The following is a 115,343-nucleotide window of genomic DNA, read 5'->3' as shown; positions in this document are numbered from 1 at the left end:
AACATAAAGGTGGTGAGCTTTTCTTCGCTGAAAGACTCGCCCAATACCTGGGTGGCGACCACCAGCATCAGTGTGGGGCCGATGTATTGCAGGAAGCCCAGTGTGGATAAGTTGAGCCTGCGCGCGGCGATCGTAAACAGCAGCAGGGGAACCAGGGTAATGGGGCCGGCAAAGAGCAGTAAGCTGTTTAACTCCAGGCTGTTGTTCTGCAAGTTGCTGGTGGGGCTGTCGCTCCAAAACAGGTAGATTACGGCCACTGGCAATATAAAGAGAGTTTCCACCGCGAGGCCGGTAAGGCTTTCCACAGGGGCCTGCTTGCGGGCCAAACCGTATAGCGCAAAGGAGCAGGCCAGGAACAGGGCAATGATCGGTATGCGACCAAACTGCCAAAGCTCATAGGCAATGCCGGTAGCGGCCAGCGCCACAGCGATCCATTGCAGTCGCCGCAGTTTCTCACCCAGGAACAGGACCCCCAGCAAAATATTGATCAGTGGATTGATGTAGTAACCCAGGCTGCCCTCGAGCAAATGGCCATTATTGATCGCCCAGATAAACACCAGCCAGTTACCGCCGATCAATACCGTGGTCAGGGCCAGCATCCGCATCTTCTTGCCGTCGCGCAGGGTTGCCAGAAAATCCGGCATCTTGCGTACAATCAGCAGAATACCAATAGCGAGTACCAGCGACCAGATACTGCGGTGGGCTAGGATTTCCGCAGCGGGAATATCCTGTAATTTATTGAAGTACAGTGGCGCCAGCCCCCAAATGAGGAAGGCGGAAATCCCGGCGAGAAGGCCGGTTGAGGCGGAATCATTACTACGCAAGGGAGCACCTGCTGTGGATAACTCTGGCTTTGGTTCAGGGGTGGCACGTGGATGTGGTCACCTGGGCCTGAAGCAAAAGAATAGGTCTGGCCATTGTAGAAGCGGTGGCCGGGGGGGATCAATCTTTTTTACCGCGAGGAAGGCTCCGATTGGCGTGTCATTGGCGGGTATTTGTGGGTACCCGCCAACGACCGAAAGGCTTAGAAAAGCACGCGGCAGCGCAGGGTGCCGGGGATACTCTTCAATTTTTCCAGTGCCAGATCAGAATACTCTGCGTCCACATCGATCACTACATAGCCCACTGTCTCATTGGTTTGCAGGAACTGTGCGGAGATATTGATGGCATTTTCTGAGAATACCTGGTTGATGGCGCTCAGCACACCGGGCACATTCTTGTGAATATGCAGCAGGCGGTGGGTATCCAGGTGACCGGGCAGTGCAACTTCCGGGAAGTTCACAGAACTGGTGGTGGTGCCGTTGTCGGAGTAGTGAGCGAGTTTCTCCGATACTTCTGTACCGATATTCTCCTGGGCCTCCACAGTGGAGCCACCTACGTGAGGGGTCAGCAGCGCCTTATCGATTCCGCGTAGGGGAGAGACGAATTCGTCGCTGTTGCCACGGGGCTCAACCGGGAAGACATCGATCGCCGCACCGGCCAGGTGATTGCTCTTGAGTGCTTCTGCCAAGGCATCAATATCTACCACAGTGCCGCGAGAGGCGTTGAGGAGAATACTGCCGGGCTTCATCTGCGCTATCTGCTCGGCGCCCATCATCATTTTGGTGGAAGGCAACTCTGGTACATGCAGGGAGACCACATCGGATTCCGCCAACAATTCCGGAAGTGAGTTTACTTGGGTGGCATTGCCCAGCGGCAACTTGGTAATCACATCGTAGAATCTGACTCGCATCCCGATAGCTTCGGCCATAACAGAAACCTGGGAGCCGATAGCACCGTAGCCGATAATGCCCAGGGTTTTGCCACGGGCCTCGTATGAGCCCACCGCTGACTTCTGCCAGCCGCCGCGATGACACACTGCGTTTTTCTCTGGAATACCGCGCAGCATGAAAATAGTTTCGGCAATAATCAGCTCGGCAACGCTGCGAGTGTTGGAGTAGGGCGCATTAAATACCGCGATACCCAGTTCCGTCGCCGCCTGTAAATCCACCTGATTGGTGCCGATGCAAAAACAGCCTACGGCTACCAGTTTGGACGCATGTTCCAATACTTTGCGGGTTAACTGGGTACGCGAGCGAATACCGATAAAGTGCGCATCGGCAATTTTCTCGATCAATTGATCTTCAGGCAGGGAGGTCTTGAGGTACTCCACATTGGTGTAGCCTCGGGAGCTGAGTAAGTCGACGGCGGACTGGTGTACGCCTTCCAGCAACAGGATGCGGATTTTATCTTTTTGCAGGGACTTCTTTTGATCGGAACTGTGCGCAGCCATAAACTATCTCTTCACTGAGTGCGAATAACAGGTGCAAAGTGCTTAGATCACTTCTTCGGGGGTGCCGCAATTTTGGCGAAGGCGCGATCATAGCACATGCAGCCTCCAAGGCTTTATTCGAAATTTCTATCCTAACTATCTTGTTTATCTATGTACCAACATCAATTTACCTGTGGCAGTGAAGTACCGTTTGGTTTGGGGAAGGTTGTCTGTGTGGGGCGCAATTACGCAGACCACGCGGCGGAGTTAAATAATCCGGTGCCAGAAGAACCCCTGCTATTTATCAAGCCGGCAACAGCAGCGGTACCTATGGCAGACACCATCCATTTACCAGCGGGGCGCGGCAGTTGTCACTTTGAAGGTGAGCTTGCCCTGTTGATTGGCAAGCGCTTGAGTAATGCCAACGTGGCAGAAGTCCCTGGGGCCATTGCTGGCTTGGGCCTCTCCCTGGATTTAACTTTGCGCGACCTCCAAACGAAGCTGAAAAAAGCGGGACATCCTTGGGAAAAGGCCAAGGGGTTCGATAAGTCATGCCCTCTTTCTCCCTTTGTGAAACTCGATTGGTTGCCGGACTGGGACAAGCTCAGTTATTCCCTATGGCTGAACGGTGAACTGCGCCAGCAGGGTAAAACCGAAAATATGCTGACACCAATTCTTGATCTGGTGGCCTATGTCAGCAGTTACTTTACGCTCGAACCCGGTGATGTGGTTTTGACGGGCACACCGGCGGGAGTGGGCGAATTACACCACGGCGATAATCTGGCGATGCAGTTGGAAGATGATTGGCTGCGTGTGGAAACGCAGGTGGCCTAGTTTAGAATGACTTCAGCCCTTTGATTTGTGATCACATTTTCGATATAACCGGGAAAACTATCTCCAAATTAAATGAGGTGTGTCATGTCAGCGAAAAATAATGTCCCCCAAAACCTGCAGGAATGGCAGGCTCTGGCGGCCTCACTGAAAATCGAGGGCCGTGCCTTTATCAATGGCAGCTATGTCGATGCCCTCTCCGGTGAAACTCGCGCCACTTTTAATCCCGCAAATGGTGAAGAGCTGGCGCAAGTTGCCAGCTGCGGTCCAAGTGACGCGGATTTGGTGGTAAAGGTGGCTCGGGAAACCTTCGAGTCTGGTGTTTGGTCGAAAATGCCGCCAATGCAGCGCAAAAAAATTATGGTGCGCTTTGCAGAGCTGATTGAAGAGAGTCTGGTGGAAATTGCCCTGCTCGAGAGCCTCGATGCGGGTAAGCCGATTGGCGATACCATGGCCGTGGATGTCCCTGGAGCGGCCACTACGATTCGCTGGAGCGGTGAAGCAATCGACAAGATTTACGATGAAGTGGCCCCAACCGGCCCCGGTGAGTTGGGCTTGGTTACCCGTATGCCCCTGGGGGTGGTGGCCGCCATTGTGCCCTGGAACTTCCCTTTATCCACCACCGCCTGGAAACTGGGGCCGGCCCTGGCCACCGGCAACAGCGTTATCCTGAAGCCCGCTTCTAACACACCGCTGACAGCGATTAAGCTGGCGGGCCTGGCTAAGGACGCGGGCCTGCCGGATGGCGTGTTAAATGTGCTACCGGGACCGGGAAGTAGCTTGGGCAAGGCCTTGGGTCTGCATATGGATATCGATTGCCTGACATTTACAGGCTCCACCGAAGTAGGCAAAACCCTGACCGAGTACTCAGGTCAGTCCAACCTCAAGCGTACTTTCCTTGAGCTCGGCGGTAAAAGCCCGAATATTGTATTTGCCGATGCAGATCTGGATAAGGCGGCAGAAGCAGCGGCCCTGGCCATTTTCTACAACCAGGGGGAGACCTGCACCGCCGGATCACGTCTGCTGGTTGAAAAATCTATTGCCGATGAATTTATTCAAAAAGTGGCTAAAGCGGCAGAGTGCTTTAAGCCCGGGCATCCTCAAAACCCAAATACCCGTATGGGTGCCCTGATCGATCGCAGCCAGTTTGATACGGTTGAATTTTACGTGGCCAAGGGCCTGGAGCAGGGTGCGCAATTGGTTTGCGGCGGCAAACCGGTAGATGAAGTAGCAGGCGGTTACTACTATGAGCCAACGGTATTTCGCGGTGTTACCGGCGACATGACGATCGCCCGTGAAGAAATCTTTGGCCCGGTGCTGTCTGTTATCGAGTTCGAGACAGAGGAAGAAGCACTCGCCATAGCCAATGACTCAATCTACGGCCTGGCGGCGGGTATCTGGACCAATAACCTGGGTCGTGCCCACCGTATGGCCCGGGATATATACGCCGGCTCTGTTTGGGTAAATAACTATTTTGGCGGTGATATCACCGTACCGTTTGGTGGTTTTAAGCAGTCTGGAAATGGCCGCGATAAGTCGCTACATGCGCTGGATAAGTACTGTGAACTCAAGTCCACCTGGATTGATTTGAGTTAGCTTCTCAGATTTGAGGGCCGGACTCCCGGTCCTCATGCATTTTTCCCACTCACCCCGGAATTGCCACTAGATATACAGGGCTCCGGTGTAGTCAGTGTTTATCTCCCTCTACCTCCATACCAGCTGCTGGATCGACGCGCAGTGGATTTTCTGGCGTGAATTATCTAGTCAGCTATACCTAACTTATTGCCCTGAGAAAAGTTTGGGGCGACATTTTCAGGATATGAGTATTCCAGTTCACGAGTTTTATAGCGTGTAGGGGTGCTGATTTGAACAAAACTACCGTTCTATTTGTGGCTTTAAGTGCCATTGGTGCGACCTATGCCCATGCTGAAAAAGCGCCAATTTTTGGCGAAATAGCAGGGCTTGTTAGCGCAGAAAAAATTTATACGAGTATGTCTCACAATAACAATCTCAAGCAGAGGCAAAGAGAGTGGATCAGGCTATTTGTCAATCGTGGTGATCAAGTCAGAAAAGGGCAGAAAATTGCTGAGCATCGCAATAGAAAAGGAAAAGTTGTCCTTGAATATATTGCCAATCGCTCAGGCAGAATTCTATTGAACAGCCGTTCAGCAGTTGACTCCGTAGAGTCTATTCTGGAGATCATTACGGTTGGAGAAGAGAAATACTGTGAATATGAAAATTGTGGTTTGATCGGTGTACGCTGAGAATTTTCAGGAATTGCCTGCTTGGCAGAAGCAGGGTTTGTTTGCAGATTAATAGCTGTGTAATCTGGGGATTCCTGATATTTGTGCGGCCCAATTATGAAACTTATTTATACCCATGAAAACCGTTTGTTGGTTGAGTTGGTAAAGAGTCGACTTGAAGTTGCGGGAATAAAAACACAATTAAAAAATGAATATGCCCAGGGGGCTACTGGTGAATTATCCCCCAACCAGGTTTGGCCAGAATTATGGTTAGAGCGTGACCGCGATTTGGAGCGAGCCCGACAGGTCCTGGCTGAGGCTGAGGTGGATTCGAATAGCTGGTTCTGCCAGGCATGTGGGGAAGATAACGGTGCAGCTTTTGATTACTGCTGGCAATGTGGAGAACCCAAGCCAGCAGGAGCTGACTAAAGCGGAGTTTTGTGGGTCGCATATCACAATGCAAGTACTTCTCAACATTGATGTCGATGACTTAAACCGGGCGATCAATTTTTATCGAGATGCATTTGGCCTCTACGAAGGTCGCCGTCTGGGAACGGATATGATTGAGATGCTCGGTGGCACTGTGCCTATATTTCTACAGCAAAGGGATTCGGGGATCTGGCCGATAAACAGTAAAAAAAATATAGGTAGCTATGATCGGCACTGGACGCCGGTAAATATGGATATTGTTGTAGAGGATTTGCTTCTGGCAATAGAGCAGGTGGTCGATGCTGGTGGACAGATACAGGGTGAAATCCAGCAAAAAGAATGGGGAGTTAAGTCTTCATTAACTGACCCCTTTGGAAATGAGTTCTGTCTGGTACAGTTTGATGGCAGTGGTTCTGATACTATCAGCTTGTAAGAGAGTAGCTATTCAAATACTTAAACCTATCGCCTTTCAATTAATATGATCTTTTTATCTTAACTCATTAATTCATGGCTTTTTCGATGATTAAAGTATGGATTATGTAGTGATAATTGGTAAGAGATTTACAGGTGTTTTATGACTGTTACGTCCCATGGTGTGTCTATCGGTTTGGAACAGAAATCCGATTATATTTTCCTTACTGTGAAGGCCCGTGGTAAGTTGACCCATGATGATTACGAAACCATGGTACCAATGTTGACCGCAGCAATAGAAAAAGTTGAGCACCCAAAGATAAACGTATTTATGGATGCTCGAGAATTGGAGGGGTGGGAGCCTCGGGCGGCTTGGGATGATTTTAAGTTGGGTATTGAATACGGCCGGGAGTTTAACCGGGTTGCCGTACTTTCAGATAAACGCTGGCTAAAAGTCGCCGGAAAAGTAGGTAGCTGGTTTATTGGTGGTGAATATCGAACATTTGAATCAGAAACTGAGGCGAAAGCTTGGCTGGAGGAAGATACCTAGATTTTGAAGTGATAAAGCCAGAATAGAAAAATAAAGTATTTGTCCATTAAAGGCTTATTAAATAATAAATTATATAAGGATTAGACCGTATGTTTGAGTGGATAGCCAGCCCTGAGGCCTGGATAGCATTGGCCACGTTGGCGGCGCTGGAGATAGTGCTGGGCATCGATAATATTATCTTTATCTCCATTTTGGTTGGACGGTTGCCTCCAAAACAGAGAGAGCCCGCGCGCTTTATTGGTCTTACCCTGGCAATGGTGACCCGGTTGGCTCTGCTTTTCTCTATTGTGTGGATTATGGGCTTAGTCGAGCCACTATTTAGCATCTATGGCATGGAAATTTCAGGGCGTGATATTATTTTGGTTGGCGGAGGACTGTTCCTAATCGCTAAAGCTACCCATGAAATTCACAATAGTCTCGAGGGTGAAGAGGAGAGTGCATCCTCGCTCGGCAGTGCGGGATTTTGGATGGTGCTACTACAAATTGCACTATTGGATATTGTCTTTTCCTTGGATTCTGTAATTACCGCTGTCGGACTGGTCGACGAGATCTCAATCATGGCAATAGCGATTATTCTGGCGGTAATCGTTATGTTGGTAGCGGCTAAACCAATCGGGGATTTTGTTGATCGTCATCCTACCGTGAAAATGCTGGCACTATCCTTCTTAATTATGGTGGGCTTAACTCTGGTGGTTGAAGGGTTTGATGTCCATGTACCTAAGGGATATATCTACTTTGCCATGGCGTTTTCAATGGCTGTGGAGTTCCTCAATTTGCGTATGCGCAGCAAGAAAGTCCGTAAGACCCCACCGGTAAGGTTACATCACGCTCTACGTGAAGATAGTTAATATAGTGAGAGGGTGGAGGTGTTCCTCCACCCCGGATTACTGTCTGGTTTGCAATAGTACCCTTAGTTACTATTTTTAAGCTTCAATATTAAGTAAGTAAGGCCCAGCGCGAGAGTGGCAGTAGATAATCCCAAAAGTTCGCCAGCATTGACCTTATCCAGATCTAAAATAATAAATTTTCGGGATAAAGCCAAAATAGCAATAAGTACGACAACTTTGGTTTGAATAATACTTTGTTGACGTGTAACTACATATTGAAGTGTATGGCTAAATTCCAGTGCAATCAGTAAAGTAATAATCTCGCCAAATATCGTTTGAAATACTTTATGGTCCAGAGGGTCCTGCATTCCCACCAGCAGCATATTGTATACTGAATATCCCAGGCGACTGATCGCGACTATTACGATTACAACAATAATAAAAGTCAAAATTAAGGCAATCAGACTTTCAAATTTTCGATAGTAGTTGTGAATTGCCTTATCTGTAATCGAAGTTTTTTCTTCTGGGCTGTCCATGCCTTACTTCTCGCTAAACTCATAAAATTAAAGCTAGTTTCTGTCAGTGAGCTTCTTAATCCAATCCTGATTTAATTTCCCGTTTTAGTAATGAAATTACCTTGCTACTTAGCGGCATCATTCGATGTAGTATCACTGGAACTTCGTAGGATGTTCCCAAGCCCAGGATAGCACTACTATGGGGCATAATGGTTATGTCATAGGGTGTCCAGATTGAAGCCGGCTCGGTAACCTCCAATTTTTGAATGCCCAAATTCAACGCGCGTAAAAAATCACTGCCGATCCGCAATTGTTTCCCACCTTTGTAAGGAAGAAAGTTTGCCCAGTAACTACCATGGTGGGGAGAGGAAATTGATATAAATTTATGCACCCGCTCCAAACCATTAAGGGCTTGTAAATAATACCGAGCGATTATCCCTCCCATGCTGAATCCCACCAGGGTACAGGTAGTTTCTTTATCTACGATGTGCTCCAATTTTGCGAGAAGCTGGGACGAAAGGTGTTCCATACCATGCCAGCCGGAGTTATAGCGTAGGTGGATATAGTGTACGTCATAATTTTCGGCAGCTAATTCGTGCTGCATTCTAAGCAAGGAGGTTCCTCGATCAAAAATTCCAGGTATTAAAAGAACAGTTCGGCTTTTACGTTTCATTCTTGTCGCAGGAGAAGTAATGCGTTAGGAAAAGCTTCAATCGCAATAGTTATTTGTCTGCCAAAAACTATTGGGAGCTTGATAGAGAAGTGTAGTTGCAGAACTATTGTTGGATGCCACAAAGTAGCAAAGTAGTCTTAAGGGATAAGTTGGATTGCCGGCAACTATGTCTTTTATTTATATAGACGCCGGCATCTGAAATAAAAAAGTAATTCAAGCGTCTGTTTGAGGGTTTCCAAATAGGAATATTAATATTTCACCGAGTCTAGAATTCCATGATTTCTCATCATGGGCATGACCCTCAAATACTTGGGTTTGCCAATTTGAAGAGGAATACCCTTTCCGGCGCATGATTTTATCCACAGCCCGTTGCAGAGGCGGGTAATAAGCATCCAGGGTTTCTGTACCATGGTCAAAATAAAATCGGTGATTTCCAGGCTTAGGTAAATTTGCCTCTAGATAGTCGCGAATAGCCTCAGCTATTGGTAGTTTGTCGTTAGGGTTAATCCCTGGCCAATGGGTGGATATAGCTGCAGCCGTAGAGAACACTTCGGGGTACTCTGTGACCGCATAGAGTGATATCAATCCTCCCATACTCGCGCCGGCAATAAAGGTGTCGCTGGGATCACCACTCACAGCGTAATGACTATCAATATAGGGTTTAACTTTGGTCACCAAAAATTGTAAGTAAAGATCTCCACGCAATTCGGCTTGGCTAAATGGATGTTGGACCTGTGAAGCTTCTTTAGGCAAAAAACTCCGAGCTTTCTGGGGGAAGTAGTCACCGTGGCGAAGTGTCTCAATGTTATCGATAGCGACAACTATGAAGGGACGTACCTTTTTTTCTGCTATTAACCGAGAGGCGACTTCATCCATGCCCCACTCCTGGCCATTCCAGGTGGTTTTACTGTCGAACAGCATCTGTCCATCGTGCATGTAAAGGACTGCATAGGGTTTTTGTGTGGGATATTGATCAGGCAGCCATACACGAATAGGGCGTTCAGCAAGCCCTTCCAGTGTCAGGGAGGGCAGTGTTTCAAGCTTTCCTGCCGATACTTGTACTTCTTTAGGGGGTTCTTCAGCTGTACACGGTGGTATTAGACTGAAAAGAATACCGAATAATAAGGTCTTATAGATATCCATAGCGCCCTGCCTTTGGGGTGTAGATAAAGTTCTACTCTATCTATAAAACCAGTGGCAGGGCTCCTCCCCCTAAGGGGCTGACTTTGGTGTTGAGACTTCTTTAGAAATAACTGCGGACATCCCAAGTTTCACGTTTATCATCCAATTCGAGCATCGGTCTCATTATAGAGCTATGCCCCTGTCCACCAAGAACGAAAACTTTGGTACCCGGTTGGGCGACGGCCTGGATATTGGCATACATACGGAAGTTTCTGGACCACCATTTGGAGGATAGATCGGCCCCAATAAAGTTATCACCTTGGCCAACATCATTGAGCATTATATAGGAGCCTACGTTTATTTTATCTTCAGTGGGGTCATTGTGCTTATCCAGAATTTCCTCCAATGACAGTGAGGCATGCATCTCATTAAATCGAATGCCCCAAGCCTTCAAAAATTCATCAGTTATTTTTTTTCGCTCGGGCGAATTACTTTCTAGATAGGATAAAAGTTCGCCATAGGGGAGATCTTGGCTAGCATCATAGCAGATGACTTTAGGCAGGCCGGACTTCTTGGCTACTCTGAATCCCAGCTGTTCGCTTTCTCCTCTATTTAGCTTGTGCTCACCCTTGACATATTTGGCAAAGCGCTGATTAATTTTACTTTCGTCATTGGTGTGGCATTCCAGAAGAACATGTGTTGGCGAGTCGGCGGCAATCCGTGAGGATAGGTCCTCCAAATACCTTTGACTTTCTTCGGTATAAACATCAATAACTTGTGTTTTCACTACATCTTTACTGGGTTTGCTGAAGTGGCTAAAGTGAAAGCTACCAAAAAGCATAACTTGTGCGGGTTCTGTACTTTCTACTGGCTCTGCATAGGCACTTAGACCAACAAGTCCCAAAGAAAGCATAATTGAGCCAGTGATTTGTCTTGTTAGGTTTTTCATTTAATATCCTTATTTTATTATTTAGCTTCTATAGTTTGGCTAAGTACTACACGAAATGAATAAGTTTGAATTTGACAGCGATAAAACAGCTTAAAATTGAATGCTTTAAATTGGTAATGCCTGCTTATAACAAGATAGATAAAGTGATTTTTCTGATCTGAAAAATTTTTTATTAATTTATTGCGGTGGGACTTGAGAACTCAGGGCTATTTTAGTAATAGCCCCAAGTTGGTACGGTATCATTGTTAATGTATGTTTACTTAAGTACCACTTCTTAATCTGGTCACTTCAACATCTGCATTACGCATTTTAGCTGAATGGGCTACTTCCTTGCTGACAATAGTCTTTCCTATCGGAGAGAGTGAAATTGCCGCAAGCTTAAGGTGCTGCAAACCAAAAGGTATACCAATAATGGTAATAAAACAGGCAATAGCATGCAGAAGGTGGCCAATAGCAAGCCAGATACCAGCCAATAGGAACCAGATAATATTTCCGACTAGACCAAAGCCACTTGTCCCAATATCACCGCGCAGGGTGAGTTCTTCTCGGGAAATTGCCTCCTTACCGAAAGGGAAAAAGGAAAATTTGCCGATTACAAAGCAGGCTCTTCCCCAGGGAATACCAATAATACTGATAAAGGCAATCAGCGAGCAAAACCACCAGCAGAGTCCCATAATGACACCGCCAAGGATAAACCAGAGGAAATTTCCAAGTGTTCGCATAACTACCCCTACCAATTCGGTAAAATATATTAGTGAAAACGGTAATCTACTGATGTTACCGCAAATCCTAATCGCTATATCATTTATTTAAATTACAGTAGTTAGACGCAAGTCCTCACGTTTTAGATTCAGTTATGGATACTTTCCTCAGTCCGAGCGTGACCATTTGGTCAGCCTGAGCGTTGGCTTGGATTTTGTCCTTTGGGTATAAAATTTACGGTATCAGCTCATTTGCCGGAGCATTACTATTTAGCAAGCGATGACATTGACTACTTCCTGTTACTGGTAGACCTAACTGCAATATACCCAATTGATCCAAGACAGTCGCTTGGTCCCAGTAAATATGCTCAGAGCTGATTTTTCTATTGGAGAAGCTAATAATTCCCACATGGGGGACTGATAGCTTCTTCCCTGTTGCTTCGATACCAGGTGCGAACCAATCCATACGAATAGAATGGGTAAAGTGAAGAATAAACTCATCCACTAAGCTGTCTTTGCCCACGGTGCGGGAAAGAAGCTGTAAATTTATATCCGCTGGCATTTGAGGAATAAATATATCCCTATAAAATTTTCGTAAGGGCTCTTTTCCCGTTGCGCCGGTATTAACCGGTACATGAATTAATACGGGATTTTCGGTCATGGTAGCAATTGCGGCGTCGGCATCTTTTAGGTCGAATTCGGCCTCGGTATGGGTTTCCCAAAGTTGAATTAAGTACTTTTCATCGTCATTGTATTCCATCTCATTCACCTTCCCATTTGAGGCGCAATATTACTGATCGTTGAGTTAATCTATCTTGTGCCAAAGACAGTATCGCAATGTTTATAAATATCAATAAGGTCGAGATCGTCAACGGTGAATATGACGATCTTGCAGCTACCTATAGTGATGGCTAATTTTTAGTACAGAATCAGAGTGTTTGTAGTACTAAAAGACTATAAATTATTGAGGAGGAGATGAAGGGAAGTTGTTTGAATGTTTGCAGATCTAGGGAGCCTCTGAATAACTCCGTGATACCTCTGGCTTGCAGAGCGGTTCACAATCAAGGCGCGGCTTCGCAGGAATGTCTAGACCTTTCAAGAAGTCGCAACGCGGAGTGTGAATCGCTCTGCGAGCCCCGAAGGGCGGGCCTTGAAGGCTACAGCTGCTGCGTTGCAGCCTTCAAGGCCCGCAGAGGCATTACGGAGTTATTCAGAGGCTCCCTCGAATGCGTTACCCGTTCTACAAAGATAACGCATTCTTAACCCTTTAGCCGCGCCAGTAATTATTGGCTGCTGCAACGGTTTGGAAGTTAATGGCAACAACCTGAGAGGAGGCGATCAGGCTGTCTGCATTTTCCTCATAGGCGGACCTCAGCTTACCCCGTACTTCATCTGAAGGCTGGGTGTATTTTACTCCCATCCTGGATAGTTTCATTGCAAGTTCAAAGCCTTGTTGTGCATTTTCAGTAATTAGGCTTTCTAACCAGATTTGCGACATGGACATCCCTCTCTACTATCGGGTTGATTGATAAAGTTGTGGGGGCTGCTGGGCCCCAGTTATTTTGTATATTTACTAAGGGTTGATATCAGTCCAATATGTATTGGCTGATATATTTGTTGAACTGAATAAGATCGAAAGAGCCTCTTATTTCGAACCTTACCTTACCGATCTCGCTTAAATAAACTTCTATTTCACAGTCCAGATCAAAAGTGCCAGCGGTCTCAACAGAAAATGCTTGTATCTTGCTGAAAGGCAAAGAGGTGTAGTCTACTTTTGAACCGGTGATACCCTGAACATTGGCGGCAATAATGCGTTTGTTGGTGAAAACTACCTGATCGCGAATAGTTTTAAAACCTGCAAAAATAAACTCCCCCTCGATCAGGAACTTATTAAAGTCATCCCTGGATTCAGAGATATCTATAGGCTTGAGTTTAAATACTGGTGAGTTTTTAAAATCTATCACGGGTTATCCCTGTAATTCTATTGGAGGAGGAGATTACCACTGTGGCGCATTAAGTTACAGATGATTTACTTTTTGCTTGTGTTTTTATGTTTAAATTTATTTAATTATTATGACAATTTCCACAATAGAGGATCGATCATAAGTAGTTGGTAATTTTTGAAATGGTTATCTCTCTATTTACTGGATTCTTGGCTCGATTATTTCAGTATCACCAGGGATAAATAGCAGTAGCTATATCTGTCTATTGATTTGCAAGGCTTCCAAAAAAAGCTGCACAGCGGGATGAGTTGTTGCACTTTTCTTGAAGGTGACAGCATTTTGTATTTGGTAGTGAAACTTCTCCGGCAGCAGGGGGTGCAGGGTTCCTTCCCCGACATATCTGCGGGCCAGGTATTCCGGTAGGAAACCCACAAAGCATCCAGAAAGTATCATCGCCAACCTGGCCGCCATATGGTTGGCTGTGGATCGCTTGGGAAACAATCGATACAGGTGCGCCGCACCAGAGAGAACAGTATGACTGGGCGCAGCTAACTCCTGCTGGGTGAGTAGCTCCTCATCAATAGCTGACACCTGGGCACAGGGGTGGCTGTTACTGCAATAGAGAATCGATTGGTGATAAAACAGGGGTTGGTACTCCAGCCCCGGTCGACGTGAATGCAGGGGGTTGATACCGATATCGGCGCGGCCTGCGAGGATTTCCAACTCGAGTTCCTGAGGGGCGGCCAGTTGTACTTCCAGGTGGAGTTGCGGGGCCTTCTCACGCAGTTGTGCAATAGTTCCGGGCAAGTTCAGTTGCGGTATTTCCAATACATCGTCGGGCATTACCAGGCGCAGGGTACCGGTGAGTTGGGATTGGATTGCATTGACCTGGCTTTTGAAGGTATCCAGGTGCCCATCGAGCTCCAAAATAGCCCGATACAAGGCCTCCCCCTCCGGGGTCAGTTTGAAGTCGGCCCTGCCTCGAGAGCGCAAGCACAACTGCATACCCAGCCGTGTCTCCAGGTCGGAGATATGCACACTGATCGTGGAGCGGCTGATATTCAGGGTGACTTCGGCAGGGGTGATGCCTCCGGCGTGGACAACCTCGCGGAAGACGCGCAGCAGGCGCAAATCCATATCGCTGAGGCGGCCTCCCAGGGCGTTTTTGGTTTTGCTCATAGCTGCACTTCCAGGTTGTTTCCGGCGCTGCGGGCTGCGGATTCGATTAAAGTTTGATAAATATAAACTTTAGTTGGAAAAATACTACTATTCTCCTCAGTCAGCTGCGGCCAGAATCGCCGCATACTACTAATAACATCTATTTACTAGGAATTTCCCTGTGAAACTTGCAAATTCGGACCTGTTGAAATTTCAGAACTATATAGCGGGCGAATGGCGTGACGCTGCCGCCACTGTAGATGTATGTGACCCGGCAAATGGCGAGTTGCTGGGCCGTGTGGCCGACGGTACCGCAGAGGATGCCGAGGCGGCGGTGGCGGCTGCCAGTGAAGCCTTTCCCGCTTGGAGCCGCCTTACAGCCGGTGAGAGAGCTGCGGTTCTCAAGCGCTGGTACCAGCTGATCGTGGATAACAGCGATGACCTGGCAATGATCCTTAGCCTGGAGCAGGGCAAGCCGGTAGCGGAAGCGAAAGGTGAGATTATCTACGGGGCTTCCTTTATTGAGTGGTTCGCGGAAGAGTGCCGCCGGGCCTACGGCCAGACAATCCCGACCCACAACCCGGCCATGCGCCTGAATACCATCCGCCAGCCGGTGGGTGTGGTGTCCTGTATTACCCCCTGGAACTTCCCCAATGCCATGATCACCCGCAAGGCGGGTCCGGCACTGGCGGCGGGCTGTACTGTGGTGATCAAACCGGCCCTGGAGACGCCACTATCTGCTCTGGCGCTGTGCCAATTGGCGGAAGAAGCGGGCCTGCCCAAGGGGACTATCAATGTAGTTACCGGCAGTGATTCCCCGGGAATTGGCAAGGTTCTGACCCAAGATCCCCGTGTGGCCAAATTCACCTTCACCGGCTCCACTGCTGTGGGCAAGCTGTTGATGTCCCAGTGCGCCAGCACCGTGAAAAAAATGTCCATGGAACTCGGCGGCAACGCGCCGTTTATCGTATTTGACGATGCGGACATGGATACCGCAGTCAGCGCCTGTATGGCGACCAAATTCCGCAATGCGGGCCAGGTGTGCGTGGCCACCAACCGTATTTACGTGCACGAATCCGTGCACGATGAGTTTGTGGAAAAGCTGCGCGAGCAGGTTGCCGCCCTGAAGATCGGTCACGCTACCGATGAAGGGGTCAATATGGGCCCGATGATCTTCCGCAGGGCTGTGGACCGGGTTCAGGGGCTGGTACAGGACGCGGTTGCGGCCGGAGCAAAAATTGAAATTGGCGGTGAGCAGCTGGCCAATGGCGATAACTTTTTTGCGCCAACCATCCTCACTGGAGTTACCGATACCATGCGTATCGCCCAGGAGGAAATTTTTGGCCCTCTGGCGGCGGTACAGAAGTTCTCCGATGAGGAAGATGTGGTTCGCCGTGCCAATGAAACGCCCTACGGCTTGGCGGCGTACGTGATGAGTGAAAACATTCGCCGTGCCAATCGTGTGGTAGAGGCGCTCGACTACGGCATGATTGCCTGTAACACCGGGGTTTTCTCCACCACTGTGGCACCCTTCGGTGGTGTTAAAGAGTCCGGTATTGGCCGCGAGGGCGGTGTCGAGGGTATGGCCGAATTTTACGAGACCAAATATTGCTGTTTCGGGGCCTGAGTCCCGGTCTGAACACAACTGGCCTGCGCTTGTCCTAGGTGACAAGCGCCCGAACAGATTTTCGGGAGCCTGTGGCTCCCCTACTTAAGAGTTTGAAACTTCAGGGAACTTGCGGAGATTAATACTATGTCTGAGATGCAAACCGATGCTTTCTGGATGCCGTTTACCCCCAACCGCACCTTTAAGTCTGCACCGAGAATTGTAGAGCACGCCGAGGGGATTTATCTCACGGAGAAAGGCGGTCGCCAGGTTATTGATGCGACTGCGGGTTTGTGGTGCAGCAATGCGGGTCACTGCCGTTCTGAAATTGCAGAGGCAATTTACCAACAGGCAAAAACACTCGACTACAGCTCTATTTTTAATTTTGGTCACGAGTTGGGTTTTGAGTATTCCGAGCGTCTGGTAAAGCACACTCCCGATGGCCTGGACCATGTGTTCTTCGGTAATTCCGGTTCCGAGGCAGTTGAGAGCGCCCTGAAAATTGCCCTGCAATACCAGCGTGTACGCGGCAAGGGCACTCGCACTATGTTTATCGGCCGTGAGAAGGGTTATCACGGAGTAAACTTCGGCGGTATTTCTGTGGGCGGTATTCCTCCCAACTACCAGGGTTTTGGCCAGCCGGTGAAAGCCAACCATATGCGTCACACCCTGGATATCGAGCGCAATGCATTCAGTCGTGGCCTGCCGGAGCACGGTATTGAGTTGGCTGAAGACCTGGAGAGACTGGTAGCTTTCCACGGTGCCGACCAGATTGCCGCTGTGATTGTTGAGCCATTTGCCGGTGCCGGCGGTGTGGTATTGCCTCCCAAAGGCTACCTGCAACGCCTGCGGGAAATTTGTGATAAGCACGACCTGCTGCTGATTTTTGATGAAGTCATCTCCGGCTGGGGCCGTACCGGTTCTGCATTTGCCTCCACGGAGTTCGGTGTGACCCCGGATATGATCACCTCCGCGAAGGGGATTACCAATGCCACAGTGCCCTTGAGTGCGGTATTTGTCAGCGACGAAATTTATAAAACCGTGATGAATGCGGCTCCCGATGGTGCGGTGGAATTCTTCCACGGTTATACCTACTCAGCACATCCGGTTGCCTGTGCTGCGGGTATGGCGACTCTGGATATTTACGAGCGCGAAGGCCTGTTGACCCGCGCTGCCGGTGAAATTGGCCAGCACTGGGAAAATGCTTTGCACAGCCTGGCTGACCTGGACAATGTGATCGATGTGCGCAATTACGGTTTGGTCGGCGCTATTGAGCTGCGCGCGCCGCAGGATCTGAAAGGGAAATACGGAGCTAAAGTCTCTGGCATGGCCTGGGAAGCTGGAGTGATGGCCCGCGGTATTGGCGATGCCCTGTGTATGTCCCCACCGCTAATTATCGAGAAGCACGAGATCGATGCTGTTGTGGATAAACTGCGTGGTGTGATCGGCGCTCTGGCCTGATTATGCTACTGCGGCAGCCCGTTCGGGCTGCCGTTCTCTCGAACGTATTCTTCCCCATTCTCCTTTCATGACCCGCAGGGCAGTTTGCGTAACTTCCCTATTGTCGTTTAGAGCTACACTGAAAATAGTGGTCTGCGGCGCGGTCACAGTCTTTGCAGAGTCGACTGCCTGGCCGCGCTCGTAGGCTGCCTTAAGGAGTTATTCAGATGCTCCTTAAAAACCGCCGGGGAAAAATTCAATTCCCTGATGGTAAGGGACTCTTCAATATGGAAAGTTACTCAACCTGGGGACTTTTCTATGCCCGCTGACACTCCTCCCCTGGCGACCGGACCTATTTTGCAGGTGTTGTCTGCAAACTGGTGGCTACTCCTGCTGCGCGGTATTGTCGCGGTGATTTTCGGCGTGCTGACTTTTGTCTGGCCGGGATTGTCCCTGTTGACCCTGGTGCTGCTTTTTGGGGTTTACGCTTTCCTGGATGGTATTTTTTCCCTGGTTGCAGCGGTGATGGGGCGGCATAAGTCCACTCCACTGTGGTGGTTGATTATCTCGGGGCTGATAAGTTTAGCTGCGGGAATTGTGACTTTTATTTTTCCGCAGGTTACCGCTTTAGTGTTGGTCGTTTTTATCGGTGCCTGGGCCCTGGTGAGGGGTATCTTTGAGATTGTCGGTGCTGTTCGCCTGCGCAAGGAAATTGATAACGAGTGGCTTTTGATCGCTATTGGTGTTCTCTCGGTGATTTTCGGAGTTGCGATTTTAGTCAGCCCCGGGGCTGGTGCTCTGGCGTTACTCTGGGTAATCGGTGCCTATGCGATTATTTTGGGACTGCCATTGATCTGGTTATCTTTCCGACTGCGCAAGCACAATAAATCCGCTTCTTCATAACCGTTTAACTCAAATACGCTCAGTAATAAAAAAGGCCGGTATTGCTTAGTAATACCGGCCTTTTCGAATTGCTATTTAAATAACAACTTCTGTTTTTTATTGCTTAGCGGCGAGATTGACTGCCTTCGGCAATGCCCCCATTAACGCTTTGCCTTTTTTCTCCAGTGCCATACACAGCTGGATTCGCTCCTCGGCTTGGGCGAGGCTGCGCTGGTATCCGGGGGCTAAATCACCTTGCTGGGCAAAGAGTTGTTGCAGTTCGCCCAGGTGCTGTTTATCGCAGAAGGCAGCGGCAAGTGATGGGGTGCGGCGGCGGATCTGGGCCGGAATCTTATCTACTACCTTGTCAAAGTTCTGTTGCAGCCACTCCCAGTGCTGTTCCTGAACCCTGGGCTGGGCCAGGGCGTAATGGATCAGGCCAAATGATTCTCTCGGCCCCATTTCGTCGCTGAGCGCTAATGCTTGAATGGTTTCCACTTGCTTGGGATTGTTGCTGGTACCGATGGCATTGGCACTGGCATTTTCAAAGCGGGGATCATCCAGCTCGGCGCGGACTTTGATCAGGTGTGCGAGGAAATCCTCCCCCGCATCCTGTACTGCCACACTCAGGGCTGCCTGGTATAGGTCAGAGCTTAACGCCTTCGCATTCCGTTCCTGTTTAAAGCCGGTAAAGGCGGTTGCCATTTCCTGTAACTGCTTGCGTGAGTCAGGATCTTCTGCAACTTGCGCCATAAAGGTTAGCAGGTCGCTGTGCAGCATCTGCTGGTCGCTATCACTGATATTGGCGCTGCGATTTAGTATCGGCAGGTACAAGTTCTGGGCAAAATTCAGGAATGCAGAGCGCTGGGATTCACCCAGGTAGTTATCCCGGTACTTCTGCAGGTAGCGCAGTGGCATGGTGATCACCTGGCGCTTGTCCGCCACTGCGGATTTGCGCACTACTTCGAGGAGTGGTACTGCGGTGAGATTGCCGGCCTCGAAAGCTGAGAAGGCGCTGTCAATAATGGACAGCTGCTCAGTGGCAGAGAACTGGGCAAATTGTTTAATCAGTGCCTGCCACTGCGCCTTGGGAAGATTCCAGCGGTAGTAGCCGCTGCCCTGGGCATTGGGCATTACCCAATTTGGGCAGGCACCGCCGGTAATCTCCAGGGTTTCCCTTGGCTCAGTCAGGATCTGGCACTGCTGCACGCCGCTATCGGTACTGAAGCAGAAAGGGATGCTCCATTTATCGCTGGCGTCGGCGATAGGGGAGCCGAGTGGCTTGTAACGGCTCTGCTGAACCACTAGCGAGGCCTTGCCGTCGCTATTGCAGTCCATGGCGATATCCAGTTGTGGAACCCCTTTTTGCTCGACAAAGCTGCGGAAAGTCTCGGTCAGTTCCGGGGTGTTGGTTTCCTGGCCGATCACTTTGTAGAAGGGTGGTGAGTCGGCCACGCTGTCGGAGAAGGTTTCCAGGTAGCGCCCCAGTGCCGGGCGGAAGTTTTCCGCTCCGAAATAGGTGTCCACCATGTGGATAACGCCCAGGCTCTTCGAGTAAGTGATCGAATCGTAGGCGTTGCGAATATTGTTGTTGTCCGCGATGGGCTCACGAATGGCGCGGGTGCTGGCCAGGGAGTCCAGCTGCATGGCGCCGATCGCATAAGTCGCTGCGTTGAGGTCGTGCCCCTCTTCAGGTTCCATAATGGTGAGGGCCAGCGCCTCCCCCCAGGTAGCGAAACCTTCTTTCAGCCACAGGTCGTCCCACCAGGGAGGGGTGACCTGATTGCCAAACCACATATGGGCAATTTCGTGCGCATGAACTTCTACGAGAGCCAGGCGGGTGCCGGGAGCGGGGTTGTCGCCCACCAGGATACGCTGTTCGCGATAAGTAATTGCCGCAGACAACTCAGTAGCGCCACTGGGCCACTGGGGGGCGGCAATAATGTCCAGCTTCTTGAATGGGTAGGGGCGTTGCAGCTGGGTCTCGAAGGTCTCCACCATTTTGGGGGTGATATCGAGGATGTAGTTCATATCCTCACCGCGACCTTTACGGGCGAAGCCGCGCAGGGGTATGGGGTCTTTGCGGTACTTGCTCGGCGGTATGGCTGGGCGCTCAACTTGGTCAAATGGGCCAACTGATAGGGACAGTAAATAGGTGGACATCGGTGGTGTGGTGGCGAAAATGACTTTCTCCATGCCGTCACCTGCCGCTTCGCGCTTCAGCTCGGGCCCATTGCTAATCGCTGCGTAGCCTTCGGGTATTGTCAGGCTGACAGTAAAGGGGGCCTTCAGGCCTGGCTCGTCGAAGCCGGGTAAATACTTGCGGGCCTGGATCGATTCAGATTTTGCCAGGGCATAGGCATCGCCCTGTTCCTCGACCTTAAAAAGCCCGGCCAGGTTGCGATCAAATGCAGCACTGTAGTCGATGTGCAGTTTGAAACTGCCCGCATCGATCTTCTCCGCAAACTCTACTGCGGCAACACCACTGTCCAGTACTTCCCGGTATTCGGCCGGAATCTGGCGGCCGTCATCGAGCTGTGCGTAGACTTCGCCCACATCCAGGTTTTTGCCATGCAGCCAAATATGTCGGGCACCTTCCGCCAGCTGGATATCGATATCCACCTTGCCAGTGAAGGAGTCTTTGCGCGGGTCCAGCACCAGTTCCAGCTGGTAATCCAAGGGGGTGGTGCCCTCGGGCAGGCGCCCTTCGGGAGCCTTATCAAAATCGAGGCCTTTAGCCTCGACTTCCTGGGCAGTATTGGTTTTTGCTGGTTCCGATGCTTTTTCTGCGGGGTTACAACCTGCTACTGAGAGCAGGGCCGCAGTTAGCAGGGCGAGCGGGATGTTCTTTTTCATGGTAGGGGGAGCACTCAGCCAAAAGGCTGATTGTACCGCTTTGGAGAAAAATTACGCGATGCAAATAGTTGGGCTGAGGGGAAGGTGGGAGGAAACCCGGCAGTGGATGCCGGGTTTCTGTGGGGAGACCTACAGGTGCGGTACGGTCAGGCTAGAGACCTTGCTGCTGCTGTAGGGCACTGTGATGGTGTAATTGGTATTTTCCGGCTTCTGGTAGATATAACCCTGAGTATCGATGGCCAATACTACACGGTGGCCAACCGGGACATCGTAGCTGGTGGTGAAAAAGTCCACTTCGAACTTTTGTTTTTGCCCAGACTTGTCTGAATGCAGGGTAATGGGGGCGTGAGTTATCAGACGCCCCAGTCCCAACGGACCCACATCGTAGAGGTGCACGTTGAGTTGCACTTCTTTTTTGCTGGGTTCCACCCACATTTCGAGTTTGGGTTCGCCGCGAATCTTCAGGGTTTCCCACTGAATCGGTGATTTGTACTCGATGGCGTAGTAGCCGTTGATAGCGATCATGGGCGCGTAAACGGGGATACCGAAGCCTTCCAGTGCATCGGAAACCAGCGGGATACCGGTGCCTGCAAAGGTATCTGAGCCGCCGTGGAATTCGTTACTCCAGCTCCAACCGTCGTACTTGTCGCTCTCCATTTTTGCATTGTTAAACATGGTAAAGCGTGGCTGCAGGTACCAAGTGGTGCTCTCGTCCGTTACCGGGTAGTCCTCGAACTGCTCCAGCTCATTGCTGATGCGCACAGTCATATCCACCTTGGGTTCGGTGTCGATCCCGTTGTCTTCGCCCTTTAGGTAGTGGTCGAACCAGCGGAAACTGGTGGACCAGATATGGCCGTTGTTACCGGTAAGAGTCTCGGTAATCGCGTGGGTGCCGGGGTTTAGCATGAGTTTCTTGGGCCCTTCGAGCAGGGAATAGAAATCGGTCATGCTATTCGGTTTAAACAGGTAGTCGGCGAAATTATTTGAGAGCAGTACCGCTGTGCCGTTTTGATTAATTTCGTCCACGTAACTCACCGCGGAGCGCTGCGCGCCGAAAGTGATTACTTGTTCCATATTTTCGCCATCGCGCAGGTTGCTCCATACCTGCTCGAGTTCAGCTTCTTTCTGGAAGGCCGTAGTAACAAGCAGCGTGCCCCATACCAGGTTGACGGTTTCATTCGGATACAAAGCTTCCACTACATCTGCCCAACCGGATAGCGCAGCTACTGCATCGACGCGAGGGTGCTTGGCAGCACTCAGTAGTGAAATTCCACCGCCGTAGGAAATTCCGGCCATACCCAGCTTGCCCACCGGGTAATTGGTTTCCAGCCAGTCGATCAGGACTCCCACATCGTTAAGGCTGTTATCCCCTGCGACGTCAACAAGTCCTCCCGAGTGCCCAAATCCCCGGGTGGAGTAGCTGAGCACCAGGTAGCCGTTTTCTGCCAGCTCTTTGGCCTGGAAGTGGTACTGGTGCTTCTCCAGCCCCCAGCTGTTGGTAAAAATAACGGTGGGGTAACCGTCTGCTGGTGCGGGCGTTTCCGGGATAAATAAGTTCGCATCCAGGACCGTACCGTCAAAAGAAGTAATATCCACGTCGGCGATATATTCCGGTGCCGACCAGGCATGAGCAGACATTAGGGCGCCGCCAAGCAGCGCCAGTAGTGGCTTGGTATTCATTAGTTTTCTCTCATCTGATGAAATCATTATTATTTTTTTGACCAGGATTCCCTCCTTGGTCGACCCCGTACTATAGGAGTTCATCCTAGTTTTGTACGTAAATAGGGCTAAATTTGAGACGTTTGTCTCGCTTCATGTCGCAATCTGCTGCAGAAAACTGTTTGTGAACAGCTATCTATTTTGTGTCTTTCCGGTCACACAAAAACAGTCGAAAAGCTGTTTTGTGATCAAATTGATCTTTTTTTGATCAGTGAAAACCGGTACTGTGTCGTCTTCGCTAATCAGCTAGGGAGGGCTTCAGCAACAATGACTCGGTGGCCCGAACTATGGTTTCTCGTTCAGTTGTTCTATTAGTACTTTGTTTCGGATTTATCGCTTCAGCCTACGCCGCGCCGCGTGGTTTGGGGGAGGTGACCTGGTATGAAGTCGACAGTGATAATTTTCGCGTGATTACCGACGGTGATCCCAACGCAGTCAAAAGTCTGGTAGCAGACCTGGAGCGCTATCGCGCAGTGGCCTTGGAGTTACTCGATGCAGATCCAAAAAGTGAGCGATTAACTATTTATGCGGCCGCAGACCGGGACACCTATGCAAACCTGGTGGGTGTTGAGCTGGCGGATATGACCAACGGTTTGTTCGATACCTCTGCGGAGGGTAACTATGCCCTGGTAAACCTGGATGGTCGCAGCGTTGAGAGGCAGCTCAAAGCACGCGAATTCCTGTTCCACGAATACACCCATTTTCTGAGCTATAACGGCAACACTACCCACTACCCCTATTGGTATAGCGAGGGGTTTGCTGAATTTATGGCAACCATGTCATTCCCGGAAAAAGGTACCTACGAAATTGGCTCCATTCCCAGCGAGCGGGCTATGACCCTGATGTATACCGGGCTTATGCCGCTGGAAGACCTGTTGCGTGCGACAGTGTACAACACCGATGCGGACGAAAAGGCGGATGTCTATGCCGGAGGTTGGATTCTGTCTCACTGGTTGATGATGAAAAGCGGCAAGCAGGATAATTTCGATAATTTCGTCAAAGCCTATAACGATGGTGCCGACCCAGTACTCGCCCTGGAAGAAGCGCTGGGGATGTCGGTGAAAGACATTGAAAAGGCCTATGTCGCCACTTATAAGGCGGATAGCTTTGAACATTTTAGTGGCGCTATCCCCGCGGACTTTAAAGAGGCCAGCCCTAGGGTTAAACGCCTCAGCAAAAGAGAGTCGGTGAGCATCCTGGCTGGATTTATCGCCCAGTCCGGTTACAACCTGCTGGCTTTGGATGAGTTGATTGAGTATGCCTACAGCACGGGTATTTACAGTACTGAGCTGGCTGCGATTAAAGCGAGTGCCGATCTGCGATTGGGTAATTTCCCCCAGGCCAGCCACCTTTTGGCCAGTGTCCCCACTAAGGACCGAGGCCAGCTCTGGTACTTGAGTGCCCATGCCTGGTTAACGGTTAATCAGCAGGCGGTGGCGCCCGGTAGTAAGCGGGATCTTCGCAGCTTGAAAATGGCGCGGGAGGAGTTCGACTTCCTGGTGAAGGAAGAACCGAAAAATGCATCTCACTGGTTTGGCCTGGCGATGGCTATGGAGATGCTGGATTACCCCCGAGAGGAATATCTGGAAAAGCTGGAGCAGGCTTACAAGCGTGCCCCCCGTGAGCTGCATATTGCCCAGTGGCTGGCAGAAGAGCTCTACCAAAAGAAAGATGCGGAGTATTTTGCCCGAGTGGCGAAGCCGCTGATGTTCGAGCTTCCAGACGAGGAGCAGAACAAAGAAATAAAAATGAGGTTGGCAGAGCTGAAGGGCAAACCCAAGTCATCATAGCAACCATAAGAGCGCTCACTGAATAAAAAAGGCTTGTCACTCTGTGTAAGAGACATCCGACATTCGCCAACGTATATTTGCCCGGCAATTGATTTTGCCGGGCTTTTTTTTAGGGGATAATTTCCCAGCAAACTGGTACGATTTCTGTAACAGCGGCAATTCCATATTGTGAAGCATAGCGTGCGCGTTAAGGGTAATGCTTCTCATAGAATAAGAAAGGGTGCACTGTGAGCAGAAAACGGTTTTTCGTTATATTTCCGCTATTTGTCTTAATATTGCTGCTTGCCGCATGCGAGAGTAATAGAGATCCTGTTGTAGAAAACTCACAGGTTTTAACGGAATCTCCCCAACAACCGATACCAACGCCGCAGAATAAACAGCCCGCAAAGCCGCAGTTTGAAAATTATGTAGAGCAAGGAGATTTGCCAGCCCTGTTAGAGCGAGGTGTATTGCGCCTGTTGGCCCCAAGGGGCCCCCAGGAGAGCGCCTTACCACGAGAAGGACTACCTGCAACAGAGTGGCGAAAACTTGCGGAAAGTTTTGCTCGTAGCCGCGGATTAAAGCCTCAGTGGGTTTACGTAGATAACTTTTCCGATTTAATTCCAGCGGTTGTTGATGGACGTGGGGATGTAATTGCCACCAATTTTTCCCGCACCGAAGAACGCAAGTTATTACTGGGTTTTACCCGCCCATTACAATATGTTGATGAGTTGCTAATTACTCATAAAGAGTTCGAGGTGGAAGAGGCTGTGCCCTTACAAGTCGTGCTGCGGCGGGGCAGTGCATTTGCTGAAACCCTGGAGCAGCGAGCCGATACGGAAAATTACAGAATCACTTACCTCGATAAGCCGGTTGCAACCAGCGAGCTTATCGCGGCTGTAGCAGCGGGTGAATACCCCGCAACAATTATTGATAGTAATTTGGCCGATGTACTTCTAACTGATTACCCTCAACTCACAGCCACCACAGAACTCGATTCCCGCAGGCCTATCGCCTGGGCTGTACGCAAAAATGCTATCGCTTTGAGGCGTGAGTTGAATGAGTTCTTTACCGCAGAATTGGTATTGGCCAGTCAGAACCGAGAGCAGCCACTGAGAGATTGGCAGGCAATAAAGGAGAGCGGAACTTTAAGGGTGCTTACTCGCAATCACCCCGCTTCCTACTTTATCTGGCGCGGTGAGTTGATGGGGTTTGATTACGATCTGCTAAGGAAGTTTGCCCGTGACCATAAATTACGCCTGAGCATGGTTGTGCCCGATAAAGATCAGGATTTGGTCGAGGCATTGAATGATGGAATGGGGGACATGATTGCTGCATCTCTTACTGTTACCGAGGCCCGCCGCCAGCAGGGATTGGCATTTTCCAAGCCTTATATGACAGTTACGGAACAGGTAGTAGCCGCAAAATCAAAGGTGCCTGATAAAGAGCTACCCCTTCCAGAGAACCTGCTTTCTGGGCAAACAGTAGTGGTTAATCCCACCACGAGCTATCACGAGAGTCTGGTCAAAATAATGGAAAAGCAGCACGGGCAAGATATGGTGCCGCTACAGATCCACCGTCTAAAAGGCGCTACCAGTGAGTTTCTTATTGATGCAGTAGCCAGGGGTATTTTTCCCTATACCGTAGTTGACTCACACTTGGCCGCCATTGAAAGCACTTACCGGGATGACTTTACTGTAGTGGGGGAGTTGCCAGGGGAGCGAGATATCGCCTGGGCCGTTCGAACTGGCCAACCGGTATTATTGGAACAACTGAATAACTTTCTGAACAAGCACAATCGGGACCTGTTCTTTAACGTTACTTACAACAAATATTTCAAGGAGCAAAAGCGTATCCTCCGACATCAAGGGCAGCGCCTGCGCAGCACTGATGAGCTATCGCCCTTTGATCCCATAGTAAAGAAATATACTGAGGCTACCGATCGGGATTGGCGTATGGTGGTTGCGCAGATGTACCAGGAGAGTCAATTTAATCCCCAAGCGCGCTCCTTTGCCGGTGCTCAGGGCTTGATGCAGGTATTACCTCGGACTGCACGACAGATGGGAGTTAACAATTTGTATGATCCTGAAAACGGTATCCGCGCAGGTGTATCTTATCTGGGGTGGCTGGATAAACGTTTCCCTGAAAATATACCCCTAGAGCAGAAGATCTATTTTACCCTGGCTGCATATAATGCGGGTCACGGCCATGTCAGGGATGCGAGGGCGTTAGCCCGACGACTGGAGTGGGACCCTAACCAGTGGTTTGGCCATGTTGAAGAGGCCATGTTGCTGCTGTCCCAGCCTGAATACTATCGCAATAGTCGTTTTGGTTACGTGCGCGGCAGGGAGCCAGTTAACTATGTGCGTGAGATACGGGATAGGTATATTGGATATTTAGGAGTTGAGCGCCATCAGATTTATACAGATATTGATGGCAGCATTGCTCCCAATTAATTAATGTATCCCATCAATGGGCCTCTGCAAGCCAGAGGCATTGTGGGTTTGCTCAAGGGCACTTTATTATTGCCCCTTAGCTCCAGTGCAGCTGTATTGCGGAAGCGAGAGTTTCTTGCGGTCCAACTTTAGAGGCTCCACCAATCAAGTAGAGGTTTTCTCCTAGGGCTACTGCTCCGTGACCGTGTCGTGCCTGGGGCAAATGACCCTGATTGTTCCAATCATCTGTGACTGGATCGTAAATCCAAATATTGTTAAATGCTGTACCAGTCTTCCATTTGCCATTGGGGCCAAATGCCTCACCGCCGGTAACTATTAATTTATTATTTAATGGGGTTACTGTGAGTCCGGCAGCAGCCTGGGGTAGGGGGCGGATCTTTTCCCATTTATCCAGGCTGGGGTCATAAACTTCGGCATAAGTTAGATTCCTAGCCTTGCTACTATTGTCGCTAACCTGGCGGCCACCAACAACATAAATTCTGTTATTTAAGTTTGCCCCACCTGCGGAGGTTCGCTTGATACTGGCTGGCGCTGCTTGCTCCCAATGATCCCCTCTTATAAGCACATAATGAGAATTGGTATCTCTATTTTTAGACTGTTCGTCGGGGGCCCTACCGCCAATGACATGGATGTTCTCCCCAATGTTGGTGTAAATAGATTCAGCCAGTGGCCGGGGGAGAGGGCTGGTTTCTATCCAATGCTTATATTCGCTGGAAAGTTTATAAACGGTATTTCGGGCTTGCCAAGCGCTATCAGAATCGCCAAAAAATCCACCGATGCCATATAGGCTGTTGGAATTACTGGCCATGCCAAGGTGATGTCTTGATTCAGGTAAATTGGGCCCTGGCCTCCAGTTTTGTTCCCGCGGAGAAAAGATATGTGTTTGTTTAGTTGGAGAGAGACCGAAGAAAACTGCTGTATCCGATGGGATAAATCCCCCTGCTACATAGATCTCGCCAGAAAAGACTGCGGGGTAAATCTCCTGTAAAGGCATTTCCAGGCTGGGAAGACTTGATATAGATAGACTGGTAATAGCCTCTTTAGCGGTTAGATTGACTCCACCAAAAGTAAGGGAAGCTAAGCTGGAATATTTAATAAAGGATCTTCTGGATAGCGTCATAGTAACAAACACTCTCACACTGACTGATAAAGAATACCTATTGATTATAATTTTTTACCTAAAAATAGGCTAAAAGGGTCATTTTTATAGTGACTGAAAGGGTCGCAATCGTCAAATCCATAACGGCGATAGAGAGCGATTGCGGGAGCAAAAGCTTCAGTGCGGCCTGTCTCCAGCTTTATCTCTTTATATTTACGCTGCTTTGCCTCCTCCAATATTCTTTCTATCAAGGCGCGGGCAACGCCTTTGCGCAGGAACAGAGGATGAGTTTTCATGGATTTTATTTCACCCAAATTAGGGTCGATCTCTTTTAGAGCAGCACATCCGGCCAAAACTCCATCAATTCTTGCCCCCCAAAAGGTAATCATGGGGTCATTTAACTCATCAGGATTTAGTGCGTGAACGCTTCCAGGTGGGGAATGTCGGTACATTTCCCGTAGATGAGCTTCGAGAAGATTGTTAATGGAACCGTCGGACAGATCGTCTAATTGTACTGATATATACATCTTTATTTGATTGTCTTTCTTTTTAAAATAATGGCTTAAGCAGGAACGCCCGTTAATCTTTTGGGCTTTGAAATGTCACTTTAACAATATTTTCAGAGAAGGATAAGTATAAGTTGGCTGGTGCAATAGGTATGCTTTATTAGGGGGCATTGAGAAAAAATATATAACTTTTTGCACCGTTTTATTACGCATAATACCCGGCCAAAATCCTGGCAAGGGGAACTAAGGGCTGGATATTGCCCTTAGTTCAACATTAATAGCTAGTTTAAAGAAGATCTAGAGTAATCGCTTCCCGATATTGATACAGCGTTCACCGGAGTAGCGATGATTTTTTAATGCTTTTACCAATATGGGCTTAAGTTGTGGTTTTTCTTTTAGTGACTTAGTAATCTCATTTACATTTTCTCTAGAGCACATTAGCGGTAGGGCGTAAGCATAAGCAGTAAGCAATTCCTGAGATTCATCTTCATTGACCTGAGCCAGTGAATCAAAAATTGGTTGACCGTGGATGTTAAATAGCTCTATTTGCTCTGGTGCAAAAAGGGACTCTGTAATTTTTCGAATTTCGCTTAACTTAAATTTGTCTCGATTAGATATAAGGTTATCTACCCACTTTGATTTGTTTTCGGGTTGGGGGCGAATAACTTCAGCAGATAATGCGTTGAGTTTAGATCTGTCGGAGTTATCTTTTGCTAATTCTCTTGTGATTGCCTGCTCATAATCTGAGAACAGATAACGATTCTGTAACTTGATAAGTTTCCAGCGCATATCAGGATCGAGTTCCAATCCTTTAATGGCAAACTCTCCCTTTAATAGGTCTCTAGCATGACTTAATGCTGGAGTGGAGTGGGCGATATTGGTAAAAACACCAAACCAGACTTTTTGTTGATCACTACCTTCAGCCGCCTCTAGTAGTTGACCCCAGACAAAGCTCTCAACAGTCTGAGTAAGTTCGTTACGGCGCTTTGTGCTTAGGGGGATTTGAGTCAGGAAATCGTAAGTGAACTCAATATATCTGGCATTCAAACGAATAATGTTGATGTCCTTTTCGTCGGCGCCATTATTCACTATAAAACTAATATACTCATCCAGAGGCAGTTTTGCGTCATAGGTGCTATCAAATAGGCTTTGCCAGAACATTAGTCGTGCAAACGGCTCTTCAATATCATTGATATGCTGAGCCATATTCTTGATGGTAACTTCATCCAGATTTACCTTCACATAGGCCCAATCTTCTTCATTAGGGTATAGCCCCTCTGGGCAGGGCAGCCCCAAGGCTTCTTTTACTTCGGTTCTGGCGCCACTATAAAGCACTGGAAGGGTTGTAACCCGTTTCATACTTCCAGCTTTCATCTGGTAAAACCCCAGCTGTGTACGCTGTTCCCTTAATATTGGGTATTCCTCTGGTGCTGTTTGCTGAATTACCAGATGATTGATTTGGTCATCATCGCACTGGAAGCTGGCTTCAATTGTGTTGAGGCCGGCCTGGTAAAGCCACTGTTGCTGCCAGGAATTAAGATCTTTATCCGCAGCTTTGCCCAGGTGGTTGATAAAGTCATTGAGGGTTGAATTGTCATAAGATAAGGCCTTTAAGTAATTACTGACGCCTTTGCGAAATTCTTCTTTGCCCAAATAGTAGGGCAATTGCTTGAGTACTGAGCCGCCTTTGCCATAAGTAATTCCATCAAAATTGGCAAAGGCTTCGTCAGTATTGTTGACTGGTAGTTGAATAGCGTGGGTAGTGGGGCGTTGATCAGTGTGGTAAGCCCATTGCTTGGCGCCTAAGTAATAGTTTTCCCAAGCGGTAGTGAATTCGCTATTTTCGGCTAGAGCCAGATTGGCCATGTAAGTGGCAAAACTCTCATTGAGCCAAAGGTCATCCCACCAATTCATGGTGACCAAATTACCAAACCATTGATGGGCCAGCTCATGGGCAATAACATTGGCGAGGCGCATCCGCTGGGCCTGGGTCTTTTTTCCTCGGGATATGTAAGAATCGTTAAATGTAACAGCCCCAACATTTTCCATAGCGCCCGCGTTAAAATCAGGTACTAGTATTTGATCATATTTTTTAAATGGATAATCAATTTCAAAGTAGGGCTGAAAGAATTCAAAGGATTGTTTGGTGAAGGTAAACCAGTCTTCCGTTTTTACGTAATTTGCCAGGCTCTGTCTAGCCATTAAGCGAAGGGGGATATCTCCTGCCTTGTCTTCCCAGATGTGGTAAGGACCTGCATGTAAAGAGAATATGTAAGATGAGAATTTCTTGGTTTGAGGGAAAAACCAGTGGTTTGATTTTCTTTTCTCTTCTACTCTCTCCTCTCTTTCCGCGCTAACTACTACCCAGTCTTTTGGAGCCTTTACATCCAGGGTGTAACGCGCTTTCAAATTGGGTTGGTCAAAATGTGGGAATAGGCGATTGGCATCATAAGGTTCAAAGTCCGTATATAAATAGACCTTTTCGTCTTTGGGGTCTTTAAAGCGATGTAATCCTGAGCCATTGTTAGAGTACGGGTGTTGATAATTCACCGTAATCGTGTGGGATTTTTCCGGTAGATTTTGATAATCAATAGAAATAAAGTAGTTGTTGTATTCAAATGGAACAGATCTTCCATCGACCTGAATTGAATCAACAGCACCACCGGAAAAGTCTAGAGTCAGTGGTTGTTCAAGTTTTTGGTTAAACTTTATATCTGCATGAACGGTTCCGGAAAAATTCTTATCAGGATTTTCCAGGTTGATGCTTAAACGATAATCCACTTCAGAAATTTGTTGCCGTCGGAAGCGGGCATAAGGCTCAGAGAGCCCTGATTCTGTGGCTCGCGGGGAAAATAAGGTTGGCTGTTCTGATGAGGTTGTGTCTTGATCAGGAAGTTTTTGTCCACAGGAACTTATCAAAATACCACATAGAATTGATATAGCCACTTTGCACGTTAGTAATACCTTCGAAAGGTTAGTATATTTTTTCATGGCATTATTTTTAATATAGGGTGATTGAATTTCACTTTGTATCATTAATGACAGGTAGGCGGCGATATAAATTTCGTCTTATCGAAGATGAAGATTTTTGTGGGTAAATAAGGAATGAGTGCTGATTATTGGCCGTTTGCAGTTTCTAAAATTGATTCGGCTAATGCGTTGATAATACCGTCAATTTCCTCTACTTGAGCTATAAACGGTACGCCGAGTTGTAGTGTGTCGCCCCCGTAACGAATATAAAAGCCCTTTTCCCACATCTTCATAGCTATTAAGTAGGGTCTGAGTAGCGGCTCATCTTGAGCCGCTTCGATAGTCAGGCCAGCGGCGAGCCCGCAATTGCGAATATCTTCAACTAACGGCAACCCGTTTAGTTGGTGAATATGGTCTTCCAGGATATGGGCAAGCTCTGCAGATCGATCAAACAATTTTTCCTTCTGCAAAATATCCAGTGTCGCCAATGCTGCTGCGCAGGCCAGTGGGTGCCCAGAATAGGTATAGCCGTGGGGAAGTTCCAGCTGGTAGTCAGGTCCTCCGGTTTCCATGAAGGTATCGTAGATATCCTGGCGCACAGCCACAGCGCCCATGGGAACAGCGCCATTTGTAAGCTGTTTGGCTGTATTGAGCATATCCGGGGTCACTCCAAAAAACTCTGCTCCGGTGGCTTTCCCCATGCGTCCGAAAGCGGTAATGACTTCATCAAATATCAACAATATGTCGTATTGAGTACATATTTCCCTAAGGCGATGGAGATAGCCTTTTGGTGGAGGCAATACCCCCGCAGACCCCGCTACGGGCTCGACAATAACAGCGGCAATGTTTTCAGAACCGTGCAGTTTGATAAGTTCCAGCAACTCGTCTGCCAGGAAACTTCCCTGTTCAGGTTGTCCTTTAGCAAAACGGTTCTGGGGTAAAAGGGTATGGCGAAGGTGATCGGAATCTAAAGATGAACCAAAGATTGCTCGATTAGCACTAATGCCGCCCACACTGAGGCCGCCAAAATTAACTCCGTGATAGCCTTTCACACGTCCAATAAATTTTATCTTTCCCGGAGCGCCCATTTTCTGCCAGTAGGCTCGAGCTATTTTTAGAGAGGTCTCTGTGGATTCGGAGCCGGAATTTGTGAAGAAAATTCGATTGAGACGAGCGGGCATCAATTGGCTGATACGTTCAGCTAGTTGGAATGCTCCAGGATGGCCATATTGGAAAGCTGGGGCATAATCCAAAAGTTCAGCCTGCTGTGTAATGGAATCAATTATCTCCCGGCGGTTGTGTCCGGCACCACAGGTCCACAAGCCGGATAGACCATCGAATATGGGGCGGCCGTCAGCACTACGGTAATAGCAGCCGCTGGCTGAGGTAATAATACGGGGATCTCTTTTGAATTGGCGATTCCCGGTAAAAGGCATCCAGTAAGCATCTAACTGTGATTTACTAAGTCCCGCTGATTTGTCGTTCATTTTTATTTTCCGACATTTGGCCTTATCCCATTAATTTTGGACCAACTTTTCTACTTTATAAATTGATTCTCACTAACTTTAGTTTCATAAGCGGGATTTACTAATAGAGTATTGAAGTATTGCCTATGGCAGGAGTTGAGTGCTGGGGGAGGATTTGCCTGAATGGCCTTAGGGGGAGATGAGAGGAGAAAGAGAACCGGGGGTATTAGCCCCCCCGGTAATGTTGCTGATTAAACAGCAGTGGCGATTCTGTCCACGTAAGGGGCGAGTTCTGGTTTGTTCTCCAGAATCTCCTGCCGGGACAGACCGTCGATCTCGTGGGGGAATACCAACCACTCTTCGGTCTTGTGGATAAAGTAATCCGGCTCGCGCTTGGCCTTGTTGTTCTTCGGCTTGTAGTAAGGGGTCGCGATACGAATCTCCGGCGTGTTCTTCTTACAGGCAGCGCGCAGGTCTTCGATAGTTTGCTCAATGCTCAGGCCAGAGTCGTGCACATCGTCCACGATCAACAGGGAGTCGTGGGACTCCAGGCGTTTGATCAGGTAGTTCAGGCCATGCACGCGCACTTTCTTGTCTCGCTCACCGATACCGAGATAGGAGGAAGTGCGGATAGCAATATGGTCTGCATCCACTCCCATCACATGCAATAGTTCTTGTACGGCGATGCCCACAGGTGCGCCACCGCGCCAAACGCCGACAATATAATTGGGACGGAAGCCGTCCTTATAGATCTGATCAGCGAGAGCATAGGAGTCAATCAGGAGCTGCTGTGCGCTAATAAAGTGCTTTTTCATCAATGTACCCCTCAGAAAAAGGCAAACTTGGCAACAAAGAGTGCCGCTAACACGTACACACTGATACTGACGTCTTTACTGCGCCCGCTCAGCGTTTTAATAACCGCATAGGAAATAAAGCCCAAGGCAATTCCGTGCGCGATAGAGAATGACAGAGGCATCATCACTGCGGCGATAACTGCCGGTGCGGCCTCGGTAATATCATCCCAGTCGATAGATGACATGCCGGAAGTCATCAGGACGCCAACATACAGCAGAGCGCCTGCAGTTGCATAGGCTGGAATCATACCGATAAGGGGGGAGAAGAAGGTCGCCAACAGGAAGAGGCCGGCACAAACTACAGCGGTCAGACCGGTGCGACCACCTGCGGTAATTCCCGCAGTACTCTCTACATAACAGGTAGTAGTGGAGGAACCCAGCACAGAGCCGACGACAGATGCGGAGCTGTCGGCCATCAGGGCCTTGCCCATACCTGGCAACTTGCCATCTTTATCTAGTAGTTTGGCGCGATCAGAAACGCTCAACAGGGTACCTGCGGTATCGAAAAGGTCGACAAACAGGAAGGCAAAGATCACGCTGATCATGCCTACTTCGAAGGCGCCAGCGATATCTAGCTCTAAGTATGTGGGCGCTAGACTGGGAGGTGCGGAAACCAGACCTGTAAACTCTACTTTACCGATTGCCAGGGCGATGACGGTTACCGCAAGGATACCGATCATTACCGAACCCAGCATGCGGCGGTAGGACAGGGCCACAATAATAAAGAAGCCCAGTGCTGCAAGAATCGCCTCAACCGACTTGAGGTCGCCGAGGGTTACCAGAGTCGCAGGGCTGTCCACTACAATACCGGCACTCTTCAGAGCAATGATCGCCAGGAATAAGCCGATACCCGCTGCCAGGGATTGTCGCAGGGAGAGAGGAATACTATCGATTATCCATTCCCGTAGCTTGAAGATACTGAGCAGTAGGAAGATTATCCCCGATATAAACACCGCACCCAGGGCCACTTGCCAGCTGTAGCCCATCTCACCGACGACAACGTAGGCAAAGAAGGCATTGAGGCCCATGCCCGGCGCCAGTGCAATGGGATAATTGGCGTAGAGTCCCATAATCAGGCAGCCAATAGCGGCTGCAAGACAGGTCGCCATAAATACAGCGCCCTTATCCATACCCGCTGCAGCCAGGATATTGGGGTTCACAAAGATGATGTAGGCCATCGTCAGGAATGTGGTAACGCCGGCGATCACTTCGCGGCGTACATTCGTCTGGCGTTCTGAGAGCTTGAACAACTTCTCGAGGAAAGAGGCATTGCCTCCCACCTGGGGAATGTCGGACCCTGCGGTCGCCGATGTTTGGATATCAGTGGGTTTCATATCAGAAGTGGTACTTTACTAACAGGTTAACGTTGCGCTCGTTGGAATCCACACCATGGGTGCCATCTTTGATTCCGAACTTGTCGTTCCAGTGTACGTACTCAATACCCGCGTATAGGGACTTGGGCTCCCCCCAAGAGGCGCCGGCATCCCATTTCAGCTGGGAGGTAAAGTTGGTGCTCGGATGCGCGTCTTCAGAAGCGCTGGTCCAGTCGATAAAACCGTCGTAGACAAAACTGGCATCACCCAGGGTAAAGGGCATCGCCCAAACCAGGGTCAATTGCTCATTGCTGGCTTTGTCATCGTTATCGCGGCGGTAAACATTTGCTTGTACAAAAGAAAAACCGGGTACCGCGAGATCGAAGCCCACTCCCGCCAGATAATTGGTAAAGTGGGGGCCAGTTGTTGCCAAGTGGTCCGGGTCATCCATGTTGCCCAGCTCAACTGCTGTGGCAATCAGTACATCGGTAACTGGCCCGAAAGCCAGTTCACTTCCGCTGAGCTTACCCAAGCTCAGGCGGGGAGAAATCTCACTATACAGCTCATCGGAGCCATCTTCCGAGTCCAGGTAGTCGGCAAAAATAAAGAGGTCACCCCAGCTGTGGCCACTGGCGTGTTCAAAAGTTACTACGGATCTCTCAGAGTCATCCGTGGTCCTGCTGTAGTTGACTTTGTAATCACGGCCGTAAAGAAGGCTCAGGCTGTTGTCACTCCAGGTCATCTCAGCTTGGGCAGCTGCGGACAACAGGCTAGAGGCCAGCAGTAGCAGGGGCTTGGTTGGTTTCATTCTATTACCTCTGTTACAGCGACAGGCGAATTTCGCACTGGCGGCCGATGAGAAAATCGGCAGTTGGTTAAAAAATAGTCGCGGAATGTACCAGAACTTAACCCCTGTTTTCCAGTGTTTTTTCTCGGGATTTACGCTTTTTCCCGGGCTTTTCGAGCAACTCTGCACCAAAAAATCCCGCTTGGGAAAAATAAGATGCTCATTTTTTGGTTAGCGATAGATTGGTGTAGCAAAAAAGTATTGTTTGATTGGTTTGATAGTCGGGAATCCCTAAATTGCAGGGGCTAACTAGGTAAATAGTCCAGAAAGTCGGCATCTGCTCCCCAGTGGTGCTTGAACAGGCAACATGAATACTTTTGGTGCTTTTAGGGGTCGTGATAGCTGTTGTTTAATTTTGATGGTAATGGAAGTCATCCGCTTGGTAGCAGAGCAAGGATGGTTGAAATGTATCTTCTGACCGCCCTTCTTATATAGGCAGGCATCGGTCTGAGGTCGATGGTTGGGAAAAGTAAATCGACTTTTAACCAGTATAAAAATTATTTGGCTGTTTGGTTTTTTTGCTAGTTCGTATGAAATTGGCCCTGGAAGGAGTCTGGATGGGATTGCAGTAACGGGGGGCGACTTTAGGGGGGCTCAGGTGATGCCTACCGAGCCCCGTATTATCTGGTGGTGATTGGTTACACTTTCCAGCTTTTGAGACCTGGGGCGAGTATTGTTATCGCCCCAATATGCCTTTTCCGATTCGAGTTTGGAGTCAGGCTACCTGCTGTTCTGTACCTGACTGGTGCGCCAGGTATTCCTCGTAAGTGCCTTGAAAATCGATCAGTGCTTGATCTTTGATTTCAATAACTCGGGTTGCCAGGGATGAGACAAACTGACGATCGTGACTCACAAAAATAAGTGTGCCCTCATATTTCTCCAGTGCCTTGTTCAGGGCTTCGATGGCTTCCATGTCCAAGTGGTTGGTTGGCTCATCCATGATGAGCACATTGGTGTCCATCATCATTAGCTTGCCAAACAGCAGGCGATTTTTCTCGCCGCCAGAGCAGACCTTTGCCTTTTTATTGGCATCATCTGCGGTAAATAATAGTCGGCCCAGAATACCCCGCACGGCCAGATCATCGTGCTTGGGGGTGCGCCATTGGGACATCCACTCAAATATCGTCAGGTCACCATCAAAATCTGCACTGCTGTCTTGCGGACAGTAGCCGATAGCGGCATTTTCTGACCACTTGACGACTCCGCTGTTTGCTTGGATCTCATTGACAAGACAGCGCAGGAAGGTTGTTTTACCAACGCCGTTTTCACCGATAATTGCCAGGCGCGCACCGGCTTCCAGCAGCATTTCGCCACCTTGAAATAGCGTTTCACTGTCAAAACCATGGGTAAGCCCCTCAAGAGTCAGCGCCTGACGGTGCAATTTTTTACACTGGTTAAAGGTAATATAAGGGCTGACCCGACTGGAGGGTTTGATTTCGTCCAGCTTGATTTTTTCCATCTTCTTTGCGCGGGAGCTGGCCTGCTTGGCTTTGGATGCATTGGCAGAAAAGCGGTTCACAAAGCTCTGTAGCTCGTCCAGTTCGGCACTTTTCTTGGCATTCTCTGCGTGAAGTTGTTCTTGTATTAGCGTGGAGGCCGCAACAAAGTCCTCATAATTGCCGGGGAAAACCCGCAATTCACCATAATCTATGTCGGCCATATGGGTGCAGACAGAGTTCAGGAAGTGGCGATCGTGGGAAATGATGACCATGGTGCTTTTGCGTTGATTCAGTACATCTGCCAGCCACTTGATGGTGTGGATGTCCAGGTTATTGGTCGGCTCATCCAACAATAAAATATCCGGGTCGGCAAATAGCGCTTGGGCGAGTAATACACGCAATTTCCAGCCGGGAGCTACCTGTTTCATCAGGCCAAAATGCAGGGATTCGTCGATGCCAGCTTCAAGCAGGATTTCTCCCGCACGGCTCTCTGCACTATAGCCATCCAACTCAGCAAATTGGACTTCAAGCTCGGCTACGCGCATGCCGTCTTCTTCGCTCATTTCCGGTAGCGAGTATATGCGGTCACGTTCCTGTTTAATTTCCCACAGGCGGACATCTCCCATGATGACCGCATCGACGACGGTGTACTCTTCAAATGCAAACTGGTCTTGGCTCAAAGTACCCAAGGTGCATCCAGGCTCAATGGATACGTTGCCGGCCGAGGGCGCCAAGGCACCACTCAGGATCTTCATAAAGGTAGACTTTCCACATCCATTGGCCCCGATAAGGCCATATCGGTTGCCATTGCCGAACTTTACAGAAATGTTTTCAAACAGTGGTTGGGCACCAAACTGCATGGTGATATTCGCGGTGGAGATCAAGAGCGTATTCCTGAGGATTACAAATGGGCTTTGGTAAGCCGGTTTCGCCAAAATAGGAGGCGTGATGTGGGGGCCGCACTATAAGGATTTGGCGCTGAGGTGTCGAGGAGTACGTTCAATAACTAAGCAGTTTCTCTGCGGGTTCGATATTAGAGGTTGAAATATATATGTTAAAGTATGCTTCTAGGCTAGGAGGATATTCCATTTCGGGGTGGGGTGCGATGATATGTATCTGTATACTCCCCAAGTTCGGGTTCTTTAGCTAAAGCTATGGGCCCTAATATTAGGAATATTCCCGGTATAAGTTGCCGGCGCGTAAAGCGGCCACTTTTATTTAAATAATTAACGGGATCACTTGATCTTATTTGTATCCTTTGGGTGGCTCCGACGGCAAAGTAAATGTTAATGCTGTCAGGGGGGGAGGGTTGAAGGGCTAATGACTAGCAGATGTCAGTCAATCAATTTTTGATCTCTATGAGGAGCTAGCAAAGGCTGGAGGCTATATGAAATCGAATTGTTTGCACCTTGCGATTCCGGCAGGGGATCTGGAAACCGCCAAGAAATTCTATTGCGATGTCTTAGGCTGCAAGACCGGCAACAGTGAAGAAGGTCGCTGGGTAGATATCGACTTTTGGGGTAACGAACTCACCCTGCACCAGAGTGAGGAGAAGCTCCCCAATGTTCGCCACAAGGTGGATATGGGAGAAGTGGCTGTTCCTCATTTTGGCATTCACCTGCCGGAAGATGAGTTTCAGGCACTGAAAGGCCGTATCGAAGCTGCCGGGCTGGAATACCTGGACAAGCCCTACCGTCGCTTTGTCGGCAATGAATACGAACAGGAAACCTTTTTTATCGAAGATCCAAATGGCAACGTTCTGGAAATGAAAACGATGGTTAATCCTGAACTGATGTTCAAGTAATCGTCTGGGCCCTGCAGATAATTGAATCTGTGGGGCTGGGTTTCTCCGGCTATTCCCTGTCCTCGCTTATCCTTGTTAAGAATGAGATGCCTTAATCTGGGGTTGAGTTCTGATTGCCTGAATAATACCTCCGATAACTATCAGTAAGCTGCCGGCATAAGTATTCCAGGTTGGGAGTGTGCTATAAACAAACCAATCCAATATGCCGGAGAAAATCAGGCTTGTATATAAATAGGGAGATAGGCTGGCAGGTCTGTTTACCCGACGATAGGCTTTAGTGCGCAAGGATTGATTACTGATTGTCGCCAGGCTAAAAGCAATAATCACAATCACAAAACTTACCGAGTCCGATAGAGATGCCGCGACTTTCGTAAGCTCCCCAAGATTTCCTTCAATCAATAAAATGGCAAGCATATAGAGGCTGGATAGGCCGAACATCTTGGTGGTTGAAGATATCGTATTTTGCTTCTTTGAAGAATGGTGCATTACAAACTGTGAACAAGCTCCAAAGAAGCCCGATAGCAGGCCCACTATCATATAGCTATCAAAGCCAGCAGTTGGCTTCAATATAAAAGCAACGCCGATAAAGCTGATTATACAGGCTGCTAATGTCTTCTTTTTTATCGGATCCTTTTTGGCAAACCGGGTAATAAAAGGGAGAAATAAACCTGACGTTGAAAATAGAAGGGCGGCGACAAGTAGAGATCCTTTGGACAAATAATAAAACAGGCAATACTGAGCGAGACAAGTGAATAACGCCCTTGCACCATCAATCCTGTCTATTCGATGAGTCACAGGGTTTTCATCAAAAACAACGAGGCAAATCCAGGTTAGGAGTAAAAATGGGGCAAAGAAACGAATAAAGACCACCAGGGATAAGGAGCTAAAAGTAGTTAGTTCTTTACCAAATAGCCCGGTTAGCGACATACAGCTGGCCGCCAGAATTGCGGTAATGACACTGAGGGCAAATTCTCTATTGGAAATACGGGCATTCATTATTTACTAGCACCCTCACTAGCAATAATCTCATCGACAGTTTTTACACTGCCTATCTTCGTGAGGAAGTTCAGGCTATTCTGTTTATTGTATTCCGTGTCAGATTCACAGGCATCTGAGGCAATGAGTACTGAAAAGTCTCTATCGTGAGCTTCCCTGGCTGTCAGTTCGACTGTATTTTGTGTTGATACCCCACAGAGAACAATCCTTTCTATATTGTTGCTAGCAATAAGTACTGGGAGTTCGGTCCCATAGAAGCCACTGACACGCCTCTTATAAATAGATATATCGCTATCAGTAATATTGAGTTCATCAACAAAAGCAGTGCCCCAGCTTTTCTGACGGAGGGCGCCTATATCTTTGATATAGCTGAAGAGAGGAGAGTTAGAGGAAGATTCCCTGTAGTCGGTGGAAAAAGCGACCCTGATATGGCAAATAATATGACGTCGTGCTCTTCCCCACGTAAGGAGTTTATTGGTGTTCTCAATAACTCTATTCTTATGGACTCTTGGGGCCGCTGCTGATATTTGTCCCTTTGGATGACAAATATCGTTGATAAAATCGAGGGTAATGATTGCAGTCTTCATGACCAGAGTCTAATAAGGCGAGTATTGGCTTAGTTTAGTAATGATTAAGGAAGCCTTCGATAAAGGATTTTATGATCTATACAGAGATTATGATTTCTTTGTCATAAATTGCTTTGCCCTTTTTTTTATTGCTGTCACTTCACTTTTCTCAAGCTTATCCAAAAGGCTGAACATCATTGTCATTCTATGATTTCCCTCTAGCATTTTTCTTTTTTCAATTAAGAAATTCCAGTAGAGACTGTTAAATGGGCAGGCCTTCTCTCCAGTTCGTTGTTTGACGTCATAAATACAGTCGCTGCAATAGTTACTCATTTTGTTGATATAGGAGCCACTACTAATATAGGGCTTTGTTGCAACCAATCCACCATCGGCGAACTGGCTCATTCCCCGGGTATTAGGCATTTCAACCCACTGAATAGCATCTATGTAAATACCGAGATACCAACTTTCCACCTGGTCAGGGTCAGTTTGTGTTAGTAGCGCAAAATTACCGGTAATCATAAGCCTTTGGATATGGTGAGCATAGGCATTTTCCAAGCTATTCCTGATAGTGTTGTGAAGGCAGTTCATGGACGTTTTGGCATCCCAGAAAAAATCTGGCAAATTATTTTTATTCTTCAACGTATTCTGATGCTCATAACTGGGCATAGACATCCAGTAGACACCGCGCATATATTCTCGCCAGCCCAATATTTGGCGTACAAAACCTTCAATCTGGTTAAGTCCTATTGAAATTTTTCCATCTTCCCAAGATTTTATCGCTGTATCGATAACCTCTTTTGGAGATATGAGTTTACTATTTAGAGAGAAGCTAATTCGGCTGTGATAAAGAAAGGCTTCATCTGGATCCATTGCGTCCTGAAAATCGCCAAAATGAGCAAGTAGATGTTTACAAAAATGACGAAGTAGTTTTATAGATTCCTCCCTGCTGGTTGGCCATATAAAATTCTCTGGATCAATCTCTCCAATACTCTTAACTCCAGAATTTTTTATACGGGATAAAGTTGAAGTGACATTACTTGTTATTTTTCTCTGCTTGGGTTTGCCCAGCTTTCCATTCCATTTCTTTCTATTGCTTTGGTCGAAATTCCACTTTCCCCCTTCAGGTTTTCCATTGTTCATCAGAATGTCATACTTCTTCCGCATATAGTGGTAGAAGCTCTCCATAAGTAGCGATTTTTTCCCTTGGAAGAAATCTGCCAGCTCTTCTCGAGTGGTTAAAAAGTGCTCAGTGTCGTAGGCTTGAAATTCTATTGATAGCCTCTTTTCTAGTTGTAGCAGCTGCTGATCTAGTCGGTACTCATCGGGAAGTTGGTACTCAAATTTTTCAATTTTGTGTTTTCTAATAATATCTTCGAGATTTTTTGTGAGGTTTTGTTTGTTGTTTTTATCGTCTATTCGATAGTAGATGACATTGCAGCCTCTATTTTTAAGCCACTCTGAGAAAATCTGCATAGCTTCAAAAAAGGCAACGACTTTTTGGATGTGGTGAACAACGTAATCGGTCTCTTGGCGCATTTCAGCCATAAAGTAGATCTTATCCTTTTGGTTACCTCTAAACCAGGAGTGTTTTTGGTTCAATTGATCTCCTAATAGCAAGCGCAGCGTTTTCACATCTCACTTCCTTTATTTAGGTCTTAATATGCCTATAGATAGACCCTTCTATTCACTCCCACATTTTCTACAAAAGTAGAGTCATGGGAGATCAATAAAAATGTTCCGGGGTATTCTACCAGCGCAGTTTCCAGCGCTATACGCGACTCCAGATCCAAGTGATTGTCCGGTTCGTCCAGTAGTAGCAGGTCTGGTGCCTCAGTGCCACGAGTAGCGGCAAGTAAAGCAACCTTTAGTCGCTCCCCTCCACTTAAAGTATTGGTAGAGCGAAGTGCAGAATCACCTCGAATATTCATTGTGGCTAGGGCTGTGCGCCAGAAGTTGGTATCTTTATCAGGGTGCAGGCGGGATAAAGTTTCCAAGGCAGATAGATTTCCATTTAGTTGACTTAGGCTCTGATCCAGATAAAAACAGCTGCCAAAAGTTTTACACAAACCGCTGCGAGGTTTAACTCGACCAGCAATGATCTTTAGTAGCGTTGTCTTTCCGCTACCATTGGCGCCACAAATATGCCAGCGATCGCCACTGTGCATGGTGAGTGATATGGGATCACTCTGAATACCGTAGGGCAGTTTGAGATCCTCAACATACAGACGAATACCACCCGTTAGCCCTGTTTTGCTAAGTTGCATATTGGGGAGCTTATGACTCTTATAGTCCTTTTGGCAACTTTCTAAATCTAGCTTTAACTTATGGTACTGACGATCCAGGTTTCTAGTCAGCTTGCCTAAACTTTGCCCTGCACGATCTTTTTTCGCATCTAGTAGCGATTTACATTGGGAACCTTTTAATTTCTTACCCTGGTTTTTTCTGGTTGTAGTTTTTTCAGCAGAACTTTGCTTAAGTTTGTTTAGGCTTTTTATATTCTTTTTGGTACTTTCAATTTTCTTTTCTACAGACTGTCTCTGTATCTCTTTTTCTTTCTTGTAGTGTGAATAGTTACCACCATATGTGCGTAGTTTTCCTGAAACTAGTTCCACTATCGTGTCAGCTTGTTGGAGTAAGCTTCGATCATGACTGACCATTAGAATTCCGGCAGAATGGTTTCTAATTTTCTGCTGTAACCATTTTCTACCGTCTGAATCTAGGTGATTACTAGGCTCATCCAGTAGCAGGTAGTGTTTTTTATGAGAGAAGGCATTGATTAAAGCCAGTCGGACTCTTTCACCGCCGCTAAGATTGCCGATAGGAGTGTCTAACGTGAGATTTATTCCGGCGCTGTATAAATGCTGTTGCCAAATTGTAGGTAGCTCCCATGAATCTGAGACACGTATCAGATCTTCCTCACTCTGATTGCCAGACTCAATACGTGAAAAACAGTCATAGAGGCCTGTAGGGTCGAATAAATCTACAATTCGCTTGTTGGAATTGCTACTCACTTGATCCACTTTAAGGTAGTCCGTATACCAAGTAATACTTCCCTGTTCAGGCTTTAGTTTCCCAATCAAAGCCTCTAAAAAAGTCGATTTTCCACTGCCATTATTTCCCACTAAGCCAGTAAATCCAGAAGGGAAGTCAAGATGGATCCCCTTAAATAGAGATTTCTCAGGGAAGTTTAAGGAAAGATTTTTTATAGAACAAATGCTCTGCATGTCACCCTCCGGTAGTCGGAATGGGTGGCGCAATACCATGATCTTGAGAGAAAGTTGTAGAGAATGGAGTACGCCACTTGCACGGGAATTGATGGCCTCTTGAGAAGCCGGGTTATCTCCAGTGTGTGCAAGGCTTAATTCATTGGCGTAAATGACTCCAAATAGAAAAGTTGATATGCCGTATCTTAGTAAATGTGGAAAAATACTTCAAGGCCGGTCGGTAAACTTCTACTTGGTACTCTAATCCGTTAAAAGAAGGTGGCATAAAGATCTTTTTGAGATTACATTGCGGTATTTTATTTTTAATGACTTACTTTCGAATGATAAGTATTTAATAACAATGGGAGTTGCTATGGTATTTGAAGGCTTTATGGTGGTTGGTCTATTGATCGTAAGCGCTATGGTTTTTTATTTTATCGAAAAACAGAAAGGCAGCGATTTTTGAGAGAATATCAATTTCATCCTTCGCTTAAACAAAAGGTAAAGAAAACATATCCTCACCTCAGCAACAAACAGCTGGGCATAGTGCTTGATGCTTTAAGAGATTATTTTATTATCTGTCAAACTGCTGGCAGAAAAATGGTTGCTATGCCATCTCAAGTTGTCGATATTGCTTGGCATGAATTTATATTAAGTACACAGTTATATAAGAGTTTCTGTAATAAATCTTTTGGTTATTTTCTACATCATACGCCCAATGAAGTTATGCCAAGTAAGAATACTACTGGTGAGGGGATTAAGAGAGCATGGCGAATAGCTTGTGCTCATGGTGGAATTAACCCATCCAAGCCTAAGTCGCTGCCTCTGATTTTTTCAATTGATAAACAGCTGGAAATTAAAGACGGCTTTCATTATTCATTAAATTGCTGTTCTAGAACTAACCTCTCATCAGATTATTGTGCCAGTCATATTGGTTGTGCCGCGAGTTGTGAGGGCGGTTCATCCGATAGTAGTAACGGTGGATTTTGGAGTAATGACTCTACTTCAGACTCTGGAAGCAGTTGCGGTGGTGGCTGCGGCGGGGGCGGGGATTAGGGGCAGCTATTCGCCGCCTTATCGATCGTATTCAATGTGACTAGTGGGGAACAACTTGAGTTTCACATATTTCCTCGATTTCTTCTGCACTAAAACCGAGCTCACTCAATACGGTATGGTTATGTTCTCCCAGAGATGCTCCCCGGCTGAAAGAAAGTGGCTTCTTGCGATTAAATCTAAAGGGGGTGTTGATCTGTTTGATTCCTCCATCTATTGAGGTGATCATCTCCCTGGATTGGATAAGTTCGCTATCGGCGGCTTCTGTAAAATTGAGTACAGGCTCAATACATGCATCGACGCTCTGAAATACGGCTAACCATTCCTTCTGGGTCTTGCTGGCGATAATCTTGGCGATATCCTCTTTGAGTTTTTCTTGTTGGTCGTCTTGAAGGATTCGATCCATCCACTCTTTATGCCCAATTTTTATGAAAAACTGTTCCGCAAATTGTGGTTCTAAACTGCCTACTGACAAAAAGCGATTGTCCGCCGTTCGGTAGTAATCGTAATAGCTGCCACCATTCAATAGCTCAGACTCAATTTCTGGAGAGCTATTTAAAGCAAGGGCATTAGCTCCACTGATTGCGTTTAAAGCAAAGCTACAGTCTGTCATGCTGATATCGATGTAACTTCCCTCACCAGTTCTCTGGCGATGATATACTGCTGCCAGTATTGACATGACCGCATGATGAGAACCGCCGGCGATATCTGCTATCTGGGTGCCACTCAGGCAAGGGCCATGGCTGCGATTGCCGGAATAACTGGCTAGGCCAGATAGTGCAAGGTAATTGATATCGTGTCCAGCACGCTGTTTTAATGGCCCTGTCTGGCCATATCCAGTGATCGAACAATAGATAATGTCTTCACACTGTTGGCTTAAGTTTTGGTAACCAAGGCCCAGGCGATCCATTACACCTGGGCGAAATTGCTCAATAACGATATCGTATTGCTGAAGTAACCGATGAATTACCTCTTTTGCTTTGGGGCTTTTTAAGTCTATCGCCAATGAGCGCTTGTTGCGGTTAATGGTTGCATGTGCGGCAGATAAGGAAGCAGAGTCATCGACTAGTGGTGGAAATCCCCTCAACAAATCAGGCCGAGAGGGCGACTCAATTCTTAGTACTTCCGCGCCCAGGTCCGCCAATAACATAGTGGCATAGGGACCGGGGAGGAGCGTGGAAAAATCGAGTACCTTAAGCCCTTCCAATGGGGCACAGTGCTTATTCTTTTGCTGTTTCACTTTTTATTTCATTATTTTAATTGAGAACAGAAATTTAAAGCCAGGGCTTTAACTTAGTCGTCGCGTAGAAGTTCACGGGAGATAATCAATTTCATGATTTCATTGGTCCCAGCATAGATTCTTCCTACACGGGCGTCGGCCCAGGATCGGGCGATGGGATATTCCCACATATAACCGTAGCCTCCGTGTAACTGGACACATTCATCCAGAAGTTTGCACTGGAAATCCGTACTCAGTAATTTTGCCTTTGCCGCCGTTGCAACATCGAGCTCCTTTTTATAGTGAAGCTCCAGGCAACGATCGATAAATACTCGAAGGGCAGTTAACTCACTGTCCAACTCTGCCAGCTTGAATTGTGTGTTTTGGAAGGCAGAAATAGGTTTACCAAAAGCCTTGCGATCCCGTACGTAATCAATAGTCCATTGTAGGGCAGCTTCAGCATTGGATATAGCATAAATTGCCACGCTTAAACGCTCTTGAGGCAACTCCTGCATTAAATAAATAAACCCTTGTCCCTCGCCACCGAGAAGGTTTTCCGCAGGAACCCTGACATCATCAAAAAAGAGTTCTGAAGTATCCTGGGCCTTCATTCCTATTTTTTCCAGGTTACTACCTTTCTTGAATCCGGGGCTGTCTGCTTCGACGAGTAACAAGCTGACTCCAGATGCCCCCTCGTGAGGGTCGGTTTTGGCCACGACAATAACCAGATCTGCTTGCTGTCCATTGGTAATAAAAATCTTGGAGCCATTTAGCAGATAGTGATCCCCTTTGCGCACAGCTGTAGTTCTCACGCCTTGTAGATCTGATCCGGCACCAGGTTCGGACATGGCGATAGCGGTAATCATCTCACCACTAATGCATTTGGGAAGGTACTTTTTCTTCTGTTCTTCCGTGCCGTAATTAATAATGTAGGGCACTGCAATATTAGAGTGCAGGCCCCAGCCAATACCGGAAAGTCCCGCCCGGGCTACCTCCTCATCAATAATGGAGTTGTAGCCATAGTCCAACCCCAAGCCACCATACATTTCGTCAACTTGCGGACACAGAAAGCCCATTTCTCCAGCTTTATTCCACAGTTTACGATCTACCTGACCATCTTTTTCCCACTGATGGTGGTAGGGTACAGCTTCATTTTCTAAAAATTTACGTAAAGTTTCTCGAAACTGTTCGTGATCTTCGTTGTATACAGTTCTTGGTACCATCCTTACACCACCGCATTTTATTGCTGAAAAATTGAACCAGTGTTTTGATAGGCGATGTAAACAGCGAGATTTTAAAAGCCTGTTTACATCGCTCAAACCCCTGGGTTAAGGGTTGTCCGCCAGAGCTTTTCCTGACTCTGCCAGATCCAGCAAAATTGCTGGTGGGGCAAATCGATCTCCATATGCATCAGCCAGTTGCTGGGCGCGTTGGGTAAACGCTTTCAGGCCAAACTGGCTGATGTATTGCAATGCACCACCGGTCCAGGGTGGGAAGCCGATACCGAAGATAGAGCCAATATTGGCATCGCGTACGCTGCGTAGCACATCCTCTTGATAACAGCGAAGTGTCTCCAGAGCCATAATAAACAGCAGCCGTTCCTTCACATCTTCTATCGGCAGTGCCTCTTTGGCGGGAAACTCCTTCTCAAGGCCACTCCATAAGTGCTTTTTCCCGCCCTCAGGGTAAGTATAGAAGCCGCCACCTGCGGCCTTACCAGCGCGACCCACTTCAAGCATTCGGTCGATCACTCCGTCGGCGGGATGCGTGGGGGCGGGTTTACCCTCTTTTTGCAGGTCGTTGATGGTCTGCTGGCGTATCCGGCTCATCAGCGTTAGGGAGACCTCGTCACTAACAGCTAGAGGGCCGACTGGGAAGCCAGCTAGGGCCGCGGCATTTTCAATGGTGGCGGGATTAACCCCTTCGCTAAGCATGCCGATACCTTCATTGGTAAAGCAGCCGAATACCCTTGAGGTGAAGAAGCCACGGCTGTCGTTAACAACGATAGGAGTCTTGCCAATCTGCAATATAAAGGCGAAGGCTTGGGCGAGAGTCTCATCACTGGTTTGCTCACCACAGATAATTTCCACCAGTGGCATCTTGTCGGCAGGGGAGAAGAAATGTAGGCCGATAAATTGCTGGGGACGGTCGGAAGCTTGAGCGAGCCCAGTGATCGGCAGTGTCGAAGTATTGGAAGCAAATACTGCATTTTTCGGCAGCTGTGCTTCGGCTTCCTGGGTAACTTTACGCTTGAGTTCCCGGTCTTCGAAAACTGCTTCTATCACCAACTCACAATCAGCCAGGTCGGTATTGCTGTCTGTGGGCGTGATACGGGAGAGGATCTGATTGACCTTGTCCTCGGTAATGCGACCCCGCTGTAAGCGTTTTTGTAGGGATTTCTCTGCATATTGTTTGCCGGCTAAGGCACCTTCCATGGATACATCTTTTAATACGACATCAACACCTTTACTGGCACAGGCGTAGGCAATGGCTGAGCCCATCATGCCGGCGCCGAGTATGCCAATTTTTTGCATGGGCGACGTTTTATGATCGCGGGCGGCGGCGGGCAGTGATGCTCCGGCTTTGACTTCGTTGAGTGCAAACCAGAAAGTACCAATCATGTTTTTGGCAACCTGCCCGCAAGCGAGGCCTACAAAATGTCGAGATTCAATTCGCGTAGCAGTTTCGAAGTCGACCCTTGACCCTTCTACGACGGTTGCCATTATCGACTCTGGGGCCGGCAGACATCCCTTGGTTTTTTTCTCCAGCATTGCTGGGGCGATCATCAGTAACTGCGCATTTTTAGGGTTCTTTGCGTCCCCTCCCGGCATCCGGTAATCCGGTTGATCCCAAGGCTGAGCAACAGGTTGCTCACTATTCTCTCGAATATAAGAGACAGCCTTCTCTAGTAATTCACTTTCACTGGTAACGAGCTGATGTATCAGACCGGCTTTGAGAGCCTGTTGCGGCCTCACCTGTTTTCCTTCCAGTAGGTAGGGTAGAGACTCCTGGATGCCTAAAAGGCGGGGCATACGTACACAGCCGCCACCACCAGGTAGTAAGCCTAGTGTGACTTCAGGCAATCCCAGTTTTATTGCGGTGCTATCGATAACAATACGCTGATGGCAGCTGAGGGCAATTTCCCAGCCACCGCCCAAAGCTGTGCCATTAATCGCAGCAACGACGGGTTTACCCTGGGTTTCCAGCCAGCGCAGGTTGGCTTTCATTGATTCGCAAGATTCGAAGAAAGGTTTAGCTTCTTCAATTTTTGCCGCAAATAAAGATTTGAGGTCGCCTCCGGCAAAAAAGGTATTTTTTGTGGAGCGAACAATAATTCCAGAAAATTCTTGCTGCTTGAGTTGTTCAACCGCTGCGCTCAGCGACTCGGTAAAATCCCGATCCATCACATTGGCTGATGCATTGGGGTTGTCCATGATCAGGTGGACAATATTGTGATCGTCTATTTCCAGGCGAATGGATTTCATAGTCTGCCCCCTAAACTCTTTCGATAATGGTTGCTACACCCATACCGCCGCCCACACATAGTGTGACCAGGCCGTAGCGAAGTTGCCGTTGTTCCAGCTCATCCAATACTGTGCCGATCAGCATTGCACCGGTCGCGCCGAGGGGGTGGCCCATAGCGATTGAGCCGCCGTTAACGTTGAGTTTTTGTGGGTCCACGTCCAACTCGTGTTGGAAACGCATCACCACTGCCGCGAAGGCTTCATTCACCTCAAAGAGGTCAATATCCTGCACCGTCAGGCCTGCGGCCTTCAGGGCTTTGCGAGTGGCGGGCGCGGGGCCTGTGAGCATGATAGTGGGCTCAGTGCCCACTACCGCAGCGGAGACAATACGGGCGCGGGGGCTGAGCCCCAGATCCCGCCCGGCCTGTTCACTGCCGATCAGCAGGGCGGCTGCGCCATCGACGATTCCTGAGGAATTTCCCGCAGTGTGAACATGGTTAATTGATTCGACCTGTGGGTAACGGGATATGGCAATGCTGTCGAAGCACAGGTCACCCATCCCGGCAAAGGACGACTTGAGTTGTGCCAGGGCCTCTATGGACGCATCTGGGCGCACCAGCTGGTCGTGATCGAGTATGGTCAGGCCATTTTGGTCGCGTACGGGAATCACAGATTTTTCGAAAGCACCGCGCTTCCAGGCGGCTGCCGCTTTGTGCTGAGAGTCCAGCGCAAAGTTATCCACATCCTCGCGAGAAAACCCGCCGAGTGTAGCGATCAAGTCCGCGCCAATGCCCTGGGGTGCAAATCCAGTATCTATTGCTGTGCGTGGGTCCATCGCCCAGGCGCCGCCGTCGCTGCCCATGGGCACCCGCGACATGGACTCTACACCTCCGGCCACTACCAGATGCTCCCACCCGGAGCGAACTTTGGTAGCGGCGAGATTGACCGCTTCGGCACCGGAGGCACAGAAGCGATTCAGAGTTACGCCACCGATATCCCAGTCCCAATTGGCAGCTAAAGCTGCAACTTTTGCGATATCGGCACCCTGATCTCCGATCGGTGTAACACAGCCCATAACGATATCGTCCACTTTGGCAGTGTCGAATCTATTGCGGGTCTGTAATTCTTTCAGGAGATCTGAAAGCAGGGTGATAGGTTTGACTTCGTGAAGGGCACCGCTGGATTTGCCTCTGCCCCGCGGGGTGCGGATAGCATCGTAGATGTAGGCTTCGGTTGGCACGGTTTTAGCCTCTTTTTATTTTATGGTTTCGCTTATTACCATAGTGCGGTGCAGCTTGGGTTCAATGATAAAAATTGCCACGGAAGATGACTCAGCTTCCAGGTACTACCGAAAAATTCCTAGTCAAATATCTTTTTATTTATTCCAAATTAACCTAACCATGTGGAGGTACTGCCGTACACTCAAGTAAGGCGCCTAAATCTATTGAAATTTTGGCACGGTAAATTGGCACTTAAATTATCTTTGCGGCTGGAGGAATCCCATGTCAGGCAGGGTAATGGGTGATACAGGGCAGCTGAGAAAAATTTGAATGGGTAACACACAGGTGACCCCGGACAAATAAATGTACTTTGACGGTCCCTGAGGTGGTGAGCGAGGTTTGGCTATGGCGGATAATGTTTTGGATATGGCTACCGGCCAATTGGGCTCCGGGGGTATTGATGCGCTGACAAAGGCTTTGAATTTGCCGGCAGGGCAAGGTGAAGCTGCACTCTGTTCAGGCGTTGCTTACATACTGGCTGGTATGTTGAACAGGGCCAGTAGTAAAACAGGAATGGGTTATTTATTTAATTTAATTTCTGAAAGTGAAGCGCTGGATTTGTCTAAATTCGCCACCGCTATTTCCTCACCAGAAAAGTTGAAGTCAATTACAGACATCGGTGAGAAAATGCTGGAAAAAATTTTCAGCAGCCGTAAAAAAGAGGTCCTGGAAGTTGCAGCGAATAATTTGGGGAAAGAGGGCGGAGATCTATTGAGTGTATCCGCACCGATAGTTACTTCGTTGATGCAAAGCCAGGCCAAAGCTCAAAAAATGGATGTTTCTGACTTGGCTTCATTCCTGATTGGCCAGCGGGAGCATTTACAGGGGTATATACCGGATAACCTTCTTCAAGCAATCGACGTTCCAGATTTTGGGAAGTTGGGAGACGCTCTGGTTACCCATGGCCACGCCAAACCCCAGGAACCTCGGGCTACAGCAATTCAGGGGCCCGAAGAAAAACGTAAACCGGTTAGTTTCAGTAGCTGGTTTTTTCCTTTGCTGTTGGTACTTGTGGTTCTCTACGCATTGAATATGTGTATGTTGAAAGGGAAAAAGGAAAATTCAGAAAGTAATCCTTCCATGACCTCCCAGGAAGCGAGCTTTATGGAGTCCGCTTCACAGCCGGTAGGGGATTCCCCCCTTGAGAAAGCGGAAGAGGAAGCGCAACTGGGCCCCGATAACTTTTCCAGTAATTTGCGTGATTATCTCAAGAGTTTTTCAGACAATCCCGACCGGGAATTCCCCATGCGGGTGAACTTTGAAAAGGGAACCGCAAAAATCACCAACCCTGCAGCTGAGGATATCGATGCTCTGGCAAAAATCATGCAGGACAACCCCAACTTAACCATTGCTATTGAAGGGCATGTAAAAGGTGAGGGTAATGAAATTGCAGAGCAGGAAATTTCCCAAGAACGTGCGGATGTTGTGAAAGAACTTCTACTGAAGAAGGGGATAGCGGCAAACCGTATCACTGCAACAGGAATGGGCTCAGCTAAGCCTGTTGCGGAAGATATGTCAGAGAAGAGGGACCAAAAAGCCCTCAATGTTGAGCGAGTTAGTATCCGGGTAGTGACAAACTCTCAGGAGTAGCCGGGATACGGGAATCCCTTTAAAGGATATTTTCCAAGGTGGATTTCATTTATAAAAAATCCCGGTCTTTTGACCGGGATTTTTAGTGCCGCCTTAACTACGGAATTTATCCCTGTAAGCTCCGGGAGCTAGCCCTGTCCACTTTTTAAATGCGCGATTAAAAGCGCTGGGCTCGGAAAAGCCCAGGCGCTCGGCAATTTCAGCTACAGCGGTTTCCTGCTGCTTCAACTGGTAAACCGCCATATCCCGTCGAACAGAGTCTTTAATATCCTGCCAGCTGTTGCCCTCCTCTTTGAGGCGGCGGCGCAGCGTCTGTGGAGATGTGTATAAACGTGCGGCGACATCATCCAGTGACAGATTTTCGATACTGTTTTGCTGTTGCAGCATACGGCGAATACGACCGGTGAAACTGTGGTCGGATTTGTATTGGGTCAACAGGCACTCGGGGGCGCGGGACAGGAAGTCTGCCAGCTGTTGCTCATCGCGTACCAGGGGCATTTGCAAATAGCGAGTGTTAAATACCAGGCAGGTTTCACCTTGGTTAAAGTAGTGCCTGCAAGGGAACATATCGCTGTAGTCTTCGTTGTAGTCGGGCGGGGGAAACGCCAGAAGAACGCGCTCTAATAAAATGGTACGGTCGATCAGCCAGCTAAAAAAGCGCAACCAGATTACCGCGATAGATTCGACGAAAATTTGGTTGGGCAATTTTTTTTCATTGGTGTGGTGAATGATCAGTCGAGCTTCTTCACCATCCTCGACCAGCTTGATGTGCAAGTCGTCACTCACCATGCTGATAAAGCGGCTAGAGCGAAGCAGAGCTCGGCGCAGGTTGGGACAGGTGATACAAGCGTGCCCCATCATGGCAAAAGTGCCCGGCAGCCAAGGGCGCGCCAGGAATCCTCCTGACTCATCGTTCAGAAAATCCCACTCAAGGCGTAACAAGTTGGCCATCTGCTCCCGGCCAACGCGGCTATCGGGCTCATCTAGCTGGGCGGGGGCGATTCCGCTATCAATGAGTAGTTGTTGGCAGTCCAGTCCGGTCGCTTGTGCGCCAACCAGATGGGCCTTTACCGCAGCGGCGGGAATACCTAGCCCCGCTTCGCGGAGTTTGGGGTTTTCATTGTCCACTCTTTCAGCCTCACAATTATTTTCTGTCTGCTGCTGTATTACGGTATGGATTATGCGCAAACAGAGAGAGAAAGTCAGGCTTCTGCTTAATTTATATGCAACTGCCTATGCTTTTATTAGTGGTGACAGTTTCGAACTTGATGGGCTTATGGAATAAAAGTTGTCTATTTCTGTCTTTTAATGTGTATTTTTTGCGTTAACGACTGAAAATCCCAGTTTTGCTCTCAACAATTTTCTATGCTTGATCCTCTGTGGACTGACAGTTCTTTTAAAGTTTGATAGCGATAGTGAATCACTATTTCCTCGACCTGTAAGTCATATTCGTCAACAATAGGAAAAATTCCGTTAGTGAAGGACTGGTCAAATGTCACCGACGTCTGTTGCAAGTCTGTTAAACCCGACCATCTGCCGGCGAATGTTGATTGCTTACCTGATTGAGCATATTCCGCGTCCCAATAATCCTACTTTGGAGGAGGCAACTGGATGGCCTCGCCGTACGGTGCAGGACATCATTGCGAAAGGATTGCCGGGGCATGGCACAGTTGTAGAGTTCATTCAGGAAGGCGTGCGCCACAATGACGGCTACTACCTGCTGCGTGATTGGGGGTCTTTTGACAAGAATTGGGTGAAAACCAATTTGCCGATTATTTGCCAGGTGTTAGATGTAAAGCTGGATTTGAGTGACGCAATGAGCTGATCAGAGCGCCACTCACAAAGTTGGATTACTGCTGTGGCGCGTGGCTTTGCTGAAGAATTTTATTCACTTTCTCCAGTAGGGCGGGATTCGATTTAATGCTGTTGGCAATTTCCTGGTATTTGGTTTTGGAAAGGCCGGCTTTTTCAATTGCGGCGATCATTTTTCCCTGTGCTTCTTTGTTGATCGCTTCCGCTTCCTTGATATCGGCAGCCGCTTTCAGTTTGGGAGCGTATTCTCGACTCAGCATCACGATAGAGCGATAGGCGTTGGCAAATTGCTTGAGCTGCGGTTCGCTAAACGAAGCTTTGGGGGCGGTTGTTTGGCTGGTAGCAGGTTGTGCGAAGGTCATCGGCACGCTGAGTGATATTGCCAATACAGCCAGGTATTTCAAAAAGAGCTTCATCGGGCACTCCAAAAAGTATAAGGACGCTTTTGCTTCTCAGAGGGAGCACCCAGCGTCACGTTGGGGCTGTAAATTTATGCTTGTGGCGGAGCTTTAGTGACCTGTACCAAGTCTAAAGCGGGTAGCTATTAGTCTTCAGCGTAGTCAGTTTCTGGCGCCTTGTAGCGCCTTTTTCCGCCAGCAAGGAGAATTTTTCCTGGAGTGGTTGTGAGGTCATAAAATTTAGTGAGCGACTGCCGCCGCTCATAATGCAGGAAAACTGCACCGGATTTAAACCGAGGTGGGCCTTGCGACTAACGGTCGCTGTGATCAGCTAGAAAATCCAGAGAAATTTCTTGCGTTTTTTCAGCGACTGTTCGCAGCTATTGAGTTGTTGCTGATATTTTTGCGCCCTGGCAGATACCTTGTGGGATACATTCTTTAGCCAGGCTTTATTCTGGAAAGTGCGCCGATTAAAACCACCGTGCCCCTCGTGGTAGGCGAGGTAAAGGCTGTAGGTGTCATTGGCGCGTATCTGGCACTGGCGTGCACTGGTGTTGTTATACCAGCCGATAAAATCGATGGCGTCGCCAAAATCATCCCGGTCGGCACCGTAGTTAAAGGAAGACCTTTGGTAGTGGCGCCAAGTGGTCCCCAGAGCCTGAGGATAACCGTAGGCATCGGACGGCCTCGGGCCGGGGATAAAGCCCAGGATCTTGGTGCGCGGGGGCTTGGCATCATGCACAAAACGGGATTCCTGGTGCATGATTGCCATCATCACTGCAATTGGAGAGCCCCATTTTTCCTCCGCGTCTTTTGCCTCGCCGTACCACTTCTTTTTTTCCTGGAAAATAGAGCAGACGTTGTCGAGATTACTTGGAGGCGCGGTTGCACAGCCGCTGCTCAGTGCAACAGCACTGAGCAAAACCAGCAGTCCGCATTTTTTATTTTTTTTGTGCATAACTATTTACGACATGTTTAAACGGTAATGGTCTTCACTCCGGCACTGGTGCCAAGCAGTAAAATATCGGCGGAGCGCTTGGCAAAGATACCGTTGGTCACCACACCAGTAATGTTATTGATGGTTTCTTCAAGGACAGTGGGGTGTTCGATACGCAGATTGTATACATCGAGAATGGCATTGCCATTATCTGTGATCACACCTTGACGATAAACCGGATCACCGCCGAGTTTAACCAGTTCTCGGGCAACCAGCGAGCGCGCCATGGGGATAACTTCAACCGGTAGGGGAAATTCTCCCAGGACTTTTACCCACTTGCTCTCATCGGCAATGCAGATAAATTCTTCAGAGCAGGCCGCTACGATTTTCTCTCTAGTCAATGCAGCACCACCACCTTTGATCATTTCAAGGGCGGGGTTTACTTCATCGGCACCATCCACATAGAACTGGATGCCGTCGACGGCATTAAGTTCATAAACGGGAATGCCGTGGGATTTGAGTCGCTGTGCGGAGGCTTCAGAACTGGCCACAGTACCGTCAAAGGTACCTTTGATCTCCGCCAGGTAATCGATAAAGAAGTTAGCGGTGGAACCGGTACCTACGCCGACAATGGAATTGTCCTCCAGGCGCGGGGCGATATAGTCGATAGCGGCGCGAGCTGTCGCCTGTTTCAATTCATCCTGGGTCATACTCTGGATAGTTTCCTTTGCAATTATTTCGCCTTAATTTGTATCTGACGATAAAAAAAAGCGCGTCTGGTTGTTTTTTGTGGTAAATATGCTTCTCAAGGCTTAGACTGTCATGCCGGTGCTGCGCTGCACACAGGGCCTATGTAACCCTGCTATTAGTCTACGCTGAGTCGCGCACAGTAATTAACCGCTACGGCCGTCAAACACGTCATGCCCAAGTCCTATATCAAGCGCATTTTAGACGCACGTATTTACGATGTCGCTACCGAGACGCCATTGGAGCAAATGCGCCAACTCTCCCATCGCTTTAACAACCGGATTCTGTTGAAGCGCGAAGATCTGCAGCCGGTGTTTTCCTTCAAGATTCGAGGGGCATACAACAAGCTCCTGCAGTTGCCCGCCGAGGAGCGGGCCCGGGGAGTGATCGCTGCATCGGCGGGCAACCATGCCCAGGGGCTTGCCCTGAGCGCAGCTCAAATGGGAGTACGCGCGACTATAGTGATGCCCAAAACCACCCCGCAAATTAAGGTGAGTGCTGTGCGCATGCGCGGTGCCGAAGTCGTGCTACATGGGGATACCTTTGATGAAGCAGCGGCGAGGGCTCGGGAGCTGGTTGAAGAGCGGGGGCTGGTATTTATCCACCCCTACGATGACCCCGATGTGATCGCCGGCCAGGGCACCGTGGCTATGGAGATGTTACGCCAGCACTCGGGCAATCTGGACGCGGTGTTTATTCCGGTCGGAGGGGGTGGTTTAGCCGCAGGCATGGCCGCCTATATCAAATATGTACGTCCGGAAACCAAAGTGTACGGTGTAGAGCCACAGGATGCTGCCTGTCTGGAGGCCGCGCTGAAAGCCGGCGAGCGCGCTCGGCTAGCGGAGGTGGGCTTGTTTGCCGATGGTGTTGCCGTTGCACAAATCGGTGAGGAGACCTTCCGGGTTCTGCGCGAAACCGTGGATGGGGTTATCACTGTAAGTACCGATGAAATCTGTGCGGCCATTAAGGATATATTCGAGGATACACGCTCTATCGCTGAGCCGGCTGGAGCCGTTGGCTTGGCGGGGTTGAAGAAATATTTGGAACAACACGACAATCGCAACGGCACCTTCGCCACAGTGTGTAGTGGAGCCAATATTAATTTTGATCGCCTGCGCTACATTAGCGAGCGCACTGAGATCGGTGAAAAGCGCGAGGCGGTTCTCGCGGTAAAAATTGCTGAGCAACCGGGAAGTTATCTGCAGTTCTGTCGGGATTTAGGGGACCGTTCAATCACTGAGTTTAACTATCGTTTTGCCAGTGATAACGAAGCGCATATCTTTGTGGGTCTGCAGGTGGTATCTGAGGAAGACCGCAGCCAATTGGTTAGTCAGCTTGAGTCCAAAGATTATCAGGTTACCGATCTCACCGATAACGAAATGGCGAAACTGCATATTCGCCATTTAGTGGGAGGTAGAGTACCGGGCTTGCCCGATGAGGTCATTTATCGCTTTGAATTTCCCGAGCGTCCGGGGGCCTTGCGCAAGTTCCTCGAGCATCTTGCCGGGCGCTGGAATATAACCCTGTTTCACTATCGCAACCACGGGGCAGCTTATGGGCGGGTTTTGGTTGGGTTACAGGTAGAGCCGGCTGCGCGGGGCGAGTTGCAGGCACTGCTACATCAGCTTCACTTTCGTTTTTGGGACGAAACGGAGAACCCGGCTTATCGCTTATTTTTGGGCGCTTAAACCATCTCTTTCGGTTACCTGAGAAAGGCGTCTCATTTATTGAAAGGTGTATAGACTGCAAATCCTGTTTTGTCGAACTTGCTTGTCTAATTTTGAGACAAAAAACTCATAAAATATCCAATAAACGGTTACTATTACGCCGCTTCTTGAGTATTGTCTATTCGCGTGGAACTTTTGCTGTGGCTTTGGTCATAAGCGGGGCGAAACGCATATAAAAACAAAATTATCGTACAGGATGGTCCCAATGAAAGCCGATGCGCTGACAATCGCTGTGGTTGTCTTTGTCGCGGGCGTTCTGTTGAGTACCAGTGGTTTATCTGAGGTATTTTCTTCCGAAGCTGAACCGCCGGCTGCTCTGCAACAGGGAGTGGTTACCCGTTAGGCTGATGCCGGGGGGGCGCTCTGCCCACGAGCAAACACAAAAAAAGCCGGACACCCAGGTGTCCGGCTTTTTTTGTGCTCCGCCAATCACTTTTTAGCGGCAGCGATAAATCCTTTGCTCAGTCACCACCATATCCAGTGGAATATCCCAATTGTCCGTGGGTAAGTTATCCACACACTGTAGATGGTGCGCTGCGCCAATAAGTTGTGGCCCCGTGCCTGGAAATAACTGTTTGCGCTCAAAAGTACGGTCGTAGAAACCGGCCCCCATTCCCAGGCGTGCTCCACCGGGATCGAAGGCGACGAGGGGAACTAAAACCAGATCCAGGAGCTTGGGAGCGCGGTAAGTCGTGCGCACTGGCTCCGGAATGCGATAGCGATTGCGAAAAGCCAGGGGTTCGCCTTGCCAACGCCTGAACCGGAGGTGGGGGTGTGGTTCTGCCGGCAGCTGTGGCAAATAAAAATGTTTTTGTGGAAAACGTTGCAGCAGGTAGCGGACATCCAGCTCGCCATCAGTCGGCCAATAGATACCGACATGCGCTGCTCGATTCATTTGTGGGATACGGCTCAGGAGAGTGATGGCTGCACGGCCATGCAAACGCTGTTGATAGGCGCTGAGTTCCCGTCGCCCCGCGCGCATACGGCGGCGCAGTTGCGTTTTGGTTTCAGTCATTGTGGGAAGAGAAGAGCGTGAAGAAATAGGGTACCCCGAGTGTGCGGCTGTAGACGGAGCCTTGAACCGTAAGGTTCAAGGTGGTGGGATCCGGAGTACATAAGGCTTTCCGCTACAAGGCGGACTTGCACACCAGCACTCGCTGGAAACCACCGGGGTAAGATTATCGGCTCAAGGACATAGTCTGCTGGCCAACACCCCAGGGTATGAACCAATTATAACTTGTAGAGCGGGGGGCTGTTAACCAGAAATTTAGATGAAATGACCAGTAGCAGAAAGTGGCTTCTTGTCACCTTACTCCTGAAGTTTTTCTTCCGAGTCTATTTCGCCCAGTGCGTTTTGCACCTTATCAGTAAGTCGCTCCAACATTTCCTCTTGCAGGGGAATGGAGCTGAGCTCAGCTTTCGCCTGGATAAGCTCGTGAGCAATATTAAGCGCTGCCATTACGGCGATACGCTCTAAGCCGATGACAGTACCCGTTGCGCGGATGCGGGACATGCGTTCGTGTAGCAGGTGTGCCGAAGCCTGTAGTCCGGCGCGCTCGCTTTCCGCGCAGGCGACACGGTACTCTTTATCGAGAATAGAAACAGTTACAGTTTCGGAGGGTGATGCGGTTTCAGACATCAGGTATCTTGCGTTAGCCCCTTAAGACGGTTAATCATAGCTTCTACCCGCGAGCGGGCGGCCTCGTTATTTTTTATCAGGCGCTGGCGTTCACGCAGCCAGTCGGCTTCCTGCCGGCGTAATTCACGATTGTCATCCGCCAATTGTTGACAGCGGGCAATGAGTGAATCCACGGTGCTTTCTAGCGCTTGCAGCTTATCCATATTTCCTGCATTTGAGGTCGACGTCTGAGTTCGCAACACGACAGACTGCGAGGGATTCCGCTACTATATTGCCGGCGTATTGGTGGGTCAATCGCTGCACCTGCGCGGACAATCACAAAATTGTCTCTTAATGCCTCAAATTCCCGGTTTGGCACCAGTGTGACGGCCGGTTTGAAAAGCCTAATTTAGAAAAGCTGTACGGTAACCATGACTTCAGAAGCTAGCCAATTTGAACTCCTCGCCAATGCCATTCTCTCAGCTGGGGGGCAGGCTGACCCCAGTGAATTGCACGGTTTTATCTGTGGCATTTTGGCGGCGGGTGAGCGGCCGGACAAACAGCGCTGGCAGAATGAGCTGGCGGGATTGCTCGATGTGGAGGCGGTGCCGGCAGATCTCAATCGGGATTTTTTCCAGCTGACTGAGGAAAGCCACAAGCAGTTGGATGGTTCCAACTTCGATTTTGAATTGGTGCTGTGCGATGACGAAGATGTTGTCTCCCGCGCCCTGGCGCTGGGTCATTGGTGCGATGGATTCCTGCACGGCTTTGGAATCGGCGGGGCCCGGGAAAAATTGATGCCCACCAGTGACGAAGCTTTAAAAGATATTAGTGCCATCGCCCAATTGGATGCCGAACATGTTGAAGAGGGTGAGGAGACTGAGCTGCAACTGGTGGAATTGCAGGAATACGTGCGCGTAGCCGTACTCAATATATTTACTGAGGTAAAGGGTAAGGACTCCAATAGCGAGCCCACCATTCACTGATGTCTAAGACCCCGAAAACCACAGCGGGAATCAGTCGATCTGAGTACGCCCGCCGACGCAACCGCCTGATGGCAGAATTGCCCGCAGGTAGTTTGGCAATCGTGTCATCTGCTGGGGAGCAACTGCGTTCCCGGGATACTTTTTTTCCGTTTCGCCAGGACAGTGATTTTTTGTATCTCACTGGATTTGATGAACCGGAAGCGCTGCTGGTTTTGGTACCGGGACGAACACAGGGAGAAACCCTGCTGTTCTGTCGCGAGCGCGATGCGGAAAAAGAAAAGTGGGATGGCCCGCGCCTGGGGCCGGAGCGCGCGATGCAGCAGTGCGGCTTGAACGATGCATTTCCCATCGGTGATCTCGATGATATTTTGCCGGGGTTGCTAGAAGGGCGCGAGCTGCTCTATTTCCCCATGGGCCGCTACGCCCATTTGGATAAGCGAATACGCAATTACCTGGAGCGGATTACCACAGCGCCGGATACCGGGGGTGCACCGGAAATGGTCGACCTCGATTACCAGTTGCGGGAAATGCGACTGATTAAGTCGGCCCAGGAAATTCGCTTAATGGAGCAGGCGGCCAAAATCAGTGCCGAGGCACACAGCCGGGCTATGACCCGATGCCAGCCGGGCCTTTACGAATACCAGCTGGAGGCTGCCCTCCTGCATACCTTTGTCGACTCTGGAGCCCGGGAAACAGCCTATCCCACTATCGTTGGGGGTGGTGGCAATGCGTTGGTGATGCACTATTGCAGTAATAATGCCCAGTTGCGCGATGGGGACTTGGTGCTGGTGGATGCGGGGTGTGAGTACCGTGGTTATGTGGCCGATATTACTCGCACCTATCCGGTTAATGGTTCATTTAGCGGACCGCAGCGCGCACTTTATGAGATCGTTTTGGCGGCACAGCAAGCGGCGATTGAACAGGTTTCAGTGGGCAATCACTGGGATCATCCCCACGCTGCCAGTGTTGAGATAATCACTCAGGGGTTGGTCGATTTAGGACTGTTGCGAGGCGACACCCAGGGGTTGATAGAGTCTGGCGCTTATCGGCAGTTTTATATGCACCGGGTTGGCCATTGGCTGGGCATGGATGTGCACGATGTGGGTGATTATCGCATTCATGGAGCTTGGCGCCAGCTGGAAGCCGGAATGGTAATGACGGTCGAACCCGGAATTTACGTCCCGAAGGACGACGAGAGTATTCCCGCAGAGTTTCGCGGGATCGGGATTCGAATCGAAGATGATGTCGCACTTACCAATAGAGGGCCTCAGATCCTCTCAGCAGCGGCTCCAAAAGCGATTGAAGATATTGAATACACCATGCTTCACGGACGGGACTTACTGACCCGTTAGAAGTGATTGTTGGATTGTTCGGCCAATAATATTTCAATGCCGAATAATCAAAGGGGGAATTGGGATGGGTGAGTCGGCGCGTAAAGTAGATGTGGCCATTGTCGGTGGCGGTATGGCGGGAGCCAGCCTGGCATTGATGTTGTCACATTTTTGTCCTCAACTCAGTGTGGCGCTCCTAGAGCAGAGAGCACTGCCGGATGCCGCTGCCAGTATTCAGTTGCCGAGTTTCGACACGCGAGCCACGGCCATTGCCGCAGGCAGCTTGCAGTTGTTTGCGGAGCTTGGACTCTGGCCTGCTCTGCAAGCCTACAGCGCCCCGATTGATCGTATTCATGTGAGTGATCGGGGGCATGCATTTGGCGCCGCCCTCTCGACCCGTGAGGGACAGGGAGTCAACTTTGAGGGCATTCTGGGCGCAGTGATAGAAAATGCAGCGCTGGGCCCGATTCTCCACAGTGCACTGACTAGCACTTCCACCCAATTATTAGCGCCGGCGCAGGTTACTGACATTACCATGACCTCTGCGGGCGCAAACCTGTTGTGGCGATCCGAGGATAATTTCCCCGATCAGGCACTGTCCTGCGGATTGGTGGTCGTTGCCGATGGGGTGAACTCCCCCCTTTGCCGCCAGTTGGGAATAGAAATCAGCTCGGTTAAGTACCCTCAGAGAGCACTGGTCGCTACGGTCGCTCTGCAACAGCCTCACCAAGGTGTGGCTTACGAGCGCTTCACCCGAATGGGGCCCATGGCACTTTTGCCTCTGCCAGATAGAGACGGGCAGCACCGCGCGGCACTAGTGTGGGCTTGCGAAGAAGCAGAAGCTGAGCGTGTCGGTGTAATGCCTGAGGCTGAACGCCTGAAAAAACTGCAGCAGGTATTTGGCTGGCGTGCCGGACGTTTTATTAAGGTAGGAGCTGTTCAGGGGTATCCACTGAGTTTATCGATCGCCCAGGAACAGTGGCGCCGGAATGTGGTGTTGATGGGCAATTGCGCCCACTTTCTGCACCCAGTAGCAGGGCAGGGTTTTAACCTGACTCTGCGGGACTGTTATGGATTGGCACAAGCCCTGTCGACAGTGACGTCGGATACATTGCCAGGGCGGCTCGATTTCCTGCAGAAATACGGAGAGATGCGCCAGCTGGACCAGCAATTGACGATTGGATTCAGTGACCGTATTCCCACACTGTTTTCCTCTTCCGGCTGGCTACAACAGGGAATTCGTCAGTTGGGAATGCTCGGCCTTACAATGGTCCCGCCGCTGCGCCGGGAATTTGTCAGTCAAGCGGCGGGATTTGGGCTTTAAAAGGTGCAGGGTCGGGGACGGCTACTGCCACTTCAGCGGAATTGGCTTTTATGAACAGACATCGTTTGGATTTTGCCATTGTGGGTGCAGGCATGGTGGGCATGGCCCAGGCAGCGCTGCTGGCAGTTCGGCACCCGGGCATGCGTCTGGCCTTGCTGGAGGCGTCCCCGGAAACAACGCTGCAATTGTCACCGCAGTATGAACCCCGCGTGGTTGCCCTGACACAGGCCTCCCGCGAGCTGCTCGAAGAGGTGGGAGCCTGGGATGATATTGCCAGCCGCCGCGCCTGCCCCTATGTGGAAATGCGGGTTTGGGATGCAGATGGAACCGGCTCAGTAAGCTTTAACAGCCGCGATGTGCAGCTGCCGAATCTCGGTCATATCGTCGAGAATAATGTCATTGTCGCCGCGTTAAGAGCACGGCTGGAAACCCTGCCAAACGTGGAATTGGTCAATGGTTTTCGCCTGGAGAGCTGGTGGCGCGACTGCGGACTCTGGCATTTACAGCCCCGCGGTGAAGATCGCTTAAATGAAGAGGATGGGCTGCGCGAGCAACCTGAGATAGTGCGCACCCGCCTGCTAATCGGTGCCGATGGCGCCCGCTCTAAAGTGCGGGACTTACTGCATATCCGCTCCCAGGATACCGATTACCATCAAACTGCGTTGGTGTGTGTCGCGCGCAGTGAGAAATCTCACCGTCACACCGCTTGGCAGCGTTTTTTACAAACGGGTCCACTGGCATTTTTACCTCTCGCGGGGTTGGGGGATGACAATCACTGCGCCGTGGTTTGGTCTGCGGATGAAGCGCTGGCGCAGGAGCTATTGATGCTGGATGACCAGGCCTTTGCCCTGAACCTGGAAAAAGCCTTTGAGAGCCGCTTGGGCAAAGTGGAATCCGTCAGTGAGCGCTTTTCCTTCCCCTTGCGCGCGCGCCATGCGGAACGTTATCGCGGCCCTGGCGCTGTATTGGTGGGAGACGCCGCCCACAGTATCCACCCCCTCGCGGGCCAGGGTGTAAATCTTGGACTGCAGGATGTACGGGTGCTGGCAGATGAAATTGACCGCGCTATGGCACGCGGCCTGGAGCCCTCTCACTCCTCGGTATTGGCCCGTTACGAACGCCGCCGTCGCGGCGACAACGCCGCCACTATGAAAGCGATGAGCGCCTTTAAGTCTTTGTTCGGTGCTGGCGATGTGCACTGGCGCTGGCTGCGTAACACTGGGTTGAGCATGGTAGATGCAAGCCCCATGTTAAAGAAGCGGATTATTATGCGGGCTATGGCGGTTTAGTTGTAGCTCGGATTTTGACTCAGATTCTATTAGAAAAAAGGTTGTGATAAGTGAGCCAATGGATAACCGTTTATTCTTTCCCGATGGAGAAAGAATTGACGGAATTAGCCCGTTTTATACAAAGTCACGGTTTGCCAGTACGAATTATTGAAAAAGGCAAACAACAATGCGTAATCGCCGAAGATACTAAATTGGCGGAACTCTTAAGGCCACTGATTAGTCACTGGGATACTGAAAAAATAGATCTTGATTTTTATTTTTCTCAGTTGATCCGGGATTTGGAAATTAATGAAGTGGATTCAGAGTTAAATGAATCTGAAGGCAAGGAGAGTAGCGAGCCAGATTCTGAAAGGGGTGAGAGGACTTACTATATACCAAGCTTCCCTCTGGATAGTACCCCTTTCACTTTTCTGTTAATTGCTCTTTGTTTTCTGGGGTGGTTTTTATTCACTAGTAGCTTGGCGGGCTTGCTTTTAATTACTCCTGACCCGGCTGGCACTAGCGTTGGTCAGTCAACATTGGCCAAGCACTTGCAGGAAGGTGAGTATTGGAGGTTGTGGAGCCCTGCAATTGTACATTTTTCATTCTTGCAGGCCCTTATGAATGCTTTAGCCTTATGGATTTTAGCCCGGCCAATTGAAGTTCGAGGAGGGGCCTCAGTTTTAATTGCGTTGGTGGTGCTTGGAGGGCTTGTGGCAAACCTCACACAGTTCTTGTGGGCTCCACAGTCCTATTTTGCCGGCATGTCGGGAGTAATTTACACACTTGTTGGTTTTGCTTTGGTAGTTCAGCGTTGGCAACCTGCTTGGCAGGATATTCCTAGGAGTATTTTACTCGTAATGACTGCTTGGCTTGTTCTAAGTGCGTTGGGGATATTTGGTTTCATCTTGGGGGTTAATTTTGCCAACCCAGCAAATGTTGGAGGGCTACTCAGTGGATTGCTGAGTGGACTGATTTATTGCGCAATAGGTGGAGCGCGAAACTTTTATTCTGGTGATATTTACGCTCGAGAATTATGATTTTACTGATAACCTACATTTTTATTGCCCTTGGCTTTTCTTTTCTGTGCTCGATAGCCGAGTCGGTTATTCTCAGCGTAACAACGCCATACGTGCGCCTAATGGAGCGGGAAGGGCATAAAGCGGGGTCTTTGCTGCGCAAATTAAAATCCGATATTAATGCCCCCCTGGCCGCTATCCTCACCCTGAATACCGTCGCGCACACAGCGGGTGCTGCAGGTGCCGGTGCCCAGGCAGCAGCGGTTTTTGGCAATGAATACCTGGGTATCGCATCAGCGATCCTGACTCTGTTGATCCTGGTTTTTTCTGAAATTATCCCCAAGACACTGGGAGCCGTGTACTGGCGCCAACTGGCCCCCACTACCGCTTATGTATTGCGCGGCCTGGTTTGGTTACTCCACCCGTTTGTAAAAATGTCCGAGTGGTTGACCAAAGGCCTGTCCCACGGCCCAACCCTGACGGGCTTTAGCCGCGATGAGTTCGCCATTATGGCGGAAATTGGCGAGGCCGAAGGGCAGTTGGAGCAGCGGGAGTCCAGCATCCTGCGCAACCTGTTCTTCACCCTGCGAGACCACTCAGTACGCGAGGTGATGACTCCCCGCACAGTGGTCTTCTCCCTGCCGCAGGACATCACTGTGGAAGAGGCCTACGAGGATGCAGAGAAAGGGCGTTTCTCCCGAATCCCGGTCTATGAAAATCGCGACCCGGATTGTGTGGTGGGTTTTGTATTGCGACAGGAGCTATTGCTGGCCTACGCGAAAGGTGAGCACCAGAAAACTCTGGCGGATTATCGCCGTGAAATGTTGATCCTGCCGGAAACAGCCACTATTTACCAAGCGTTCCAGAAAATGCTGTCCCGCCGCGTGCAGATTAGTGCGGTTATGGATGAATATGGCAGTCTCGAGGGCTTGGTGACCCTGGAGGATCTGCTGGAGACCCTGCTCGGGGAAGAAATTGTCGACGAGGCAGATAAAACACCCGACCGCCAGGAGTTGGCTAAGCGTTTGTGGCGCTGGAGATCGAAGAAGTACGGCCTCAAAGTCGACGAATCCGCAAACACAGAAGAGAACGCGGAAGAGGCTGGTCAAGGGCGCGACCGGGGCAGCGACTGATAAGAGCTTTATTGGTTGAAAAGTGATCATTTCTGCGCTGGCCCAACACAGTGGGTATTGGGTATTGCCCGATTCCCTAACGCGAGCTAAAGCAGGATAGAGCGCCAGCGGAATCTTTGACGGCCTCTGTGAACCTGGACAGGTTTTACTACCAATGCCTGCTAGGCTTGCAGAGCATATATATTGCCGCGCCTGCCCCGCTGGCAAGGCCGGTACCCAAGCCGCTAGAATACGCCGCTTCGGAACCTGACGGACTGAGATTTTAAAAATGGGAAATAGAACTCCTCTGTATGACACGCATGTCGCTATGGGCGGCAAAATGGTGGATTTCGGTGGATGGGACATGCCGCTGCACTACGGTTCGCAGCTGGATGAGCACAACAAGGTGCGCACCGATGCGGGGATGTTCGATGTCTCCCATATGACCGTGGTCGACGTAGATGGCGCCCAAGCTCGCGACTACCTGCGCTACCTGCTGGCCAATGATGTGGCCAAGCTGGATGGCAACCCGGGTAAGGCCCTTTACACAGGCATGCTCAATGACAAAGGCGGTGTGATTGACGACCTGATCGTCTACCTGCGCGATCCCGGCTATCGAGTGGTTGTTAACTGTGCAACTCGCGAGAAAGACCTGGCGTGGATGCGCAAGCAGGCAGAGTCCTTCGATGTGACCCTGACAGAGTGCCCGGATGTAGCGATGGTCGCTATCCAGGGCCCCAATGCCATCGAGAAAACCAAAGAGGTTTTGGGCATTGATTGGACTGCCGCGATTGACGCACTGAAAGTTTTCCAAAGCGTTGCCCGGGGTGGCTGGTTCATAGCGCGCACCGGTTACACCGGTGAAGATGGCCTGGAAATTATGTTGCCGGGCGAAGACGCCAGTGGTTTCTGGCGCGCCCTGGCCGAAGCGGGCGTTTCCCCTTGTGGACTGGGTGCACGCGACACCCTGCGCCTGGAAGCGGGTATGAACCTGTACGGGCATGAGATGGACGATGAGACCTCTCCGCTGGTTGCCAACATGGCCTGGACGGTTGCCTGGGCACCGGAGAGCCGCAACTTTATCGGCCGTGGTATTCTGGAGCAGGAAAAAGCCGATGGCGTTAAGCACAAGCTTGTAGGCCTGGTGCTGGAAGAGCGCGGTGTATTGCGCGCAGGTCAACCGGTAGTGGTAGACGATAGTGATGACCGGGGTATCATTACCAGCGGCACTTTCTCCCCCACACTGGGTTACTCTATCGCCTTGGCGCGAGTTCCGGTGAGTGTTGGTGATACCGCACAGGTGGAAATCCGTAAGAAACTGCAGCCAGTCAAGGTGGTTAAGCCCTGCTTCGTACGCAACGGCAAGTCAGTTATTTAAGCGTCGCCCAGAGGTGTACGCGTCACTAAGACAATAAACTTAGATGCTTAATCAAGGGATAACAGCATGAGCGAAATCCGCAATGAATTGAAATACCTCTCCAGCCACGAGTGGGCACGCCTGGAAGAGGACGGCACCGTAACCATCGGCATCAGCGATCACGCTCAAGATGCCCTGGGTGATGTGGTTTACGTTGAGACTCCAGAAGTGGGCACCAACCTGGCTGCTGGTGACGAGGCAGGTGTAGTTGAATCCGTTAAAGCTGCCAGCGATATCTACTCCCCGGTTTCCGGTGAAGTCGTTGCTGTCAATGAAGCTCTGGAAGAAGCTCCGGAAACTGTAAACTCCTCTCCTTACGACGATGGCTGGTTCTTCCGCATCAAGCCCTCCGACGTGAGCGAGCTGGACAATATGCTGGATGCAGACACATATCGTTCAGAGTCTGAAGACTAATAGAGCGAATGTGCTGAAAAGCATATTAAAAAAGGCTGTGGCTAATCCCCACAGCCTTTTTTGTTTTATAAGCGCCTAAATCAATTTCCGCTTATTGATCAAACGATACTGCGTTGCGAACTTCCTCATCATTCACAATCTGATCTAGCTGAGCTTTATAGGCCCGCAAGATATTGTTTTGTGGAGATTCACTAGCCTGCTCATCAACGACATCCCTTTCAGCAATATTCTTGGCAAGTAACTTCCCTTCTTCCAGGCTGTATACGAGGATGTCGGTATTCGTGTCGAAGTTGAATGCTGAAACCCAGTTCAAGTTAACACTGAAATACCACTCATTAAGCACAAGACTAATCATTTTTTCGGTGTTATTTTCTTCCATCAAGGCTTTGATGGCTTCATCACTCGGCACTTCATCTAAATCTACTGCTGTGGTATTCCAGCCCGTTTCATTAAAGCCGTGAGTCAATCGGCTTTGTAGAAACTGAGCAAGATTCTTTTCTTTATCTCCCGGCTCTGTAGCTAACACCTGATTAACATGCCAATCAACCGGGATACCAAATGAAACGTGGGCTTTACCTATAAAGTTCTTATCTTTCCCTTCTTGAACACGTTTGCGCTGATCAATAACAGAAATTAAAACAGGTTCTTTAGTTGTGTACTCTGCTTTTGCGGACTGCTCCTGTAACGGAATAGGTGAAACACAGGCAGTGATCATTGTAGCTAGTGCGAGAAGCGCTATCTTTTTTAGCACGATTTCATTCCTTGTTTTATATGCGATGGTTCATCATTGCGCACAAACTTCTAGTGAGTTTTAAATAAATGGGCGCCTTTATAGTGTATCACTGGAGCTAGATAATTATTTGAAATCATTTGGCAAGAATCTGGTACGTTAGACCTAATATGTATAGTGAATATTGCTCATTACTTGTTATTTAGACTTTCGAATGCCTCGCTCAAATTGACAAGCGCACAATAGGATCGTTCACGCAACCAGTGCTTATGATTTATGGGAGATAGATTTTCATGTGATCCGACGAATAATATACCTTCTAGAAACCCAATTAATACAAGCTCCGATGTTTCTGGATTCCCTGAGTTAAGACCAAGGTCAACAACTAAGGCTACATTTTCAAGATCCTGAAAGTCATTATCTCTATATTTTGAAAGTACGTAATGAACGATTACGCTTATGTCATTATAGAATCCAGGTATATCACCGTCCCAAAAATCAAGTGCTCCTGCCACTCCGAGTCGATATCAGGGCAGGCTTCTAAAAGGCTATTGATAAATTCATGTGGAGTCATGTGTTCCATACGGCATAGTGTAGTGATAAATAGCAAATAGTTTACTGGGAGTTCAGAGTGGCTTGTATACGGTTTTTCAAGTTAGGACTCCGAGTCATTGTATGCATATTTTTTAACAAGCGATTGAAGCTATAAATACATATTTTAACAATTTTGTATTCTCCTCCCAGTTCTTCAGTTAATAGCTCAGGGTGGGCTTTCCATATTGGATCAAGTATTTGCAAATGAGCTTCTCTCATTACCTTTCCGAATTTTTTACATATACTAATAAATTTTTTTCATCTAAAACTTCTTTGAGATAGTACAAGTGTGAATCCATAATCATACTTAATTGCTGAACTATCAAGGCAGTTTTTTCTGCGACAACAGCTTTCATTACTTACCTAAATTTTCAATTGTCTTGGTACAAACTTGTTTTATGTGCTATTCCCCAGTAAAGAGGAAACTTAGTTGCGTAGCTTTACAAAAAAAGAGGCGCCCAGCCAAAGAGTAGCACCTACCACAAATCCCCCCGTAGTAACTACTAAAGAATAAATCAGGCTCCACAGATCCATACCGAAAAAGGGAACAGTCAAGATATATAGAAACAATCCAGCAATGCCACCAGAGATTGCAGCGTTGATTAAAGGGGCCTGAGCACCACGTTTTACCACCACTATGCCTGAGAGAATGGACGATAAAACTAGGAGTACCCCTGTAGAGCTAAGTGGCACGTCTAGAAAATTTATCATCAGAGTCAGCATGACCCAAAGAATACTGAAACTAATCAAGCCCCAGGCTATAGCTTTCTTGTTCAATTTTTTATAAAGCACTCTGGTCTTTCCTGTAAGGTTATAATAATTTTTTGTAAATAGATTTGAATAAAGGGCATCATATTAATTCCATTATTAACAGCAAGCCCATGCCATTGCTAATTGTTCCTTATGTTCTGTGCACTGTGAAATATGTGCGCATCCAGAATCTCCAAACATATAAGGAATATTTCCTGAGGAGTCTATTTGAAAGATAAACTGCATTTGTTTATTACATATCTTGCAGGATTGATATTCAATTCCCTGCACCCAATGCGGCCACCCCAGTAACTTTTCACCTGAGAATGGAACTTCGTCTTCGCATAGAAAATCTTCTTCATCTTCTGATAGCTCTACACCTAACTCCTCGAGCTCAAATGTATCTGGGTAGTCTTCTAACTCTTCCCAACCAGTTATTTTTAATTCTGGATAATCTGAAGAAGGGGTTAATGTAACTTCTGTTTGAGTCGGAGTATTTAGTGGCAATATCCTTAATAGTGTAGCTTTTGAATTTGCAGCCCACGTATCACAGTCAGCCTCGCAGCTTGAATTTTCGTTAACACAATAGAAAACTTGTAATATTCCATCTCCAAAAGGGGTATTTGAAGCCTCTGGGAGATCTTTAGAATTCAATTGTACAAAGAGTTGCATAGGTTCATTGCAATTTCCACACTCAGGCCAGCCTTCTGCTGTAAGTAGTGGCATTCCACAAAATTTAGAATCTGATATTTCAGTCACTTGCTCTTGTGTTTGAGGTTCCCACGCGATTTTTCTATAGGGGCTGAGTTTGCTTTTTAACTCTTCCCAATATTTCTCCCAATCAATTTCAGACAAAATTTAATACCTCACGCAAGTTAAAAGAATCTTATTAATAAGTCAGTCAGATTGTAAGCATCACTTGGATTTGTGTGTTAGATTACCAAGCCAGTGAACTAACTCCCGACTTTCATTGTCACCAATTATTGACATACTTGGGTGGTTTCGGTCGTCAACTTTTACAATTGAAACACCATTCGATTCTAGATCGCTATAGCTGCTGTGTGGAGCAATAGAATCTGAAGTAGATGCAAAAATAATTATAGGTACACTAGAAGATACAATAATTGGCTTAATGTCCGTGTCTTCAGGAATGATATCGGCTCTAACTAAACTATCTAATGCTCCTTGCTTGATGCTTTCCTCTGAGAAAAGCATTGTCATACTCGGAAAGTTAGCTTTAGTATAATTTAAAACTGCCTTATCAAATCGAAGCATTGGAGCTTGTAGTATTATTCCATCAATGTCATTTCTTAAAGTAGAAATGTGCATTGCAGTTGTACCACCCATAGAGTTACCAACAATATACAGGGTTTTATTTTCATATTTGTTGATAATTTCGTTGACTATTTTACTATCACCAACACCGTATTCTTTATCCTCATCAGACTCACCATGCCCTAATAAGTCAGGGACTATAACTCTAAAGCCTAACATTCTGAAGTACAGAGCCGAATTCAGCATAAACTCTTTAGATGCCCTAAAACCATGTATAAGAACAACTGTTCCTGAATGTAATTCAGGTAGTGAGCTTTTTAAAATGTCTAAACTAACAGTGCTTTCCGCACCGCTAAATGATTCCAGGGAAACCGTATAGCGAAGCTTCTTGTTTTCAAGTGGATCCCCTAGAAGGTAGTTTGTGCATACTTTATGCTCTGTAGAGCAATACCGGTTGTTCTTAAACCCATAAGTTTCAATATTATCGAAAGAAACAATCTCTGTAAAATCAAAGCTATTAGACCGCTCAATATATTCTGTAACTACTGTGGAACAGCCAATAGCTATGCTGCTCATAAATGCTAATATCAATTTCTTAATCATAATCTTTAATGATATAGGGAAAGATAATACTCTTACCTGTTACACTTGATGCCAAAGCTCAATAGATTGTGTGGTTGGGCCTTCTCCCCACCTTATTGTGATATTACCCCTACTGAGCACAGATGGAGCATTAATAAAGATAACCACTTTATTGTCAAAGCTACATGCCTCTAGGTACAGCCAGATAGATTTCGACTTCACCCGAATAAGAGTTGGACTAATTGTATTTGAAAATATAGCCGGAATCTGATCGCCTGTAAGTATTATATTTTCAGAGCTATCCATAAGCTCTAGTGATGAATGATAGAGAGATGTTAACTGTTCATTAGTCAAACGCTTTGCTGCGACCACTTTATCAGATTGTGCTGTGCACGTGTTTCCACCACAACTTATAATTAAAGCGGTACATGCTATAAGAACTAGAAATTTAAGTTTTACAAATTTACGTAACAATTAAGATTGGACCCTATTGCTAATAAAAATACATCTATTGACAAGTTCTCAGTGCCGGTTGAACTAGCATCTAAGACACTATTTACACTTACTTCTGATTTTTCAAAATTAAATACAAGGTCATAAACATTTCCATTAAACTCTCTAAAAGCTATCGATGGGTTAAGCTTAGCTTCTTCAACAGTCGCTTCAATGCGCCCAATCAAGCGCTCGGAGAGTTCTTCACGAATAAAATTTTCTAGTAACACACCCATTGTTAGGCCTTTCCGCCAATTAGGTTCCATCTCTGTATTAAACCAAGCGAATAGGTTAAGCCGAGGATTAAACATATGCCTGAGCTGGTTAGCCAGAAAGTTAGCGAATTATCTGGGAAGGCTGGCATTATGAAATAAAAACCCAGCGCACGAGCTAAAAATATCGTTGAGATTAGTATTAGGCCAAGCCGAACTAGCGGTAACCTAACAATTAAACCCGCTCCAGAAAAAGCATAGCTAGCCCAAAGCAGTAGAACGGCTGAAATTACGCTAGTTACAATAGTTGGGTAGGGGTGGCCACTTTCAGCTAGTTGAGCCATATGTTCACCGGCACCGAGAAACCGATACCAATCACCACCAAATACTATACACCCAATATGAACTAAAGCAGCCAATACAGTAAGTATCCCTGCTATCTGCAAATAGTTAATTCTCTGACTGACCATTTACTCTCCTTGGCTGGTCTATTCGTATAATCGAAAGTGGAGGAAATCATATCATTTATCAGCATGCCCAGAGAACGGAAAACGACTCAAATCAGAGAAAGATACCCACTAATGTAATAACCAGTATCGATTGAAGAATATTCCAGTGCCATATCACGTGTACAGTATATTCGCCTTGAGCCCTCTTTAAGAAAAAAACGTTATAAATTAATGACTTACAATACTTGCTGCAATATTTGTAATATCAGAATGTATGATAAGTAGCACCCAGCCAAAACAGACGGCTTAAGAAGAGTAATTAATAAGTTTTCAGGGGCATTGAACTTGTAAATAGGTACGATCATGCAGGATATCCCCCCTAAATTACTGGCCGAAAATCAGAGTGCGAATGCCAATGGGTAAGTCGCATAAAACCCACGGCAATATATCCAATACTCAGAAGATACTTAGCCTTTCTCTTTTGAAATGAGGAGTACGTTTACGTATTTATTGTTGATTGTCTTGTGTCTTGAGGTTCTAACGTAAAGGCCATTAAAGATTGCCAATACGATTGGCCATTTTCTACATAAGCCGATATTTTCCAAGGCGGTAACTTACAAAAAATAGGCACAAAAATGATCTTATTGAAATTTATTAAGTTTGTTTCAGTGTCAAATCTGCGTAAAATCGATGGAAATTTATTGGTATTTTGGTCGTAAATAGGACGCTTTTTGAAGGCCTATAACCAAAGAAACTCAATAGAATAAGATTTTATAAAAGATTCACCCTCTCAAAGGAGAACGGTAGCGTGACGTAAGAGTAAGTAAAAGGCGCTGACCCAAGGTGCGGGAACACCTGGGGCCAGCTAACCAAATTGATAACATACCTATCAAAGTGGCTATATGGATCATACGCTAGAAACCCGCTCGTCTTCAATAAAGTCGAGTACATCCAGCGGCTTGGAGAGACTCCCCAAGCTCTGGGAGCGTTGCGTCCGCCTTTTCTTCTTCTATGCCTATCGTTCTCGCGCTCCCCCTGCATTCTTCAACAGATTAGTTTCTCAGCCGTCCATCAATAAAAGTCTACCCATGGCTTGAATATCAGAGAATAGAATTATGTTGATCTTAAAGCGCAGAACTGGTGAAAACCTAAGGATCGGAGCCAATGTCTCAATCACAGTATTGGAAGTTAAGGGATATCAGGTAAAGATAGGAATACAAGCTCCCAAATCACTTCCAGTTCACCGTGAAGAAATTTACATACGTGTTCAGAAGGGAAGGGTGCAGGGGAATAGAAACTGTTGAGAACTTGGCCCTAATTGTGGAACACTCAAAGCATCGGCATCAAAACCTTAGCAGAGCTGCGGTATTGGTGCCAGGTGCCGTTGCTAGTGACGTCTATTCACCCTGATGGTACTGCTTGATAAACACCGGCCTCATTTAGTAAAACGCCATTGAACATCATATAAGCTAAAATTAACATAGATAAGATAACTACAGCTAAATGAACCTTCGTTGCTGAATTGGCGTACTTAGAAATATAACCCAGGCCATTTTTTTGGTCTGAAGTGGCTGCAATGGCGAATGGTAATAATACAACTATTGCTAGTCCAGCTAAGAAGAAGTATGAAAGATATTCCTCATAATAATAAGGGAACCATGACTCATAGAAAGCTGTAAAAGTAAGATAATATGCAGCAAGTGCAAGTAGGAGTGTAATGGTAAAAATAAATAGTTTCTTCAAATCAAATACCAAGACATTCAAGAGAGCGTAGGCTCTTGTACTTAACAAGTTTTACAGTGAAGGGTTCTTCCTCATAAGAATAATAACAAAAGAAGGGTGCTAAAGCTCACCCTATCAATGAGCTTGTTGCAAACTCTCTTCATTATCTATCACGGAGATTGTTCTCTCTATGAATCTTTTGTAAGACTTTTCAGGTATAAATGTGGCTTTATCGCTCGCGTTGAATTTCTGTAAAATATTCTTTAATTGTGTGTCCGCCATTATTTTCTCTAGATCTGATTCTTTATGGTAAAGTTCTCGAACTCTATTTATCCATGCAAAAGTATTTTCTCTAAATTCAATTAGGGATGATTTATTGGCAGTGACACCATGTCCGGGTATGATTAAGCTTTGATCATCACCCATATTTAAAATAGTATCAATTGCGTTGCTGAAGCCTTTAATTCCACCAGCATAAAATGTGGGGTGCCAGCTAGTATCAAAAATGTCACCAACAAATATTGCGTTACTCTCCTTATGATAAAATATATTGTCAATCGATGAATGAGACTCAACTCTAATGTGAGTAAACCCTTCTAGAGGAATGTCACCCTTTAGAAGCTTTCCACCTTTACCTTCAAAATACTTATTGCCCCCAGTGTGATCAGAGTGTGAATGTGTATTTAAGATAAAAATAACAGGCTTATTGTAGATCGACTGAATTACTTGGTCTAATTCACTCAGATGATTATCTCCCGGCATCGGATCAATTAATATCAAGCCATTTTCTACGGCTATTAAACCGATATTAGTACCATACTCTTTCCCGCTTAAGATATATAATTTTTTAGATATCTTCATCTTAACTATACCTGATGAAGCAGTGGGGCTGATAAGTATAAATATTATTGAAAGCAGAACTTTAAAAATATTCAAAGCTAATCCTTTTACATTTCAGTCAAATTTCATCGATATGTTAAACGCCGTAAGAAATGATAATCACCTATTGTGGGCTTAGATTCCAAAATTTTTCTTACCTTACGTAATTTAGATGTACCTCCGTGTTAGGTCTAAACCTGACTATACAGGGTATCTACTAACCGTGGGTAAGTCTTACACTATAACTCCTATAGCAGGACCGGTCGGAGCAACCTGCCTGTTTTTGTTAAACATTTTGTGCGAGCTCTTTTATGTGGTCTAACTTTACCGGAAAGAACCCGTAAATAGTAATGTCCGCTTCGTACTCTAGTTGATTTTCTGAGACGAACTCTAGTGTGGGCATGAGATCAGTCAAAATTGGCTTTATAAAATTTGGCTTCGTCATAAGCATTTGCTCCACAAGGCTAATAAAGCAGTTTGCCGCATCTGGAGCATCGAACTGCTCGAAATCACCTTTCTCAATAAATTGTTTAAAACCAAGCATATAGTATTGAAATGGTTTAATTGGCATAAAGCTAAGTTCGGAAGCCCGTTCAAGAACACACCGGCGAAACTCTAACTGAACTTGATCGTTCGTTTTTCCAGCAAAAATTCTGTGTGCATATTCAGAATCGAGGTCATCCCGGTAATTTCCCCAATCGCTTTCCGATGGTACATTCATAGTTCGTGTGCCTCTTTTTGTTAGGCATTTCCTGCTCCAATTTGTGAGCCAAGTATGAGACAAGCTTATTTACCTCCTTAAGTGATATTCCATTTTTTTTGGCTGGGTAGATATAGAAGTTGAAATCGCCAAATGGGTTAACACCTAAGATACTTGAGTCTGGTCGCCACATCATGATTAGAAAGTTTGGATCTGTCGGATGTGTACGTGCAACTTGTAATTTGAATCCATACGCATCTGAAAATGGGCGAAGCACCGATTCAAGAGCTTCTGGTGACGGAACTGTAATCGAAAATTTGCCTTCTGCAATAGGTATACCCTCGTACGCATCGTAATCAAAGACTTGTTTATAGCACCCTGTGAGGATGATCATTACAAAAACGAAGACTATTGTATTTCGAAACATAATGATGCCTAACGAGGGTGTAGAAAAACTCAGTCCTGTTTCCGTATTGTGCTTGTATGTGAAAAATAGCTTACTCATCAGTGAAAGCTAAATCAGAGTTCACGTAGAACCACTATCTGTGGTTAATATTTGGCTCTCCCTGGAGGGGCATAGATGTACATTAATTTTTCTACCGCCTGAACGCCTTTAGCAGTAGCAGAATGTAGTGAGACCCAGCCAGCTTTTTGCATGGTGATGCTGGCCAAACTTGTTATGAGTTTACTGGCCATATAATTGTTTTGTTGTCCGCCTTAAATAGATAGCTACACTGCATTTGTGTAAGGTAATTATAGTCAAACCAAAACATTATACCCAAACCATCGTGAATTAAGCATTTGTGATTTGGAAGTTCTTCGGAAGACCAGTCTTCTAGCTTTGCTATTTCTCCAGTATCTTTAGCAATTAACCTTGAAACTTCTTCGACTCCTAAACCGAAGAGTTGCTTTTTAAATAATGAATAACCAGCTCCCATAACTGTTATTGTACCCAAACGAAAGCCATCATCATTATTGAAGGTAAAAGTTAAATTTCTAAGCGAATACCATAATTCTCTATGCCAATCACCGTTGTCCTCAACATACTCGGATTCGTCAATTCGATCTGGCTTACCGAAGAAAGAAATAATTTCTTTCTCTACCATGCCGTACCTAATTTCACCTATTCCAATACCCGGTAATATGTTCATTATCTAGTAGTCATAACAGTAAGCTTTGGGAGCCGCTGTGAAGCGGATACGCAACAGCAGCCCCAGCCATGGTAGCGGCGAATAAGAGCGCTTTGATATGTATTTTCCGGCCAATCAGAAAAACCATTCAATATCTGCTGTATTTAGGCAAAAGCTCCAATTACCTCTCGACAGTCTTTTGCAATTAAAACCAATAATAGGCGGTGGATATTTAAGTATATCCTCTTCATCAGGTAAATCTTGCTCATATCCTTCTAGAATGTTGGAAAATTTAAAGGATTTTCTTTCTTCATGATTATATGTAGGATAAATAGTGACAATCCAGGTTTTACTATTTTTACTAACGACACAAGCTCATGAGATGCATCACCATCTAATATAAATTTTTCGATTTCCGATAACACCAATATTGCCTCTATACATAACGCAATGCTAAAAGGCTGGAAGTGCTTATTGCCGGAGGTCCTGCCCACGCTTTGTGGCAATTTTTCAACCTGTTGCTCTATGATTGCTTAGTCAGTGGTGTCATAGCCACTATCGTAGTCCTCCGATGATGAGCCTCTATTATCTGAATTGCTCAAAAGACCTGGTGAATCTTTATACTCCTTGGATAAGTCGTTTTCATTGCAATCAAACTCATCTGGCTTATCAGGAGCTGGCTCATAAAATGGAAAGATGATTACAGGGAGCCCAGATCCAATCCCAATCAAAATTAGAGGGATTTGCCATCGGAGTTCCTCACTGCCTAAATACTGGATAAGAATATCAGCAAAACCACCGATCAGAGATAACCCTGAAATTAGGAAGCAGAATATTTGTACTTGCCGCTTCATACGACTCCTCTTATCACATAACGAGAGTGTAGGAAAAATCAGCCCTCTTTTCGTATTGTGCTTCTACATGAAAAATAGCCTACTCATCAGTGAAAGCTAAATCAGAATTCATGTGGAATCACCATATGTGGTCAATGCTTGATCATACTTGAAGGGCCATAGATGCACATTAGTTTTCTTTACAGCCTGAGCACCCACAGCAGGGGCCGGCGCTAACTGCCTGTGATTGTTAGCTGCCTTTACGTAATTGCTCATTATATATTTCCTGTATCTCAGCATGGCCAACTACTCTTGAGCCTTCTCGAACCTCCAGATTAGCACCAGTCTCTAGGCATTTTGGGTATGCCTCTGGCGTGATGAATTTAACAAACGCTAGAGCGCGTCTGTTAGGTTCCGCAATCCCCGCATCAATAAACCAATGAATTGTAGTCGTGAGGTAGTCGGCTTTAACCCTGTAATGAGGTCGGTATCCATTCTTTACGATGATATCTTTACCGGAAAAACATACCTGCACAAGGGCATCAGGCTCCCAGGCTGGATTTTCATTTCTATCGAATTTATCAGATATCACATTTGCCTCTTACAAGAGTTAACGCCCACAGCACGGGCGGCCGTAGCAACGTGCCTGTGATTGTTAGAGCGGTGCTTGCCCGTGAAACTCGACATAGAGCCCCTTTAGATTCTTAGGCATTACTTCCCAGTACGGCCAAGCATTATCGCTATTTACTTGCCAAAATAGATTCTCTACGAACGCGACGTCAATTGCTTTCATTATTCCACTTTCACCGTGCTCGTATACTGAACTAATAGTTTTAAGGAGTGCCTGATAATTATCAGCTATCACTTTCTTTTTCATTTCACTGTTCAGGGCATTCGCAAGTGATTCAAACCAAGAATATGAAGAGAATTCCGTTTGGACCAACCTGTTCCAATATTCATCATATAACTTGTCAGCCTGTGCTGATATTTCAGGATAGGCTTCCCTAATTTGCCTACAAAAAGTATCTAAATCCATCTCGTTTCTCAGTCTGGAGCTCTAATGCTTTTAGCACCTGCGCCTTAGGCGTCTGGTACCTAAATTTGCTATGTGTATATCTCAGCTAGTAGATCTTGTGCAATTTTGTAATAGATTTCGGATTCTGCTGTTGCTTGATTTTCGTCCATGAACTGTAGCGCTCGCTCTTTAAGTATTGGTATAGGCCCATCATTCCCCGAAAAATGGCAACCAACTATATTGTTCATCGTACTAACTAGTGAATATATCGGTGTATCTCTTCTAAGTGCTTTCGGCGGTAAATTACCCTGCCGGTTTAACTCTTTAGCAAAGCTAATAATTCTGCTCGTCATATTACCTCCGACTCATAACGTTGCCAGCAAGGGCTACAGAAGCGGAGTGTAGGCTGTCCAGCCCAGCCCCCGGTGGGGCGAGCTTGCCTGGCCTGGTTATATGGCCTGCGCAGATGAATTGGGCTAATCAATATTTGGTCTCTTTGCTAGCACCGCTTTTACTAGATTGTACTGCGTTTTCCACTTATCTGAAGACTTAAAAATGATACCCCCAAACGGGGAAGCTTTGTCTTCTTGCAAATCAGAGAGCTCTATCGATTCCTCACACTGCTGCAACCGATGTAGGTAAGCGAGAAGCCTCTTTGTAGAAAGAGCTTCTAACTCGCGCTGATTCAACGGCTTTACGGGTCTTAGCATTATTGTTTCCAGATTGCATAACGCCCAGTACAACGAAGTTGTCCTTAACGTGCTGCTGCTGGTTAGATTTATTTTTCTGGCTCATATTTATTTTTATATTCAACAAACTTAGTTAGTTGCTTTGCTGATAACTCTGATTCGGGAATCCAATATATAACATGACTCATTTTATCGGTGAATAAGCTATTAGAATGAACTGCTGACTCATATTGTATGTAAACACGGCCTCTAGAGTTGCCAATATAGGAAGCCCAATAGGAAGAATTAGTACCAGATGCTGCACTCAGTAGCATTTCAATGTCTGCTTTGTCTGCGCGCTTTAGTAAGTCAGCGTGTGCCATGCTGGGAATAAAAAAGAGACTGAATATTGTTGCCATGACTATGCGCATAATCTCTCCAAGTGAATCCAACACTGCCAGCAGAGGTCGAAAAATCAGCGCGAAGCGGCGGATTTTTGTCCCTCTGGCTGGCTTTGGTACGCCCAGCATGGGCGTGAACTAATGGGGTGAAAGTCCCCTGTAGGAGGATCACCGTTTAATGGATTCCATTAAATGCTAACTACTAGCGAATGGCAACTGCAACACCGTGAGGTCTTGTGGGGAGGAAGCCGCTAGCAAAACTACGAGCTGACGAACAGAAACATCATATAAGGCTTAGCCTGGAGGCGAGGTAGCCAAGGATACCAAAGCCATGTGGTCTAACGGGTAGAGTAAATGATGCAGTTGTGTAGTGAAAGTTCACGTTCTTATCTGGGGAGATCTGTTCAACCTGCTGCTGTAAAGCTGTCAGCGTGGCCGCTGACTCATAAGTAGGCCCAGCCCGCTAGCCACCATCGCGGGGGTAAACAAAATTGGTGGAACACAGCCGCGCCTTGGTCAGTAATGATCAAGGTGATTAAACAGAAGTCAGCCGACGGTATAGTAGCCTAATACCAAGATTAATACCTTGGATACGGTGAAGGCCTGAACCCAAAATCCACGAGTTAAAAGACAGGGCTAGCCTACTGATATGTTGCCAGCCGGATATAAAATTGACGTAGCGCACTGCCATGACACTCAACTCAAATGAAAATCTGCTTGAAGCCATCCTCAGCAAAGAAAATCTTAATGCTGTATGGAAACACGTGCGAAGCAACAAAGGTGCCGCAGGCATTGACGAGATTACTCTCGATAATTTTGTGCAGCGCTTTAAGGCAGTTGGCAACGACCTCATCGAGACCATTCGACAGGGTCATTATCAGCCGCTTCCCGTCAGGCGCGTCTACATTCGCAAGCCAGATGGTGGCCAGCGTGGTCTCGGGATACCTACGATCTTTGATCGTGTTATTCAGCAGGCTATCGCCCAAATCATCGGTCCCAGTTTCGATAAAACCTTTTCGGAGTTCAGCTATGGATTCCGCCCAAAGCGATCACAGCATCATGCGGTGAAAAAGCTACAGAAGTATATCGAAGGCGGCAAGCGAATAGCCGTAGATGTCGATTTATCTAAGTTCTTCGACCGGGTCAACCATGACTTCCTCATGAGTTTACTCAGCCAAAGAATCAGCGATAAGCGTTTACTCAAACTGATTGCAAGCTACTTGCGTGCAGGCTGGGTGGAAGATGAATGTTGGCAAGCGTGTTATGAGGGGGTGCCACAAGGTGGCCCTTTATCGCCGCTGCTGTCTAATATTGTACTCGACCTGCTCGACAAAGAGCTGGAAAAACGCCAACACAATTTCGTCCGCTATGCGGACGATTTTGTGATTGTGGTTTCCTCTAAACGCGCGGGTGAGCGGGTTATGACGAGCATTAAACGCTTTGTTGAGCGCAAGCTTAAACTCAAAGTTAACGATGCAAAAAGCCAAGTAGTCCCCGTTAGTCGTTGTAAGTTTCTGGGTTTTTCTTTCCGTGGAGCAAAGCTTGTCTGGCATGATAAGTCACTGCGCCAATTTAAATACTGCGTCCGCCAGATTACAGGGCGATCTCGTGGTATTTCGATGGAGAAGAAAATGAAAGAGCTTACCGTATTCCTCCGTGGCTGGATTAATTATTTTGGTATAGCGCAAGGCTATCAAAAATGTATCGATCTTGACTGCTGGATACGACGGCGATTAAGAATGAGCTATTGGAAGAATTGGCGCAGAGTGAGAACGAAAGTTCGAAATTTACTGCGTATGGGTGTGAGTGAATCGCTGGCAGTTACCTGCGGCTCGTCCGGTAAAAGTTACTGGCGAAGCGCAAAAACTGAGGGTATTCATATTGCGCTCAATAATGAGTTCTTCGAAGGGATGGGTTTGATTTCATTGCGAGATCGTTGGGTAGAGATTCATTACGGATAGGGAACCGCCCATTGCGGACCCGCACGATGGGTGGTGTGGGGGCCGGTAGCTAGAAACTACCGGCTACCCGATTTATGTGTATTTTACGTGTCATCTCTCAATCTATTTCTGCACAATTTAATGAAGTCGGTGTAATCTAAATCAGTTTCCTGATGCAAAGCCTTCTCGAAAATACAACAAAGATTCCATAGAGCGCGTTCTTCTGCCGGATCTTCGACGCTGAGCTTATCAGAATCACTAAACCGACGGGTTAGCTCGAATAGAACCCATGCTTCATCTTCGGCAAGTGTTATCTTAACGTCCTTACTCATGATCTCTACTTACACATAACGCAAAGCTAAAAGGCCGGAGGCATTTTTTTTTCGGAGGTCCAGCCCACGTTTTTTGGGGGCGAATTTTCAGCGTTTTGTTATAACGTCTCATCTAATCTCTCTGATACAGAAAGGCTTTTTCTAAGTAGCAGCGAGACCAAATATATAATTGCCAGAGGAGGTAATAATGCCATAAATCCACCAACTACAACCGCTCGTTTAACCTTTAAGGTTTTTTTGATAGCTAGCATATAGCTAAGAGCTAATACAACACAAAACCATAGCAATATACCCAGGGCTTCGATATTGGAAATATTAAACAGTTCGTACATTCCGCATTATCCATTAAGGAGCTATAACGCTCGGTTTAGGGGCGGCCGGAGCGCAGCGTAGGCCGTCCCAGCCGCGTCTTTCGCGGCGATTACAACCGCTTGTTAGGTGGTTGACGAAGGAGTAAAAATAGGCCCGCCGCACATACCAACCACCAAAATACTAAGAAGAATGCCAGAAAAAAAGACGCACTGCTGTAAGGGCTACCTGGAGCAATTGCTAGTTTTGACGATAACACCGGAAAGCCACTTTGTAGCAACCATAACGGCGGACCAATAAAGATGTCTCTGACATTGTGCCAACTCCCCCCAGCCCCATCCGTGAGAAAACTCATTGCTGCGAATAGCAATGCTAGGGCCAGCCCTAGTAAGAATGAAAAGCTTACTCGCCTCATGAGCTATTGCCACCTAACATTTATATAGTATTCATTCTGACCACTTTTATCATGATTCCTATTTCGGAATCAATTTTCCCGATATAGCGGAAATTTTAAATTAAAATCATAGAGTTAGATGTAATTGCTACTAAAGTACAAACCACAAAAATGATCACTTTGACTACTATCCTGGTTTTTAACTCAACTTATAACTGGCTGATTTGTAAAGTATTTTTATACATTCTATGTAAAGCTCAAAAATAACGGTCAAAATGATCATGATTGCCTGAGCTGGCACTCACTAACTTGTCAGAATTATCGGAAATTTAGAAGTGTGATGAGGCCAAGGCTTCAGGATTGAGTGTTGTGAAGGATTAGATATTTTTTTAGTTTGAGTGTACTAATTGAGTATCACGCGTATTTAGTAGTTACTTGTTTTTTCTTTGGGTGGGGATATTCTGCTATGCCATTGACACGCTTAAAAATAAAGTGAGCTTGCCATTTCTGAAAAGTAGCTTAAGGATTAGGAAACATTGAGAAGTTATTTAGAGGGTCAGAATAATGTAGAGCGATATAGCTCTTCATTAGTCGCTTGGGCAAATAGCCCGCTGTTGCGAGGGACTAACGGTCTGGTTGTTAGATATTTAACTCAGGCTTTATAAAATCGGGTAAATTTAGATTTAAATACCTCATCATTTACGGCTGCAAAGAGACCTTCAATCCAGCCTCATTAAGAAACCCTTTTACGGTACTTTCAATTTGCTCAGGGCTATTCATTTGCAAAACCTGTTGCAGGAGCTGCTCAATATCAGCCCGGCTAACGGCGCGTAGCGTAGCTTTTATTCGTGGTAAGTTAGTGGCGTTCATCGATAGCATATCGTAGCCCATGGCTACTAATAACAATGCACCGCTAGGTTCTCCTGCTAGTTCTCCGCAAATCCCAACTTTGGTGCCAACGGCATGGGCTGCCGTTACGATTTCCTGTAAAGCGCGTAGGACTGCCGGGTGCAGGGCGTGGTAAATATTGGCTACGCGGCTGTTATTACGATCCACCGCCAGGAGATATTGAGTGAGGTCATTACTGCCTACTGATATAAAGTCTGCATGTACGGCGAGTTCTCGCACTTGGTAGACGGCAGAGGGCACCTCTACCATTACCCCGAGTGGGGGCATAACGATTTCGTAACCTTCTTCAAGCAGCTCCCGGTAGGCTCTTTCCACCAGTTTGCGCGCGGCTTCGAGCTCGTTCAGGCCGCTGATCATGGGGAGCATAATTCGCAGGTTATTTAGCCCCAGGCTGGCTTTCATCATGGCGCGCACTTGCGCCAGGAATATTTCCGGGTGGTCGAGAGTTACGCGAATACCGCGCCATCCCAGAAAGGGATTGGTTTCCTCGATAGGGAAATAGGCCAGTGCTTTATCGCCGCCGATATCCAAGGTGCGCATGGTGACGGGTAGGGGGGCAAAGGCTTCCAGTTGCTCCCGGTAAATTTCCCGCTGCTCTTCCTCGGAGGGGAAACGGTCTCGCAATAGGAAAGGTACTTCGGTGCGGAAAAGTCCTACTCCTTCAGCGCCGCGCTCCAGGGAGCGAACAACATCGGCCATCAGCCCGGTATTTACCATCAGGCGAATGCGATGGCCATCGGAGGTGATTGCCGGGAGTTGAGCCAGGTGGTCCAGGTTGCGGGCCAGTTGCTGCTCTTCTGCAACAATGTCGTCGTAGCGGCGCTTGAGTTCTGCGCCGGGGTGAATATGTAAGTCGCCCCGGTAGCCATCCACCACCATATCGACACCGTCGATGGTTTCGTAGGGTAGGTCCTGGACTCCCATTACCGCGGGCAGTCCCATGGCTCGGGCAATAATAGCTACATGGCTGTTGGAGGAGCCTTTAACGGATACGGCTCCGATCAGCTTTTCCCTGGGTACTTCTGCCAATACTGCTGCGGTTAGCTCTTCGCCGATCAGGATGGTGTTATCGGGGAAGTCCCGGTCGCTCTGTTGCTGTTGTCGCAGGTGCATCAGCACTCGGGCGCCTAGGTCGCGAACATCGGCGGCCCTATCGCGAAAGTAGGAGTCGGACATGGCTTCAAAGCGCCGCACATGTTCCAACATAACTTCGGCCCAGGCCCGCTGGGCACTGAGCTGCTGTTGGATGCGATCGCACACTTCGACGGCGAGGGAGCTGTCATCCAACATGCTGATGTAGGCATCGAATAGTGCCCGTTCCTCGGGGCTGAGGTCGCTCTTCAGGCGCTCACCGACTTCGCGGATTTCCTCTTGGGCAGCGGTCAGGGCCTGTTGGAACAGGGCCAGTTCAGTGTCCACATCCTCGCATTCGGAGTAGGGCACTGTGCCGAGATTCGCATGCGGGGTGACAATATGTACCCGCCCGATAGCCACGCCGGGGGACGCGGCAATACCAGAGAAGTGAGTTTCCCGTTGTTGCTTGCCAATACAGGCCAGAAGACCGGTGGCCTCGGCGTGGGCGATAACGCCGGCGAGCTGCGCCGAGAGTGTAACCAGGAAAGCTTCCTCCCACTCGTCGAATCGGCGTTTCTCCTCTTGCTGCACAACCAGGACACCCAGTACGACGCGGTGGTGAATAATCGGTGTGCCGAGAAAGGCGCTGAAGCGCTCTTCTCCAGTAGAGGGGAAATATTGGAAGGCGGGGTGGGCTTCGGCCCTTTCCAGGTTAATCGGCTCTTCGCGGGTAACTACATTGCCTACCAGTCCCTCGCCGGGGGCCAGGTGGACCTGGCCAACCGCTTTGGGGTTGAGGCCATCGGTGGCCATCAGGACATAGTTGCCGTGTTGCTTGTCGCGCAGATATACGGAGCAGACGCGGGTGTGCATGATTTCCCGCACGCGATGCACAATGATTTCCAGCACCGCGGTGAGGTTCCGGGCGGCATTTACTTCCTGAACGATACTGCGCAGAGATCCGAGCAATGGCCTGTCCTCGCCAATCAACGGAGAAATTCGATGGCCCCGGAAAGTAGAATTTCGATGCTGATCGGGGCCATTTTGTGAAGATACGCTGCTAACTACCCTGTGCGGTCAGCTGTCCTGTCCGCGCAGCCAGCGTCTCTCCAGCTGTATTTGTTGTGGGGCCAGCTCGGTCAGTGCACGCCGATATACTTCACGCTTAAAGGTCACCACTTTACTCAGTGGGTGCCAGTAGCTTACCCAGCGCCAGTGGTCGAATTCGGGTTTGTAACCGTTGTCGAAGCTGATAGAGGCTTCTTCTGCCTCGAGCCTCAGCAGGTACCACTTTTGCTTTTGCCCGATGCACAGTGGTTCGGAGCGACGTCGAATCAGCCTTTGAGGCAGGCGATAGCGCAGCCAGCCTCTGGTACAGGCAATCATACTGACTTGATCGCGAGTAAGGCCTACTTCCTCGTACAGTTCCCTATATAGCGCCTGTTCAGGGGTTTCGCCCGGATTAATACCACCCTGGGGAAATTGCCAGGCGTCCTTGCCACCTACCCGCCGCGCCCACAGTGCCTGACCGCGGGCGTTGAGCACGATAATACCGACATTGGGGCGGAACCCCTCGGCATCGATATTGCTGCTGCTCTCGCCACTCGTGCCCCGGTTCTTGTTACCGGCCGGGGCTTTATCATTGCGATTCGAATGCTTGGCGGGCTTACGGCGGTTCTTTCGTCCGGCCTGTGCCGGCTTGCCGTCGCCCAAAATACCATCCTCAATACTGTTGTGTGCGGCCGTGCGCTGCACTTACTTGTTCTGCATTGTTCCACAGCAGGGGGTTTACAGCAATTCAGTGACGCAGTCCGTGTGCTGTCGTGCGGCGCAAGGTAAAATTAGCGGCCGCGCAGGGGACGTTTCCGGCTTCCTGGCGGTCAAATGCTTATGGGGAACCTATAGTTATGGGAGATTCGACGGTGCACTTGGCAATCTTTGATCTGGATAACACGCTGATAGGTGGTGATAGCGATCATGCCTGGGGCGAATTTCTGGTGGAGCGTGAACATGTCGACGGGACCCGTTACCGCTCGGCTAACGATCGCTTTTATCAAGATTACCAGCGCGGTGAATTGGATATTTTTGCCTACCTGGAATTTGCCTTGGAGCCCCTGGCTCAGCTTTCCCGTGGCCAATTGGATAACTTGCAGAGCGAGTTTATGCAGGAAGTTATCAGTGAATTGTGGCTGCCTCGGGCCCAGGAGCTGATCGGCGAGCACCGCCGCAAAGGCCACCACATCATGATTATCACTGCGACCAATCGCTTTGTGGTTGAGCCTATTGCCTCGCGCCTCGGTGTCGATACCCTGCTGGCCACTGAGCCAGAGGAGGATGAGGGGCAGTTCACCGGGAAGGTCGTTGGTGAACCCTGTTACCAGGGGGGAAAAGTTGTCCGGTTGCGCCAATGGCTGGCCCACAACCCGGAATACGCCAACAGTGAAAAGTGGTTCTACAGTGACTCCATCAATGATCTGCCCTTACTGGGCGAAGTTGAGCACCCAATTGCGGTGGACCCGGATGATCGCCTGCGCGCAGAAGCTGAGGCTCGCGGCTGGCCGGTGATCAGTTTGCGGGAAGAGAGTGAGTAGGTGCTTGCCAGTATTTGTGAAATGCACAAGATGGGGAATTGAGTGAACGGATCTATTATCCAGTACCGGGCCCTGGCTGTTTTAATCGGGGCCCTGGCCGGACTTTCTGCCTGTGAACAAAAAGCGGTAGAAAAACCGCAGCAGGTATCGCAACAAAGTATTGCGCCGCAACCTGTGAATGAAAAGGCTGCGACCGAATTATCCCTTGCAATTTGGCAGGCGGGTGAGGCCCAGGTTATCCACGCCCATGCCGCTGTTGAAACGTTGCAGCGTGAAGTGGATGGTCTCCTGGCTCAGCCGAATGAAAATAAGCTGGAAAATGCCAGGCTTGCCTGGCTGGATGCCCACAGGGAATTTGCTGCTGCACTGCCTTATATCCAGTTGGCTTTTTCTTCGGGAGAGTTGCGCAGCCAGGGTAGAAAATTACTGTTATCAGTAGATAGTTGGCCGGCCCAGGCGGGCTACCTGGATACAGTGCCGGGTTATTCTGAGAGCGGTATCGTTAACGATACCGCCATTGATCTGACTTTAACGAACCTGCGCAAGCAGCACCGCCTGACGGCACATGAAGAGGCCAGCACCGGTTTTCACGCCCTGGAAATCATGCTCTGGGGACCCACCAGCGAGCGGGTTGCGGAGCAGTTTTTGGCTAAGTCCGATGGGGAAAAACCCGAGGCCCTGGCCGTCAATCGGCGCCGTGAACTAACCCGCTTGATCGTTAAAGGTGTGGAAGAAGATATGGCAGGCTTGGCCCGCCGTTGGCCGACGGCAGCCAACAGCCTGTCACGGCCCTATTTATCCCTTGGACCGGTTGCCCGATTGCAGCAAATCCGTGCATCGCACACCCGGGTGATTGATGAGCAGCTGTTGCGCAGGTTGCCGGAGAGTTCCGAGAGCGATGTGGAAAGTAGCCGCGCTGCCGATTCAAAGCAGGCGATATTGGCAATTATGGCAACTCTCCAGTCAAACTGGATTCCCACTGGTGGGGGCGGCTTGGCGGAGCTGTTGCTGGATCGACATCAGGTGACGGCTTTAGAGCAGGCTTTTGTGGATTTCGAGAGCTTGTTGTTGCAAATGGAAGACCCGATTGAACTGGCGGAGCTGACCCAATTGGCCCAGGCACGCAAACTTCTGGAACGTATCGCCGGGTTGATGGCAGGTACTACCCAAGTGCCAGTATCCGATCAGGATGTGATGCCGGTTAGCTTACCGGTTGATGGTGAATAAATCTTGCTCTCACAGGCATAACAAAAAACCCGGCGACTGCCGGGTTTTTTGTATCTGTTGGGTGGGGATTACCAGCGACGTACAGGGCCAGTATCCACGTGTACGAAGTTACTTTTCGGGTAGTATCCGACACCGCCCGCTTTCAGGTTGAGTGCTGCCTGGCGCAACTTCGACAGGGACACTCCCGGCATACGGATATCCAAGGCCATACCACGTGTGTGGTAACTGCGTTTCGCTACACCTCGGCCAGCTGCACGCAGCTTGGCATTGGTTTTAGGTGAACGGTATCCAGAGATAATCTCAATGGTGCCGTTGTAATTGAACTTCTCCTTCAGCTTGTAGACGATATCTAGAAGCTTGGGGTCCATTCGAGTCACTTCGTTGGCGCGGTGGTCACGAAGCAATTTGTTGAACTGCTTCAGGCCTCCGCTGCTGTAATCTCCGTTAGTCCAGTAGGCGGCCTCCAGCTTCTCCCCGGTGTGCAGGTTGCGCATTTTCAGGGTGCGGGAGCTACCTACTTTTGCGAAAGTCGGTCCGGCGCTGACGGCCGCCGCAGTTGCGCAGGTCACTGCCAGGAATCGACGTCTGGATGGATTCTTCATAATTCCGCCTCGTCGTTAAATCTCTCGTCGGTTTGCCTTAGTTGGCGCAACCGGGTACGGCGGAAAATGTACAAAAAATAACCAGTTGTTACAAACCTGAGGCTGCTAATTCGGAAATAATTAGATGGCCCCGGTGGTATATTTTTTCTTTTCTGCTACCTGAAACCGGAATTTTTACTGCTGATCAGTCGATAGTACTGAATAAGGTGGAGACAGCGTTGTCATTGCACGCTAATCGCTAAAAAATTATTTTTCTGCGACTTATAGGTTTTATCGGGCGGTTTCGTCAGTGTACTTGGGAGCTATCCGATCACCCCTTCGGTCATGAGCTCGATAGCCTTCTTTATTAGTGGCTGGTTTATCTATCTATATAGAAAGACAGTTCAGCTCTATCGAGTACACAATTATTTGTATGCACATGTATATACAAGATGTGTAGGTGCTACCAGTGTAGTATTTCTATGGATACCCAACCGTTTAAGTTGGCTAGCATAGCCCGGTCTGTCCCCTAAGGATTTCCAAAGCCAGTCGAATCATCAGTCCAAAACTAATGATCACTTTGCATAGCTGGCCACCGTTATGGATTGTGCACCTTGGTAAGGTTGTGTTTACAAATGTGAAGTTGCCTGAGATCAAAACCAAATAATGCTAGCTTGGTTCTTTTACTTTTTCACTTGCGGTAAAACACTATGGCTAGCATATCTGGGGCCGGGTCTCGGCTGCCCTATATTTCTTTGGTCGCATTGATCTCGGCTTCCTTGAGCCTGATGGCAGCGGCACATGCTGAAAAGAAAATAGACTCTATTAGTTACCCAATAGTAGATACGGCACAGGTCCAATTTTTTGATGATAAGGATGTCATTCCCAAGCCAAAGCCCGGTGATGATTTCTTTGGTCAGGATGCCCAGTATTCTTTCAATAAGATGAATTACTCCCTGGCTAAAGATGGTCTTACTGTGGTTGATAATGTCACCGGTTTGATGTGGACCCAGAGCCCGGATTTAAACAGGGATGGTGAAGTTACCCCTGATGATAAGATCGCTTTCCGCGATGTTGGGGAATATGTTGAAAAATTGAATCAAGCGCGTTTTGGTGGCTATTCTGATTGGCGTCTTCCGACGATAAAACAACTATATTCCCTGATGAACTTCAGCGGTATTGACCCCGCCGGTCCAAGTGAGAGTAATGCTAAGCCCTTTATTGATACCCGGTATTTTGCATTCGCCTATGGTGATGAAGAGAGGGGCGAACGCACTATCGATGCCCAATTCTGGTCCAGTAATATTTACACGGGTGATGTATTCAGAGGATCACTTGCAGTATTCGGCCTGAATTTAGCAGATGGCAGAATCAAAGCTTATGCAATTCCTGGTGGTGGTCCGAGAAACTATGCTTACTTTGTGCGCGGCAACCAGGCTTATGGCAAGAATAAGTTTGTCGATAATAAAGATGGCACCGTTTCCGATCTGGCAACGGGTTTAATGTGGATGAAATCTGATAGCCGGAAAGGAATGAACTGGCAGGAGGCCTTAGCCTGGGCAGAGGAGAAAAATGCACAAAATTTCCTAGGCCACAGCGACTGGCGCCTGCCTAATGCAAAAGAGCTACAGAGTATCGTTGATTACCAACGTTCTCCAAATAAAACGACTTCTGCGTCTATTGATTCTATTTTCGAAATCAGCTCTATCAAGAATGAAAGTAAGGAAAAAGATTTTCCCTGGTTTTGGACTAGTACAACCCATGTGAATAGTAGAAAAGCAGGAGCCTCTGCAAACTACATTAGTTTCGGTCGAGCTATGGGGTATATGGCGGAGAAATGGGTAGATCTGCATGGAGCTGGGGCTCAACGAAGTGATCCAAAATCTGGACAATTGGATGAGGTCGCTGTTTATAAGGATGGGGGATATCACATAAAAGGTTTAGGTAGACCGCAATCTGATGGTGATGGCCCTCAACGGCGCCCACCAATGCCTGAGCCCCCTTTCATGACTGATGGAAATATGCAGAGAGCTATGGGGCCTCCGCCAGGTGGGGCACCTGAGGATGCCATTAGAATTGATAACTATGTAAGACTTGTCAGGAATATCGACGGGTAGTCCGTACGGAGTTATTTATAGATAAGCTCCTTTAATTTGGATAGGGTATCTCTTTGTCACGATGATAAATATCAGGGCGGAATTGGGGGCGCCCATCCCTATCTATCCATGCTGTCATATAAACAATGTAAATACGGGGTGACCCCTTAACCTTTACATTCAGTGCATCATGCCCATTCGCTGCCTGTGCTACCCGAGTTCTATCCCAACCCTGGTCACGGAGAAGAAAGTACGCTAATTCTTCTGGTGCTTGTAGCCTTACGCATCCGTGACTTAATGCCCGCTGGCGAAGTTTAAACAGGCTTTGAGCTTGGGTGTCATGAAGAAAAATAGCCTGCTTATTGGGGATAACAAATTTCACTTTCCCCAGAGTATTCTCAGGGCCACTCAATTGCCTCAAAGTAGCGTGCCCACCGGCTGCCTTGGCAATAGTCTCCTCTGTAATAGGGGACGATTTACCGCTGCGATATTGCACTACTCGATAACCCCGCTTGTGCATGGCTGTTGGGTTGTGTCGTGCCTTGGGCAAAAGCTCGGTAACAAGAATACTTCGGGGGACAGTCCAGGTTGGGCTGAAAACAATATTGGTTATTCGCGTGCGCATATCCGGTGTGCGCGTGCTGCTTTTTCCTACGACGGTTTTCATATCGAGAGCAACTGAACCATCTTCGATAAGCTGTAAGCGATAATCAGGCACATTAACGATTACGTAGCGATCATCCTCAGGGAGCTTTAGCTTCTCCCATCGGGATGCATTCAATTCCATTTGCTGAGCGCGCTCCATTGGCGATACGGCCAAGGCTGCAAGTGTGTCTTCATCGGCGATGCCGGTAACGTTCAGTCCGTGACGTTCCTGAAAGCGCTCCACTGCTGCTTGGAGTGCACTGTCAAATCTTCGGGGATCTTTTTGCGGGGCGGAAAGCGGCCCGGGCTGACCGTGAAAATCCTTATAAAGTGCCAGCAAATTACGTAGTTGCAGGACACGAGGGCCTTTGTCTCCGGGCTGTAAAGTTTTTCCCTGGGCAATCGGTCGCCAGTTTTTCGCTAACACTCGGTAGGCTTGAGCGGTATCGCGCAATTGCTGGGTCGAACTGATTGGCTCAATAATGACATCGGTCTGCCCAGTGAATGAGGCATTCAAAGGGCTGGCCGAGGCAATTACGAGGCTTATCAGTGCGGCGATACCGAGCTGGAATGGGCCATTTGCCATACTGATAACTCAGTAGTCCCTATAGCTCTTTATCCGCTTCATTCCGCTATCTCCTATTACTGATCCCGGCTATAGATATCCGGCCGAAACTGAAGCTGCCCATTTTCATCGATCCAGGCAGTCCAGTAAGCGATATAAACCGGTAGGGGATTTTTAAGGGCAACGCCATGGGTGCGACCACTTCCCAGCGCGCGATTGATGCGAGCATCACTCCACTTGTTTTGCTGGGCTAACATCATGCGAGCAAACTGCAATGGTTTTTCCAGGCGAATACAACCGTGGCTAAAGGCCCTTTGGGATTTTTTAAATAAGTGCTTGCTATTTGTGTCATGGAGAAAAATGGCCTGCCGATTGGGGATAACAAATTTCACCCTTCCCAAAGCATTTCCCGGCCCGCCTTTTTGTTGCAGTGAAACTTGTCCTCGACGTACTGCAGCCACATTTCCACGAGTAAAAGGCACCGATCTGCCTCGATGATTCATTAGGCGATAACCTTTTGCCCTGAGGGCGGAACTGCCCTTGGGTAAAAGTTCCCGCAGCGCAATACTGGGCGGGACACGCCATACAGGATTAAATTCCAGTCGCGTCATACGGGTAGCGATTTGCGGTGTTTTGTGTTTTGGTTTTCCCACAACCACACGCATACGGAATTGCTCTTTATCGCCCTCAATTAGGCGCAAATTAAATTCCGGGACATTCACGATGATATAGCGAGGCCCTAAATCCTTGGGGAGTTGTTTCCAGCGTTCAATATTGGCTGCCAGAATTTTGGCAACTTTATCTGGCGGGGTATTGAGTCGACTCCGGGTTCCCTCATCAACCAGTGCCGTTTGCTTTAATCCGTGACGTTTCTGAAACCGTTTAACGGCCTGCTGCAGTTTTTTGTCGTAGACATCTGCTTTAGAAGTATCTGCTCCGTACTCTTCGGGGTGGTGATCACCATAGAGCATAAGCAGGCTTCTCAATTGCGCAACCCGGGGACTGCGACTGCCCGGTGCGATAGGTTGTCCAGCACTGAGCGGTTTCCAGTAGTTACCTTGTGCCAGGGTTTGGTAGCGTGCTAACGCTTCGCTGAGTAGGGAAAATTGCCTGCCCTGAGGTAAAAAAGGATCGCGACTGCCGATCAGGTCAGGTTCGACGGTATCTTTAACTTCGGCGAGTATTTGTGGTGAGTGAATGCCCAGCGATATTGCTATGGCAATCGCAGCGGTACTCGCCCTGAGGGAGGTTAGTTGGTTGCGTGGCAAAAAAGCGCAAAGTGAATTGTTGGCAGCACCCATAAGTCACCCCTGCAAGCACTGAGAAATCAGTGAGATTTATCACTGTGCTCACATTGATAACTTGTGACTGATAGTCTTTAAATAATTTTCAGGAATGGTGCTGCTTAAGAAAGGCTAATTAATGGAATAACACGCTCAATAATTCCCTGGTTATAACCGGGGCGACGTATAGCCGCCCCGGTTTCTTTTAAAATTGATTATCGGTCAGTCCATCTTTGCCATAAATATCCGGGCGGAAGTTCAGGTTGCCCTGACCATCGACCCAGGCAGTCCAGTAGGTGATATAAACCTTCACCAATTGGGACATATCCACTTCCGTGGTTTCCTCTCCTGTGGTCAATTGATCGATACGCCACTGATCCCAATCCCCTTGGGGACGAAGTAGTGCTTCGGCCAAATGGCGGGGTTTTTCCAGGCGGATACAGCCATGGCTATAGCCCCGAGTGGTCAGGGAAAAAAGTTTGCGCGCGCGCGTATCGTGCAGGTACACGTCGTGAATATTGGGGATTTCAAATTTGACACGTCCCAATATGTTTTCCTCACCACCCATTTGGCGCATCAGGTAGGAACCCGCACCTGCTGCAGATAGGTTTTGCGGGGTCAGGGGCAGTTTTTCCCCCCTACCGCTAATCACCCGGTATCCCATTTTTTCCATACCCGCAGGGTTTTTACGAGCTTTGGGGAGTATCTCATTCACCAGGATACTGCGCGGTACTGTCCAAGTGGGGTTAAAGACTACCTTGCTGACACGGGTGGTTATTTCAGGCGTTGCGTGCTTTTTCTTGCCGACGACCACATTCATCGCCAGTTTGACCTGGTCGTTTTCCACGTATTTGAGACGATACGCAGGAATATTGACCTGGATAAAACGGCTGCCCAATTGTTCCGGCAACTCTTCGCGGCGCTTGATATTCATTTCCACAATGCGGGCGCGCGCAGCTGGGGATAAGTTCAGGCGTTTGCGAGTTGAGCGACCGACAATACCATCTGCTCTCAGGCCGTGACGCTTCTGGAAGCGCACCACCGCTTGGTGAAGGCCCCGATCGAAGCGATTGCGATCAGTGCCACCGTAGCTGTAGTAAGACTGGTAATCACCGTATAGGGAGAGCAGGTTGCGCAGGAGGCCCACATGTGGGTGGCGTGCACCCATGGTCATGGCGGGACCCGCCGGGATCGGACGCCAGCGACCGCTGGAAGAAATCTTGCGCAGCCGTTGAAGTTCACCGCGCAGCGCTCTTACATCGTTGCCATAGGGCCGGTTTTCCTCGTAGTAAGGCCCCTCACTGTTTTCAGATCTCACCGGTGGGGCGGCAGTATTTGACCGCCCCTGGTTGTAATAAACGCGACTGCCAGAACCCGAGCCACTATTGTTGTCCCGATAGGAACGGTATCGGCTGCGCTCATAGGTGCGAGTGCTACCGGAATAATTGCGTCCTGAGTAATTGCCGGAAGTATCCGCATTGTATTCCCGCGAGTAATAGCGGCTGCGTACATTGCTGCCGAGATTGGCTGCGCGATCATATCCGCGGAAGTACTTGCGTCCGCTGGGTTCACTGGAAGCCTGCTGTTGAGCGGTGCTGGTAGCAACCAAGCGGAAACCTTCGCTATCCCGCAGAACCGGTGTGACACCCCGGCGCGGGCGGGTTTTGGGCTTGAGCCTGTCCAGCTGGGTATCTTGCGCGTAGGACACAAAGGCATCGGTCAGTAAGATATCCAATACGGCTGCCATCTGCAGACGTTGTGGGGTATCGCGGAGGGTGCGATCGAAGTACCCCAGGTGGTAGCGGTAGTCGACCATGCTGCTCGGATTGCCGGAGCTGGCAGCTGTGAGTTGTTTCAGCAGGTCATTGGCACTATCACTTAGGCTGTAGTTATCGAACCAAAGCAAGCGGTAATCCGTGCGCTGGTAGATCTTGCGCACAGCGGCGGGGTTGAAAATGGGGTCCTGGGCTGGCCAGGCATCAGGGTTTTCCTCTAGCCAGTGCACTAAATGAGGGCGAACAGCGTTCTCCGGTAAAACGGGTACGGTCTTCTGGTTTGCTGCGAAAGCATAATAAAGAATGAAGACACAGAGGCTACCCAGTGTCAGCAGTGGAAGTACAGATTTGCGTCTACGATGCTCGGGGTTGAAATACGACATGGTACCTCAGCGATTCTGCGGGGGCCCGGTGCGATATTTTGGAAAATGCCGGGCGCCAGATCGTTCATACCTTCCCAACCTGTGGCGAGCCCATCCAGATACTCAGGGATATTATCGGTGACTCGCACGTGTCATGCGTCCCGCGCGACTTCCTTTTATTAAGACTGCTGTCGGTGTCCTGCTTGCGCGAAACTCAACCAACTTCAGTCTGTGAAAGTAAGTATGGCAATAAATGCAAAATTTGCTTGGCGCTTCATTCTTTTTAGAGTAGGGATTTGCGGATGATGAGTTTTGCGTCAAATTTTTCGCCCGTGGGTGAAAATGGGGCGAGTTTACTGGGGCTTTTTTAAATATGGTGCAGAGGCTTGCACAAAAAGTTATGCACAATTTGTCTGCCATCAGGATTAACCCCGCTTAATTGGGCGACTGGGTAGTGAGGTAGCGCAGGGGGCCACTTTGATTGCCGTTTATAAAAGTTTGCTCCCAAAGTTGGCCACACCCCCTCTGGTCGATGGTGATCACGGTACTCGCGCGGGTGCCGTAGCCTCCATTGCGAAGCATTGGTTCTGTCGCCGAGCTATCGGCATCAATTTGAATGAATATAGGAGAGAGTGCCCGTTCAATCTCCAGTGGTAGCCCGGTATGAGGGAGTTGTTGGTCCGGCGCGCGGGTACGATCTTTGAGCAGTGCCAGTGCTGGCTCCACAAAGCTCTCGATTGTTACCAGTTGGTCGGCCGCAGGTATTATTTCTGCCAGCCCCGCTTTGCCCCTTTCCACCTTTGGCCAGGGCTCGTCCGGCGCTCCGTTGGAGATACCGTGAATGCCCGGTTCAAAAGTAAATGGCTTGTGCCGGTTCCCGGTACAGAAGAGAGTGTTTTGATTCTGAATATCAAACAGCAGGGCGTTAAAGCCTCGATATTGCTGGGATTCCAGGTAGTGGATGAAATGTTCAGGGCTAATTTGTTGGCTGAGGAATTTCTGCGGTATTTCTCCGCGGGAAAGCGCTCCTACAGGTTCCGGTGTCCCAGGCTCCCGGATATTGGTTACAGCCGCGACCCGGCCGGGGGATACGCCGGCCCAGGTTCCCTGAGCTTCAAGGTCTCTACCCGCAATTAGCCCGGTCCCGGGCCAGTGCTCCGCTGCTGCGGTTGGCCTTTGATAGAACTCATCCCGATTGGCGATCAACAGCAGAGGGTATTTCGGGTGGCATTGATAGGCGAATAGCAGTAGACACATGGGGATCTTCCCTAGGGGCAAGCTGCCCTTCCACAGCGGGGGGCTTTACGACCATAATACGCCCTTTATTAGCAATCGCGATTCCCCCATGCTGACCTATCCCGAAATTGACCCGGTAGCCTTTGCAATAGGCCCCTTAAAAGTGCACTGGTATGGGCTGATGTACTTGGCTGGCTTTGTCGCGGCCTGGTGGTTGGCATTGCGCCGAAGTGCCAAACCCTGGTCACCGGTCATTAAATCCGAAGTTGAGGACTTGATTCTCTACTGTGCCATTGGTGTCGTTATCGGTGGCCGCTTGGGGTATATGTTCTTTTACAACTTCCCCCAGTTGCTCGAAGACCCAATATCACTGATCCGGCTGTGGGAAGGGGGAATGAGCTTCCACGGCGGGCTGATAGGGGTAATGTTGGCCACGGCACTCTACGCGCGCAAAATTGGTACAACCTTCCCTGCTCTAATTGATTTCGTCGCCCCCTTGGTGCCCATCGGTCTTGGGCTTGGGCGGATCGGTAATTTTATTGGCCAGGAGCTTTGGGGGCGTGAAACTGAAGGCCCTTGGGGCATGGTCTTTCCAAAGGACCCGGACCTTCTGATCCGGCACCCATCCCAGCTGTATCAAGCCTTCCTCGAGGGGTTGGTACTCTTTGCGCTGCTCTGGTGGTTCTCCAGTAAGCCGCGTCCTCGACTCGCGGTGGGTGGTATGTTCGTGATGCTCTACGGTGTATTCCGCTTCCTGGTGGAATTTGTCCGGGAGCCCGATGGGCATATTGGTTTTGATTTATTTGGATGGATGACTCGTGGGCAGCTTTTGAGCCTGCCGATGATTATTGCCGGCATGGCATTGCTGGTGTGGAGTTATAAGACTCAGCCGCTTCCCGAGGGAAGAACTGAGAAGAAAGGTAAGAAAGCAGGGTCTTCCCGAGTTAAAGGCGGAGCATAGCAGTAGATGAAGCAGTATCTCGATCTAATGCGCCATGTGCGCGATAACGGCACCGTTAAAGGTGACCGCACCGGCACTGGTACTCTCAGTGTATTTGGCTATCAAATGCGCTTTAATTTGGCGGAGGGTTTTCCGCTGATCACCACTAAAAAGTGCCATTTGCGCTCGATTATTCACGAACTTCTGTGGTTTTTGCAGGGGGATACCAATATCCGCTATCTCCAGGACAATAAGGTGCGGATTTGGGATGAGTGGGCGACAGAGGACGGAGATCTGGGCCCTGTATATGGCCATCAGTGGCGCTCCTGGCCCACTTCGGATGGTCGCCAGATCGACCAGATTGAGCAGTTGGTACACCAGTTGAAAACCCGCCCGGACTCCCGGCGATTGATGGTTAGCGCCTGGAACCCCGCTGACTTGCCAGATGAAGGTGTTTCACCTGCTGATAATGCCCGTGAAGGACGCATGGCCCTGGCTCCCTGTCACGCCCTGTTCCAGTTCTATGTCGCTGACGGCAAGTTGTCCTGCCAGCTGTACCAGCGAAGCGCAGATATTTTCCTGGGGGTGCCTTTCAATATCGCCTCTTATAGCTTGCTGACCCTTATGCTGGCACAGGTATGTGGTTTGCAGCCCGGCGACTTTATTCATACCTTTGGCGATGCTCACCTCTACTCGAACCATGTGGAGCAGGTCGAGCTGCAATTGCAGCGCGATCCACTGCCTCTGCCGCAAATGCACCTGAACCCAGAAGTCAAAGACCTGTTTTCTTTCCGTTTCGAGGACTTTGAGCTCAAGGGTTACGAAGCCTATCCACATATTCCGGCACCTGTAGCGGTTTAAGGAGCGGTAATGACGGTTTCAATTGCTTTGATTGCGGCGGTTGCCCGCAATGGTGCTATCGGCAAGGACAATGAACTCCCCTGGCGCATCTCCGGCGATCTGCAGTTTTTTAAGCGGACCACTATGGGAAAGCCAGTAGTAATGGGACGAAAGACCTTTGAGTCTATTGGTCGACCACTGCCGGGGCGCGTAAATATTGTCATTACGCGTAATACCGATTGGGTTGCGGATGGCGTTGAGGTGGTCCAGTCTCTGGACAAAGCCCTGAGTCTGGCTCAAGACAGTGCCAAAGATAGCGGGGCAAGCGAAGTGATGGTCATTGGTGGAGCACAAATTTACCGCCAGGCACTGCCGCTTGCTACCCGTTTGTATATCACTGAAGTAGACGCAAAAATCGACGGGGATGCTTTCTTTCCCGATATTGATGACTCTTGGGTCGAGTCGGTACGCGAGTGTTACCCGGCCTCAGACAGGAATGAGTACAACTACTCATTAGTCCAATATGACAGATTTAAATAAAAACAATTTGATCAAAAGTTGATCGATCTGTTAAATTCTCCAACAGCTTACACAAGGAACGTCGCCGCGAATGTGTGCAAGTGACCCGGGGATGTTACCCAAGTGTTACCTTGCTACCCAAGCGGGCCGATGCTGGCAATCGGCATTTGAATAATCAAATCGGCTGTTTACAATGTGCGGCTCTTAGCTGTCTTCTAACCAATGTTTTTAAAACAAAAGGACACCGCGTTGTGGCAGCTAACTCATCGCGACCATGTTGTGAAATATTGAACCCACTGGGGGGTCTAATGAAAACCAAGCGATTCATGGCTGTGGCGCTGACCACTGCGCTGTCTGCCGGCGCGCTCTACGGCAGCGTAGCCACTGCGGATACTCTCGATAACGTACTCGCCGTCGGCCAGCAGAAAACCACTGCGGCCCAGGCATCGCAAAAGCGCATCGACAAGATCGCCGACGAAACCAGCAGCCTGCTGCAGGACTTCAAGGTGGTAAATAAAGAAATCGATGGTCTGCGCGTATACAACCGTCAGCTGGAAAAGCAGCTGGCTAACCAGCTCGAAGTAATTAACGATCTGGATGAGTCTATTGCCAACGTTACTGTCATTGAGCGTCAGATTCAGCCGCTGATCCTGCGTATGCTGGACGGCCTGGAGCAGTTCATTGAGCTGGACGCACCGTTCAAGCTTGAAGAGCGTATGGCTAACCTGAATGGTGTTAAGAGCACCATGGACCGTTCCGATGTCAGCGTTGCGGAGAAATTCCGCCAGGTATTGGAGCTGTATAACTTCGAAGCGGAATATGCCCGTAAGATCGACTCTTACCGCGATACTCTGACTGTTGCTGGTCAGGAGCGTGAGGTAAGCGTCCTGCAAATCGGCCGTATTGCCTTGTTGGCTCAGACTACTGATGCTGAAATTTCCCTCGCTTATGACAAAGGGCAAAAAGCGTGGGTTGAGATCGATGCTGGTGAATACCGCCGCGCTCTCATGAACGGTCTGAAAATTGCCAAGAAGCAGGCCACTATCGACATCATGACCATGCCGATCCCGGCTCCGGAGGCAGCGCAATGAAAACCTCTTTCGCCAAACGCGTTTTAGTAGCGGCAGCAGCTGGTCTGATCAGCTTCTCCGCAGTTGCTCAAGAGAAGGCTGCTTCCCTGGACGATTTGCTGAAAATGGTTCAGCAATCCAAAGTTGCCGAGTCCAAAGAACACAAGCAGCGCGAAGCTGAGTTCCGTCGTCAGAAAGCGAACCAAAACGCCCTGCTGAACCAAGCAAAAAACACCCGTACCGCTGAAGAAAAGCGTTCTGCTGAACTGGAGAAGAAGTACCAGGAGCAGGAAGTTGCTGTAGACCAGAAGCGTCAACAGTTGGATGAGCGTATGGGCTCTCTGAAAGAGCTGTTCGGCCACATGTCTTCTACTGCAGCAGACTTGCGCGCGAATGTTGGTACCTCTCTGGTTTCTGCCCAGTATCCTGGTCGTACAGAGTTCATCGACGGTCTTCTGGCCAAGATGAATACTGCTACCAAACTGCCGACTATCGAGGAAATCGAGCGTCTGTGGTTTGAAATTCAGCGTGAAACCGTTGAATCCGGCAAAATCGTTAAGTTTAACGCGACCGTGATCAAGCCCAACGGTGAACAGGCTGATCAGGAAGTGGTTCGCGTAGGTAACTTCAATCTGGTTTCCAATGGTAAATACCTGGAAATGAACAATGCCTACAAAATGGCTGAACTGATCCGTCAGCCGGACGCCAAGTTCCAAGGCATGGCTGAAGCTTTGCAATCTTCTACCAGTGGTTTCAGTGCCTTCGGTGTAGACCCGACTGGTCCTACCGGTGGTTCCTACCTGAAAGCCATGATCAACAGCCCTGATATCATAGAGCGTTGGCACCAGGGCGGTATCGTGGGATACATCATCTCTGCTGTTGGTGCTTTCGCGATGCTGTTGGCTATCTTCCGCCTGATCGTCCTGACTGGCGTTGGTGCCAAGGTGAATGCTCAGCTGCGTTCCTCTACTCCGAACACCAATAACCCGCTGGGCCGTGTACTGGCTGTTGCGGAAGAGAACAAAGGTGTAGACGGCGAAACTCTCGAATTGAAGATGGAAGAAGCGGTACTGAAAGAGCGTCCGGCAATCGAATCCGGCCTCAACCTGCTGAAAATCATCGCGATGGTGGCTCCGCTGCTGGGTCTGCTGGGTACCGTTACCGGTATGATTATCACCTTCCAGGCGATCACTATCTTTGGTGCAGGTGATCCTAAGGCCATGGCAGGTGGTATCTCCTCAGCCCTTATCACTACCGTTCTCGGTCTGGTTGTGGCTATCCCAACCGTTCTGATGCACACCGTAGTAAATGGTCGTGCCAAGCGTGTCCTGCACATTCTGGAAGAACAGAGTGCCGGTATCGTGGCAGAAAACGCCGAGCGTAAATAAGAGGAGGCGGCAACATGCACGCATTAAATGACGCATGGGCCGCCGTCAACGCCTTTATGGCGTCGGGCGGGCCAGTACTGTTCCTGATCGCCGGCCTGACCTTCTTTATGTGGACGCTGATTTTTGAACGTGTTTTCTACTTTAACAAAGGTTTGAAAAGTGACGTTCAGGGTGCGGTAGACCAATGGGAGGGGCGCGGTGAGCGCAAATCCTGGGCTTCGCACCAGATCCGTTATGCAATGATTTCCCGGGTATCCGAGAAAATTCAGGACAATATGGACATGATCCAAGCTTGTGTCGCCCTGGCCCCTCTGTTTGGGCTGTTGGGTACGGTTTGGGGCATGATCAACGTGTTCGATGTTCTCGCGATTACAGGTGGTGGTGACGCCAAGCAGATGGCCAGTGGTGTATCCATGGCAACTATCCCGACAATGGCGGGTATGGTTGCAGCGCTGTCAGGCGTATTTGCCAACACTTACCTTGCCCGTAAAGCTGAGCGTGAAACCCAGCTGCTGGAAGATCATCTGACGATGGATCACTAAGCATACACCAGCGAATAAGCCTGCTTATTTACTGTGAAGGTTTAGCCAAGCCAGATACTTTCGCCGGGGGCTCCCTGAGCCCCCGCTGGAAAAGTTCGCTAAGAGAGTTGCTATGAGCAAAAGACAAAATACGGCAGAAGAAGAAGCCGGCGCAATTGACCTCACGCCCATGCTGGACGTGGTGTTTATCATGCTGATCTTCTTTATCGTCACTGCGACCTTTATCAAGGAGCCGGGTGCTGATGTTGAGAAGCCGGAAGCGACGACCGCTGAACTCAAGGCCGCCTCTATCCTGGTAGCGATCAACGACAGTGACGAGGTTTGGATTGCCAAAGAGAAGGTTGATGAGCGTCAGGTACGAATTGTCCTGGAGCGTCTCTACTCGGAAAACCCGAAAGGGTGGTTGGTAATTCAGCCCGATAAGGGAGCAAGCATTGAGAAGATTGCCCTGATTGCAGAAGCAGCCAGGAAGATTGGTATCAAGAAAGTTTCCGTCGCTACAGAGAAGAGTTAACAGCTATGAATCCGGTAAGACTTCTTGGGGCAGGTACATTGGCGGTAGCCACGACCTTTGGCCTCATCTTCACCATGCATCAGCTGATTGCGGCAAATATGAAAGCTCCTGAGGAGAAGGAGCAGTTCAAAGTTGCCGATGTGGTGATGCCTGATACGAAGATTGAAACACAGTACGACACCGCTAAGCCGGTAAAACCAGATGAGCCCGAAACTCCGCCACCGGAGATGCCGGAGCCCGATTTTGAGGAGCCGGATCTTGATGGCAGCATCAATATCGCTGCCCCCTCTGCGGGAGGCAACGTTAAGCTGTCTGGTTTCAGCTTTGGTGAAGGTGACTATCTACCGATCGTAAAAGTACAGCCGCAGTATCCTCGTCGCGCTCTACAGCGTGGTATGGAAGGTTATGTAATCGTTGAGTACACCGTAACGACAAACGGTTCAGTACGTGATCCGATTGTAATTGAAGCCTTCACTCTGCAAGGTAAGCCCACAACGGTTTTCAATCGGTCTGCCCTGAAGTCCGCATTGAAGTACAAGTACAAGCCGCGGGTAGTCGATGGCAAGCCGACCGAAGTTCCTAATGTTAGGACCAAGATCAGCTTTAACATGGCTAAGGACTAAAGGGGAAGCACTATGAAGTTGACGACCATCACTAAAGGTTTGTCCAAGTTCGCTCTGCGCACGTCCGTAGCGCTACCCTTGGTTCTTGCGCCGACGGTCAGCGTCACAGTGTTAGAAGCTGTCGGTGTGTCAGCGCCATTCGCTTCAGCACAAGCGCAGGAAGAAAAAAAGCCGAGCAAGCAAAAGACCCGTAAAGTTCCGGCTATGCGTGAAGCTGCGTACAAGAAGCTGGAAAAAGCTCAAGAGGCTGCTGATGCAGAGGATTGGGCGGGTGCTCTTGCAGCGCTGAAAGAGATGGACGCAAGCAAGAAGCGGTACAACGGCTACGAAGTTGCACAAATGTACAACTTCTTCGGTGTTGTTTATTACAGCACTGAAAACTATAAAGAGGCGATCCCTTACTTTAAAAAGGTACTGGCCCAGGGTGAGAAAAACCTGCCGGTAGCTTTGGAAGTGGGCACCCTGTTTACTCTTGCCCAGCTGTACTTCGTAACTGAGGATTACAAGCAGGCGATCAACTACTTGAATCAGTGGTTTAAAGTTTCTGATCGTATCACTGCTGACTCCTACGCACTACGTGCTCAGGCTTACAACCAGATTGGCAATCAGGATAAGGCTCTCTCGGATATCAATATAGCGGTATCCATGTTTGAAAAAGAGGGCAAGATACCGAAGGAAGGTTGGTTCGGCTTACAGCAATATGTTTACTTCGAGCGCGGAGACTACCCGAAAGTAGCTGCCGTTCTAGAAAAACTGGTGCAGTACTATCCGAAGCCAGCGTATTACAAAACCCTTGGAGCGGTATACGGTGAACTGAAGCGCGATAAGGATCAGCTGCACATGATGGAAGCAGCTTACCTTGCCGGCGCTTTGGAGAAGGATAAAGACCTGCTAAATATGGGGTATCTCTTTATGGGGCATGAAATGCCTTATAAAGGAGCTAAGGTGATTGCCAAGGGTATCGAAGATAAGAAGATCCCACGCACATCTAAAAACCTGGAAACCCTAGCTCAGGCTTACCAGATGTCTCAAGAGCTGCAGAAAGCTATTCCCCAGTTGGAAGCGGCAGCACAGCTTTCTGATAAAGGTGAGATCTATTCACGCCTGGCCGGTATTTACCTGGACCTGGATCAGAACGAGAAAGCCCTTTCTATGGGTAAAAAAGCTCTGGCCAAAGGTGGTATCAAGCGTGTCGATCAGCTGCATATCGTAATGGGTATGGCGAATGCCAACCTTAAGCGTTATGACGCAGCTTTAAAGAGCCTCAAACTTGCACGTAAAGATGAGCGCTCAGAGAAGTTCGCTGAACAGTGGATATCCTTTGTCGAAGGTGAAAAGGAGCGTGAAGAGCAACTGGCAATTTAATTCCGGTTAACTTCTTAGGCCCCTTAAAAGCCACGCAGAAATGCGTGGCTTTTTTTATACCTGTTTGTTTATTAGTGCCGATACAAAATTTTGAGATAACCTGTATTAACAGACTATTTGCATTTTTTTGTAAATTGACTAATGATTAAGTCAGCTGATCAGCTTTTCCATTTTCGGCACAAGAATGCCGCTTATTGCACCCTAAAAATAATAGGAGAGGTGTTATGGATAGAGCTTGTCAGTCAATTCCCAACCCCGTGTTTTTCCCCCAGCATTTACTTGCAGGCTACGTGAAGGGCCTGGGATATGCTGCCGTGACAACAGTGGGGCTGCTCTTTTTAATGAGTCAGCTAGTGGCAACTGATATTGAAGAGCCAACAGTTGAGTTGTTGCCACAAATTAAATCGGTACATATGCCGAAAAAGGTGATTGTTACCGAAAATTATGAGGCACCTGCACCACCACAAACAGTCATTGAACAGCCGAATATGCGAATGGAGCAGGCTGAAGTTTTGCCGGTTAAGCTGAATATTCAAATAGGCTCTCCAACACCAGTTTCTGAGACTGGGATGAAGGTATCGCAAGATCCTTTGCCTGTGTACAAAGCTGCACCGCGATATCCTAGTGCCGCCTTGCGCAGGGGAATAGAAGGATATGTTGTTGTAGAGTTTACAGTGACAAAAACAGGGGCTGTACGAGATGCTCGTGTTGTTGGTGGTTATGACTCTAATGGTAACCCAACCCGTGTGTTCGATCGTTCTGCGATAGCTGCGGCAGAACGATTTAAGTATCGGCCTCAAATGGAAGCTGGCCAACCAGTGGAGCGCTACGGGGTACGCAATCGAATCAGTTACAAAATAGCGGAATAAAAAAACGGCCCTTAGGGGCCGCTTTTTTCGAGCAGTTTTAATCAGTCAATTTCTCTCACGGCACCTCGGTCTGCGCTGGTGGCGAGCATGGCATAGGCTTTCAGTGCTTTGCTGACCTTGCGGGGGCGCTCCTCAACAGGTTTCCAGCCGTTGGGACTTTCTTCCATTTCCCGGCGTCGCTTGTCGAGCTGACTTTCCTCAATAACGATTTCAATTTTCCTCGCTGGAATATCAATACGTATCAGGTCTCCATTGCGAACCAGAGCGATATTACCTCCGGATGCTGCTTCCGGTGATACATGTCCAATAGAGAGGCCCGAAGTACCGCCTGAGAAGCGGCCATCGGTAATTAATGCGCAGTGCTCCCCAAGCCCCTTGGACTTTAGGTAGCTGGTGGGGTAGAGCATCTCCTGCATACCAGGTCCACCTTTAGGACCTTCGTAGCGGACGATAACAGCCTCACCTTTACTGACCTTCCCTTCGAGGATATTGGAAACCGCCTCTTCCTGGCTTTCTACTACGTGGGCGGGGCCTTCGAATTTCCACAGCGACTCATCGACGCCGGAAGTCTTCACTACACAGCCATTGGGGGCCAGGTTACCAAAGAGAACGGCGAGCCCTCCCTCAGAGGAGTAGGCGTGCTCAGCAGAACGGATACAGCCACGCTGGCGGTCTGCATCTAAAGTGGACCAGCGGCATTCCTGGCTGAAAGCTGTTTGGGTGGGAATGCCTGCGGGGCCCGCGCGATAGAATTCCAGTACAGATTGGTCGTCCGTGCGGCAAATATCCCAGCGCGCCAGGGCATCGGCGAGCGAACCACCGTAGGCGGTTGGTAGTGAAGAGTCGATAAGACCTGCGGCCTCCAACTCCCCGAGGATGGCCATTACACCACCGGCGCGGTGTACATCTTCTATATGGTATTTCTCGGTATTGGGGGCAACCTTGCACAGCTGTGGAACCTCACGGGAGAGGCTGTCGATATCTTCCAGGGTGAAGTCAATCTCACCTTCCTGAGCGGTTGCCAGCAGGTGCAGGATGGTATTTGTGGAGCCTCCCATGGCGATATCGAGAGCCATGGCATTGCGGAAGGCTGTGCGGTTGGCGATATTGCGCGGCAGGGCAGTTTCGTCATCCTGCTCATAATAGCGTTTGGTCAGGGTTACGATCTCGCGACCAGCGCGCAGGAATAGCTCCTTGCGGTCGGCGTGAGTCGCAAGCATGGTGCCGTTACCAGGGAGTGAAAGCCCCAGGGCCTCGGTCAGGCAGTTCATGGAGTTCGCTGTAAACATACCTGAGCAGGAGCCACAGGTCGGGCAGGCAGAGCGCTCATACTCAGCAACTTCCTCGTCGGAGGCCGTATCTGTAGCGGCGATCACCATAGCATCTACTAAGTCGAGCTTGTGGTCAGCCAGCTTGGTTTTGCCGGCCTCCATGGGGCCACCGGAGACAAAGATAACTGGAATGTTCAGGCGCATGGCTGCCATCATCATTCCCGGAGTGATCTTGTCGCAGTTGGAGATACAAACGAGGGCGTCGGCACAGTGGGCATTGACCATGTACTCCACTGAGTCAGCGATAATTTCGCGGCTGGGCAGGCTATAGAGCATGCCGTCGTGACCCATTGCGATACCGTCATCCACAGCGATCGTATTGAATTCCTTGGCCACGCCGCCGGCGCGTTCAATCTCCCGTGCGACAAGCTGTCCCATATCCTTCAGGTGCACATGCCCAGGGACAAATTGGGTAAAAGAATTGGCAATAGCAATGATCGGCTTGTGGAAATCCTCATCCGTCATACCGGTGGCACGCCACAAGGCGCGGGCTCCGGCCATATTGCGACCGGCGGTAGAGGTGCGGGAGCGGTATTGGGGCATAGTCACAGATTCCAGCTGGCAACAATGAATGCGCCAGCTTAACAAAAAACGGACTTTCCTGGGATATTTTTGCGTAAAAACTACCGATCAAAGGATTATTAAGGATGAGCATTTCAAATTTTTATGACTAAGTGGGCTTGCTTTTCCCCAGGCGTTTACGCAGGATTCTCGAATTGCGCTGAATGTTGTACAGGGACTTCCGCGCGGTAGGCAGCTCACTGATACCGACTTGCTCAAAGCCCTGTTCGATAAACCAGTGCTCAGTCTGGGTGGTAAGGACGTAGAGTTCATCGACCTGAACTGATTGTGCTTGTCGCTCAAGGTGGCGCATCAGCTTGGCACCACGCCCGCCACCGCGAAATTCCGGATGGCTGGCAAGGCAGGCGACTTCGGCTGCTGTGGTTGTTCCACTGGTATCTTTAATCGGATATAGGGCCGCACAGGCAACTGGAGTGCCGTCCACTTCTACCAGGGTGAAGTGTTCGATTTCTGCCTCGAGTTTCTCGCGGGAGCGCCGTACCAAAACGCCATCTTTCTCTAGCGGTCGGATTAGGCCGAGGATACCGCCTACATCGGTAATTCGCGCCCTGCGTACCACTTCATAGCTGTCTCGGTAAATCATGGTGCCGGCCCCTTCTCTGCGAAACAGCTCTTGAATTAAGGCTCCATTTTGGCAAAAACTGAGCAGGTGGGTGCGGGCAATTCCGGCGTTACAGGCTCGAATGGCGCAGCTTAGAGTTGTGCTTTGAACTTTGGGTGAGATCTGTTCCGCTTGCAGTATGCTCAGCTCATGTATCGTATTTCCGTCCACTTGGAGTTGCTCAGGTTCGCGGAATAGCACCAGTTTTTCGGCACGTAATACCCTGGAAGCTTCGGCGGCCAAGTCGAGGTAATTGATATTGAATAGCTCCCCAGTCAGGGATGTACCCAGGGGGGAAAGGAGTACTAGAGAGCCTTGGTCCAGAGTTTGCTCCAGGGTGCTCACGTCCATGCGCCTCACGGTGCCGGTCCAGCCCAGATCTACCCCGTCCAGTACGCCACAGGGGCGTGCTGTAACAAAATTGCCTGAGACTACTTTGAGGGCCGAACGCGCCATAGGCGAGTCTGGCAGCCCCTGGGAAAAAGCGGCTTCAATATCGAAGCGCAGTTTACCCACTACGGACTTAACAATCTCCAATGTCTCACGATTGGTAATACGCTGGTTCTCATGAAATCGGTTTTCAATGCCGCGATCATCCAGGGCTCGATTGATTTGCTCTCGCGCACCGTGCACAACAACCAATCTAACCCCAAGGCTGGCAAGCAGGGCCAAATCATGTACCAGATTGCGGAAGTTGGCATGCTCTAGAGCATTGCCGGGAATACCAACTACTAGAGTGCGACCGCGCAGGTCGTTGATGTAAGGTGCCGCGTGGCGAAACCAGTTCAGGGAAGCGTTATCGTCGCTCACTAATTCTTACCGTGTGCAAGTCTTGTGGTGTTAAAGCCCCGGAGGCTGTCGCAGGCAGATTAAAGGCAAAAGCGGCCAATCAAGTCGCGCAGAATGTTGACCATAGGGTTGATACGATCCAGGGCGAGAAATTCATCCGGCTGATGAGCTTGGTCGATATCGCCGGGGCCGAGCACGATAGTGTCAATATTCAAACTCTTCAAGTAGGGCGCTTCAGTACCAAAGGCAACACTTTCAGCGGGATGGCCACAAAGTTGTTCTGCAACTTTTACTAACTCTGAATGGGCGTCCTGTTCAAAGGGCGCAGTGCCGGGGAACAAAGAGGCCACTTCCACCTGAATTTTATTGTCTTGTGGAATGGTAAGGATACGTTTGTTTAGTTCTTCCCGTAGGTCCGTAAGTTGCATTCCTGGCAACGGGCGAATATCAAACTGGAGTTCTGTATGGCCGCAGATCCGATTGGGATTGTCACCCCCATGGATACAGCCTAAGTTCATCGTGGGTACTGGAACGGCGAATCCGGGGTTGTTGTATTTTTGCTGCCACTCTTTTCGCAGTGTTAATAGTTCACCGATAACTTTATGCATGGCCTCGAGAGCGTTAGCTCCTAAGCTTGGATCGGATGAGTGGCCGGATTGCCCGGTAATACGCACTGCTTCCATCATAACCCCTTTGTGCATACGTATCGGGCGAAGCCCGGTGGGCTCACCAATTACCGCATAGCGCGCTTGGGGTTTGCCAGCCTGCACCAGGGCGCGGGCACCACTCATACTTGTTTCTTCATCGGCTGTTGCCAAAACAATCAATGGTTTTTGTAACGGCTTGCCGAGAAAAGTCTGCACAGCCTCTATAACCAGAGGGAAAAAACCCTTCATATCACTGGTACCGAGACCGTATAAACGGTTGTCGCGCTCTAAAACCTTAAAGGGGTCCGAATGCCAGCGCCCCGCATCAAAGGGGACTGTATCAGTATGTCCGGATAGAACGAGCCCGCCTTTATCACCACTTTTACCGCCGAGAGTAGCAATCATATTGGCTTTGTTGGGAGATCCCTTTAAAGGCATTATCTCTACATTGAAACCAAGTCCTTCCAACCATCCACCCAGTAGCTCAACCACTGGGCGGTTACCCATATCCAGGGAAGGATCGGTTGCACTGACACTGGGGCAGGCAATCAGTTGATGTAATTGGGTCTTCAGGTCAGGTACTGCGATACGCGCCATGGTGACTTTCCCTACTCTTGTTGCGCCATTCATTCAAGATAACAGCGGCTCCGATCAGTCCTCCCCCGAGGGCGAGACGGGTTAGATCGGCATCCCGATTCCAGATTAACAGATTTACCAATAAGCCAGCGGGAATCAGTGCATTATTCATTGCGGCCAGGGTACCAGTAGAGACCTGCGTAGCACCTTTGTTCCACAAAAAGTATCCCAGACCTGATGCCACCAACCCCAACCAGAGTAGAACACCCCATTGCTGTGAGCCCTGTGGGTACTGCGGCTCTCCAAATAGGAGCCAGGCAATAACAGTGATCAAGCTGGCGCCGACAAAAAACCAAGCGAAGGTTTGTCTCGGGAGGAGGCCTTGCTCTCTGGACATCAGGCGCTTGTATGCCACCTGCCCCACGGCAAAACATAGGTTGGCACCCTGGACGACTGCAAACCCAATCCAAAAGTCGTTACTGGGAGAGCCCCAGCGAATAGTGGCTGCTCCCAATACGGCTACGGCTGCGATAGTGAGGTTCCAGGCAGAAAAGTGCCTGTTAAGGGAGTCCTCAAGGGCGGTGATATACAGGGGAGTGAAAATAGTAAATAGAAGTACTTCGGGGACACTGAGCAGTAAGAATGACTGATAGTAAAATAAGTACATCAGCCCCAGTTGTACAGCACCGATCACAATTAAACGTATCGCGGTACGGGGAGGGCAACCCTTCCATTTCAGCATGGGTATAAATACCGCTGTGGCAAGGAGCACCCGTGTCATTGCGGAAAAATAGCTATCCACCTGTCCGGCCAGGTAGGCGCCTATCAAACTGAAGGAAAAGGCCCACAGAAGAGTGACAAACAACAGTAATGGCATCAGGGTGAATTCGCAGGCATAGATTGGTCGGCGGGCTCGGCCCAGTTTATTTCCCTAAATATTAATGCCAGAGGACCGAAATAGATATCGACAGGAAGCCTTACTAAAGTGGTGGATATGAGAGGCATAAAAAAGGGGGCTTTAGCCCCCTTTGCTGATCTGTTCTGTGTGCTGCTTCAGTTTTAGCCGAACAAGCCTTTGAAGAAGTAGAAGAACAGGATCGCAATACCTGCACCCGCTGGCAGGGTGACTACCCAGGATGCGGCGATAGTGGTGATCATACGCAGGTTCAGGGCGCCAATACCCCGCGCCAGGCCAACACCCAATACCGCGCCCACCAGAGTGTGAGTCGTGGAGATTGGCAGGCCTGTACCAGAAGCCAGTACGACGGTGGAGGCCGCACCCAGCTCGGCAGCGAAGCCACGGCTCGGTGTCAGCTCGGTGATTTTCTTACCGATAGTGGCCATTACCTTAAAGCCGTATGTCGCCAGGCCCACCACGATACCGATACCGCCGAGCAGCAATATCCAGGAAGGCATAGTGGATTTAACGGTGATAGCGCCGCTCTGGATGGTGTTAACTACGGCAGCCAGAGGACCAACGGCGTTGGCGACATCGTTGGAGCCGTGAGCGAAGGCCATGGCACAGGCGGTGAAGACCATCAGGATCGCAAATACGCGCTCGACGTTGGCGAAACGGTTTTCAGCTTCAGCTGCCGGGTCGCGCTGGACGCGCTTGAGCATTGTGACCCCGATACCGGCGACAGCAAGGCCCACCAGGGCGGCGATACCGGCATCCTGGATGAAGCTGAGCTGGATATTGGCATCTTTAAGAACGTGTTTGAGGCCCTTGGTAAGGGTCACCATGGCAATCATCCAGCCCACTGCAAACATGTAGAAGGGGATGTAGCGCTTGGCATTGTTGAAGGGGTCTTCCGTGTCTAGGATCAGACGCTGGACACTACGGAATAATAGGAAAGACAGGGTGCCCGCGAGAACCGGGGAGACCACCCAGCTAGCCACGATACTGCCCACTTTACCCCAGGCCACTGCATCTGGGGATATACCTACCGCAGAGAAGCCGACAATTGCGCCGACAATAGAGTGGGTGGTGGATACCGGCCAGCCGAGAATACTGGCTACCAGCAGCCAGGTGCCCGCCGCCAGCAGTGCCGAAAGCATACCGTATACCAACAGCTGCGGTTGGGCGGCGAAGACTTCAGAATCGATAATGCCTTTGCGGATGGTTGCGGTAACCTCTCCGCCTGCCAAATAAGCGCCGGCAAATTCAAAGATCATGGCGATAACAATCGCCTGCTTGATAGTCAGTGCACGGGAACCTACGGAGGTACCCATGGCGTTGGCTACGTCGTTGGCACCGACGCCCCAGGCCATAAAGAAGCCTGCCACACAGGCCAAAATCAATAATATATGGCCGTATTGACTAATAATTTCCACGCTAAACCCCCTAACGTGCTAACAACAACTGCAGTCGGTTACCCACGCTGTGGGCGCGATCGGCAAGTTCACCGATCCATTCAATAACCCGGTAGAGGAACATAACGTCCACCGGAGGTAAGTCTTTCTCAATGGCAAACAGAGACGCACGAATTTCGACTTCGAGTTTGTCTGATTTGCGCTCCAGCTCATCTAACTCTTCGGTCATGCGCTTGGCGATATCCACCTCGCGCCCCGCAAAGCCGCTTTCCAGCAACTCGTCCAGTTCGTTGATGGCACGCAGAGCCTGTGCAGAAGTGGCGACAGCGCTCTCCACAAAGGTGGCCATCAAGGATTGGAGAGGTGCGGGAATCTGCATCTTCCTGCCAACAGCCAGGCCAGCGATATCCTGGGCGGTGTTGGCCACTTCATCCTGGGCATGCAGCAATTCCAGCAAATCGGTTCTGGACACTGGCATAAACAGGCTGTCCGGCAGATGCAGGCGCAGGTCTCTCTTGATATCGTCAGCGCGGTTCTCCGAGGCGGAGATGCGCAGTTGGATCTGTTCCGCCTCTTTGAGGTCACCTTTAATCAGTGCTTCAAAGAAGGGGATCAGGTCAGCCGATGCCTCGTGGGCCGTAGCCATATGCTTCTCGATTGGCTTAATCGGAGAGCGGCCAAATAAGTTGGCAATATTCGACAGGGCCATGGTTAGCTCCATTGCTCAGAATGCGAAAACGGCGGCATGGTACCCCAATCGGGGCAACTTCGTAATAGTGCGTTAACAGCGCACTTTCATAGCTTGATGATAGGGCTACAATGCAACGTCGCCATATGAGAATAAAGGGGTTGCCAATGGCAGAGGACAGAGTTGCAGACCGACTACTGGAACTGCGCGGTTTATTGGAAGATTTGGTGGAGCAGGGCTTTGTCAGCCGAGAAGATGCCAACCGGATCATCGGCACTCCAC

Annotated in this window: 108 protein-coding genes, 1 other RNA gene and 1 pseudogene (2 of these 110 running past the window's edge); 42 read left to right on the top strand and 68 right to left on the bottom strand. The window is 48.9% G+C overall.

Features of this window, described 5'->3' with window-relative positions; genetic code table 11:
• Together rarD and serA are read right to left on the bottom strand one after the other, a co-directional pair.
• On the bottom strand, positions 1–824 hold the 5' portion of the coding sequence (rarD, locus tag ACJJIE_RS15405; protein ID WP_444892258.1) for an EamA family transporter RarD. It extends 85 nt beyond the left edge of the window; 824 of the gene's 909 nt are visible here — the first part of the coding sequence; it begins with the start codon at positions 822–824; the stop codon falls past the left edge of the window.
• 200 nt (positions 825–1,024) lie between these two features.
• Positions 1,025–2,272: a phosphoglycerate dehydrogenase gene (gene serA / locus ACJJIE_RS15400; protein WP_282930886.1), complete on the bottom strand. Its 1,248-nt coding sequence runs from the start codon at positions 2,270–2,272 to the stop codon at positions 1,025–1,027.
• 150 nt (positions 2,273–2,422) lie between these two features.
• Between serA and ACJJIE_RS15395 the strand changes: the two genes are divergently transcribed.
• The 7 genes from ACJJIE_RS15395 to ACJJIE_RS15365 all read left to right on the top strand — a co-directional run bounded on the left by ACJJIE_RS15395 (position 2,423) and on the right by ACJJIE_RS15365 (position 7,563).
• The gene (locus tag ACJJIE_RS15395) at positions 2,423–3,085 is read left to right on the top strand and encodes a fumarylacetoacetate hydrolase family protein (RefSeq protein WP_282930887.1); all 663 of its coding nucleotides are present in this window, start codon (positions 2,423–2,425) and stop codon (positions 3,083–3,085) included.
• A gap of 84 nt (positions 3,086–3,169) precedes the next feature.
• A complete protein-coding gene (locus tag ACJJIE_RS15390) occupies positions 3,170–4,678 on the top strand; it encodes an aldehyde dehydrogenase (RefSeq protein WP_282930888.1) in 1,509 nt (502 codons plus the stop codon).
• A 269-nt stretch (positions 4,679–4,947) separates the two neighbouring features.
• Positions 4,948–5,346, top strand: coding sequence for a hypothetical protein (locus ACJJIE_RS15385; protein ID WP_413663646.1), 399 nt, complete (start codon positions 4,948–4,950; stop codon positions 5,344–5,346).
• Between the two features lie 96 nt (positions 5,347–5,442).
• On the top strand, positions 5,443–5,754 hold the full coding sequence (locus ACJJIE_RS15380; RefSeq protein WP_444892257.1) for a putative signal transducing protein: 312 nt from the start codon (positions 5,443–5,445) through the stop codon (positions 5,752–5,754).
• Positions 5,696–6,187 carry a VOC family protein gene (locus ACJJIE_RS15375; protein WP_282930891.1) on the top strand — a complete coding sequence of 164 codons (492 nt, stop codon included), beginning with the start codon at positions 5,696–5,698 and terminating at the stop codon, positions 6,185–6,187. Before ACJJIE_RS15380 ends, ACJJIE_RS15375 begins: the two co-directional genes overlap by 59 nt.
• Positions 6,188–6,328: 141 nt before the next feature.
• Positions 6,329–6,715 carry a SpoIIAA family protein gene (locus tag ACJJIE_RS15370; RefSeq protein ID WP_413663643.1) on the top strand — a complete coding sequence of 129 codons (387 nt, stop codon included), beginning with the start codon at positions 6,329–6,331 and terminating at the stop codon, positions 6,713–6,715.
• An 89-nt stretch (positions 6,716–6,804) separates the two neighbouring features.
• The gene (locus ACJJIE_RS15365) at positions 6,805–7,563 is read left to right on the top strand and encodes a TerC family protein (RefSeq protein ID WP_444892256.1); all 759 of its coding nucleotides are present in this window, start codon (positions 6,805–6,807) and stop codon (positions 7,561–7,563) included.
• A gap of 62 nt (positions 7,564–7,625) precedes the next feature.
• Here the strand turns inward: ACJJIE_RS15365 and ACJJIE_RS15360 are convergent, their stop codons facing one another.
• The 9 genes from ACJJIE_RS15360 to ACJJIE_RS15320 all read right to left on the bottom strand — a co-directional run bounded on the left by ACJJIE_RS15360 (position 7,626) and on the right by ACJJIE_RS15320 (position 14,624).
• Entirely contained in the window at positions 7,626–8,078 is a 453-nt protein-coding gene (locus ACJJIE_RS15360) for a phosphate-starvation-inducible PsiE family protein (protein WP_282930894.1), read from the bottom strand.
• A gap of 55 nt (positions 8,079–8,133) precedes the next feature.
• Positions 8,134–8,730 carry a lipase family alpha/beta hydrolase gene (locus ACJJIE_RS15355; protein ID WP_444892255.1) on the bottom strand — a complete coding sequence of 199 codons (597 nt, stop codon included), beginning with the start codon at positions 8,728–8,730 and terminating at the stop codon, positions 8,134–8,136.
• Positions 8,731–8,943: 213 nt separating this feature from the next.
• On the bottom strand, positions 8,944–9,873 hold the full coding sequence (locus tag ACJJIE_RS15350) for an alpha/beta hydrolase (RefSeq protein WP_282930896.1): 930 nt from the start codon (positions 9,871–9,873) through the stop codon (positions 8,944–8,946).
• 100 nt (positions 9,874–9,973) lie between these two features.
• On the bottom strand, positions 9,974–10,801 hold the full coding sequence (locus ACJJIE_RS15345; RefSeq protein ID WP_282930897.1) for a DUF5694 domain-containing protein: 828 nt from the start codon (positions 10,799–10,801) through the stop codon (positions 9,974–9,976).
• A gap of 260 nt (positions 10,802–11,061) precedes the next feature.
• Positions 11,062–11,523, bottom strand: coding sequence for a YccF domain-containing protein (locus ACJJIE_RS15340; protein ID WP_282930898.1), 462 nt, complete (start codon positions 11,521–11,523; stop codon positions 11,062–11,064).
• Between the two features lie 214 nt (positions 11,524–11,737).
• Positions 11,738–12,262: a nuclear transport factor 2 family protein gene (locus ACJJIE_RS15335; RefSeq protein WP_444892254.1), complete on the bottom strand. Its 525-nt coding sequence runs from the start codon at positions 12,260–12,262 to the stop codon at positions 11,738–11,740.
• Positions 12,263–12,769: 507 nt separating this feature from the next.
• Positions 12,770–13,000: a hexameric tyrosine-coordinated heme protein gene (locus ACJJIE_RS15330; RefSeq protein WP_108734816.1), complete on the bottom strand. Its 231-nt coding sequence runs from the start codon at positions 12,998–13,000 to the stop codon at positions 12,770–12,772.
• Positions 13,001–13,088: 88 nt separating this feature from the next.
• A complete protein-coding gene (locus ACJJIE_RS15325; RefSeq protein WP_282930901.1) occupies positions 13,089–13,466 on the bottom strand; it encodes a PH domain-containing protein in 378 nt (125 codons plus the stop codon).
• Positions 13,467–13,697: 231 nt separating this feature from the next.
• Positions 13,698–14,624 carry a LysR family transcriptional regulator gene (locus ACJJIE_RS15320; protein ID WP_444892253.1) on the bottom strand — a complete coding sequence of 309 codons (927 nt, stop codon included), beginning with the start codon at positions 14,622–14,624 and terminating at the stop codon, positions 13,698–13,700.
• A gap of 160 nt (positions 14,625–14,784) precedes the next feature.
• On the opposite strand from ACJJIE_RS15320, the gene ACJJIE_RS15315 reads away from it, so the two are divergent.
• The 3 genes from ACJJIE_RS15315 to ACJJIE_RS15305 all read left to right on the top strand — a co-directional run bounded on the left by ACJJIE_RS15315 (position 14,785) and on the right by ACJJIE_RS15305 (position 18,552).
• Positions 14,785–16,230 (top strand): NAD-dependent succinate-semialdehyde dehydrogenase, encoded by a 1,446-nt coding sequence (locus ACJJIE_RS15315; RefSeq protein WP_444892252.1) that lies wholly within the window; start codon positions 14,785–14,787, stop codon positions 16,228–16,230.
• 126 nt (positions 16,231–16,356) lie between these two features.
• Entirely contained in the window at positions 16,357–17,670 is a 1,314-nt protein-coding gene (aptA, locus tag ACJJIE_RS15310; protein WP_282930904.1) for an omega-aminotransferase AptA, read from the top strand.
• Positions 17,671–17,967: 297 nt separating this feature from the next.
• Positions 17,968–18,552: an HdeD family acid-resistance protein gene (locus tag ACJJIE_RS15305; protein WP_444892251.1), complete on the top strand. Its 585-nt coding sequence runs from the start codon at positions 17,968–17,970 to the stop codon at positions 18,550–18,552.
• Positions 18,553–18,648: 96 nt separating this feature from the next.
• Here the strand turns inward: ACJJIE_RS15305 and ACJJIE_RS15300 are convergent, their stop codons facing one another.
• Positions 18,649–21,387 (bottom strand): M1 family metallopeptidase, encoded by a 2,739-nt coding sequence (locus tag ACJJIE_RS15300; protein WP_444892250.1) that lies wholly within the window; start codon positions 21,385–21,387, stop codon positions 18,649–18,651.
• A 129-nt stretch (positions 21,388–21,516) separates the two neighbouring features.
• Positions 21,517–23,067: a CocE/NonD family hydrolase gene (locus ACJJIE_RS15295; protein WP_444892249.1), complete on the bottom strand. Its 1,551-nt coding sequence runs from the start codon at positions 23,065–23,067 to the stop codon at positions 21,517–21,519.
• 326 nt (positions 23,068–23,393) lie between these two features.
• On the opposite strand from ACJJIE_RS15295, the gene ACJJIE_RS15290 reads away from it, so the two are divergent.
• Positions 23,394–24,896 (top strand): hypothetical protein, encoded by a 1,503-nt coding sequence (locus ACJJIE_RS15290; protein WP_282930908.1) that lies wholly within the window; start codon positions 23,394–23,396, stop codon positions 24,894–24,896.
• A gap of 227 nt (positions 24,897–25,123) precedes the next feature.
• Entirely contained in the window at positions 25,124–27,331 is a 2,208-nt protein-coding gene (locus ACJJIE_RS15285; RefSeq protein ID WP_444892248.1) for a transporter substrate-binding domain-containing protein, read from the top strand.
• Positions 27,332–27,407: 76 nt separating this feature from the next.
• On the opposite strand, the gene ACJJIE_RS15280 is transcribed toward ACJJIE_RS15285, so the two are convergent.
• The 8 genes from ACJJIE_RS15280 to ACJJIE_RS15245 all read right to left on the bottom strand — a co-directional run bounded on the left by ACJJIE_RS15280 (position 27,408) and on the right by ACJJIE_RS15245 (position 38,709).
• Positions 27,408–28,451, bottom strand: a complete 1,044-nt coding sequence (locus ACJJIE_RS15280) for a Kelch repeat-containing protein (protein ID WP_444892247.1) — start codon at positions 28,449–28,451, stop codon at positions 27,408–27,410.
• A 44-nt stretch (positions 28,452–28,495) separates the two neighbouring features.
• The gene (locus ACJJIE_RS15275; protein ID WP_282930911.1) at positions 28,496–28,957 is read right to left on the bottom strand and encodes a GNAT family N-acetyltransferase; all 462 of its coding nucleotides are present in this window, start codon (positions 28,955–28,957) and stop codon (positions 28,496–28,498) included.
• A 276-nt stretch (positions 28,958–29,233) separates the two neighbouring features.
• A complete protein-coding gene (gene pepN, locus ACJJIE_RS15270) occupies positions 29,234–31,855 on the bottom strand; it encodes an aminopeptidase N (RefSeq protein WP_444892246.1) in 2,622 nt (873 codons plus the stop codon).
• A 197-nt stretch (positions 31,856–32,052) separates the two neighbouring features.
• Entirely contained in the window at positions 32,053–33,393 is a 1,341-nt protein-coding gene (aptA, locus tag ACJJIE_RS15265) for an omega-aminotransferase AptA (protein WP_444892245.1), read from the bottom strand.
• Between the two features lie 230 nt (positions 33,394–33,623).
• Positions 33,624–34,187 carry a phosphoribosyltransferase gene (locus tag ACJJIE_RS15260; RefSeq protein ID WP_282930914.1) on the bottom strand — a complete coding sequence of 188 codons (564 nt, stop codon included), beginning with the start codon at positions 34,185–34,187 and terminating at the stop codon, positions 33,624–33,626.
• Positions 34,188–34,198: 11 nt separating this feature from the next.
• Complete coding sequence (locus ACJJIE_RS15255) at positions 34,199–35,560, bottom strand: NCS2 family permease (protein WP_444892244.1); 1,362 nt, start codon at positions 35,558–35,560, stop codon at positions 34,199–34,201.
• A gap of 1 nt (position 35,561) precedes the next feature.
• Positions 35,562–36,347 carry an outer membrane protein OmpK gene (locus tag ACJJIE_RS15250; protein WP_444892243.1) on the bottom strand — a complete coding sequence of 262 codons (786 nt, stop codon included), beginning with the start codon at positions 36,345–36,347 and terminating at the stop codon, positions 35,562–35,564.
• Positions 36,348–37,101: 754 nt separating this feature from the next.
• A complete protein-coding gene (locus ACJJIE_RS15245) occupies positions 37,102–38,709 on the bottom strand; it encodes an ABC-F family ATPase (protein ID WP_282930917.1) in 1,608 nt (535 codons plus the stop codon).
• A gap of 503 nt (positions 38,710–39,212) precedes the next feature.
• On the opposite strand from ACJJIE_RS15245, the gene ACJJIE_RS15240 reads away from it, so the two are divergent.
• Positions 39,213–39,629, top strand: coding sequence for a VOC family protein (locus ACJJIE_RS15240; RefSeq protein WP_282930918.1), 417 nt, complete (start codon positions 39,213–39,215; stop codon positions 39,627–39,629).
• A 75-nt stretch (positions 39,630–39,704) separates the two neighbouring features.
• On the opposite strand, the gene ACJJIE_RS15235 is transcribed toward ACJJIE_RS15240, so the two are convergent.
• The 4 genes from ACJJIE_RS15235 to ACJJIE_RS15220 form a co-directional block, all read right to left on the bottom strand.
• On the bottom strand, positions 39,705–40,625 hold the full coding sequence (locus ACJJIE_RS15235) for a DMT family transporter (RefSeq protein ID WP_444892242.1): 921 nt from the start codon (positions 40,623–40,625) through the stop codon (positions 39,705–39,707).
• Entirely contained in the window at positions 40,625–41,212 is a 588-nt protein-coding gene (locus tag ACJJIE_RS15230; RefSeq protein ID WP_444892241.1) for a cysteine hydrolase family protein, read from the bottom strand. Before ACJJIE_RS15230 ends, ACJJIE_RS15235 begins: the two co-directional genes overlap by 1 nt.
• Before the next feature lie 87 nt (positions 41,213–41,299).
• Entirely contained in the window at positions 41,300–42,826 is a 1,527-nt protein-coding gene (locus tag ACJJIE_RS15225) for a cryptochrome/photolyase family protein (RefSeq protein WP_444892240.1), read from the bottom strand.
• Between the two features lie 32 nt (positions 42,827–42,858).
• Positions 42,859–44,418 carry an ABC-F family ATP-binding cassette domain-containing protein gene (locus tag ACJJIE_RS15220; RefSeq protein WP_444892239.1) on the bottom strand — a complete coding sequence of 520 codons (1,560 nt, stop codon included), beginning with the start codon at positions 44,416–44,418 and terminating at the stop codon, positions 42,859–42,861.
• A gap of 384 nt (positions 44,419–44,802) precedes the next feature.
• Here ACJJIE_RS15220 and ACJJIE_RS15215 point away from each other — a divergent pair, with 384 nt between their 5' ends.
• Positions 44,803–45,453, top strand: a complete 651-nt coding sequence (locus ACJJIE_RS15215; protein ID WP_507021874.1) for a glycine-rich domain-containing protein — start codon at positions 44,803–44,805, stop codon at positions 45,451–45,453.
• 40 nt (positions 45,454–45,493) lie between these two features.
• Here the strand turns inward: ACJJIE_RS15215 and ACJJIE_RS15210 are convergent, their stop codons facing one another.
• From ACJJIE_RS15210 to ACJJIE_RS15195, 4 genes are all read right to left on the bottom strand, one after another.
• Positions 45,494–46,690 (bottom strand): CaiB/BaiF CoA transferase family protein, encoded by a 1,197-nt coding sequence (locus ACJJIE_RS15210; RefSeq protein ID WP_282930924.1) that lies wholly within the window; start codon positions 46,688–46,690, stop codon positions 45,494–45,496.
• Positions 46,691–46,743: 53 nt separating this feature from the next.
• The gene (locus ACJJIE_RS15205; protein WP_444892238.1) at positions 46,744–47,892 is read right to left on the bottom strand and encodes an acyl-CoA dehydrogenase family protein; all 1,149 of its coding nucleotides are present in this window, start codon (positions 47,890–47,892) and stop codon (positions 46,744–46,746) included.
• Between the two features lie 105 nt (positions 47,893–47,997).
• The gene (locus ACJJIE_RS15200) at positions 47,998–50,154 is read right to left on the bottom strand and encodes a 3-hydroxyacyl-CoA dehydrogenase NAD-binding domain-containing protein (protein WP_444892237.1); all 2,157 of its coding nucleotides are present in this window, start codon (positions 50,152–50,154) and stop codon (positions 47,998–48,000) included.
• A 10-nt stretch (positions 50,155–50,164) separates the two neighbouring features.
• Positions 50,165–51,373: an acetyl-CoA C-acetyltransferase gene (locus ACJJIE_RS15195; protein WP_444892236.1), complete on the bottom strand. Its 1,209-nt coding sequence runs from the start codon at positions 51,371–51,373 to the stop codon at positions 50,165–50,167.
• A gap of 385 nt (positions 51,374–51,758) precedes the next feature.
• Here ACJJIE_RS15195 and ACJJIE_RS15190 point away from each other — a divergent pair, with 385 nt between their 5' ends.
• On the top strand, positions 51,759–53,003 hold the full coding sequence (locus ACJJIE_RS15190; protein ID WP_444892235.1) for an OmpA family protein: 1,245 nt from the start codon (positions 51,759–51,761) through the stop codon (positions 53,001–53,003).
• Positions 53,004–53,096: 93 nt separating this feature from the next.
• Here the strand turns inward: ACJJIE_RS15190 and ACJJIE_RS15185 are convergent, their stop codons facing one another.
• Positions 53,097–54,131, bottom strand: coding sequence for an AraC family transcriptional regulator (locus ACJJIE_RS15185; RefSeq protein ID WP_444892234.1), 1,035 nt, complete (start codon positions 54,129–54,131; stop codon positions 53,097–53,099).
• A 364-nt stretch (positions 54,132–54,495) separates the two neighbouring features.
• Between ACJJIE_RS15185 and ACJJIE_RS15180 the strand changes: the two genes are divergently transcribed.
• A complete protein-coding gene (locus tag ACJJIE_RS15180; protein ID WP_413663608.1) occupies positions 54,496–54,828 on the top strand; it encodes a helix-turn-helix domain-containing protein in 333 nt (110 codons plus the stop codon).
• Between the two features lie 25 nt (positions 54,829–54,853).
• On the opposite strand, the gene ACJJIE_RS15175 is transcribed toward ACJJIE_RS15180, so the two are convergent.
• The 3 genes from ACJJIE_RS15175 to rpiA form a co-directional block, all read right to left on the bottom strand.
• Positions 54,854–55,231 (bottom strand): DUF4168 domain-containing protein, encoded by a 378-nt coding sequence (locus ACJJIE_RS15175; protein ID WP_282930932.1) that lies wholly within the window; start codon positions 55,229–55,231, stop codon positions 54,854–54,856.
• A gap of 313 nt (positions 55,232–55,544) precedes the next feature.
• Positions 55,545–56,171: a transglycosylase SLT domain-containing protein gene (locus tag ACJJIE_RS15170; protein WP_282930933.1), complete on the bottom strand. Its 627-nt coding sequence runs from the start codon at positions 56,169–56,171 to the stop codon at positions 55,545–55,547.
• A 17-nt stretch (positions 56,172–56,188) separates the two neighbouring features.
• Entirely contained in the window at positions 56,189–56,860 is a 672-nt protein-coding gene (gene rpiA / locus ACJJIE_RS15165; protein WP_444892233.1) for a ribose-5-phosphate isomerase RpiA, read from the bottom strand.
• A 207-nt stretch (positions 56,861–57,067) separates the two neighbouring features.
• Between rpiA and ilvA the strand changes: the two are divergent.
• Positions 57,068–58,585, top strand: a pseudogene (gene ilvA / locus ACJJIE_RS15160) (threonine ammonia-lyase, biosynthetic); the annotation flags it as partial.
• Between the two features lie 244 nt (positions 58,586–58,829).
• Positions 58,830–58,967, top strand: a complete 138-nt coding sequence (locus ACJJIE_RS15155; RefSeq protein ID WP_192879435.1) for a hypothetical protein — start codon at positions 58,830–58,832, stop codon at positions 58,965–58,967.
• 93 nt (positions 58,968–59,060) lie between these two features.
• Here ACJJIE_RS15155 and ACJJIE_RS15150 read toward each other — a convergent pair whose 3' ends face one another.
• The 4 genes from ACJJIE_RS15150 to ACJJIE_RS15135 form a co-directional block, all read right to left on the bottom strand.
• A complete protein-coding gene (locus ACJJIE_RS15150; protein WP_282930936.1) occupies positions 59,061–59,639 on the bottom strand; it encodes a 5-formyltetrahydrofolate cyclo-ligase in 579 nt (192 codons plus the stop codon).
• Between the two features lie 28 nt (positions 59,640–59,667).
• Positions 59,668–59,848, bottom strand: a non-coding RNA gene (ssrS, locus tag ACJJIE_RS15145) — 6S RNA.
• An 85-nt stretch (positions 59,849–59,933) separates the two neighbouring features.
• Positions 59,934–60,263, bottom strand: coding sequence for a cell division protein ZapA (locus tag ACJJIE_RS15140; protein WP_282930937.1), 330 nt, complete (start codon positions 60,261–60,263; stop codon positions 59,934–59,936).
• Entirely contained in the window at positions 60,263–60,466 is a 204-nt protein-coding gene (locus ACJJIE_RS15135) for a TIGR02449 family protein (protein ID WP_108734784.1), read from the bottom strand. The genes ACJJIE_RS15140 and ACJJIE_RS15135 overlap by 1 nt, the downstream gene beginning before the upstream one ends.
• 207 nt (positions 60,467–60,673) lie before the next feature.
• Between ACJJIE_RS15135 and ACJJIE_RS15130 the strand changes: the two genes are divergently transcribed.
• The 8 genes from ACJJIE_RS15130 to gcvH all read left to right on the top strand — a co-directional run bounded on the left by ACJJIE_RS15130 (position 60,674) and on the right by gcvH (position 69,113).
• The gene (locus tag ACJJIE_RS15130; RefSeq protein WP_444892232.1) at positions 60,674–61,228 is read left to right on the top strand and encodes a UPF0149 family protein; all 555 of its coding nucleotides are present in this window, start codon (positions 60,674–60,676) and stop codon (positions 61,226–61,228) included.
• A complete protein-coding gene (gene pepP, locus ACJJIE_RS15125; RefSeq protein ID WP_444892231.1) occupies positions 61,228–62,580 on the top strand; it encodes a Xaa-Pro aminopeptidase in 1,353 nt (450 codons plus the stop codon). The genes ACJJIE_RS15130 and pepP overlap by 1 nt, the downstream gene beginning before the upstream one ends.
• Positions 62,581–62,644: 64 nt before the next feature.
• The gene (locus tag ACJJIE_RS15120; protein WP_444892230.1) at positions 62,645–63,883 is read left to right on the top strand and encodes an FAD-dependent monooxygenase; all 1,239 of its coding nucleotides are present in this window, start codon (positions 62,645–62,647) and stop codon (positions 63,881–63,883) included.
• Positions 63,884–63,933: 50 nt separating this feature from the next.
• Positions 63,934–65,172, top strand: a complete 1,239-nt coding sequence (locus ACJJIE_RS15115; RefSeq protein WP_444892229.1) for a UbiH/UbiF/VisC/COQ6 family ubiquinone biosynthesis hydroxylase — start codon at positions 63,934–63,936, stop codon at positions 65,170–65,172.
• 50 nt (positions 65,173–65,222) lie between these two features.
• A complete protein-coding gene (locus ACJJIE_RS15110) occupies positions 65,223–66,191 on the top strand; it encodes a rhomboid family intramembrane serine protease (protein WP_282930942.1) in 969 nt (322 codons plus the stop codon).
• Positions 66,188–67,303: a CNNM domain-containing protein gene (locus ACJJIE_RS15105; protein ID WP_413663599.1), complete on the top strand. Its 1,116-nt coding sequence runs from the start codon at positions 66,188–66,190 to the stop codon at positions 67,301–67,303. Before ACJJIE_RS15110 ends, ACJJIE_RS15105 begins: the two co-directional genes overlap by 4 nt.
• Before the next feature lie 268 nt (positions 67,304–67,571).
• Positions 67,572–68,660 carry a glycine cleavage system aminomethyltransferase GcvT gene (gene gcvT / locus ACJJIE_RS15100; protein ID WP_444892228.1) on the top strand — a complete coding sequence of 363 codons (1,089 nt, stop codon included), beginning with the start codon at positions 67,572–67,574 and terminating at the stop codon, positions 68,658–68,660.
• A gap of 66 nt (positions 68,661–68,726) precedes the next feature.
• On the top strand, positions 68,727–69,113 hold the full coding sequence (gene gcvH, locus ACJJIE_RS15095; protein WP_282930945.1) for a glycine cleavage system protein GcvH: 387 nt from the start codon (positions 68,727–68,729) through the stop codon (positions 69,111–69,113).
• 91 nt (positions 69,114–69,204) lie between these two features.
• On the opposite strand, the gene ACJJIE_RS15090 is transcribed toward gcvH, so the two are convergent.
• The 7 genes from ACJJIE_RS15090 to ACJJIE_RS15060 all read right to left on the bottom strand — a co-directional run bounded on the left by ACJJIE_RS15090 (position 69,205) and on the right by ACJJIE_RS15060 (position 74,218).
• Positions 69,205–69,864, bottom strand: coding sequence for a hypothetical protein (locus tag ACJJIE_RS15090; protein WP_444892227.1), 660 nt, complete (start codon positions 69,862–69,864; stop codon positions 69,205–69,207).
• Between the two features lie 170 nt (positions 69,865–70,034).
• Complete coding sequence (locus ACJJIE_RS15085; protein ID WP_444892226.1) at positions 70,035–70,358, bottom strand: DUF7674 family protein; 324 nt, start codon at positions 70,356–70,358, stop codon at positions 70,035–70,037.
• Between the two features lie 505 nt (positions 70,359–70,863).
• Positions 70,864–71,229 carry a hypothetical protein gene (locus ACJJIE_RS15080; protein ID WP_444892225.1) on the bottom strand — a complete coding sequence of 122 codons (366 nt, stop codon included), beginning with the start codon at positions 71,227–71,229 and terminating at the stop codon, positions 70,864–70,866.
• A gap of 75 nt (positions 71,230–71,304) precedes the next feature.
• The gene (locus ACJJIE_RS15075) at positions 71,305–72,042 is read right to left on the bottom strand and encodes a DUF1963 domain-containing protein (RefSeq protein ID WP_444892224.1); all 738 of its coding nucleotides are present in this window, start codon (positions 72,040–72,042) and stop codon (positions 71,305–71,307) included.
• A gap of 60 nt (positions 72,043–72,102) precedes the next feature.
• Positions 72,103–73,065: an alpha/beta hydrolase gene (locus tag ACJJIE_RS15070; RefSeq protein WP_444892223.1), complete on the bottom strand. Its 963-nt coding sequence runs from the start codon at positions 73,063–73,065 to the stop codon at positions 72,103–72,105.
• A 434-nt stretch (positions 73,066–73,499) separates the two neighbouring features.
• Entirely contained in the window at positions 73,500–73,772 is a 273-nt protein-coding gene (locus ACJJIE_RS15065) for a hypothetical protein (RefSeq protein ID WP_413663592.1), read from the bottom strand.
• Positions 73,773–73,774: 2 nt separating this feature from the next.
• Positions 73,775–74,218 carry a hypothetical protein gene (locus ACJJIE_RS15060; RefSeq protein WP_444892222.1) on the bottom strand — a complete coding sequence of 148 codons (444 nt, stop codon included), beginning with the start codon at positions 74,216–74,218 and terminating at the stop codon, positions 73,775–73,777.
• Positions 74,219–75,312: 1,094 nt separating this feature from the next.
• Here ACJJIE_RS15060 and csrA point away from each other — a divergent pair.
• A complete protein-coding gene (gene csrA / locus ACJJIE_RS15055) occupies positions 75,313–75,501 on the top strand; it encodes a carbon storage regulator CsrA (RefSeq protein ID WP_444892221.1) in 189 nt (62 codons plus the stop codon).
• A gap of 97 nt (positions 75,502–75,598) precedes the next feature.
• Here csrA and ACJJIE_RS15050 read toward each other — a convergent pair whose 3' ends face one another.
• The 9 genes from ACJJIE_RS15050 to ACJJIE_RS15010 form a co-directional block, all read right to left on the bottom strand.
• The gene (locus ACJJIE_RS15050; protein WP_444892220.1) at positions 75,599–75,940 is read right to left on the bottom strand and encodes a hypothetical protein; all 342 of its coding nucleotides are present in this window, start codon (positions 75,938–75,940) and stop codon (positions 75,599–75,601) included.
• A 114-nt stretch (positions 75,941–76,054) separates the two neighbouring features.
• On the bottom strand, positions 76,055–76,855 hold the full coding sequence (locus tag ACJJIE_RS15045; RefSeq protein ID WP_444892219.1) for an MBL fold metallo-hydrolase: 801 nt from the start codon (positions 76,853–76,855) through the stop codon (positions 76,055–76,057).
• Between the two features lie 229 nt (positions 76,856–77,084).
• Positions 77,085–77,519, bottom strand: a complete 435-nt coding sequence (locus tag ACJJIE_RS15040) for a hypothetical protein (RefSeq protein WP_444892218.1) — start codon at positions 77,517–77,519, stop codon at positions 77,085–77,087.
• 656 nt (positions 77,520–78,175) lie between these two features.
• The gene (locus ACJJIE_RS15035) at positions 78,176–78,649 is read right to left on the bottom strand and encodes a hypothetical protein (protein ID WP_444892217.1); all 474 of its coding nucleotides are present in this window, start codon (positions 78,647–78,649) and stop codon (positions 78,176–78,178) included.
• 512 nt (positions 78,650–79,161) lie between these two features.
• Positions 79,162–79,482: a hypothetical protein gene (locus ACJJIE_RS15030; RefSeq protein WP_444892216.1), complete on the bottom strand. Its 321-nt coding sequence runs from the start codon at positions 79,480–79,482 to the stop codon at positions 79,162–79,164.
• Between the two features lie 229 nt (positions 79,483–79,711).
• Positions 79,712–80,053 carry a hypothetical protein gene (locus ACJJIE_RS15025; RefSeq protein ID WP_282930958.1) on the bottom strand — a complete coding sequence of 114 codons (342 nt, stop codon included), beginning with the start codon at positions 80,051–80,053 and terminating at the stop codon, positions 79,712–79,714.
• Positions 80,054–80,116: 63 nt separating this feature from the next.
• Positions 80,117–80,497, bottom strand: coding sequence for a DUF7674 family protein (locus ACJJIE_RS15020; protein ID WP_444892215.1), 381 nt, complete (start codon positions 80,495–80,497; stop codon positions 80,117–80,119).
• A gap of 68 nt (positions 80,498–80,565) precedes the next feature.
• The gene (locus ACJJIE_RS15015; RefSeq protein WP_282930960.1) at positions 80,566–80,829 is read right to left on the bottom strand and encodes a hypothetical protein; all 264 of its coding nucleotides are present in this window, start codon (positions 80,827–80,829) and stop codon (positions 80,566–80,568) included.
• A gap of 425 nt (positions 80,830–81,254) precedes the next feature.
• Positions 81,255–81,674, bottom strand: a complete 420-nt coding sequence (locus ACJJIE_RS15010) for a hypothetical protein (protein ID WP_282930961.1) — start codon at positions 81,672–81,674, stop codon at positions 81,255–81,257.
• Between the two features lie 560 nt (positions 81,675–82,234).
• On the opposite strand from ACJJIE_RS15010, the gene ltrA reads away from it, so the two are divergent.
• Positions 82,235–83,506, top strand: coding sequence for a group II intron reverse transcriptase/maturase (gene ltrA / locus ACJJIE_RS15005; RefSeq protein WP_444892214.1), 1,272 nt, complete (start codon positions 82,235–82,237; stop codon positions 83,504–83,506).
• An 83-nt stretch (positions 83,507–83,589) separates the two neighbouring features.
• Here the strand turns inward: ltrA and ACJJIE_RS15000 are convergent, their stop codons facing one another.
• The 4 genes from ACJJIE_RS15000 to ACJJIE_RS14985 all read right to left on the bottom strand — a co-directional run bounded on the left by ACJJIE_RS15000 (position 83,590) and on the right by ACJJIE_RS14985 (position 88,087).
• Positions 83,590–83,817 (bottom strand): hypothetical protein, encoded by a 228-nt coding sequence (locus tag ACJJIE_RS15000; RefSeq protein WP_444892213.1) that lies wholly within the window; start codon positions 83,815–83,817, stop codon positions 83,590–83,592.
• 98 nt (positions 83,818–83,915) lie between these two features.
• Positions 83,916–84,149: a hypothetical protein gene (locus tag ACJJIE_RS14995; RefSeq protein ID WP_444892212.1), complete on the bottom strand. Its 234-nt coding sequence runs from the start codon at positions 84,147–84,149 to the stop codon at positions 83,916–83,918.
• Between the two features lie 1,070 nt (positions 84,150–85,219).
• Complete coding sequence (gene ptsP / locus ACJJIE_RS14990) at positions 85,220–87,472, bottom strand: phosphoenolpyruvate--protein phosphotransferase (RefSeq protein WP_444892211.1); 2,253 nt, start codon at positions 87,470–87,472, stop codon at positions 85,220–85,222.
• A 108-nt stretch (positions 87,473–87,580) separates the two neighbouring features.
• Positions 87,581–88,087: an RNA pyrophosphohydrolase gene (locus tag ACJJIE_RS14985; RefSeq protein ID WP_282934628.1), complete on the bottom strand. Its 507-nt coding sequence runs from the start codon at positions 88,085–88,087 to the stop codon at positions 87,581–87,583.
• Between the two features lie 338 nt (positions 88,088–88,425).
• Here ACJJIE_RS14985 and ACJJIE_RS14980 point away from each other — a divergent pair, with 338 nt between their 5' ends.
• Both ACJJIE_RS14980 and ACJJIE_RS14975 read left to right on the top strand, forming a co-directional pair.
• Entirely contained in the window at positions 88,426–89,094 is a 669-nt protein-coding gene (locus ACJJIE_RS14980) for a histidinol-phosphatase (protein WP_444894774.1), read from the top strand.
• Positions 89,095–89,136: 42 nt separating this feature from the next.
• Positions 89,137–90,321 (top strand): imelysin family protein, encoded by a 1,185-nt coding sequence (locus tag ACJJIE_RS14975; protein WP_413663580.1) that lies wholly within the window; start codon positions 89,137–89,139, stop codon positions 90,319–90,321.
• 68 nt (positions 90,322–90,389) lie between these two features.
• Here the strand turns inward: ACJJIE_RS14975 and mepK are convergent, their stop codons facing one another.
• The gene (gene mepK / locus ACJJIE_RS14970; protein ID WP_282930973.1) at positions 90,390–90,923 is read right to left on the bottom strand and encodes a peptidoglycan L,D-endopeptidase MepK; all 534 of its coding nucleotides are present in this window, start codon (positions 90,921–90,923) and stop codon (positions 90,390–90,392) included.
• A gap of 689 nt (positions 90,924–91,612) precedes the next feature.
• Between mepK and ACJJIE_RS14965 the strand changes: the two genes are divergently transcribed.
• Entirely contained in the window at positions 91,613–93,019 is a 1,407-nt protein-coding gene (locus tag ACJJIE_RS14965) for an Lcl C-terminal domain-containing protein (protein ID WP_282930974.1), read from the top strand.
• Between the two features lie 31 nt (positions 93,020–93,050).
• Here the strand turns inward: ACJJIE_RS14965 and ACJJIE_RS14960 are convergent, their stop codons facing one another.
• The 4 genes from ACJJIE_RS14960 to ACJJIE_RS14945 all read right to left on the bottom strand — a co-directional run bounded on the left by ACJJIE_RS14960 (position 93,051) and on the right by ACJJIE_RS14945 (position 98,885).
• Positions 93,051–94,229, bottom strand: coding sequence for a L,D-transpeptidase family protein (locus ACJJIE_RS14960; protein ID WP_444892210.1), 1,179 nt, complete (start codon positions 94,227–94,229; stop codon positions 93,051–93,053).
• Positions 94,230–94,285: 56 nt separating this feature from the next.
• Positions 94,286–95,509, bottom strand: a complete 1,224-nt coding sequence (locus tag ACJJIE_RS14955) for a L,D-transpeptidase family protein (RefSeq protein ID WP_444892209.1) — start codon at positions 95,507–95,509, stop codon at positions 94,286–94,288.
• 187 nt (positions 95,510–95,696) lie between these two features.
• Positions 95,697–97,649, bottom strand: a complete 1,953-nt coding sequence (locus ACJJIE_RS14950; RefSeq protein WP_444892208.1) for a L,D-transpeptidase family protein — start codon at positions 97,647–97,649, stop codon at positions 95,697–95,699.
• Positions 97,650–98,063: 414 nt separating this feature from the next.
• Positions 98,064–98,885: an NRDE family protein gene (locus ACJJIE_RS14945; RefSeq protein WP_282930979.1), complete on the bottom strand. Its 822-nt coding sequence runs from the start codon at positions 98,883–98,885 to the stop codon at positions 98,064–98,066.
• Between the two features lie 88 nt (positions 98,886–98,973).
• On the opposite strand from ACJJIE_RS14945, the gene lgt reads away from it, so the two are divergent.
• From lgt to ACJJIE_RS14895, 10 genes are all read left to right on the top strand, one after another.
• Positions 98,974–99,825, top strand: a complete 852-nt coding sequence (lgt, locus tag ACJJIE_RS14940) for a prolipoprotein diacylglyceryl transferase (RefSeq protein WP_282934629.1) — start codon at positions 98,974–98,976, stop codon at positions 99,823–99,825.
• 6 nt (positions 99,826–99,831) lie between these two features.
• Positions 99,832–100,665, top strand: coding sequence for a thymidylate synthase (locus ACJJIE_RS14935; RefSeq protein WP_444892207.1), 834 nt, complete (start codon positions 99,832–99,834; stop codon positions 100,663–100,665).
• A gap of 9 nt (positions 100,666–100,674) precedes the next feature.
• A complete protein-coding gene (locus ACJJIE_RS14930) occupies positions 100,675–101,184 on the top strand; it encodes a dihydrofolate reductase (RefSeq protein WP_444892206.1) in 510 nt (169 codons plus the stop codon).
• A 287-nt stretch (positions 101,185–101,471) separates the two neighbouring features.
• Positions 101,472–102,254: a DUF3450 domain-containing protein gene (locus ACJJIE_RS14925; RefSeq protein ID WP_282930982.1), complete on the top strand. Its 783-nt coding sequence runs from the start codon at positions 101,472–101,474 to the stop codon at positions 102,252–102,254.
• Complete coding sequence (locus tag ACJJIE_RS14920; protein WP_282930983.1) at positions 102,251–103,621, top strand: MotA/TolQ/ExbB proton channel family protein; 1,371 nt, start codon at positions 102,251–102,253, stop codon at positions 103,619–103,621. Before ACJJIE_RS14925 ends, ACJJIE_RS14920 begins: the two co-directional genes overlap by 4 nt.
• Positions 103,622–103,635: 14 nt before the next feature.
• Positions 103,636–104,163, top strand: a complete 528-nt coding sequence (locus tag ACJJIE_RS14915) for a MotA/TolQ/ExbB proton channel family protein (RefSeq protein ID WP_282930984.1) — start codon at positions 103,636–103,638, stop codon at positions 104,161–104,163.
• A gap of 112 nt (positions 104,164–104,275) precedes the next feature.
• On the top strand, positions 104,276–104,677 hold the full coding sequence (locus ACJJIE_RS14910; protein WP_108734754.1) for an ExbD/TolR family protein: 402 nt from the start codon (positions 104,276–104,278) through the stop codon (positions 104,675–104,677).
• A gap of 5 nt (positions 104,678–104,682) precedes the next feature.
• Positions 104,683–105,300, top strand: coding sequence for an energy transducer TonB (locus ACJJIE_RS14905; RefSeq protein ID WP_282930985.1), 618 nt, complete (start codon positions 104,683–104,685; stop codon positions 105,298–105,300).
• A 12-nt stretch (positions 105,301–105,312) separates the two neighbouring features.
• On the top strand, positions 105,313–106,665 hold the full coding sequence (locus tag ACJJIE_RS14900) for a tetratricopeptide repeat protein (protein WP_444892205.1): 1,353 nt from the start codon (positions 105,313–105,315) through the stop codon (positions 106,663–106,665).
• Between the two features lie 224 nt (positions 106,666–106,889).
• Positions 106,890–107,534 carry an energy transducer TonB gene (locus ACJJIE_RS14895; protein WP_282930987.1) on the top strand — a complete coding sequence of 215 codons (645 nt, stop codon included), beginning with the start codon at positions 106,890–106,892 and terminating at the stop codon, positions 107,532–107,534.
• 41 nt (positions 107,535–107,575) lie between these two features.
• On the opposite strand, the gene ilvD is transcribed toward ACJJIE_RS14895, so the two are convergent.
• The 6 genes from ilvD to ACJJIE_RS14865 all read right to left on the bottom strand — a co-directional run bounded on the left by ilvD (position 107,576) and on the right by ACJJIE_RS14865 (position 115,082).
• Positions 107,576–109,408: a dihydroxy-acid dehydratase gene (gene ilvD, locus ACJJIE_RS14890; RefSeq protein WP_444892204.1), complete on the bottom strand. Its 1,833-nt coding sequence runs from the start codon at positions 109,406–109,408 to the stop codon at positions 107,576–107,578.
• A 127-nt stretch (positions 109,409–109,535) separates the two neighbouring features.
• Complete coding sequence (gene argA, locus ACJJIE_RS14885) at positions 109,536–110,858, bottom strand: amino-acid N-acetyltransferase (RefSeq protein ID WP_444892203.1); 1,323 nt, start codon at positions 110,856–110,858, stop codon at positions 109,536–109,538.
• A gap of 59 nt (positions 110,859–110,917) precedes the next feature.
• Positions 110,918–112,081, bottom strand: coding sequence for an acetylornithine deacetylase (gene argE / locus ACJJIE_RS14880; RefSeq protein WP_444892202.1), 1,164 nt, complete (start codon positions 112,079–112,081; stop codon positions 110,918–110,920).
• The gene (locus ACJJIE_RS14875) at positions 112,059–112,937 is read right to left on the bottom strand and encodes a carboxylate/amino acid/amine transporter (protein WP_444892201.1); all 879 of its coding nucleotides are present in this window, start codon (positions 112,935–112,937) and stop codon (positions 112,059–112,061) included. Before ACJJIE_RS14875 ends, argE begins: the two co-directional genes overlap by 23 nt.
• A gap of 182 nt (positions 112,938–113,119) precedes the next feature.
• Positions 113,120–114,394 (bottom strand): inorganic phosphate transporter, encoded by a 1,275-nt coding sequence (locus tag ACJJIE_RS14870; protein WP_282930993.1) that lies wholly within the window; start codon positions 114,392–114,394, stop codon positions 113,120–113,122.
• A gap of 10 nt (positions 114,395–114,404) precedes the next feature.
• The gene (locus ACJJIE_RS14865; protein ID WP_282930994.1) at positions 114,405–115,082 is read right to left on the bottom strand and encodes a TIGR00153 family protein; all 678 of its coding nucleotides are present in this window, start codon (positions 115,080–115,082) and stop codon (positions 114,405–114,407) included.
• A 146-nt stretch (positions 115,083–115,228) separates the two neighbouring features.
• Between ACJJIE_RS14865 and tfpB the strand changes: the two genes are divergently transcribed.
• Positions 115,229–115,343, top strand: the beginning of a protein-coding gene (gene tfpB, locus ACJJIE_RS14860; protein WP_444892200.1) for a type IV pilus assembly ATPase TfpB. It continues 1,661 nt past the right edge of the window; only the first 115 of its 1,776 coding nucleotides appear in the window; the start codon lies at positions 115,229–115,231; the stop codon falls past the right edge of the window.

It is taken from the genome of Microbulbifer maximicatervae (SeqCode) (genome assembly GCF_052467325.1).
Note: the sequence above shows the minus strand (reverse complement) of the source record. Positions and strands in the feature narration are given on the sequence as shown.

Excerpts from the sequence above, each read along its gene's own strand:
- ACJJIE_RS15290 (WP_282930908.1), top strand. The coding sequence starts at position 23,394 with ATGGTTTCTCGTTCAGTTGTTCTATTAGTACTTTGTTTCGGATTTATC.
- ACJJIE_RS15220 (WP_444892239.1), bottom strand. The coding sequence starts at position 44,418 with ATGCAGAGCATTTGTTCTATAAAAAATCTTTCCTTAAACTTCCCTGAG.
- ACJJIE_RS15300 (WP_444892250.1), bottom strand. The coding sequence starts at position 21,387 with ATGAAAAAGAACATCCCGCTCGCCCTGCTAACTGCGGCCCTGCTCTCA.
- ACJJIE_RS15030 (WP_444892216.1), bottom strand. The coding sequence starts at position 79,482 with ATGAAGCGGCAAGTACAAATATTCTGCTTCCTAATTTCAGGGTTATCT.
- aptA (WP_282930904.1), top strand. The coding sequence starts at position 16,357 with ATGTCTGAGATGCAAACCGATGCTTTCTGGATGCCGTTTACCCCCAAC.
- ACJJIE_RS15020 (WP_444892215.1), bottom strand. The coding sequence starts at position 80,497 with ATGGATTTAGATACTTTTTGTAGGCAAATTAGGGAAGCCTATCCTGAA.
- ACJJIE_RS15140 (WP_282930937.1), bottom strand. The coding sequence starts at position 60,263 with ATGTCTGAAACCGCATCACCCTCCGAAACTGTAACTGTTTCTATTCTC.
- ACJJIE_RS15335 (WP_444892254.1), bottom strand. The coding sequence starts at position 12,262 with ATGGAATACAATGACGATGAAAAGTACTTAATTCAACTTTGGGAAACC.
- ACJJIE_RS15355 (WP_444892255.1), bottom strand. The coding sequence starts at position 8,730 with ATGAAACGTAAAAGCCGAACTGTTCTTTTAATACCTGGAATTTTTGAT.
- ACJJIE_RS14995 (WP_444892212.1), bottom strand. The coding sequence starts at position 84,149 with ATGTACGAACTGTTTAATATTTCCAATATCGAAGCCCTGGGTATATTG.
- ACJJIE_RS15060 (WP_444892222.1), bottom strand. The coding sequence starts at position 74,218 with ATGGTCAGTCAGAGAATTAACTATTTGCAGATAGCAGGGATACTTACT.
- ACJJIE_RS15150 (WP_282930936.1), bottom strand. The coding sequence starts at position 59,639 with ATGACTGAAACCAAAACGCAACTGCGCCGCCGTATGCGCGCGGGGCGA.
- ACJJIE_RS15190 (WP_444892235.1), top strand. The coding sequence starts at position 51,759 with ATGGCGGATAATGTTTTGGATATGGCTACCGGCCAATTGGGCTCCGGG.
- ACJJIE_RS15105 (WP_413663599.1), top strand. The coding sequence starts at position 66,188 with ATGATTTTACTGATAACCTACATTTTTATTGCCCTTGGCTTTTCTTTT.
- ACJJIE_RS15305 (WP_444892251.1), top strand. The coding sequence starts at position 17,968 with ATGCCCGCTGACACTCCTCCCCTGGCGACCGGACCTATTTTGCAGGTG.
- ACJJIE_RS15070 (WP_444892223.1), bottom strand. The coding sequence starts at position 73,065 with ATGATTAAGAAATTGATATTAGCATTTATGAGCAGCATAGCTATTGGC.
- ACJJIE_RS15380 (WP_444892257.1), top strand. The coding sequence starts at position 5,443 with ATGAAACTTATTTATACCCATGAAAACCGTTTGTTGGTTGAGTTGGTA.
- ACJJIE_RS15155 (WP_192879435.1), top strand. The coding sequence starts at position 58,830 with ATGAAAGCCGATGCGCTGACAATCGCTGTGGTTGTCTTTGTCGCGGGC.
- ACJJIE_RS15275 (WP_282930911.1), bottom strand. The coding sequence starts at position 28,957 with ATGTATATATCAGTACAATTAGACGATCTGTCCGACGGTTCCATTAAC.
- ilvD (WP_444892204.1), bottom strand. The coding sequence starts at position 109,408 with ATGCCCCAATACCGCTCCCGCACCTCTACCGCCGGTCGCAATATGGCC.
- ACJJIE_RS15280 (WP_444892247.1), bottom strand. The coding sequence starts at position 28,451 with ATGACGCTATCCAGAAGATCCTTTATTAAATATTCCAGCTTAGCTTCC.
- ACJJIE_RS15240 (WP_282930918.1), top strand. The coding sequence starts at position 39,213 with ATGAAATCGAATTGTTTGCACCTTGCGATTCCGGCAGGGGATCTGGAA.
- ltrA (WP_444892214.1), top strand. The coding sequence starts at position 82,235 with ATGACACTCAACTCAAATGAAAATCTGCTTGAAGCCATCCTCAGCAAA.
- ACJJIE_RS15205 (WP_444892238.1), bottom strand. The coding sequence starts at position 47,892 with ATGGTACCAAGAACTGTATACAACGAAGATCACGAACAGTTTCGAGAA.
- ACJJIE_RS15255 (WP_444892244.1), bottom strand. The coding sequence starts at position 35,560 with ATGAAACCCACTGATATCCAAACATCGGCGACCGCAGGGTCCGACATT.
- ACJJIE_RS14925 (WP_282930982.1), top strand. The coding sequence starts at position 101,472 with ATGAAAACCAAGCGATTCATGGCTGTGGCGCTGACCACTGCGCTGTCT.
- ACJJIE_RS14895 (WP_282930987.1), top strand. The coding sequence starts at position 106,890 with ATGGATAGAGCTTGTCAGTCAATTCCCAACCCCGTGTTTTTCCCCCAG.
- ACJJIE_RS15000 (WP_444892213.1), bottom strand. The coding sequence starts at position 83,817 with ATGAGTAAGGACGTTAAGATAACACTTGCCGAAGATGAAGCATGGGTT.
- ACJJIE_RS15015 (WP_282930960.1), bottom strand. The coding sequence starts at position 80,829 with ATGACGAGCAGAATTATTAGCTTTGCTAAAGAGTTAAACCGGCAGGGT.
- ACJJIE_RS15230 (WP_444892241.1), bottom strand. The coding sequence starts at position 41,212 with ATGAAGACTGCAATCATTACCCTCGATTTTATCAACGATATTTGTCAT.
- gcvH (WP_282930945.1), top strand. The coding sequence starts at position 68,727 with ATGAGCGAAATCCGCAATGAATTGAAATACCTCTCCAGCCACGAGTGG.
- ACJJIE_RS14965 (WP_282930974.1), top strand. The coding sequence starts at position 91,613 with ATGGCTAGCATATCTGGGGCCGGGTCTCGGCTGCCCTATATTTCTTTG.
- gcvT (WP_444892228.1), top strand. The coding sequence starts at position 67,572 with ATGGGAAATAGAACTCCTCTGTATGACACGCATGTCGCTATGGGCGGC.
- ACJJIE_RS15235 (WP_444892242.1), bottom strand. The coding sequence starts at position 40,625 with ATGAATGCCCGTATTTCCAATAGAGAATTTGCCCTCAGTGTCATTACC.
- ACJJIE_RS15135 (WP_108734784.1), bottom strand. The coding sequence starts at position 60,466 with ATGGATAAGCTGCAAGCGCTAGAAAGCACCGTGGATTCACTCATTGCC.
- argE (WP_444892202.1), bottom strand. The coding sequence starts at position 112,081 with ATGGCGCGTATCGCAGTACCTGACCTGAAGACCCAATTACATCAACTG.
- ACJJIE_RS15130 (WP_444892232.1), top strand. The coding sequence starts at position 60,674 with ATGACTTCAGAAGCTAGCCAATTTGAACTCCTCGCCAATGCCATTCTC.
- lgt (WP_282934629.1), top strand. The coding sequence starts at position 98,974 with ATGCTGACCTATCCCGAAATTGACCCGGTAGCCTTTGCAATAGGCCCC.
- ACJJIE_RS15295 (WP_444892249.1), bottom strand. The coding sequence starts at position 23,067 with ATGAATACCAAGCCACTACTGGCGCTGCTTGGCGGCGCCCTAATGTCT.
- rpiA (WP_444892233.1), bottom strand. The coding sequence starts at position 56,860 with ATGACCCAGGATGAATTGAAACAGGCGACAGCTCGCGCCGCTATCGAC.
- ACJJIE_RS14900 (WP_444892205.1), top strand. The coding sequence starts at position 105,313 with ATGAAGTTGACGACCATCACTAAAGGTTTGTCCAAGTTCGCTCTGCGC.
- ACJJIE_RS15065 (WP_413663592.1), bottom strand. The coding sequence starts at position 73,772 with ATGGGTGTGTTACTAGAAAATTTTATTCGTGAAGAACTCTCCGAGCGC.
- ACJJIE_RS14950 (WP_444892208.1), bottom strand. The coding sequence starts at position 97,649 with ATGTCGTATTTCAACCCCGAGCATCGTAGACGCAAATCTGTACTTCCA.
- ACJJIE_RS14960 (WP_444892210.1), bottom strand. The coding sequence starts at position 94,229 with ATGGCAAATGGCCCATTCCAGCTCGGTATCGCCGCACTGATAAGCCTC.
- ACJJIE_RS14920 (WP_282930983.1), top strand. The coding sequence starts at position 102,251 with ATGAAAACCTCTTTCGCCAAACGCGTTTTAGTAGCGGCAGCAGCTGGT.
- ACJJIE_RS14915 (WP_282930984.1), top strand. The coding sequence starts at position 103,636 with ATGCACGCATTAAATGACGCATGGGCCGCCGTCAACGCCTTTATGGCG.
- ACJJIE_RS15115 (WP_444892229.1), top strand. The coding sequence starts at position 63,934 with ATGAACAGACATCGTTTGGATTTTGCCATTGTGGGTGCAGGCATGGTG.
- ACJJIE_RS15180 (WP_413663608.1), top strand. The coding sequence starts at position 54,496 with ATGTCACCGACGTCTGTTGCAAGTCTGTTAAACCCGACCATCTGCCGG.
- ACJJIE_RS15120 (WP_444892230.1), top strand. The coding sequence starts at position 62,645 with ATGGGTGAGTCGGCGCGTAAAGTAGATGTGGCCATTGTCGGTGGCGGT.
- ACJJIE_RS15170 (WP_282930933.1), bottom strand. The coding sequence starts at position 56,171 with ATGCACAAAAAAAATAAAAAATGCGGACTGCTGGTTTTGCTCAGTGCT.
- ACJJIE_RS14875 (WP_444892201.1), bottom strand. The coding sequence starts at position 112,937 with ATGCCATTACTGTTGTTTGTCACTCTTCTGTGGGCCTTTTCCTTCAGT.
- ACJJIE_RS15350 (WP_282930896.1), bottom strand. The coding sequence starts at position 9,873 with ATGGATATCTATAAGACCTTATTATTCGGTATTCTTTTCAGTCTAATA.
- ACJJIE_RS14955 (WP_444892209.1), bottom strand. The coding sequence starts at position 95,509 with ATGGGTGCTGCCAACAATTCACTTTGCGCTTTTTTGCCACGCAACCAA.
- ACJJIE_RS15345 (WP_282930897.1), bottom strand. The coding sequence starts at position 10,801 with ATGAAAAACCTAACAAGACAAATCACTGGCTCAATTATGCTTTCTTTG.
- ACJJIE_RS15320 (WP_444892253.1), bottom strand. The coding sequence starts at position 14,624 with ATGAGCAAAACCAAAAACGCCCTGGGAGGCCGCCTCAGCGATATGGAT.
- ACJJIE_RS15365 (WP_444892256.1), top strand. The coding sequence starts at position 6,805 with ATGTTTGAGTGGATAGCCAGCCCTGAGGCCTGGATAGCATTGGCCACG.
- ACJJIE_RS15010 (WP_282930961.1), bottom strand. The coding sequence starts at position 81,674 with ATGCTGGGCGTACCAAAGCCAGCCAGAGGGACAAAAATCCGCCGCTTC.
- ACJJIE_RS15360 (WP_282930894.1), bottom strand. The coding sequence starts at position 8,078 with ATGGACAGCCCAGAAGAAAAAACTTCGATTACAGATAAGGCAATTCAC.
- ACJJIE_RS14935 (WP_444892207.1), top strand. The coding sequence starts at position 99,832 with ATGAAGCAGTATCTCGATCTAATGCGCCATGTGCGCGATAACGGCACC.
- ACJJIE_RS15370 (WP_413663643.1), top strand. The coding sequence starts at position 6,329 with ATGACTGTTACGTCCCATGGTGTGTCTATCGGTTTGGAACAGAAATCC.
- ACJJIE_RS15395 (WP_282930887.1), top strand. The coding sequence starts at position 2,423 with ATGTACCAACATCAATTTACCTGTGGCAGTGAAGTACCGTTTGGTTTG.
- ACJJIE_RS15390 (WP_282930888.1), top strand. The coding sequence starts at position 3,170 with ATGTCAGCGAAAAATAATGTCCCCCAAAACCTGCAGGAATGGCAGGCT.
- ACJJIE_RS15260 (WP_282930914.1), bottom strand. The coding sequence starts at position 34,187 with ATGAAAAAGCACTTTATTAGCGCACAGCAGCTCCTGATTGACTCCTAT.
- ACJJIE_RS15330 (WP_108734816.1), bottom strand. The coding sequence starts at position 13,000 with ATGTCGCAAATCTGGTTAGAAAGCCTAATTACTGAAAATGCACAACAA.
- ACJJIE_RS15200 (WP_444892237.1), bottom strand. The coding sequence starts at position 50,154 with ATGAAATCCATTCGCCTGGAAATAGACGATCACAATATTGTCCACCTG.
- mepK (WP_282930973.1), bottom strand. The coding sequence starts at position 90,923 with ATGAAGAATCCATCCAGACGTCGATTCCTGGCAGTGACCTGCGCAACT.
- ACJJIE_RS15340 (WP_282930898.1), bottom strand. The coding sequence starts at position 11,523 with ATGCGAACACTTGGAAATTTCCTCTGGTTTATCCTTGGCGGTGTCATT.
- pepP (WP_444892231.1), top strand. The coding sequence starts at position 61,228 with ATGTCTAAGACCCCGAAAACCACAGCGGGAATCAGTCGATCTGAGTAC.
- ACJJIE_RS15250 (WP_444892243.1), bottom strand. The coding sequence starts at position 36,347 with ATGAAACCAACCAAGCCCCTGCTACTGCTGGCCTCTAGCCTGTTGTCC.
- ACJJIE_RS14930 (WP_444892206.1), top strand. The coding sequence starts at position 100,675 with ATGACGGTTTCAATTGCTTTGATTGCGGCGGTTGCCCGCAATGGTGCT.
- aptA (WP_444892245.1), bottom strand. The coding sequence starts at position 33,393 with ATGAACGACAAATCAGCGGGACTTAGTAAATCACAGTTAGATGCTTAC.
- ACJJIE_RS14910 (WP_108734754.1), top strand. The coding sequence starts at position 104,276 with ATGAGCAAAAGACAAAATACGGCAGAAGAAGAAGCCGGCGCAATTGAC.
- ACJJIE_RS14945 (WP_282930979.1), bottom strand. The coding sequence starts at position 98,885 with ATGTGTCTACTGCTATTCGCCTATCAATGCCACCCGAAATACCCTCTG.
- ACJJIE_RS14905 (WP_282930985.1), top strand. The coding sequence starts at position 104,683 with ATGAATCCGGTAAGACTTCTTGGGGCAGGTACATTGGCGGTAGCCACG.
- csrA (WP_444892221.1), top strand. The coding sequence starts at position 75,313 with ATGTTGATCTTAAAGCGCAGAACTGGTGAAAACCTAAGGATCGGAGCC.
- ACJJIE_RS14865 (WP_282930994.1), bottom strand. The coding sequence starts at position 115,082 with ATGGCCCTGTCGAATATTGCCAACTTATTTGGCCGCTCTCCGATTAAG.
- ACJJIE_RS15040 (WP_444892218.1), bottom strand. The coding sequence starts at position 77,519 with ATGAATGTACCATCGGAAAGCGATTGGGGAAATTACCGGGATGACCTC.
- serA (WP_282930886.1), bottom strand. The coding sequence starts at position 2,272 with ATGGCTGCGCACAGTTCCGATCAAAAGAAGTCCCTGCAAAAAGATAAA.
- ACJJIE_RS15175 (WP_282930932.1), bottom strand. The coding sequence starts at position 55,231 with ATGAAGCTCTTTTTGAAATACCTGGCTGTATTGGCAATATCACTCAGC.
- ACJJIE_RS15035 (WP_444892217.1), bottom strand. The coding sequence starts at position 78,649 with ATGAACATATTACCGGGTATTGGAATAGGTGAAATTAGGTACGGCATG.